68 protein-coding genes (1 of these 68 cut by a window edge) are annotated in these 82,237 nt (G+C 47.0%); 9 read left to right on the top strand and 59 right to left on the bottom strand.

Going from position 1 to position 82,237, the window contains the following annotated elements; genetic code table 11:
- Positions 1–142: 142 nt before the first annotated feature.
- A complete protein-coding gene (locus tag HMPREF1548_RS18790) occupies positions 143–1,570 on the bottom strand; it encodes an MFS transporter (RefSeq protein WP_021638034.1) in 1,428 nt (475 codons plus the stop codon).
- Positions 1,571–1,589: 19 nt separating this feature from the next.
- On the bottom strand, positions 1,590–4,034 hold the full coding sequence (locus tag HMPREF1548_RS18785) for a glycoside hydrolase 5 family protein (protein ID WP_021638033.1): 2,445 nt from the start codon (positions 4,032–4,034) through the stop codon (positions 1,590–1,592).
- Between the two features lie 240 nt (positions 4,035–4,274).
- On the opposite strand from HMPREF1548_RS18785, the gene HMPREF1548_RS18780 reads away from it, so the two are divergent.
- Positions 4,275–5,459 (top strand): helix-turn-helix domain-containing protein, encoded by a 1,185-nt coding sequence (locus tag HMPREF1548_RS18780; protein WP_021638031.1) that lies wholly within the window; start codon positions 4,275–4,277, stop codon positions 5,457–5,459.
- 7 nt (positions 5,460–5,466) lie between these two features.
- On the opposite strand, the gene HMPREF1548_RS18775 is transcribed toward HMPREF1548_RS18780, so the two are convergent.
- From HMPREF1548_RS18775 to HMPREF1548_RS18755, 5 genes are all read right to left on the bottom strand, one after another.
- A complete protein-coding gene (locus HMPREF1548_RS18775) occupies positions 5,467–7,800 on the bottom strand; it encodes a sensor domain-containing diguanylate cyclase (RefSeq protein ID WP_035322834.1) in 2,334 nt (777 codons plus the stop codon).
- A gap of 358 nt (positions 7,801–8,158) precedes the next feature.
- On the bottom strand, positions 8,159–9,802 hold the full coding sequence (locus tag HMPREF1548_RS18770; RefSeq protein WP_021638028.1) for a glycoside hydrolase family 2 protein: 1,644 nt from the start codon (positions 9,800–9,802) through the stop codon (positions 8,159–8,161).
- A 26-nt stretch (positions 9,803–9,828) separates the two neighbouring features.
- Entirely contained in the window at positions 9,829–10,698 is an 870-nt protein-coding gene (locus tag HMPREF1548_RS18765) for a carbohydrate ABC transporter permease (protein WP_035322900.1), read from the bottom strand.
- Positions 10,699–10,741: 43 nt separating this feature from the next.
- On the bottom strand, positions 10,742–11,662 hold the full coding sequence (locus tag HMPREF1548_RS18760; RefSeq protein WP_021638026.1) for an ABC transporter permease: 921 nt from the start codon (positions 11,660–11,662) through the stop codon (positions 10,742–10,744).
- Positions 11,663–11,747: 85 nt separating this feature from the next.
- Entirely contained in the window at positions 11,748–13,352 is a 1,605-nt protein-coding gene (locus HMPREF1548_RS18755; RefSeq protein ID WP_021638025.1) for an extracellular solute-binding protein, read from the bottom strand.
- 276 nt (positions 13,353–13,628) lie between these two features.
- On the opposite strand from HMPREF1548_RS18755, the gene HMPREF1548_RS18750 reads away from it, so the two are divergent.
- Positions 13,629–15,962 (top strand): helix-turn-helix domain-containing protein, encoded by a 2,334-nt coding sequence (locus tag HMPREF1548_RS18750; protein WP_021638024.1) that lies wholly within the window; start codon positions 13,629–13,631, stop codon positions 15,960–15,962.
- A gap of 50 nt (positions 15,963–16,012) precedes the next feature.
- On the opposite strand, the gene HMPREF1548_RS18745 is transcribed toward HMPREF1548_RS18750, so the two are convergent.
- On the bottom strand, positions 16,013–16,984 hold the full coding sequence (locus HMPREF1548_RS18745; protein ID WP_025489214.1) for a glycosyl hydrolase: 972 nt from the start codon (positions 16,982–16,984) through the stop codon (positions 16,013–16,015).
- 171 nt (positions 16,985–17,155) lie between these two features.
- Between HMPREF1548_RS18745 and HMPREF1548_RS18740 the strand changes: the two genes are divergently transcribed.
- Entirely contained in the window at positions 17,156–17,470 is a 315-nt protein-coding gene (locus HMPREF1548_RS18740) for a GNAT family N-acetyltransferase (RefSeq protein ID WP_286138154.1), read from the top strand.
- A gap of 215 nt (positions 17,471–17,685) precedes the next feature.
- Here HMPREF1548_RS18740 and HMPREF1548_RS18735 read toward each other — a convergent pair whose 3' ends face one another.
- The 14 genes from HMPREF1548_RS18735 to HMPREF1548_RS18670 form a co-directional block, all read right to left on the bottom strand.
- A complete protein-coding gene (locus HMPREF1548_RS18735; protein WP_021638021.1) occupies positions 17,686–18,228 on the bottom strand; it encodes a M50 family metallopeptidase in 543 nt (180 codons plus the stop codon).
- A 90-nt stretch (positions 18,229–18,318) separates the two neighbouring features.
- Positions 18,319–18,804, bottom strand: a complete 486-nt coding sequence (locus HMPREF1548_RS18730) for a YbhB/YbcL family Raf kinase inhibitor-like protein (protein ID WP_198168656.1) — start codon at positions 18,802–18,804, stop codon at positions 18,319–18,321.
- Positions 18,805–18,997: 193 nt separating this feature from the next.
- Complete coding sequence (locus HMPREF1548_RS18720; RefSeq protein WP_021638018.1) at positions 18,998–19,789, bottom strand: NERD domain-containing protein; 792 nt, start codon at positions 19,787–19,789, stop codon at positions 18,998–19,000.
- Between the two features lie 335 nt (positions 19,790–20,124).
- The gene (locus HMPREF1548_RS18715; protein WP_021638017.1) at positions 20,125–21,801 is read right to left on the bottom strand and encodes an AAA family ATPase; all 1,677 of its coding nucleotides are present in this window, start codon (positions 21,799–21,801) and stop codon (positions 20,125–20,127) included.
- A gap of 235 nt (positions 21,802–22,036) precedes the next feature.
- Positions 22,037–22,432 carry a DUF2726 domain-containing protein gene (locus HMPREF1548_RS18710; protein ID WP_286138153.1) on the bottom strand — a complete coding sequence of 132 codons (396 nt, stop codon included), beginning with the start codon at positions 22,430–22,432 and terminating at the stop codon, positions 22,037–22,039.
- 431 nt (positions 22,433–22,863) lie between these two features.
- Positions 22,864–25,041 carry a thioredoxin domain-containing protein gene (locus tag HMPREF1548_RS18705; protein WP_021638015.1) on the bottom strand — a complete coding sequence of 726 codons (2,178 nt, stop codon included), beginning with the start codon at positions 25,039–25,041 and terminating at the stop codon, positions 22,864–22,866.
- A 261-nt stretch (positions 25,042–25,302) separates the two neighbouring features.
- Positions 25,303–25,641, bottom strand: a complete 339-nt coding sequence (locus tag HMPREF1548_RS18700) for a hypothetical protein (RefSeq protein ID WP_021638014.1) — start codon at positions 25,639–25,641, stop codon at positions 25,303–25,305.
- Positions 25,642–25,781: 140 nt separating this feature from the next.
- The gene (locus tag HMPREF1548_RS18695) at positions 25,782–26,060 is read right to left on the bottom strand and encodes a hypothetical protein (protein ID WP_035322832.1); all 279 of its coding nucleotides are present in this window, start codon (positions 26,058–26,060) and stop codon (positions 25,782–25,784) included.
- 64 nt (positions 26,061–26,124) lie between these two features.
- Positions 26,125–26,691 (bottom strand): hypothetical protein, encoded by a 567-nt coding sequence (locus tag HMPREF1548_RS18690; RefSeq protein WP_021638012.1) that lies wholly within the window; start codon positions 26,689–26,691, stop codon positions 26,125–26,127.
- Positions 26,692–26,795: 104 nt separating this feature from the next.
- The gene (locus HMPREF1548_RS18685; protein ID WP_035322831.1) at positions 26,796–27,269 is read right to left on the bottom strand and encodes a hypothetical protein; all 474 of its coding nucleotides are present in this window, start codon (positions 27,267–27,269) and stop codon (positions 26,796–26,798) included.
- A 320-nt stretch (positions 27,270–27,589) separates the two neighbouring features.
- Positions 27,590–27,748, bottom strand: a complete 159-nt coding sequence (locus HMPREF1548_RS29610; RefSeq protein ID WP_157065711.1) for a hypothetical protein — start codon at positions 27,746–27,748, stop codon at positions 27,590–27,592.
- A gap of 103 nt (positions 27,749–27,851) precedes the next feature.
- On the bottom strand, positions 27,852–28,547 hold the full coding sequence (locus HMPREF1548_RS18680) for a hypothetical protein (protein ID WP_021638009.1): 696 nt from the start codon (positions 28,545–28,547) through the stop codon (positions 27,852–27,854).
- Between the two features lie 55 nt (positions 28,548–28,602).
- Positions 28,603–29,247, bottom strand: coding sequence for a TetR/AcrR family transcriptional regulator (locus HMPREF1548_RS18675; RefSeq protein WP_025489201.1), 645 nt, complete (start codon positions 29,245–29,247; stop codon positions 28,603–28,605).
- Positions 29,248–29,451: 204 nt separating this feature from the next.
- Positions 29,452–31,443 carry a helicase-related protein gene (locus HMPREF1548_RS18670; RefSeq protein WP_021638007.1) on the bottom strand — a complete coding sequence of 664 codons (1,992 nt, stop codon included), beginning with the start codon at positions 31,441–31,443 and terminating at the stop codon, positions 29,452–29,454.
- Between the two features lie 464 nt (positions 31,444–31,907).
- On the opposite strand from HMPREF1548_RS18670, the gene HMPREF1548_RS18665 reads away from it, so the two are divergent.
- From HMPREF1548_RS18665 to HMPREF1548_RS18650, 4 genes are all read left to right on the top strand, one after another.
- Positions 31,908–32,591: a phosphoribosylaminoimidazolesuccinocarboxamide synthase gene (locus HMPREF1548_RS18665; protein ID WP_021638005.1), complete on the top strand. Its 684-nt coding sequence runs from the start codon at positions 31,908–31,910 to the stop codon at positions 32,589–32,591.
- A gap of 134 nt (positions 32,592–32,725) precedes the next feature.
- Positions 32,726–33,649 carry a LysR family transcriptional regulator gene (locus HMPREF1548_RS18660; protein ID WP_021638004.1) on the top strand — a complete coding sequence of 308 codons (924 nt, stop codon included), beginning with the start codon at positions 32,726–32,728 and terminating at the stop codon, positions 33,647–33,649.
- Positions 33,646–34,254, top strand: coding sequence for an HAD family hydrolase (locus HMPREF1548_RS18655; RefSeq protein WP_021638003.1), 609 nt, complete (start codon positions 33,646–33,648; stop codon positions 34,252–34,254). The genes HMPREF1548_RS18660 and HMPREF1548_RS18655 overlap by 4 nt, the downstream gene beginning before the upstream one ends.
- A gap of 65 nt (positions 34,255–34,319) precedes the next feature.
- Positions 34,320–35,600 carry a Gfo/Idh/MocA family protein gene (locus HMPREF1548_RS18650; protein ID WP_021638002.1) on the top strand — a complete coding sequence of 427 codons (1,281 nt, stop codon included), beginning with the start codon at positions 34,320–34,322 and terminating at the stop codon, positions 35,598–35,600.
- Positions 35,601–35,731: 131 nt separating this feature from the next.
- Here the strand turns inward: HMPREF1548_RS18650 and dgoD are convergent, their stop codons facing one another.
- From dgoD to HMPREF1548_RS18565, 17 genes are all read right to left on the bottom strand, one after another.
- Complete coding sequence (gene dgoD / locus HMPREF1548_RS18645) at positions 35,732–36,880, bottom strand: galactonate dehydratase (RefSeq protein ID WP_021638000.1); 1,149 nt, start codon at positions 36,878–36,880, stop codon at positions 35,732–35,734.
- 1 nt (position 36,881) lies between these two features.
- A complete protein-coding gene (locus HMPREF1548_RS18640) occupies positions 36,882–37,523 on the bottom strand; it encodes a bifunctional 4-hydroxy-2-oxoglutarate aldolase/2-dehydro-3-deoxy-phosphogluconate aldolase (RefSeq protein WP_021637999.1) in 642 nt (213 codons plus the stop codon).
- Positions 37,524–37,985: 462 nt separating this feature from the next.
- Positions 37,986–38,558, bottom strand: coding sequence for an RpiB/LacA/LacB family sugar-phosphate isomerase (locus tag HMPREF1548_RS18635; protein ID WP_021637997.1), 573 nt, complete (start codon positions 38,556–38,558; stop codon positions 37,986–37,988).
- A 32-nt stretch (positions 38,559–38,590) separates the two neighbouring features.
- Positions 38,591–39,442: a carbohydrate ABC transporter permease gene (locus HMPREF1548_RS18630; protein WP_021637996.1), complete on the bottom strand. Its 852-nt coding sequence runs from the start codon at positions 39,440–39,442 to the stop codon at positions 38,591–38,593.
- The gene (locus HMPREF1548_RS18625) at positions 39,439–40,344 is read right to left on the bottom strand and encodes a carbohydrate ABC transporter permease (RefSeq protein ID WP_198168655.1); all 906 of its coding nucleotides are present in this window, start codon (positions 40,342–40,344) and stop codon (positions 39,439–39,441) included. The genes HMPREF1548_RS18630 and HMPREF1548_RS18625 overlap by 4 nt, the downstream gene beginning before the upstream one ends.
- A 94-nt stretch (positions 40,345–40,438) precedes the next feature.
- Positions 40,439–41,809 carry an ABC transporter substrate-binding protein gene (locus HMPREF1548_RS18620; protein WP_021637994.1) on the bottom strand — a complete coding sequence of 457 codons (1,371 nt, stop codon included), beginning with the start codon at positions 41,807–41,809 and terminating at the stop codon, positions 40,439–40,441.
- A 77-nt stretch (positions 41,810–41,886) separates the two neighbouring features.
- The gene (locus HMPREF1548_RS18615; RefSeq protein ID WP_021637993.1) at positions 41,887–44,097 is read right to left on the bottom strand and encodes an alpha-L-rhamnosidase-related protein; all 2,211 of its coding nucleotides are present in this window, start codon (positions 44,095–44,097) and stop codon (positions 41,887–41,889) included.
- Positions 44,084–45,061 (bottom strand): alpha/beta hydrolase fold domain-containing protein, encoded by a 978-nt coding sequence (locus HMPREF1548_RS18610; protein ID WP_021637992.1) that lies wholly within the window; start codon positions 45,059–45,061, stop codon positions 44,084–44,086. Before HMPREF1548_RS18610 ends, HMPREF1548_RS18615 begins: the two co-directional genes overlap by 14 nt.
- Positions 45,062–45,268: 207 nt before the next feature.
- Positions 45,269–46,078 carry a helix-turn-helix transcriptional regulator gene (locus tag HMPREF1548_RS18605; protein ID WP_021637991.1) on the bottom strand — a complete coding sequence of 270 codons (810 nt, stop codon included), beginning with the start codon at positions 46,076–46,078 and terminating at the stop codon, positions 45,269–45,271.
- A gap of 204 nt (positions 46,079–46,282) precedes the next feature.
- The gene (locus HMPREF1548_RS18600; protein ID WP_021637990.1) at positions 46,283–46,726 is read right to left on the bottom strand and encodes a GNAT family N-acetyltransferase; all 444 of its coding nucleotides are present in this window, start codon (positions 46,724–46,726) and stop codon (positions 46,283–46,285) included.
- A gap of 123 nt (positions 46,727–46,849) precedes the next feature.
- On the bottom strand, positions 46,850–47,539 hold the full coding sequence (locus HMPREF1548_RS18595; protein WP_021637989.1) for a hypothetical protein: 690 nt from the start codon (positions 47,537–47,539) through the stop codon (positions 46,850–46,852).
- Positions 47,540–47,638: 99 nt separating this feature from the next.
- Positions 47,639–48,256, bottom strand: a complete 618-nt coding sequence (locus HMPREF1548_RS18590; protein WP_021637988.1) for a type 1 glutamine amidotransferase family protein — start codon at positions 48,254–48,256, stop codon at positions 47,639–47,641.
- A gap of 344 nt (positions 48,257–48,600) precedes the next feature.
- Positions 48,601–50,868, bottom strand: a complete 2,268-nt coding sequence (locus HMPREF1548_RS18585) for an ATP-binding cassette domain-containing protein (RefSeq protein WP_035322877.1) — start codon at positions 50,866–50,868, stop codon at positions 48,601–48,603.
- A gap of 200 nt (positions 50,869–51,068) precedes the next feature.
- On the bottom strand, positions 51,069–51,614 hold the full coding sequence (locus HMPREF1548_RS18580) for a DUF6144 family protein (RefSeq protein WP_035322876.1): 546 nt from the start codon (positions 51,612–51,614) through the stop codon (positions 51,069–51,071).
- 176 nt (positions 51,615–51,790) lie between these two features.
- On the bottom strand, positions 51,791–52,621 hold the full coding sequence (locus HMPREF1548_RS18575; protein ID WP_021637985.1) for an AraC family transcriptional regulator: 831 nt from the start codon (positions 52,619–52,621) through the stop codon (positions 51,791–51,793).
- A gap of 100 nt (positions 52,622–52,721) precedes the next feature.
- Complete coding sequence (locus HMPREF1548_RS18570; RefSeq protein WP_021637984.1) at positions 52,722–53,444, bottom strand: DUF5131 family protein; 723 nt, start codon at positions 53,442–53,444, stop codon at positions 52,722–52,724.
- Positions 53,445–53,579: 135 nt separating this feature from the next.
- Positions 53,580–54,203 (bottom strand): SDR family oxidoreductase, encoded by a 624-nt coding sequence (locus HMPREF1548_RS18565; protein WP_021637983.1) that lies wholly within the window; start codon positions 54,201–54,203, stop codon positions 53,580–53,582.
- A gap of 283 nt (positions 54,204–54,486) precedes the next feature.
- Here HMPREF1548_RS18565 and HMPREF1548_RS18560 point away from each other — a divergent pair, with 283 nt between their 5' ends.
- The gene (locus HMPREF1548_RS18560; protein ID WP_021637981.1) at positions 54,487–55,101 is read left to right on the top strand and encodes a hypothetical protein; all 615 of its coding nucleotides are present in this window, start codon (positions 54,487–54,489) and stop codon (positions 55,099–55,101) included.
- A gap of 69 nt (positions 55,102–55,170) precedes the next feature.
- Here HMPREF1548_RS18560 and HMPREF1548_RS18555 read toward each other — a convergent pair whose 3' ends face one another.
- The 5 genes from HMPREF1548_RS18555 to HMPREF1548_RS30940 all read right to left on the bottom strand — a co-directional run bounded on the left by HMPREF1548_RS18555 (position 55,171) and on the right by HMPREF1548_RS30940 (position 59,573).
- Entirely contained in the window at positions 55,171–56,274 is a 1,104-nt protein-coding gene (locus HMPREF1548_RS18555; protein WP_021637980.1) for a DNA alkylation repair protein, read from the bottom strand.
- A gap of 151 nt (positions 56,275–56,425) precedes the next feature.
- Positions 56,426–56,632 carry a hypothetical protein gene (locus HMPREF1548_RS18550; protein WP_021637979.1) on the bottom strand — a complete coding sequence of 69 codons (207 nt, stop codon included), beginning with the start codon at positions 56,630–56,632 and terminating at the stop codon, positions 56,426–56,428.
- 111 nt (positions 56,633–56,743) lie between these two features.
- Positions 56,744–58,657 carry a sensor domain-containing diguanylate cyclase gene (locus tag HMPREF1548_RS18545; protein ID WP_035322874.1) on the bottom strand — a complete coding sequence of 638 codons (1,914 nt, stop codon included), beginning with the start codon at positions 58,655–58,657 and terminating at the stop codon, positions 56,744–56,746.
- Between the two features lie 27 nt (positions 58,658–58,684).
- Positions 58,685–59,131, bottom strand: coding sequence for a MarR family winged helix-turn-helix transcriptional regulator (locus tag HMPREF1548_RS18540; protein WP_021637977.1), 447 nt, complete (start codon positions 59,129–59,131; stop codon positions 58,685–58,687).
- Positions 59,132–59,399: 268 nt separating this feature from the next.
- Positions 59,400–59,573, bottom strand: a complete 174-nt coding sequence (locus HMPREF1548_RS30940; RefSeq protein WP_320919930.1) for a hypothetical protein — start codon at positions 59,571–59,573, stop codon at positions 59,400–59,402.
- A 160-nt stretch (positions 59,574–59,733) separates the two neighbouring features.
- On the opposite strand from HMPREF1548_RS30940, the gene HMPREF1548_RS18535 reads away from it, so the two are divergent.
- The gene (locus HMPREF1548_RS18535) at positions 59,734–61,065 is read left to right on the top strand and encodes an FUSC family protein (RefSeq protein WP_353612054.1); all 1,332 of its coding nucleotides are present in this window, start codon (positions 59,734–59,736) and stop codon (positions 61,063–61,065) included.
- Positions 61,066–61,250: 185 nt separating this feature from the next.
- Here the strand turns inward: HMPREF1548_RS18535 and HMPREF1548_RS18530 are convergent, their stop codons facing one another.
- The 15 genes from HMPREF1548_RS18530 to HMPREF1548_RS18455 form a co-directional block, all read right to left on the bottom strand.
- The gene (locus HMPREF1548_RS18530) at positions 61,251–62,003 is read right to left on the bottom strand and encodes an alpha/beta hydrolase family protein (protein WP_021637974.1); all 753 of its coding nucleotides are present in this window, start codon (positions 62,001–62,003) and stop codon (positions 61,251–61,253) included.
- Positions 62,004–62,157: 154 nt separating this feature from the next.
- Positions 62,158–62,838 (bottom strand): hypothetical protein, encoded by a 681-nt coding sequence (locus tag HMPREF1548_RS18525; RefSeq protein WP_021637973.1) that lies wholly within the window; start codon positions 62,836–62,838, stop codon positions 62,158–62,160.
- Between the two features lie 33 nt (positions 62,839–62,871).
- Positions 62,872–64,428: a carboxylesterase/lipase family protein gene (locus tag HMPREF1548_RS18520; RefSeq protein ID WP_021637972.1), complete on the bottom strand. Its 1,557-nt coding sequence runs from the start codon at positions 64,426–64,428 to the stop codon at positions 62,872–62,874.
- 13 nt (positions 64,429–64,441) lie between these two features.
- Positions 64,442–65,332: a carbohydrate ABC transporter permease gene (locus HMPREF1548_RS18515; RefSeq protein ID WP_021637971.1), complete on the bottom strand. Its 891-nt coding sequence runs from the start codon at positions 65,330–65,332 to the stop codon at positions 64,442–64,444.
- Between the two features lie 9 nt (positions 65,333–65,341).
- Complete coding sequence (locus HMPREF1548_RS18510) at positions 65,342–66,256, bottom strand: ABC transporter permease (protein WP_083493019.1); 915 nt, start codon at positions 66,254–66,256, stop codon at positions 65,342–65,344.
- A gap of 16 nt (positions 66,257–66,272) precedes the next feature.
- A complete protein-coding gene (locus HMPREF1548_RS18505; protein WP_021637969.1) occupies positions 66,273–68,000 on the bottom strand; it encodes an extracellular solute-binding protein in 1,728 nt (575 codons plus the stop codon).
- 237 nt (positions 68,001–68,237) lie between these two features.
- Positions 68,238–70,499 (bottom strand): AraC family transcriptional regulator, encoded by a 2,262-nt coding sequence (locus HMPREF1548_RS18500; protein WP_021637967.1) that lies wholly within the window; start codon positions 70,497–70,499, stop codon positions 68,238–68,240.
- A 110-nt stretch (positions 70,500–70,609) separates the two neighbouring features.
- On the bottom strand, positions 70,610–71,362 hold the full coding sequence (locus tag HMPREF1548_RS18495) for an alpha/beta hydrolase family protein (protein ID WP_021637966.1): 753 nt from the start codon (positions 71,360–71,362) through the stop codon (positions 70,610–70,612).
- A gap of 1 nt (position 71,363) precedes the next feature.
- Positions 71,364–72,746, bottom strand: coding sequence for an MATE family efflux transporter (locus HMPREF1548_RS18490; RefSeq protein ID WP_021637965.1), 1,383 nt, complete (start codon positions 72,744–72,746; stop codon positions 71,364–71,366).
- 34 nt (positions 72,747–72,780) lie between these two features.
- The gene (locus HMPREF1548_RS18485; RefSeq protein ID WP_021637964.1) at positions 72,781–73,812 is read right to left on the bottom strand and encodes an alpha/beta hydrolase; all 1,032 of its coding nucleotides are present in this window, start codon (positions 73,810–73,812) and stop codon (positions 72,781–72,783) included.
- Between the two features lie 319 nt (positions 73,813–74,131).
- Positions 74,132–75,184 carry a LacI family DNA-binding transcriptional regulator gene (locus tag HMPREF1548_RS18480; protein ID WP_198168654.1) on the bottom strand — a complete coding sequence of 351 codons (1,053 nt, stop codon included), beginning with the start codon at positions 75,182–75,184 and terminating at the stop codon, positions 74,132–74,134.
- Positions 75,185–75,292: 108 nt separating this feature from the next.
- The gene (locus HMPREF1548_RS18475; RefSeq protein ID WP_021637961.1) at positions 75,293–76,378 is read right to left on the bottom strand and encodes an NADH:flavin oxidoreductase; all 1,086 of its coding nucleotides are present in this window, start codon (positions 76,376–76,378) and stop codon (positions 75,293–75,295) included.
- Between the two features lie 294 nt (positions 76,379–76,672).
- Complete coding sequence (locus HMPREF1548_RS18465; RefSeq protein ID WP_021637959.1) at positions 76,673–78,262, bottom strand: carboxylesterase/lipase family protein; 1,590 nt, start codon at positions 78,260–78,262, stop codon at positions 76,673–76,675.
- A gap of 14 nt (positions 78,263–78,276) precedes the next feature.
- Positions 78,277–79,857 (bottom strand): carboxylesterase/lipase family protein, encoded by a 1,581-nt coding sequence (locus HMPREF1548_RS18460; protein WP_021637958.1) that lies wholly within the window; start codon positions 79,855–79,857, stop codon positions 78,277–78,279.
- Between the two features lie 19 nt (positions 79,858–79,876).
- A protein-coding gene (locus tag HMPREF1548_RS18455) for a glycoside hydrolase family 2 TIM barrel-domain containing protein (protein ID WP_021637957.1) crosses the window boundary here: on the bottom strand, positions 79,877–82,237 show its 3' portion. 18 nt of this gene lie beyond the right edge of the window; 2,361 of the gene's 2,379 nt are visible here — the last part of the coding sequence; the start codon falls outside the window, past its right edge; its stop codon occupies positions 79,877–79,879.

The following is an 82,237-nucleotide window of genomic DNA, read 5'->3' as shown; positions in this document are numbered from 1 at the left end:
AATTTAAGCTTAATCAGCAGGCACTAATTAGTGTACTTCAAATGGGTTTACAGCATATAGGAAGCAAGCTCAGCGAACTTTCTATTATCATGAATGAAAAAGCGACAATTGCTGCCGCTTTTTCATCCCGGAAATCTTATGTTCAATTCTTTACATCCTCGCCGCCAGTTTTTCTGACCCGCCGTTCAGCAAGCTCCGCCTGTATCTGCGGCAGCTTCTTCTCCAGGTCAAACCCACGGAAAACAAAATACATCAGAAGATTCGTCACGAGCGGCAGATAATTGGAAAAGCCGTATATTGCATATCTCATGGAAGTGGTTGCAACCTGCAGCGTGGCATCATAGGCGCCGATTGCCAAAAAGGCGGACAGGATAACGGAGGCAATTCCGCCGCCAATCTTATTTCCAATGCCGATGGCTCCTGAGGAAACCGCCACAAGCTTTTTATCATACTTATATTCATTATAGTCTACTGCCATTGCCAGAAGCACACCGTAAAGACACATCAGCGGAATCTGTACAAAGCTGCCGATTAACCCCACAATAAAATATACTCCCATATTTGCTGGGACTGCACAGCGGATCGCAGCGGTAAATGCCGCTCCCAGAAGGCCGATATTGACGGTCTTTTTTACACCCATTTTAGAAATAATCGGTTTGGACAAAAGAAATCCCGCCACAGTTGCCAGCATACCGAACGCTCCCATCAGGGCAACCAGGTTATCATTTCCGAAAATCCACTTGCAGTAATATGCACCGGATGTGCCGGAAATTGTATTCGTTATCTGTGTAATGATATTGAAGCAGAGTACAATCACCCAGTACTTGTTTTTAAAGAGGAACCGGACTGCTTCTTTCAGCGGAACTGCTTCCTCCTCTTCTTGTGCAGCTTTTGCGGAATCTTCAACAAATTCCGCCTTGCGTCCATTGTTATAGCAAACCAGAAGAAGCAGTAAAACTACCAGGGCAATTACAACGCCATACTTGATCCATGCATTCTGCGTCCCTCCCAATATATTGGTTACGGGAATTGTCGCAATGGCAATCATCATGCCTGCGCCATAGCTTCCAACTGCACGGAACACCCCCATATTTTCCCGCTCACTCTGGCTGTTGGTCCGTACCACCATCACAGCGGAAAAAGGCGTTCCGATAAGGGTCCCGCAGACAGCCGTCAGGAGGATATTGGTAACCATCACATAGATAAGGGCCGGTATCTGTCCCGCCTGGATCGGTACCGTAAACATCAATATGATAGCTACGGAAAGCGGCACTGCCATACGGATCATCCATTTATAGTATTTTCTGTTCCCGCCTTTGGAATGGTCAATGATGTTTCCGACCCAGATGTCCGTCAGTGCGTCCACAACCTTGGAAATCAGCATCATCAGCCCTACGCCGCCCACGGCCAGCCCGACCTTATCCGTGTAAAAATAGGTCAGCTGTCCTACCAGGTTTCCCATCAGCCCCAGGGCAAACTGTCCGCCCATATCAGCCATATAATCCCGTTTTCTCATTACCCGCTTCACCCCGGCCTTATCAAAACCGAGGTCTTTTTTTGTTCTGCTCATCTCTTCCCTCTCCTTTGTTTCAATCCACTGTTTTCTTATCTATATGTAAAATATAATTTGCTCCTGCAAACTCTCCCGTCAGCTTGAAGCGAACGCCCTCCCGCGTCTTTTCACCTTCATAGGAACCAATCGGTTCCCCTACCGGATTTAAAACCTCAAACCTCGCCGCTTCCGCTTTCACCAAAAGGGTTCCTTCCAGCGTTTCCACGAACAATTTCCCCTGAAAAGTCACAGCTGTAAAGGAAATGCCCATCATTGACGGTCCGGGGTTATAGACAGTTTCATCCATGCCCGTCGTCCCCAGGGCGGTCAGTATAAACTCCTTCGCTTCCGACAACAGCTCCTTATCTTCTGGTAGCAGCGCCAGGGAAATCCGTTCATTTTTTACCTGCACGTAGATTTCATCGGAAAGAGCAATTGTTTCGGACGGCGCGCCGCTGAAATAGCTGCAGTAAGGCGTACGGATACTAAACTGCGCATGATCCGGATCAAAAACCAGCTCTTTTGTATCCGAAACCAGGGTCCCGCCTGCCAATCCGGCGTCTTCAGGAACCACTCCCCATTTTTTCAAAGCCCTGTCCAACAGCTCTGCGAATTTCCGGTAATCGCCGTTTCCTGCAATTTTGGAAATTTCATCAAATACCAGCGCCTTTTCTCCCAAATGTATGCCAGGTTGTATTTCTTCCGTATTTTCCGAGGCCTGTACCAGACGGTTTTCTTCCCTGCAGCGGCGGAAGGCATCCCGATATGGCGACCATGCATAACAGACCGCATGCTTCGCCTCTGACAAATCCGCGCCATTCAGGAATCCTGCGTTTACAGCCACATCCGCATTTCCCCGATAGCTGTTTCCCCCGTCCAGAAAAACATTCCGCATCCCGGTAACATAGGGCAGAAAGGTATTGGGCATGGCATGCCAGTTCGGCAGTGTCAGCAAATCCTCCTGCGTATGTACTACCTCCACCCTGTTTTTCGACGGGGCTATCAGGCCTTTTAAAAAGACGGACGCCATGAAGCCCCACTGACAGATAACAGCCGGATCATTATAGCAGTCAAATACATTCCAAATCTCATCAGCCGGCTGATCATCCCAGCATTCCGAGGTATGATGGTTGTACAGGATCAGGCCGTCCCAGTCGTTCAGGCAGGCATAAGCCGCCGTATGTATGAATGCCGTGGAATGAAAGGGATGCTCCCCATATTCATTCCATTCACTGATCATGAATGGCTTCCCTTCCACAACTGCAGTGGCTGCCAGGCTCGGAATTGTTGTTACAAGAGAGCCTATGCCGGTCTGCATGGTCAGCGGATTGACGGAAACATACTCCGTCGGGCCTGCCACTATGAATGTGGTATCCTGAAAAGGCAGAAGGGGATGGTTGAAATAGCTGTTATTTTCCATAAAATCACCATCCGTATGCCCATATACATCCGCCGCACCGCCAAGCAGATTGCTGGCAACTATCGGTACCTTAACCCCCAGGGAGCGCAGATAATTTTTCATATCCCGATAAAACCGCCGGTTAGCCTGGATGCCGAATTCCATATAATCCGCATAGCGGGCCGGACCGCAGGGGGCATCCCACTGTCCCATAGGGTCGTTTACGGGCTGTACAAAGCTCCCCTCTGCAATACGCACCGTTCCAAGCCCCGGATCCTCATCCTCAGCCAGCGCGCAGCAGCCATTCAGTGTCCATGCCTTTTTGAGTTTTTCCCGGGTATCATATTTCATAAGAAGAAAATGATTGAATTTCCTCTGAACCTCATCCCGGTAGGGCTTCAGAGTTTCTATCTCTTTGCATTCCGCAGTTCCCTTAATGGCAGATTCTTCATTTGTCATCTGTACGGTGATCACCGCAGGATCGTCCTTCATGGAAAGGCCCGTATAAGGATTCACATGGGTAAGCAGCTTTTGTGCATATTCTTTCTGCAGTTCAATCAGGCGGTCATTGAAAACCGGAAAGCATTTTGTACACAGCGGCATGCCCCCGGGATAGTCTAAACCATCGCCCTCCTGGAAATCTCTTGCAACCAGCAAATCAATATGAAGATAAATCCCTTTTTCTTTTAATTTTGCAAAAAAATAATCAAAGCGATCCAGGCCTTCTTCGCAAAAATTCCTGGTGTTTCCTTTGGCATAATCTATCAAAGGCGCTTCCTTACAGCTTGTCCAGGTGCGCGCCTCCTCTCCCACAGGCGCATCCGCCGCATGCAGACGGATTACGTTAACCCCCATGCTTGCAAAGCGCTCAGCCAGTTTATCCGCAGTTTCATGATCCGGCGTATTTGACCGCGCCGCCACATTAAATCCCAAAAATCTTGCCCTCGTCCCATCCTCAAAATAGAAATGGCTGTCTTTTACCCGGACGAAACCATGTTTCCCTGCCGGGGCATCCAGCAGATGGGAAAAATTGAGCGCCCCTGTGTTCGGCTCTGCCTTATGAATCCTGATTCTTTGCTTCATACCTTCCGCTCCCTTTCCTGTAAAGCTTCCTGAAACCGGCAGCAATGACACCGCCGGACAGACTTTGCTGTTCTTAGGGGATCATATCACAGGGATTGGAAGAGTTATTACAAAATAAAGTTTGTAATTATAATATTTGGTATTGAACTTCCAATTTACACCGCTTATACTGAAAATATCAGGGCATGAAATTCCTGTCCATGCATCCGGATAATTAAAATAGCAGAGGAGGAACAGCATATGGACTATATCGCTTTTTGCAGAAATTATTTTGATGTGACAAAAATACCGGTCAGCCTTTTAAAAAGCGGCTATGTCGCCTACTCCTCCATTGCCGAGCACCTGTCCATCGAGCCGCAGACCTTCTGGCAGATGTGGCCTTCTGAGCAGAACCCGGAATTCTGTTACCTTTCTCCCGATATCGAATACGGGCGGGTTACCGTGGAAAATACGGACTATGAGGTAATTCTCGGCCCCGCCTTTAACCTCCCGCTGACAGAAGAGGTGTTGCGGGAATATATGCGTGAACAGGCGCTTTCCCTGGAGTGCCGGGAGATAATGGCGGAGTATCTCTATACAATCCCCCTCATCAGCCACAGGCAGTTAGCAAGGCACCTGAACCTGATCCACCTGTGCTTAAACCATAAGGTTACCAACGCAGATGATCTTTATAAACAGGATACGACCCTTCTGGCAGGCAGGGAAGAGCAGCTTTTACAGCAGCTTCTGGACAACCAGGAAAATGAAAATCTGCATAACAGCTACTATTTTGAAATGGAATTATATCAGTATATACGGGATGGCAGCGAAGAAAGGCTGAAGGAGTTCCTTTCCGCAGACAGGACAACGCCGAAAGAAGGGAAAATGGCAAGCACCCCGCTGCGCCATGCAAAAAACCTTTTTATCAGCGCAGCCGTCAAAGCGGGCATGCTGGGTGCAATCCCCGGCGGAATGGATATTGAAAAAGCCTATCAGCTTATCGATCTTTACATACAGGAATGCGAACAGCTTTCCCGAATTGAGGCAATACATACCCTGCAGTATTCCATGCTGATGGATTTCTGCCGCCGGGCCGGAGAATCCCGTATCCCGGAGGGTATCTCCTCAGAAGTCTATGTCTGCATGAATTACATCCGCAGCCACACCAATGAGCCCATCAGCCTGGAGGATGTAGCCGCACAGATCAGCCGCAGTATTTCCTATATCACCAAACGGTTTAAAACGGAGCTTGGCATTAATGTGGGCGCTTTCATCACACGCTGCAGGCTTGAGGAGGCAAAAAGCCTGCTGACCCACAGCAATAAAAGCCTGGCTGAAATCAGCAGTTATCTCTGTTTCTCCAGCCAGGCCTATTTTCAAAATGTATTTAAGAAAAAATATGGAATCACGCCAATGCAATACCGTAAGCAGGGGAGGCGTCTATAAATCACTTTTAAACCTTTTCAAAAGTCCATATGCTTTCCCAGCAGTCCTCCCCATATTCCGGCGACAGATATATTTTCAGCATAATTTCCACTCCGTCCGGCCGTCTGTAAAGCAGCTCCGGTTCTTCGCCGCCATTCAGCCGTTTTTCAACGTTTTCATAATCCAGCAGCTTCAGAAATGGCTGACGGTATTCCTCCAGCACGAAAGTCTCCACATAGATTTTTACAGCTTCGCTGAACTTTCCTCCGGCTTGTTCCGCCGCAGCGTCAAAGTATGAAGGGATATAAATATAACGGAAGGTATCGATTTTTAAATCCACAATATAAACACCCAGATATTTGGAGGAAAGAACCGACCGGAAAACGTCCAGATCCCTTTTTTCCATGAGCGTCTTTTCCAGTTTTCTGTTCATACCGCGTATATTCTGTATATCTCCCGTATCCTCGTGATAGCTGCGTTTTGCTTCAAACATATTCCTTTCGGCCTGTTTTACCATTTCATAAATGAACGGCTTGTTTTTCATGCTTTCCATGCCGACGGAAATATGATACTCTTTTTCTTCTATACGCTTCTTTGCATTCCGTATTTTCTGCTTTACCTGCCCGGAAGCAGGGGCGTAACAGAACGCTACGAACTCATCTCCGCCGATGCGGTAGGTATCCTCATTCCCGAATTCTTCCTTTATTACCTTTGCCACTGTTTTCAGCAGATTATCTCCCGCTTCATGGCCGTACTGGTTATTTATGTCGTGCAGGCCATCGGCATCCACATAAATGCAGAAGAAATTGCTGTCGGTGTTATTTTCATAGCTTTCCAGCGCACTCTGGTAGCTGTTCCGGTTTTTCAGCCCCGTCAGCTTATCCCGGATTCCCATTTCCTCCGCTTCCCGGAATGAGATAATATTTTTTACAGCCATGGAGAAGCTGAGCATAACGCAATCCAGTAATTCAGTGGAAGAAAAACGCTGCTCCATATTGGCAACGCCAAGCGTCCCGATATGGGCATGATCCGGATCGTCCACCGGAATGCTCATCAGGCTCGAAATCCCAAGCTGCCTGAGCTTCTGATATTCTGCCACGCCTTCTGCGTCCATTTCCTTCTTATCATAATAGATAATTCTGCCCTGGCAAAGAAGCCTGGAACAAAGCACCGGAAAATCCTCTTTGCTGTACGGATCCTTCACATCCTGCGCCGTTCCTCCCCAGGTGTACATTTTTTCAGTCCCATTTTCATTATAAATAATGAAAAATGCATATTGGGCTGAATGCTTTTTTGCAATTATGCTTAAAGCTTCCCCAATCCGTTCCGTGCTCCTGGCAGCATTAAAAAGTATCTCTTCTATTTTTAATATGTATTGAACCCGGCCCAGTTCCTTTTCCCTTTCACGAAAAGTCTTCCTTATTTCCCAAAACACAAACAGAAGATAAAGTAAAAATACAGTTGTTTCAAATATAATAAAATGTCTTAATATAAAACGGATATTTTCCGCATCGCCCAAAACAATATTCTCCGGCTGTCCCAGCATAATCATCCACTCATTGATTCCGACAGGTTCATACACACAATAAATATATTCCTGCTTTGACCTGGAAAAGAACGCAGTTTTACCCGGATTTCCCCCCTCTATATCCTCCATAACCTGTTCCATGCCATAACCTTTTTTGGCAGTACGGTTTCTGAAGTTCACCTTATTTCCCAGCTCAGAATGTATGGAATCGATTAAAAAAGCGCCGCTTCCGCCCTCCAGCAGCTGGAACGAGGTTTCCTCAGCCAGCTGTCCCGTATACCTTTGTTTCAGCGTATCCAAATCAATAATACCGCACAGAAGCCCCTTTGTTTCTCCATCTTTTACAACCGGTACAAAATAATACAGATAAAACTTCCCCGGCTTCTCCCGGTCTTCAATTCTGCCGGAAACATGTGCCCCGGCCGCCGCCTCTTCCGTATAGGAAACGGCTTTCAGTTGTTCCAGGCAGGCTTCATCGTCCGCATACATCCGGCCGTCTGGAAGTATCAGTACTATTTCATCAAGCAAAATCCCTGCTTTTGACAAAGTAAATAATTCCTTTTTCTCCCCGGGAAGCAACGTATTTTGTTTCGTCATATTATCCGCTATGACTTCCAACAGCTTCAGGTCATATTCTATATCCGTGCGGATATCTGCGGCATATTGAACCGTAGAATCCTGTAATTCCCTGAAACAGCTGCTGACAGCCAGATCAGATATCGCTTTTGTCGCAATCGCCGAAACCGCACTCAGACATATTGCAAGGGACAGCGCCATTATAAAATACCTTCGGTACTTTCGCTTATTTATTTCACTGCTTTTCTTATTTCCCAAAGCTTAACCTCCAATACAGTGCGAACGCCCGGCCGTGCCCGTCACCATGGCTTCCCGCCATGCTCTGCCACAATATCCTATCATTTATGCAAAAAGAAGGAGACTGCTGAACTTCTTTAATCCGACAGTCTCCTTTTTAAGCTCTTTTCTTATGTCACGGACTCCGGTCTATTTTATCACAATCCCCGGATGTGTTCAATATTGATAAATGAGTTTTTCCTCAAAAATTATTTTAAAAAAAGAGACTGCTGAACTTTACAATTCATCAGTCTCCCTTTATGCCCTTTTTATGTCCTGAACTTTGTATTGATTTTATCGTAATTTAAAGGTATTTTTCGTATTGGCAAATGAGCGGGCCTTACTTTCCAAAAGCCTCCTTTACCGCCTCGAACCCCAGTTTTTTCCTCCTGTATTCATCAACAACACCTTTGTTATTCATGCATCGGGGCCTGGCGTAAAAGCATTCATCAGGAACCCTCCCGTCACTGAACTGCCATAGGAAAACACCGCTGTATTCGGGATGGGACAGTACGCCGGCCAGCTGCTCCCTTAAAATATCCGCCTGCCTTTCCTCCGACCATTTCTGCCTGCAGGAAGAATGAACCCCGGCTATCGCGCCTGCGCCGATTTCACTGACCAATACGGGTTTTCCTTTCCCTCCAGCGGACTGAATCCATTCATATTCTTTTTCCAGGCATTCATCGACCGGTTCATCGTTATACCACAAGGGATAGATATTGACCGACACGATATCAGGAAGATCCAGGCAGATATCGCAGAAATGCTTGCAGGTGGCAGAAGTCAGCGGCCGGCTTTGATCCAGCTCTCTCAGCCGGTTATACTGTTCCTGATATACTTCCCGCCCATATTCCGTATCGCTTGCACATTCATTCAGGATACCCCATGTGAAAATACAGGGATGGTTAAAATGCTCCCGCACCATCTCATCAATACAGGACAGACTCTGGCTCCGGAAATTTTTATGCCTCATCTGTTTTTCACTCAGTCCGCGGGCATGGCTCTCTTCCCATACCATAATCCCCATTTCATCACACAGATCCAGGAACCTTTCATCATTCGGATAATGGCAGGTTCTCACTGCATTCGCCCCGCTCTCTTTTATCAGGCGCAGATCATAATCCATGGCCTCCACAGGTATGGCACAGCCAAATAAACCGTGATCTTCATGCCGGTTAAAGCCTTTAACGCAAATAGCGCGGCCATTCCACAAAATCCTTCCGTCCTTCACCGTAATCTCCCGGAACCCGATGCGTTCGATCAAATCATCTTCTTCCCGCCCATCGACTTCAAGCACTGCCTTCAGATAATACAGCACGGGGTTTTCCGGCTGATATGCTGTTACCTCGGGGAAGCTGAACTGCGTCTTCACAACATTACTTCCTTCTTTTACCTCTTCCGGCGCTTCTCCCAGCAGGGTATCATTCAGATAATATTTTATTTTTACCCTTCTGCCCTTTGACAGATTATGAATGCACAGGGCCGCTTCCCCTTTCCAGGTATTTTCCTCAAAACAGGGTGTAAAATGCAGCCATTCAATAAATATGTCCCCGATATTCTCTGCAATTACAGGCCTGCTGATCCCCCCATAATTATAATAGTCGTTAATAACATGAAGCGCCGATTCCTCATGACACGAATTATCAGCGGTTACCTTCAGTGTATGTATCCCTTTTTCCACCCCTTTCAGTACTACGGAAAAAGGGGTATAGGCATTGTAATGTTCTATAACAGGATTGCCGTCCAGATATACCTTAGCCGTATGGCTGACACCCTTGAAGCAAAGGCGGATGTTTCCCTGCAGAAAGGTCTTATATTCGTAGCAGCCCACACCAGTATAGTTTTCCAGTCCCGGGTAGGTCTCAAAACAGCTGGGAACAATTACCTTCCTTGTATCCTCCTGCGCGCCTTCCTTATAAAAATCCCATAAACCGCTCAGCTCCCGCTGCTTTCTTATTTCATGTGTCTTAAAAAGTCTCTCCATTCCGTATATTCCTCCCTTAAGCGCACTTATTCCTTAACCGCCCCGACCATGACCCCTTTTACAAAATGTTTCTGTATAAAAGGATAAACACATAAAATAGGGACTGTAGAAACAATAATCGTGGCATATTTGATCGTTTGTCCCACATCCTCTACTTCCATCTGCCCGGCCATCGCTCCCAGCTGGCTTCTCGTCAGAATATCCCTCAGAAACATCTGCAGCGGCATTTTATCCGCATCCCTGATATATATCATGGCATTAAACCAGGAATTCCAGTGTCCCACCGCGTAATACAACATAATTACCATAATGGTCGGCTTTGCAAGGGGCATGATGATTTTAAAAAGGATAACCCAGTCATTCGCGCCGTCAATTCTTGCCGATTCCTCCAACGCCTGCGGTATGCCCTCAAAACCGGTAATCATGATCATCAGGTTAAACGTGCTGACCGCGCCGGGGATAATCAGCGCCAGTCTGCTGTTAATCATTCCCAGGTCCTTAATCAGAAGATAGTTCGGTATCAGTCCTCCGTTAAAATACATGGTAAATATAAATAACAGCGTAAAAAAACGCCGCAGCTTAAGCTGCTTTCTGGATAATACATATGCCGCCATGCAGGTGGCCACTATATTGATCGAGGTGCCTGCCACCACATAAAATATCGTATTCATATAGCCTGTGTAAATTGCCGCGTTGGAAAATACCTTTTTATAGGCATTCAGGGTAAAGCCTGCCGGCCACAGAAGCATATTGGTATTTCCCAGCAATTTAACGGGATCGCTTACGGATGCGAATACCACATAAAGAAATGGATACAGCGTAACCAGCGCCAGCAGGACTAATATGGCGCCATTGCACAATCCATAAGCTTTTTCTCCCATACTTCTCTTTATCATTTTCTGCTCCCATCCGCCCGCCAAACCGGGCCTGTAAATCACTTTACCATAAGCTGTGTTCCGTCACCCGTTTACAGATCCTGTTTGCCGCAACCAGCAGCAACAGATTGATCATGGAGTTAAAAAGCCCGACTGCCGTTGAAAAACTGTAGCTCTGATCCAGCAGTCCCTTTCGGTACACATATGTGGAAATGACGTCCGCGGTTTCATAGATTGATGAATTATATAAAAGAATAATTTTTTCAAACCCCAGGCTCATCATATTGCCAATCCGGAGTATCAGCATTGTAATAATGGTGGGAAGGATTCCCGGTATCGTAACATGCAGCGCCTGCTTCCACCGCCCGGCCCCGTCAATCCTTGCAGCTTCATATAATTCCGCGCTGATTCCCGAGATCGCTGCAATATAAATAATCGATCCCCAGCCAATTCCCTGCCAGATATCGGATATTACATACACCGGCTGAAAAAAATCCGGATTCATCATCATATTCTGTTTTGGAAATCCAAACAAAGTCATAAGCTGTGTTATGAAGCCGTCCGTCGATGTGAACTGCAGTATCATGCCGGCTATTACAACCGTAGAAATAAAATGCGGCAGATAGCTCACCGTCTGGACCGTTTTCTTGAATTTATCCGATCTGACCTCATTCAGCATAAGCGCCAGCAGAATCGGCGCAGGGAAACCAAAAACTAAATTTTTCAGATTAATTCCCAGCGTATTCCGGATTAACCTTCCAAAATAAACGCTGTTGAAAAATTCCTTAAAATGCTTCAGCCCTACCCATGGACTTCCCACGGTCCCCAGCTTTGGAGAAAAATCCCGGAAAGCGATCTGGGCTCCATACATCGGATAATAGCAAAAGACAAGGTAAAAAATTACAATGGGAAGCAGCATCAGATACAATCCTTTATGTTTTCTCAAATCTTCCCATAAGCTTGGTAAAAATCCCGTTTTCTTCACAGTATACCTCCTGTAGACTGCGGGCCGGGCAAAAGCCTTCCGGCTTCTCCCGGCCCATTTTCTGGAAAATCAAGTTGCTTATCTCTTATCTTGCCAGGTATCTTTCATATGCAGCCTGTTGGATTTCAATTGCTCTGTCTATGTTCATTTTCTGAATGTTTTCCACAAAATGAGGATAATTTTCAAGGGATTCCGTCCCCATAATAAACTTCAGCTTAAACTCATCCAGATATGTCTGGATATCCGTCATTAATGAATTATATTCCTGGGCTTCCTCAGCAGTCATGGTCAAAGGAGGCATTTTCTTCACCGGCGCATCAGGGGTAGCCCATACCTCCAGCGACTTTTTCTGTACCTCAAGAGCATAGTTCCCAAGCATCATGTCCTTTTCCACAAGAAACGGCTTATTGTTATTTCCGGCATAAAGAGAAAGCGCTTTCTGAATGCTGAGGCCTTCCGGATTATTAAGTACCAGGTCAGTAAATACAGGTTTTCCGTCTTTCATTTCATAGGTAACGCCTTCTTCTCCGAAATTGGCTCTCATATTTCCTTCTTCACCATAAACATAGTCAATTACCCTGGCCGCCGCATCCATATCCGCACAGGTGGAAGATATCATATAACCAATGCTGTTTACACGGTAATTACTTTGATCAACCGGGAAAACATCCCCCTTATTCAATACAGGATTCGGCGCCGGCTGGAAATCCATTTCCGGATTCTCAGATTTCATTGTTTCAATTTTTCCAAGCTCTCCCCCGGTATTTCCCCAGACAAGTCCTGTTCTTCCGCTGGCTATTTTTGCATAAAAGGCGTCTATCTCCTGCGTAAATCCATCAGGATCCAGAATTCCCATCTCCATCCAGCGGTTAAAAAGGGTCAAAAAGTCAAGATATTCGCTTTCAATGGCTCCAAAATGGACTTTATTATCTTTTCCTATATACATTCCTTCGCAAATCCCATAGGCGTTGACGATACGATCATAGTTCTTATAGGCAAAGGAAAAGCCTGCGTCGCATCCTTTCTTTTCTTTAAATATAAGAAGCGTATCTTCCATCTCCTGGATGGTTTCCGGCATCTGAAGCCCAAGCTCATCCAGCCAGTCCTGGCGGATCATATTCCCGTTAAATACCAGCGGGGAATCGGGTTTACGGATCATCGGCGCCCAGGCATATAAGCCGTCATCGTTCTTACACAGCTTATCAGCCTCCGGATCGGAATCCAGGTAGGCTTTAAAATTAGGCAGTTTTCCTGCATCCATCAGGTCATTCAAAGGGACGATAGAACCGTCTGCAAGCATTTTCTGGACGCCTCCGGGCAGTGTTCCATCATATTCTATTATGATATCCGGCAAATCATCGGTACCAACCAGAATAGACAGTGCGTCCTTTCCGCCTGAGCTGTCAATAAACTGCAGATCCACTCCGGTTGCTTCCTCTATTGCTTTCCAGTAATAGGCGTCTCCCTGATCCTTAAAATAATCACTGATTCCCCAGTCCGACCAAACCGTCAGGACAGGAGCCGTGGCCTCTGTTCCTGCTTCAGCAGCTTCACTGCTGCTGTTTTCCTTATTAGAAGCTTCCGTTGAACTGCTCTGGCCGCAGCCTGTAGTCAAGGACGCTGCTCCTAAAACTGCTGCCAGTGATAAAGCCAATATCTTTTTCCCATATTTTATATAGTTTCTTTTCATTTATCTTACCTTTCTTCTAAGAATTCTGTTAACTCTTTCCTTTTGTTCCTGTTATAATAATTTCTTACCAACCATCAGCGCGCCTGTTGTCGGTTCACACCCTTACTATAGCAGCCTCCTGTTTTTTTTGTAAATCAATTAAAACGAAAATCATCTTATAGAGCGGGATTTTTTTAACAAGCCGAAATATCGGATCATTTTATAAATATTTGATTGGTTTTTATTAAGATATATGGCATGTTATAAATAAGGAAAATATATTCTGACGGGGGAATAATGACGATGCATTATAAACACAGCCTTCAAAACAAAAGTAAATCTAAGCCTTCCGGACTGATGTGGCAGTGGATCCTGTCTTATACAAGCGTGCTTCTCATGCCCATACTTATCTGTTCATTTTACTATTTTCACAGCTATAACCTGGTGGAACAGCGTACGCTTTCCAACCAGCACCTTATCCTTGAAAATTCAAAAGAACAGATTGACTCCGCATTTTACGATGCCATAAATCTGTCCAATCACCTTCAGCTGAATTCTTACATCAATATGCTTGCCCACGGCAAATGTGCCGTGGATTCCACGCCGGCGCTGGACAGGCACTATTTGTCCGGGGATCTGAAAATGCTGCAGGTATCCAACGCACTGATTCAGCAGCTTAACGTGTATTTCCCGGCATCCGATTACATTGTAACCGCCGCCTCCGCCCATGAAATGTCAATGCTTCCATATATGGATAATGTGGGCATCAGTTTTCAGGACTGGCAGCAGATTCTGGAGGAACTGGACGGCACACACATTGTCTGCATGACGCCGGAAAATTCTTCCTGCCTGGTACTTGCCAAAACCCTTCAGTCCGATATCCATGGCGCCCCGCTTGCCGTTATGGCTGTCCAATTAGACCGGGAGCGTCTCATCCATAAGCTTCAGAATGATCTGTTTCCTGAATTCGGCGGAGTTTTCGCCCTGATAAAAACAGATGGGGTTCTTCTGTCCTCAGATTCCGGCAGCGCTGTATTTGAAGAACTGTCTTTTCCTTCCATCTTTACTTTTTTTGACAGCAGAGACGATGGTTCGCTTTATGATACCTCAACGGCTTCTGTTGGAAAATCTTATCTGATTGATTTTTATCCGACCTTAATCCCTGAAGTCGGCCTGATATCCGTCACTGATAAATCTGTATATAAGGCTGACTTATACAAGCTTCTTGAGGTTCTTCTTTTTACGCTGACCGTATGTGTGATAACAGGGCTGTTCGTCATCTTTTATTTTTCCAGAAGGAATTATAAACCGGTGGAACAGATCGTCCATTATATCAAAGGGTACGGCGGTGATGATGATAATGACACCAACGAATATCATCTGATAATGAAAATCCTGACCCACAATCAAAGCGAGCTGGAAAAACAGCGGGCGCTTCTGCGGAATAACTATGTCCAGAAAATTCTGACAGGTGAAATTGCCTTCCATCAAATCTCAGGTCCCGTTGCCGAAGCCTTTTCACTGCATTTTCCAGCAGACAGAGTCTGTGTCCTCCTGTTGTCGCCTGAAACCTCACAGGAGTCCGGTTTTTCTTCTGAACCCTCACCTGCGGATAATACGGAACAGCTTGTTTATTTTATAATAGAAAATGTTTTGAAAGAATTGCTTTCCGGTCAATTTCCTGACAATTATTTCTGCATCCAACACAGGCAGATTGCCGTGATTACATGCATTCCCGGGGAAGCAGCCCAGCCGGAACAGTCCCTGGAGCATATCGTGCAGGAGCTTTTTTCCTTCCTGACCCGGAATTATCAAATAGAACTGAAGGCAGGCATCAGCAGCATTCACCATAAAGACGGTTTATCCACCGCCTATCTGCAGGCAGACGCGGCCTTAGAGTATATCAAGCTTTTTGGGAATCATCCGTTATGCCATTATGCTTCCATTCCTCAGGAACAGGAAATCGGAGCCATACACCTGAATACCAGCGATTATGTCGTAAACCTGATCCTTTCTGGCAGCCAGCCCCAGCTGTCCGACTATTTCTCTACTTTACGCAGGGATTTGGAAAGCAGCCGGCTTTCTTCTGCCGATGCGCGCAGCTGCTATTATTTCTTCTATCAGGTTACTGCCAGACTGCGGCTGTACTGTCAGACGCATTACAGCTTCATTCCGTCCTGCCTGGATTTCATCGGAGATACTTTTTTCCAGATACCGCTTCCTGAACTGCTGACCCAAGTGCAGGAAGCTTTTCAAAAAGCCTCGGAACAATTGCAGGAGAGAAAAGAAATGCTGGATAATAACAGATGGGGAACTGATATCCGGCGTTTTATACAGAATAATTATTTTGACGCGGATCTTAACCTGAATACGCTTGCCGAACATTTTCATATATCGCCTTCTTATCTGTCAAAAAAGTATAAAGAACAGTACCAAAGCAGTGTAATTGATTATCTTTATGAAGTGCGTATCCGCAATTCCATCCAGCTGATCCAGGATACAAATATGAAGGTGACGGAGGTTGCCCAGATGGTCGGATTCCCGGACAGCAACGCCTTTATCCGAATATTTAAGAAAATTACCGGGATTACGCCCGGAAAATATAAGGCGGAGCTCATCTCCAAAACATAATAGGAAAAGGACGGAAGCAGGCATTTATGCATGTTTTCCGTCCTTTTCCTTTATTTTTCATTCAAATGACGAACCTGTTTGCAGGTATTTAAGTCTATACTGTAGGCATTCCCGAATAGGTTCTGAAGCTCCTCCGAAGAGTTCATTTCTTCTGTAAGGACGAACTTTCCGCTCCATGTCATATAGTAAATCCAGGGTATTTTTGATTCTGACAGAAGCTTTATATCTGGAAGAATACCAATTTCTGCCAGCGCCGCAGGCTTTTGGGCTGTCGTATTCCGGATCAGCTCCCTGTATTCTGCGGCATAATCCGTTTTGCTGCCGGGTTCACTATATATATCCCTGGACACAATATCCACATAAGCATCTCCAGGATACCCTTCCGGGGATACTGCATTCCAGACCCAGATCAGATTATGAAGCTTTTTTTCCTCAGTAAAATACCTGAACATTTTCAGATATAAGTCTTTCGCGGTTTCCACCCCTTTTGCTCCCCACCAGAACCATGTGCCGTCCGCTTCATGAAACGGCCTCCATAATATGGGAATCTTCTTACACAGGAAAGGGCGCAGCAATTCTGCCATTATATCCATATCATGATAAAAAGCCTTTTCTTCCACACTGCCTGAAACCAGGATTCTGTCTGCGTCAAAATCCGTATTTTCCGTATAAAAGCTTTTGTCCCTGCCTCCAAGAGGGGAAAACCAGTGCCAGGTAAAGGTTATTATCCCTTTCTCCTCCTCAGCCCATCTCATGGCTTCCTTTAAAGTATCTTGATTTTCTTCGACTTCCTTCCTGCAGGCCTCACCCATATCTTCATAGTTGATATTCGGTGAATATCCAAGCAATTCAAAGCCGCACAAAGCCGGCTTTTTTCCTGTCAGCCTTTGAATATGTCCGATTTCTTCCATCCCCCGTGTCTGTGTATGCTGACCCGTAAGTATTCCTTTTCCGCTGAGTGCACATAAATATTCATACAGTTTAATAGCTTCAGGTATTGCATTCTTATTTGCCAGTTTCATCTGTTTCCTCCCTTTTTCGGTGATAGGTTTGTTCTTATCCAGCTTAACAGGAAGAAGGTAGTGGGGCAATCGTATAGATCTGAAAACATACGAATTAACACAACAGTTTCTTCTTTTTATGTTTTTTCTTAATTCAGTTTTTTCCTGCCGGGATGAAAAGTACATGAATTTATTGCTGTCCGAAAAAGTGATGGTAAAATAATCGGAATGATTAATGTGAGATATAATCTCAAAGAAGAAATGTATAAATATCTTGGACATATAGGATACTGTATCCGCATATCTGAAAGAAAAAAAGGATATGCTTCTGAGATGTTGCGTTTGGCACTAATAGAGGCCAAAAAATTAGGACTGAATGAAGTCCTTCTGACTTGTGACAGCGATAATATAGGGTCTTCGGCAACAATGAAAAAGGATGGCGCTGTTTTGGAAAATGAAGTACCCTATCAAGGAAAAATCACGCAAAGATATTGGATATATTTATAAATGCTGCTAAAGGTTGTGTCTTTCTCCTGCATAAACCCAAACTATTCATCAGCCATCTGTACTTCAATCATATTTTCCCTTTGGACTGGTAGTATCCATTATCTGCCGCTTTTTTAAGTACAACACAGTGTCAAAGTCAACCGGAATTATGCAAATATTCCGACAAATTTTACAGATTTTGATTTTATATCTGCGCCTGAATATGTCATACTCTTCTACACCTGCTCCACTTTTCGAAGCTCCTTCCAATAATTTCGGATAATCCCCTTACGCCAGGCAAGAAATATACTTACTGCAAGAAGGCCTCCTGCAAACAAAATCAGGATTACCGGATTCATTCCCGTCACATCCAGGAACTTCGTCACGTCATCCCCCACCGGGGCTTTGCCCAGCATGTAAAGCACAGGCACCAAAATCCACGCAGCGGCCGGCATGGAAAAAGCAGCTACGAGCAGAAAGGAAAACAGCCGGTAAAAAAGACTGTCTTTCTCCCGTTTATACAATAAAAGATAAATAATGGAAATAACGGCGGGAAACAGCATGCCCGCAATATTAAGCATAGCCGAAGTCACCCTGTTGTAGCTTCCACCCGAAGAATTCATATATGCGCCTGTAATACTGATATGAATCGTGTCCGCCCCGCAAAAATATGCAACAGCGGCATGCCCCGTCTCATGGCACAAAATATACAGCAACACAACAATACAGGCGCTTACCAATACATATACCAAAATCCTGGCTTTTCTGTTTTTAATCATTTTTCTCCCTGCTTCGCCTGGAATGGCGGATTTATATACTTTCTTTAATACATGTTGGTACGTTTTAATCTCTATAAAAAGCTTTATATTTCAGTCAATATTATCCTGGCTTTTTCTGTGGCTCTGAAACTTTCCCGTCAACGCCGCTTTTCCCAATATCAGCCCTTCCGCCTGTTTTAATACATCTTTCTTTACAGATGCCGCAGGCAAATCCATAAAATCACTCAATGCAAAAACTGTAAAGGTGTAATTATGTATTGCTTTAAACGGCGGTTTCGGGCCTTTATAACAATGTCTTCCATATGCCATTCCCTGAACAGCGCCGGACAGTGCCGCCACCGCTTCTCCTTTTGGAATGGATTCCGGGATATCGCTGCATACAGGAATATTCCAGATAATCCAATGGTTATAATTCGGAAATAAAGGATGGGAAGCATCATCCAAAGTAATCATCAACGCTTTTGTACCGGCAGGTATGCCTTCCAAATGCAAAGCAGGAGAAATATCTTCTCCCCGCGCAGTATATTTTTCAGGTATCCATGCCCCTTCTTTAAACGCAGTGCTGGTTATTAACATAAAAACTCCTTTCCACATTTCGCTTGTTTCATTTTTCATTATGCATGCTCTGACAGGTTGTCGTGCAAGACCATTTCATACACGGTATCCCCATCAATAAATTCTTTTAATATACGTTCTTTTTTCGACATCAATAGGAATAACCGTCTTTTCCCTTTCCAGACAATCGGGCAGACTTGTACATAATCATATCCTAAATATTCTGCACATATCTGCATTTTGGATAATTCGAACAGCCATAAAAGCTATTCCCTGCATTGGCGCCTTTCTTTGCTGTGCGCAATACAAGCGTCCCGCCACAGCGAGGACATTTTAAAGAAGTATTCTGTTCAGTAATACCTTCCGGCTTGTTAACAGTCTCCGTTTTTTTATATTTTTCATTAATTCGATCAATATGAGCTGCCCTGACTGCCTGATCCACATCAGTCAGCATTTTCAGCTTTACATATATGTCTTCGGTCATACTTTCACTTAATATATCCGCTGTCCTGTCCCATATACTTCTTATTGCTGCATACAATCTGTCCCTTTTAATAACTAGAACATCGGTGCTTTCCACAGCTACTTTTTTTAGTTCGCACCGCTCCGAAAATGCAATGACAGAAAATAAGGGGACTGAATTTTGCAGGTATTGCCCCAACCACTTTATATGGGTACTGTTCTGTTTTATGGGGTTATAAAAACGGTTTTTACTCTTATCCGGAAGCATGGCCGTCCAGTAAGCAGACTTTTCATCACCAAAAATCCAGCCCGAGTAATTCTTGCTCTCTATTACAAATATGCCTTTCTGTGTAATAAAAACAACGTCAATTTCAGATGTTTCACCATTATTCTTAGGCACATAAATATTACGCAGTACATATCCCTTTCGGCCGAACAGCCTGACCAGATTAAGTTCCCATTCGGTCATTTTCTCCCCATACCGGCCTTTCCATTCCGCATCAAATATATCATCCAGTAACAGATCAATAAAACTCTTTGCCATAGGCCCTCTCCAAGATAAATCTGTATAATCCCAACAATTATTATTGTTTTTTAGTTTACACCTTTAAGCTACTGTCGTCAATCGCGGATATGCCGACGCCCAGGGTTATTTTATGAATATATGCTGAAATTTTGGGAGTGCGAAAATAATAAGGTATGTAAAATCACATAAAAACGGATTAAAAAGTATAATTTATAAAAGGAACGGTCAAGTAACACCGTTCCTTTTTACTATCCGTTATTTTCACTTTTTAAATGCCTTATATTCCATGTTGAGTACTAATTCCTAATGCAGCAAACCTGTTATTCATTTATTGTCTGGAAAACCTTCTTGTGTTATGCTTCAGTCAAAACTCTGCAGGTTTTTTTATAGAATGCAATCCCATAATAAGTAAAGGTCCGATACCCCTCAAGCATAAGCTCTGCGCCATACTGCTTTTCCCTAATCTGTTCCAGAGCAACAGCCGCTGTCTCATCCAGCATGGCAAAAGTATCTGCTACTTTAAGTTCTATAATAATTGCTTTCCCAATATAGGGAGCTGACAAAAGCAGGAGATCGCTTCTTCCAAGACCGCTCTCTCTGTTTGACTTTATAGTATAACCATCCATCATTTTCAGAAGCCCGCCTAAGAATCCATGATAATAATCTTCCCTGTAGTCATAGAAACTGATTGTTTCCATCAGATTCTTTGACAGTTCTATCTCCAGCAGCTGTGTGTCTTTTTTCAGAAGTGCATTATAAATACCGGTCAGATCCTTCTGTCTGATTTTTTCATCAAACCAGTCAAGAATGGTATTGCGGTAAATCAACTTTACTTCCGTGTTGGGAATTGCCAGCGTCAGATACAATGTTTCTCCGTCAAAGCGCTCTCCCTGTTTTTTCAAATACCCTGTAAAAAAAAGAAAGTTCCATAGATTATCCTCAGATTTATATACCTCATCATAGGTAATTTCTTCGTGTACAGGCTTTTCAATAGTTCCTCCTTCTATCAAAGACTCCATTTCCTGCCTGATGCTTCCATCTGCCAGTTCTACTAATTTTTTGACAATATCATTGGAAGAAGTGTTAGCCCAATATGTCTGAGGAAAAGCCTGCGGTGACGACACCGCCGCCTTTACATAATTCAGTACGCTCCATGGATTATAAACTTCTGTATCCCCAAAAAGATATCCGTCATACCACTGCTGCACTTCCTGCTGCTTTTCCTGCAGTCCATAGGCCGCCAGAAGATGCTCAACCTCTGACTGTGTAAACCCAAAATGTTCTGCATAATTATGGTTCATAAGCGATATAATTTCCAGATTATTTAAACCGGTAAAAATACTTTCTTTTGTTATCCTAAGACATCCCGTTATGACTGCGAATTCCAAGTTAGGATTTGATTTAAGAGCTGATTCAAAAAGTGAGCGGATAAAATCGGTCATTTTTTCGTAAAATCCACGTAAATATGCATTTTCCAGCGGAACATCATACTCGTCCAAAAGAATAATTACATTTTGTTGATAGACTTTCTTCAGACATCTTGATAAAAAGTCCAGTGCCTTAGCCCACACGGAATCCGGCCCTTGTTTATTCATCATTTCCCTATACTGTTTTTTTTCAGCTTCATTCAGTTTATCACTGGCAAGGACCAAACTATGGCGGTCAAACTCTTGGGCAATTTCATCCTGCAGACATTCATACGCCATTTTAAAACTGGGCTGTTTTGACGTTTTCATGGACAAGCTGATAACCGGATACTTGCCCATGTGCTTCAGATATTTCTCTCCGGCTTCCATGATTTCCAGTCCTTCAAAAAGATATCTGTTTTCCCTGGCACCGCATTCATCTTCAAAAAAATATTTAAGCATACTGATGCCAAGAGTCTTACCAAATCTCCTTGGACGCGTAAAAAGACTTACCTCTCCTCTGTTATCCAGAAGTTCTTTAATAAACATGGTTTTATCGGCATAGTAGTAATCATTTTCCCTGAGCTTCCTGAAATCATCAATTCCAATCGGAAATGGCCTCATATAATACCTCACTTTCTTTAAACCGATTATACCTTACTCATGCCCTTTTTTCAATTTTATAAATCACGTTCTTTTCGTTCCCAGGCACATCGCAGTATCCCCGCTGAAAGGAAGCTGACGATAGGTATTCAACTGCTGCTATTATACTCTAAATGCATGGGGAAACAAAAGCGTTGAAAAAAAGGGTAAAACGTATTTAAAAGAAGCGAAATCATTCTGATAATTGTACTTTCCTTCAGCAGACTGCATAATCTTTTAATTTATCAATAAGGATTTCTCTTTCACGGCTCCCATTTGTCCGGAATCTGACCATAGGTATTCCATACATTTCCAATATCCGATCCTTTAAGCCATCTCTGGACGCCTGTACGGTTCCCTCATTATGGAAATCATAACCATCCACTTCAACGACCAGAACAGGCTGTTTGCTGATTCTGTTAAAAATAAGGAAATCCAGATGAGTGGCCGGATTCATAGCATATTCACATTCTCTGTCATTCAGCAGACTGAGATTTTTAAGCAGCATTCGCAAAGGGGTATGGCATACAACATCCAGGCCTGAACATGCTTTTTCCTTAAAAATGTCGGTAATAAGCGCATACATAAGATTTTCGGAATCATATACTGAAATTTTTTTATGCTTTAGGAGATATACGCGTCTGGCTTCCGTATATTGTTTCTATGAAACAATATCCCACTTTGAATTGTCGGGATTATATTTACAAGATTGTATATCTTTCGTTTTTATTTCGTTTTTAACAATAATCATTTGCTTTGCAGTATTCATGGCAGATCTTTCTTGTGTACCGTATAATCTGAATTTTGTATGATCGTTTTCTTTCTATCTGAATCTAAAGCATATATGTACTTTTCGTAATATTTCCGGCATATAATCCTGACAGTTATTATTGTTTTTTAGTTTACACCTTGAAGCTGCTGCCGTCAATCCCGGACATGGATATATACCTGCGGGTTTCAAAATAGGAAAAGGGCGGCAGGCCTGAGAATCATTCTCCGGTTCATTTCCGGCTCTTCCTAAGCTTTACCGCCCTTTCTTTTTTATCATTTATCTGCCGCAGTCTCCCCCAACCACCGAAGCACCTCCCCAAACTCCGCTGTCGGCTGCCTGCATTCGCCGCCAACACATAAATAAAACTGTGCCCCCGTCTCCGGCACCGGGTAATCCCTGGTGTAAGGCGCCAATTCACAAAGTTCCTGCCCGTTCTCTTCCGTTTTCACAAGGACAGCAAGCCCCGGGACTGTCTCCTCCAGATATCCAAGCTGTGCCAACAGTCCCCGGCGTTCTTCCCCGATAACAGCGGAGGAAAGCGTACATATCAGTTCTTTTGTTGGATACAGTACATCCATGATTGTCAGTAGTGCGTAGCTGTGCCCTGACGGATATCCGGCCATGGATCCGGCCAGAAAATACAGCTGTTTTTCCAGCGCCTGCTGCATTTCATCATCACCTGTAAGCTGTGCCAGCTGCTGCAGGACCCGGGCCGCAACGGAATTGCCTGACGGCATCGCACCGTCATAGGTTTCCTTTGTCCTCACAATCAGCTGTTCTCCGTCTTTCGCATACAGATAGCAGCCACCGTTTTCCCTGTCAAAAAACTGTTCCAGCAGCAGCTTAGTCCAGGCAACTGCCCGCTTCAGATAATCCGTCTGAAAGGTTACCCGGTAAAGCGCCAGCAAGGCCAGACTGTAGCAGGCATAATCCTCCAGCTTCCCTTCTCCCGCAGCATCCCCGTCCCGGTAACGTACCAACAGGCGGCCATCCTTCACAAGCCGCTCCCGGAGAAAAGCCTCAGCCCGCACGGCCATATCCACATACCTTGCCTCGCCAAGCACCGCCCCGGCCTTCGCAAAGGCGCAAATCATGAAACCGTTCCAGGAAACAAGGATTTTGTCATCCTTATGGAGCCGTGTCCGCCGCAGCCGGTATTCATACAGCGTTCTTAAGTCCTGTGCACCATTTCCGCAGCCGCCGTCACTATTCGCTATACCCCATCGCTCCTCATGGATATTCTTACATTTTTTCCCGCAGGCCTCCGCCCGGCCTTTCTCATGCATTATGTCATCAAATACCCCGCAGATTTCTTCATACCCCTCATTCTCCAGCAGATTGGGGATACTTTTTCCTTCAAAATTGCCACCGGGAAAAATTCCATACCGGGCGCAGAATTTCTCTCCCGCCTCATCTCCCAAAACCGCCTTAATTTCCTCCGGCGTAAACACATAATACTTTCCCTCCACGCCATCGCTGTCCGCATCCTGCCCGCAGAAGAAACCGCCGTTTTCATCCGTCAGCTCCCTTTCCACATATTGTAAAATACTGCGCGCCGCACATTCATACAGCTTCCGTCCGGTCTGCCAATACGCTTCCAGGTAAGCCATCGCAAGCAGCGCATTGTCATACAGCATTTTCTCAAAATGCGGGACCAGCCACCATTCATCCGTGGAATATCTGGAAAAACCGCCGCCGATGTGGTCAAAAATCCCGCCCCGGTACATCTGCGCAAGTGTTGTCTCCGCCATAGCCAATGCTTCCCTGTTTTCCGTCCTTTTTCCATACTCCATCAGGAATATGAGGTTGTGGGGCGTGGGAAATTTCGGTGCGCCGCCGAACCCTCCGTTTTCCGGGTCAAAGCTGTCCGCAAACTGGCGGAAGGCCTGCTGAACCGTATCCATCCCCGGCGCAGCCCGATTTCCTGTCTGTGCCTGTTCTTTTAAATACGCCGCTATCTGCTCCGCGCTTTCCAGAAGCCTTTCTTTCTGCGCCCTCCACTGCCCGGCTGCCGCGGTCAGCAGTTCTTCCAGTCCAGGACTTCCGTAACGCGCGTGGGGCGGAAAATATGTGCCTGAAAAAAAGGGCTTGCCGTCCGGTGCCATAAGTATGGTCAGAGGCCAGCCTCCCTGGCCGTTCATGGCCTGACAGACCGACATATAGACTGCATCCACGTCCGGGCGTTCCTCCCTGTCCACCTTCACACAGATATACTCTCTGTTTAAAAGCTCCGCAATTTCCTCATTTTCAAACGATTCCTGCTCCATCACATGGCACCAATGACAGGTACTGTATCCAATAGACAGGAAAACAGGCTTGTTTTCCTGCCTGGCTTTTTCAAATGCTTCCTCTCCCCACGGGAACCACTGCACCGGATTATATGCATGCTGCAGCAGATAAGGAGATTTTTCATGGATTAACCTGTTGGGAATATTTTTCGTATTATCCATATGGCCACCCCTTTCTTAAAAAAAGGATATATTTGCAGCCGCCAATATATCCTTCAAGATAATTTGAAATTTATTTTTTCTTTAATATCGTAACCCTGTCTTTACCAAATTATACTGTCAATACCGTGTCCGGTCCTGTAAGCTGCAACCCTCTTTATGTATTATTCCAGGACAACGCTTGTATTTAAGTTCTGAACAGGAGTTTTCCGATGGTGTATTGACCATAATATTTTTATTCCGCCGCAAAGGGGTAACAGCAGTTCAGCCCGGCAGACCGGGAGCCAGCCTGCCAAGTATTTCCATATAAAAATTTATCCAGTCAGATAATCCGTTGCTTTTAAATATTGAAATAATACCAAAAATTTGCTTCAGTAATTCTTCTTCTGAAATATTTTTGCAATATTTTTCGTCCTCATACAAATCATTTTCAAGCCATTCATAACGCTCATAGGGATTATGATTATTGTCCAAGCCCCATTCGTAGACTTCCAAAGGACCGAAAGATTTTTTTGAAATTAAAACAATAATACCATCTTCATCCGGGACGGTATTGGGCATTGTATAACACCATCTATCAATAAAAACATATTTTTCATTCATTCTCTTTCTCCGCAGAATTCAAACTTTTTAATCAATCCGGTCGCTGCAGACTGTCCCTCCCTCATATCACCACCCTCCATTTTCGTGATTTTTCCATGATTATTTTATTCATACGCATTATTAAGGAAGGAAGAATTATCTCATTTCTCTATTGAGATAATTCTTCCTTCCCCTACTTGATGAAGGCCTTCCATGATCTTAAAGACCTGCCCTGGAACCACTTCCTGGTAATGGGCATCCTGAAAGGAAAATTTAATAGCGGCAGGGGTCGGAGCATCAAACTCTTCAATGGGCAGTTCGGTAAAAGTAATGCCCCGGTATTCGTTCAATCCGTTAAATACGGCATCCGGACGATACCCATCAGCGGGCAGCTGTTTGCGTTGTCCGGCGTAAAAGATGACTTCTGCAATCAGATACATGTTTTCGCGCTCCTTTGCGGCCTCTGACACTCCTGGTAAGTACTAAAGAAAGCAGCTCCCGTGCTTAATAGGCGGAACTTTGGATTTTAAAACTTTCATTGATATTTACCTTTTTAGCTTCCTGTCCATCTGTTCTGCATACTAAAAACTCAAGGGTAGGCTCATATTCACCATCCTGCAAGGTTTCCCCGCCTAACACCTCGATACTGTACCATCCATTTTCAAGTTCAATGATGGGTTTCCTGCAAAGTAAGTAATCCCTGATTAAATCATCCACCTTGTTGGCAGTAAATTGTTCCAGGATCCGCCATGTAAACAACATAAGTTTTTTGTTGGCAATCTTAAGGGAATAGCCGCCATGCCGGAATTGCAGGCGGCTTTCTCTTCCAAGCAATTCCGGTGTTTCATTTTCAAGATCAAAATAAATTGTATAGGGATAGTTTTCTATTCCAGCCATGGGAAGTATGATGCCATTACAAACAGCCGCTTCCGCACTTTCAGTTGTTGTAAATTCCATTGCCAGGTTATCCGAAAGGTTGTTTCCCTTTTTCCATTCTTCCAATAACTGAATATCACCGAGAAGAAAGTAATTTACAAGGTCGTTTAATACTTCGGTAAATTTATATTTCATATTTCTTCCGTACCACTATCTGTTATGTTTAAATGTCTTCGCCGCCGAATACGCCATTATCAATAAAACTGCAGCACCTAAAACGTCCATTGAAACTGCCGGTTTCATAAATCTTCGTTCCTGTAGCGTGGGCCGATGATCATGGATATGTGTATCCCCGCTTTGTTCCATTCTCCCGGCAAATATATGCTGCAGGAAAATTCGTCTTCTGTTTCGCTGTTCGATGCTCTGAAATCATACCGGCCCAATTCCTTTTCATTGTTCCGCAGCCTTTCCAGACTATTTAAGCCATGTTCTTTTGAAAATCTCTTAAATAACTTCCATACTGCACCTGCCGCGGCACGGTTTAATGAGGTGAATGAGCTGAAATATGGCCCGCATGCGCCGCGTTTTTTCTTTCCATTTGGATCTGGTTCACATACAAAAACACGTTTTTTCCTCACACTCCACTCCGCATTTCTTAAGGTGGGGATACTTCCGTCAGAAAGCTGGAAGATAAATTCATTGACATGCTGTTCCCAAATGCTGCATACGGCTTCAAATGCTTCAGGGGAGAGCGGTTTCGTTACCTTTTTCATAGTTTATAGTTTCCTCATCTGCAGATTCTTTTTAAACGCGTTTTGTTGTCCGCCAAAAAGAGAGTCAAAAACCTACTGAGTTTCGTCGCTCATTTTACGAACGAATCCAGCGATAGATACTGTTGTAAATTCCCCTTTTGAGTCTATCTTCAATGGTTTTTGCTTAGACTTGACAGGCCCAAACCGGAGTGTTGGTATCATCTCCCTTGGAACAGGACGGGGTTCAATACTGGAGCCATGCTTTCCACTCGCCGCCGTCTTTGCACAGCAATTAAAAGGTTCCTGATGGCAAAGATGAGGAATTGGCTCCCGTAATGCTTCTATATGAATTCCGTCAGGAAGCTCCTCTTTCCTTGTGACCAGCCCACCGGCAGCCTCGCCATCACAAACAGCATCCCATCCTCTAACGTCACCGGATAAATCACATCTCCAACTTTTACGCTGGCAATGGAAGGCCTTTTCATTATGTCCAGACACAAAACCGGGCTTACCTCATTATTGATATTGAGTAACAGCGGCCTGCCCGTTCCAATAAAGCTTCTTACATTGTTACATGCTTCGCTTTCTCTATCTCATATAATTTCACAAACTCCGCCCGGCCCGGTCCTTGGCAAAGATCTTTTCCAGCTCATAGGACAATAAAAATGGATCGTAGTCGCAGAAAACGTTTGGTATGTATTGATACAGCTTTTCCGCAATCTTCTCCACATGTTCAATATCCACTCCGGTCAGGGCGTACATTTTATTTTCCGTAAATATCAGCAGCCGTACATAAAAAGGGCCGCCCTTTTGCCCAACCTGTGCGCAAATCCAGTAAATTTTATTACGCGGGATTACCGTTATCTTATTTCGGTCACTGCCGAGCAACAGATAAGACGGCGTCAGCGTGACTTTTTCTCCATGGGGCGCCTTTCCTTCGGCAAATTCATCAATATACTCCTCCATCAGAAGCCTTCCTTCCGCCGCTTCCTGGTTGATCTTCTTTGCCACGGCCTCTTTTGTATCTTCCCCAAAGGGCAGGAATAAATTTTCGCCGTTCATGGCAGTGCGTCTCGTTCTGAATAACCCGACTGCTATGGCAAGCAGCATGATTCCAATAAGTATCTTCAGTATTAATAATATTTCCCGGCCAGATGGAGCGTTTAAATCAAATGAATTCCTCCCGAGAAAATAAATGAACGCTAAAAGAATGAAAAATACGGCGGTCAGCCTGAAAAGTGTTTTCCTGTAGGTCCGATTCACCTTACTGGATTCCTGTGCCAAATATTCCTGTGCCATGTTATAACTCTCCTTTTTTCTGTGATTATAGTTTCTATAAATTAAACCTGTATCTCTATTTTTCCGGAAGCGCGGCAATTATCTTTTCAAATGCGCCCTCCACTTCCTGGTTCATAATCGGCAGGCCCACGCTTTCAAGAATATCCGATGCATATCTTAACTTAACTGTAAATTTTTCTTTTGCATCCATAAATATGATGGGGGAAATCCATATATTGAAGACGACGGAAAGCAACTCCGCTATGATTTCCGGCTCCTTTACCCATATGCTCCCATCCTTCATTCCTTCCTTAATTAATTCACAAAAAATCGCTGTCAGGTTATTTTTTGTAAAATCCATGTAAGCGGCCGCAAGTTTGGGGTTATTGATCAATGACCTTGATAATGGGAAATACATGTCAACCTGTTCGTCAGCTGATACCGCATAGATTAAAATCTGCCTGATTTTCTCCAAAGCGGAAATTTTCTTATTGTTTTTTATCTCTTCGTAAGGGACAGTTTTATGGAACATGCACGCCATAACTGATTCGACCATTTCCGCCTTGTCCTTAAAATGGTGATAAATTGCTCCCCGCGTCATCCCTATGGCGTCTGCTATATCCTGTAAGGTAGTACGTTCATATCCCTTTTCAATAAACAGCTTCATGGCCATTTCCAATATGCGGTTTTCTGTTATTTCCGGGTACTTATTCCTTCCCATAATTTTTTTCTCCTTTAGATACATGCTGTATGTATTTAATGTAGCATAAGTTGAATTTACCGTCAATTTTTACTTTGCAGCCTTACGGGTACATTTTTCTGCCCGCAATAGCATCTTCCTAAAGACGAAAAGAGGATATATTTTAAAAAATATACCCTCCTGAAACTTTTTCTGTTTTATTTTTCCTGATTGCTTCTTTCTTTATCAGCCTCCTGCCGTTGCCCCGGTCCACAGGTGCCTCCTGCCGCCTTTGCTTTTGCGTGTTTCCGCAAAGCACTTATCACAGATACGGAAGGATGCGCCGAGAGGAAGCAGGCTGCCGCAGTACTGGCATTTCTGGATATACTCCTTTTTGTTTTTCGCCAGATAGCGCATGATCGTTTCTTCGGTTTTTTCCCGTTCCCTGTCCAGCCTTTCCAGATCAATGTTCTTGCCCAGGCGGACGGAGAACTGATAGTACAGATCCAGCATCTTATAGAAGGTTTCATACCGGGCAAGGCCTGAATCGCTGCACATGATCAGGGCCGGGAAATGCAGGCACGCATCCGCCGTATAGGTTTTGCAGTAATACAGCCACAGCGTTACAATATCCCGGTTTTTGATATCAATGGAGCAGGTAAGCATGCGGTAAAGCATATGCTTATCCTCAAAGCCGTCGATTTCCTTCCGGTCCCTGTATGCCTTTTCATATAAAAACAGCATATCCTCGATACTGATTTTTTCAAAGGGCGGCTCCGTCGCCACGGATTTCCAGATTTTCAAAATGGCATCCAGCGGCTCGTCCATATCAAGCAGGACCTGGGGAAAGCCCAGGCTTACACAGGACACATCCGGTTCCTTTTCATCGAAATGCTCCTTAATATAATCAAGGCCTTCCTGGCCCACCGCGTTCACATAGCCGGTATCATAAATGCCGTATCTTCCCGCCCTGCCGCCGATCTGCTTGATCTCCGCAGCCAGCAGGGGACGCGTATTCTTCCCGTCGAATTTGCTGGTATGGACGAAAACAATCCTTTTTACCGGAAGGTTCAGCCCCATGCCGATAGCGTCCGTGGCGACCACCACCTTGGTTTCGTGGCCGGAAAACATACGTATCTGCCGCCGCCTGATTTCCGGGGGGAGACTGCCGTAGATGACGCTTGCCCGGACGCCCATTCTTTCCAGGCGGCCGGCGATGTCCAACACCGCCCTTTTTGTAAAAACAATCAGCGCGTCGCCCTCCTGCACATCTTCCGGAAACCGGAAGGCCTCGTCCTCACATACCAGCTTTGTCTTGCGCTCATACCTGCGGGTTTCACAGGTGTCGCCGCACAGGCTGATCAGATGGATAACCGCCTTTTCCGCCGCCGGGCTCATGCAGACATGCACCTCCGGCGCCTGGACGCCCAGGATTGCCCTCGTCCAGGAATGCCCCCTGTCCGGATCGGCAATCATCTGCGCCTCATCAATGACGGCCACATCGTATTTCTGATCTATATCAAGCATTTCTACCGTGGAGGAAATAATCCTGCTGTTTTCCTCATAGATACGTTCCTCCCCGGTCAGCATGGTGCATGGGATCCGGTACTCCTTCATCTTTTCATAGACCTCCAGCGCAAGAAGGCGCAGCGGCCCCAGGTAGACACCATTCTGCGCTTCCCTGAGGCGCTCCAGCGCCTGATAGGTTTTACCGCAGTTGGTCGGGCCGATATGGAGGATGAATTTCCGTTTCATTTCCAGGGCCTGGGGAAATTCCATCTCCGGCCTGGTGGGAACCATATCTATGATCTGGTTTTTAATTCCTGATTCTGCGTAGCTTTTCGACAGGCTTTTTATGCTTCTCTTGCAGATCTCAAAGGGCTTCTCTTCCCGCAGGAACTCCAGGAACTTCACTGTAATCAGCTCCTGCTCCTCCGGCCGCATGTCCGAGAGATCAAGGCGCACCAGCTCCTTCATCAGAAGATCCCGGATTTCCATAATCGCAAACTGGTTGTTCTGCCGGAACGCATAATAGGATAGATTCCGTATCTGCCTGTGGTATTCCTCCAAATGCGGCTGGCTGAGCTTAGTGGTCTTCACATTCCGCATCTCATGCAGCAGCCGCGTGATTCTCTCCTCGTAATTCTTTTTCCCATCGTTATTTTTCTTCTTCAGCCTGGCAGCGCATTCCTTGTACTGCAAATAGTAAAACTGCACCAGCTTTTCATTCTGTACCATAAAAACCTTCCTCTTATCCAAAAACTCCGTTCAGCTGACATTTCGCCATTGGCATTATTCTATCATAACATGCCCGTTCTTACTATCCTAAATTATTACTGCGCAAAGGAAGGTCAGCTACAGCCATCACCTCCATACTGTTGCTGCCGGTATCCTATCTTCTCAGCCGCCTTCTAGTAAAAGGGACAACAAAATACAATCAGGCCATATTCCCGCAAACTTATTGACACAACCGCCCAAAAAAGATATTTTATAATTATAGCCGCCGGGAATATCTGCCGCTGCCCAGCTGTCTGCGGGAAAAGGCATGCAACAGAGTGATATAATTAAAACCAATATCAGATATAATAATTATTGATTTTACTTATATTAAATTTTGTAATATGATGAATGTAAACGGACCCGGAAAGCGGCCTGAACCACCGTTTTTACAAAAAATAAAACATACAAAGGAGTCTTAAATCATGGAAAAACTTTACACAGGTAAGACAAAAGATGTTTATCAGCTGGAAAACGGCAACGTTCTGCTGAAATTCAAGGACGACTGCACCGGAAAAGACGGAAAATTCGATCCCGGTGAAAACTCTGTAGGCCTGACAATCGAAGGCATCGGCAGAGAGAACCTGAAAACCTCCGTTCACTATTTCGAACTGCTTAAGGCAGCCGGCGTAAAAACCCATTATGTAAGCGCAGATGTGGAAAACGCCACCATGGAAGTTCTTCCTGCAACCGTATTCGGCCATGGCCTGGAAGTAATCTGCCGTCTGGTAGCAACCGGAAGCTTTATCCGCCGTTACGGCGAATATATGGAAGACGGCACCCGCATTGAAGGCGGCTATGTTGAGACTACCTTCAAGGATGACGCAAAGGGCGATCCGCTGGTAACAAAGGATGCACTGGCAGTGCTGGGCGTTATGACTCCCGAAATGTACGACAGCATGAAAGAGCAGACCCTGGCTATCACAAAGGTTGTTGCCGATGATCTTGCGAAGAAGGGCATGGATCTGTATGACATCAAGTTTGAGTTCGGCTATGACAAGAACGGCGAGGTTATCCTGATCGACGAAATCGCCAGCGGCAATATGAGAGTTTACAAGGACGGAAAGATCGTAGATCCCATGGATCTTACCAAGATGATCCTTGCATAATAAGCATCCCTTATCCGTTCTGCATTACAGTTATCCACACTGTTGCATTTGACAGAAACAGACATAATCCCTTATACTGAAGTTCGTTACAGGCTGCCGTCTGAAAGGATGGCAGCCAAGGAAAACGGCCTGGTATGAGGGATTTTTTTATGATGGCAAATCTGGAATATTATAAAGTATTTTATCATGTGGTCAAATGCGGCTCGGTCACCCAGGCCGCCGGAGCGCTGTCGCTCTCCCAGCCTGCGGTGAGCCAGAGCCTGAAGCAGCTGGAGACTGCGCTGGGCGTGGTACTCGTTAAACGCACCTCCCACGGCATCACCCCCACAGCGGAAGGGCGGGAGCTTTTTTCCTATGTGGAAAAAGGCTATGAACAGTTCGAGGCGGGGGAAAAACGGATTCTGCAGATGTGCAACCTGGAACGTGGGGAAATCACCATCGGCGCTTCCGATATGACGCTGCGTTTTTTCCTGCTCCCCTATCTGGAACGCTTCCATGAAAAAAATCCGGGAATCAAGGTTTCTGTGACAAATGGGCCGACGCCCGCCACCATGGATCTTCTGCGGGAAGGGAAAATTGACTTTGGCGTAGTGTCCGGGCCGATTCTTCCGGAAGACGGCATCGGCATGCTTCCTGTGAAGGAAATAGAAGATATTTTCGTAATAGGGAAAAATTTTTCCCAGTATGCAGGAAAGACGCATCCCTTAAAGCTTCTGGAGCAGCTCCCGTTAATCACCATGGAGAAGCCCACCAGCACAAGGAAATATGTGCAGAGCTTCCTGGAAGAAAGAGGCGTCCGCATCAATCCGGAATTTGAACTGGCAACCAGCGATATGATCGTTCAGTTTGCGCTGCGCAATCTGGGTGTGGGAAGCGTTGTGCGGGACTTTGCGGCGCAGGAGCTTGCCAGCGGGGAGCTGATGGAACTGAAATTCGAAGAGCCGGTGCCGGTGCGGGATTTTCTTGTAGTGACGGATGAAAGAAGCCGGAAAAGCCTGGCCGCGGCAGCGCTTCTGGAAATGATGAAGGATACATTGAAACGAGGAGAAATAAAATGATCAAGACAATTATATTTGATATCGGAGGCGTGCTGGCCGGCTTTGACTGGCGCACTTTTTATGAGGGGCAGGGCTTCGGCGGGGAAATGATTGAGCGTCTCGCCGATGCCACGGTCAGAAGCGAGGTCTGGAAGGAATATGACAGGGGCTGCCTGACCGATGAGGAAATCCTGCGGCGTTTCGTTGCAAACGACCCTGAAATTGAAACGGAAATCCGAAAGGCACTGGATGATTTCCATGGCCTGGTGACAAAATATGACTATGCGATCCCATGGGTGAAAGAGCTGAAGGCAGAGGGCTTCCAGATTCTGGTCCTCTCCAATTTCTCACAGAAAGCCTTGCGGGAATGCTGGCATGGGCTGGATTTTCTGCCCTATGTGGACGGCGGCATCCTTTCCTTTCAGGATAAGCTCATCAAGCCCATGCCGGAAATCTATCATCTGATTCTGGACCGGTATCACTTAACCCCCGGGGAATGCGTTTTCATGGATGATACACAGCCTAACGTTGATGCGGCAAGGGCCATCGGGATCCATGCCTTCCGGTTCGAAAACCAGGCGCAGGCTCGGGAGGAACTTAAGAAACTGGGCGTGGGGGCCGGCTGAAGCACTTATCTTTTTAACCCTAAATACCCTTCTGTCTGTCAAAAACACAAAGGAGATTTTCCTATATGATAAATCCGGTAAAAGTGATCGTCGTCGGCATGGGCGCACGGGCAATGATTTATGCAGGGGAGGCCTTATCGCATCCTGAGCTTTTTACCATCGCCGGCATTGTTGACATCAATCAGGAAAGGGTACATGCGGCGCAGCAGCTTTTTCATGTTCCCGACAGCCATTGCTTCAGGACGGTGGAAGAGCTTACCGCTGTCCCCAAATTTGCGGATGCCGTGATTAACTGTACCATGGACCGTCTGCATGTGGCAACAACGATCCCACTGCTCAAAAAAGGCTACGATGTGCTTCTGGAAAAGCCCTTTGCTGTAAATCAGCAGGAAGCCGATGCCCTTTTGCGGTGCGCCGATGAGACCAAACGGACCGTCATGATCTGCCATGTGCTCCGCTATGCGCCTTTTTACAGGGAAATCAGGAAGATATTGGGAAGCGGTGAAATTGGGCGGATCATTAATATCCAGATGAATGAACAGGTCAGCTATTTCCATGAGTCCGTTTCCTACGTGCGGGGAAAATATGCCTCGCCGGAATTGTGCGGCTCAGGAATGCTTTTATCTAAATGCAGCCACGATCTGGATATCATGGCCTGGCTGATGAAGGGAAATCTCCCGAAGACCGTGGCCAGCGTCGGTTCCGTCTTTCAGTTTATCCCGGAAATGGCCCCTGAAAATGCCGGTACCCATTGTCTAAACAACTGTCCTGCCGAACGAAGCTGTGCATATTCCGCCAAAAGGCTTTATATCGAAAATCCCCAGCGGTGGGCAAATAACATCTGGCATGACAGCGGGGTTTCTCAGCCCACGGCGGAGGAAAAAATAAGGCTGCTGTCCGAAGCCGATAACCCCTACAGCCGCTGTGTCTACCGCTGCGGGCTGAAAATCGTTGATCATCAGTCCATCCTGATCGCATTTTCCGACGGGGCAACCGGCACCTTCTCCATGAACGGCGGGGCGGCGGCTTCCGGCAGGAATATCCATATTACCGGCACAAAGGGCGAGATTATCGGCAATTTTGAAAGCCAGCAGTTTTCGGTGCGCCTCATAAAGCCGGAGCATCCGGGAGGGCAGATCAGCCGCATCGTCGATGTCTCCGCCGACCAGCTCGGCAATCCTCACGGGAATGGGGATCAGGCCGTCGTACAGGACTTTTTCTCTTTGCTGCGCGGCGAGGCCGCCTCTTTCTGCTGCACCACCCTGGCAGACTCCATGGTGGGACACAGGCTGGTCTTTCTTGCGGAAGAATCACGGGAAAAAGGAGGGGAATCAGTGAGGTACTGACTGCGTTCCTCCTGATTCCCCATTTAATTTTTGCTTCTTTACCAATTCCCTGATGTACTTTCTGCTGCCCTGCCAATTCCACGATGGATTGTCCTCCGCCCCATCAATTCCACGATGAATCCTTAGCCGCCCTACCACTCGGCAATGGAACCGTCCGCATGTCTCCATACAGGATTTTTCCAGTTATGGGGCGTGCGGTTTTCTTCCTCCACCAGCTCCTTATTTACCTCCACACCAAGGCCCGGCTTCCGGGGCAGGCTGACAAAGCCGTCCGTAAATGCAAAATCCTCCCGGTTATTCACGTAATCCAGGACACTTTTCCCCACATTGTAATGAATGCCGATGCTCTGCTCCTGAATCACCGCATTATAGCAGGTGGCATCCACATTCAGGCAGGCGGCCAGGGCTATCGGCCCCAGAGGGCAATGGGGCGCGAGGGCCACATCGTACGCCTCTGCCATAGACGCGATTTTCTTCACCTCCGTAATGCCGCCGGCATGGGACAGGTCAGGCTGGATAATATCCACGCCGCCCGCATGCAGAAGGCGTTTGAAATCCCACCGGGAATACAGGCGTTCCCCTGTGGCAATGGGGATGTTGCACGCTGCCGCTATCTCTGAAAAGGCTTCCATATTTTCACACAAAACCGGCTCCTCCAGAAACATCGGGTCAAATTCCTCCAGCTTTTTCGCCAGAACCTTAGCCATTGGCTTATGCACGCGTCCGTGGAAATCAATAGCAATCCCGAACGCCCTTCCGCAGGACTCCCTGATCGCCGCCACCCGCTCCAATACGACGTCAATTTTGTCATACGAATCAATCATCTGCAGCTCTTCCGTTGCATTCATCTTAACCACGGTAAAGCCTTCCTCCAGCTTTTTCCTGGCCGCTTTGCCCACATCCGAAGGACGATCCCCGCCAACCCAGGAATACACCCGCATTTTATCCCTGCAGGCGCCACCCATCAGCTCATATACCGGCGCCTGAAACAGCTTTCCCTTGATATCCCACAGCGCCTGGTCAATTCCGGAAATGGCGCTCATCATAATGCCGCCGCCCCGGTAAAAGCCCGCCCTGTACAGCGTTGTCCAGATATCTTCAATTCGCGAAGGGTCTGCCTGCAGGAGATAATCCTCCATTTCCTCCACACAGCGCAGCACTGTCCCCGCATGTCCCTCCAGGACAGCTTCTCCCCATCCGGTGATTCCCTCATCCGTTTCGATCTCCACAAAGCCCCATCTGGGCCGTACCAAATAGGTATTCACCTTTGTTATTTTCATGTTATCCGCGTCCCCTTACCTTCTCTATTTTATCAACCATAGCTCTGACGTACGCCGCACAGGCTTCCCAATCCCCTTTTACCGCCGCTTCCTTTGGCACCAGGCTGCTGCCCAGCCCCGCCCCAATACAGCCCTGCCTGAAAAAATCCGTCAGGTTTTCAGGCGTCACACCGCCGATTGCCACATACTCCGTATTGTCAAAAGGCCCTTTCAGAAGCTTCACATAGCCGGCAGACATCCCCCCTGCCGGAAACAGCTTGAGCGTGGAAAAACCATACCGCAGGCACAGCGCCACATCAGAAGGCGTGAGGACTCCTGGCATCATCATAATATCATTCTCCTGACAGTAAGCCAGCACCTGTTCATCTGACGACGGCGACAGAAGGAACTGCGCCCCGCTTTCCACCGCCTTTTCCGCGGCTTCCGCCGTCAGCACGGTTCCCGCCCCTACCAGGATTTCCTTTCCAAAACTGTTTCTGATCAGGCGGATTTGCTCCAGCGCGTGCGGCGTATTCATCGCCACTTCAAAAAAATGGACGCCTCCCCTTATAACCGCCCCCACATAATCCTCCGTCTGCTCCAGCGACACATTGCGCATAATAGCCAGCAATGGGTTTTCCTGTACGGTTTCCCGCATATCCATAGCTTATTGTTCCCCCTTTCCCAATGACGGTGGATGCCGTTATGCCCTCCGGGACAGGCACTTGCTGTCCTCCCGGCAACCGATATGGCATCCGCATAAAACCAACATTATATTATCATATTACTACTTTTATGCCCGGCATAGAAGGTATTATATTGTTGGATTTTCCCGGGCAAATTTTTGTGCAGGGAAACTTTTGTGTGGGGAAACGGAAAACAGTATGGTACAGCTCCATCAGGGCCTTATTCACATTTCAAACAACCAAAAGAAAGCATTCTGGGAACATAACGAAGGCTTTTACTTATCATCCACATAAAGAAATACACCTACCGAAAAAGCCTGATCCGTCGTGGTGATTTTCATGTATCCATTATATTTTTCTATATATTTCCTAATATTTTTCAAACTTTTAAGGGGCTGCCGCATTAGCGAACAGCCCCTCCTCATCCTTTATATTCCCCATCAATAAGCATGCCCCAAAGGCTCCGGTCCAAGCGGCGCCTTTCCGGGATTAATTATCTGAAAACCATTTGCCTTATATTCTTCATAATCGAAATTCTCCAGCTCATCATATCCAAGCTTATGATATTCGTAGAAGCCTTCCCAGTCCTCATAGCCGTCGCCCAGCTTATGCTCCAGGAATGCATCCGCCATGGCCATTCCCGTACGCGGGGCCACATAATAACCGCCCATGGCCATCACATTGCAGTTATTGGCCGTCACGCACCGCAGGGCGGCAGGGACGGTTTCAACGACCGCGCTGTGCACATGAGGACATTTGCTGGCCGCGATATGGATCCCCATCCCGGTTCCACAGAACAGCAGGGCACGTTCAAATTCCCCCTCCGCAACCATGGCCCCGGCTCTGAGGCCGATGCGCTGGTACATCTCCGGCTCTCCCGTATCCCCGGCCTTCATGCCCACATCCGTAACCGTCCAGCCGCGTTCCTTTAAATGCTTTACCACTGCTTCCTTTAATTCAAAGCCGCCGAAATCAGCCGCCACCAGAATCTGCTTATCCTTTACCATTTTCATTCCCTGTTTCCTCCGTTTCCCAATAATCTCCCCTACCCTTTGACACCGCCGCCCGTAATGCCGGATACGATTTTATCCGACAGCAGCAGGTATAAAATAAAGGTGGGAAGGAACACCATCATAACAGCCGCAAAAAGCCCGGCCCAGTTTCCCGTATAGGTCATTGCCGTAATTATATTTTGAAGGCCCATTGACAGGGTGCGGATTTCATCGTTCCCGTTGGCAAAAATCAGGGCCATAAAATACTCATTCCAGGTATTCATAAAATTAAAAATCGTTACGGTAATAATTCCAGGCGAAGCCATGGGAACCATGATCCGCCAAAGCGCGCCCGTCTGGGAACAGCCGTCTATCCTGGCAGCCTCCGCCAGCGCGGAAGGGACGCTTGAAAAGAAGGCGGTCAGGAAGTATACCGTATACGGCACATTCAGGGTGGTGTATAAAATAATCAATGTAATCAGATGCCCCACAAGCCCCGCGCGCACAAACCAGCAGTAGAGCGGAATGATGAGCATAACCTGCGGAATGCTCATGCCTACCACAAAAATATTGAAGGTCAGCTTCTTGCCGATAAACGTTTTCTTCGAAAGGACATAAGCCGCCGGGGCAGAAATAAGGATAATAAATGCGCAGGACAGCGCGCTGCAGAGGATACTGTTGATAAAGTAACGCCCCACGTTATTGTCCTTCCACACATTCGTATAGTTTTCAAGATGGACACCGCTGTCCAGAAGCGTCCCTGAAAAGATTTCCCGGGTCGTGCTGAAGGAAGCCAGAAGTATCCAGCCGAAGGCAAAGACAAAAAATACCACCCAGATGACAAGAGGGATATATTTTAACACCTCCAGGGCACGGTGCACGGTAAAGGTACGTTTTTTCTTCAATACTCCAGCTCCTCCTCTCTCAGTACTTTGTTCATGATAATATAGATTATCAAAACCAGAACCGCAACCAGCACGCCTACCGCCGCACCGGCTCCCACATCCAGGACTGTGCCTGCATTGGCTGAACCGAATACCTTGTTATAGAGGAAATAAACAGGGGTTATCGTCTCCACATTCGCCCTGGAGGAGAACATTTTCGCCCAAACGAAAAAGTTTACGCTGGTGATTGTCCACAGGGTCACGCAGGTACGGAATACATTCCGGATCAGGGGAAATGTGATCCGCCAGAACTGCGTCCAGCTGTCCGCTCCGTCCAGACGCGCGCTTTCATATAAATCTCTGGGAATCCGCTCAATCCCGGAAAGAAAAATCAGCATAAAATAGCCCACGCTTCCATAAACGAAGGAAAGCAGCATGGCCCAGAACAAATACTGCGGCGAGGTCCAGTTTATTTCCTCCAGTTTTTCCATTCCCAGAGTGCCGAACAGCTGCTTGAGCATGCCGAACTTATTCTGGAACACATACTGCAGCCACATGGTGGATAATGCTACGGCAGATATGCTGTTAGGCAGATATATCGCAGACCGCCAGAAGCGTTTTCCCTTTACGCCTGACGCCAGGATGACCGCAAAAAACAGCGCAACGGATAAGGTTAGGATACCGCCGATTAACCATATTTTACCGATATTCCTGAGAGATGCCAGAAAAACGCTGTTTCTGAACAGCTCCGTATAATTCCGGAGCCTGACAAATTTCCAGTCCGCCATATCACTGCTGATGCTGGGCAGTTGATTCAGGCTCATCATAACCGTACGGATTATGGGGTACGCAAACATCACAAGAAAACACAGCACCGCCGGTCCCAGCGATATCAGCATAAAAAGCTTTTCTCTTTTTTTCAACCTTCCGTCTCCTTTCAGCAGGGAAAGACCGCCGCATTCGGACCGGTACCCTTCATGCGGCAGCCCCTGATATCATTACTGCATTGTAACTGTATTACTTCAGCTGGGATTTGATTTCCTCTACAAACTTCGGCGCATCAATATCACCTGCAAGCAGCTTTGTGAACGATGCATTGATAATAGCGCGGACATCCGCATCCTCCAGGTTGCTTCCGCCCCATACGAAGGCATCCGTACTTTCTTCCATAAGCTCTCCCACACAAACCAGGTTGTCGGGAAGAGTAATTCCGTTAATGACCGGAATACACTGTGCTTCATCCGCAAGCGCCTGCTGGGTCTTAACTGATGTAAATTCCGCAAGCAGAGCCACTGCTTCCTCCGGATGTTCACAATCCTTGTTTACACCGTAGAACTGGCAGCCGGTGGTATAAGTGGTGTATGGATACTTTGAGCCTTCCGGCGCGGGGAAGAACATGGCGCCCCACTGGAAATCATCACCTGTAATCTCCGCCACTTCATTGGGAAGCCAGGAACCATTATAGTACATGGCAGCGGTGCCCATGGCAAATTCACCGTTCTGGGCCGCCGGGAAAACGTTGGAGCCTACGGACTTTGCAAAATATCCTTTTTCACGCAGCTCCTGGAAATCCTCCGCCATCTGCAGTATGGCCGGGTCATCCCACAGCTTGCCGGTTTTATCCGTCAGAAGCTCTCCCACCCAGTCAACATCCTTGATCATGGCAAGATAATGGCCGTACATGCTCTGCTGATATGCATCATCCACCGTAATCGGATCATAACCTGCATCCTTAATCTTTTGGCAACAGTCAAGGAACTCATCCCATGTGGCAGGCATTTTGTCAATCCCGGCTTCGGCAAAAATTGCCTTATTGTAGAACAGGGTCCCCACGAACGGCTGGGAAGGGATATAATACCAGGATTTTCCGTCAGAGGTATAGCTCTTCGCAAAGGAAGCCATTCCTTCGGTGATGGAGCTTTCAAACTCCGTCCCTTCCATATACGGCGTCAGATCCATAAGATAATCCTCGCCGAGGTTTCCTGTGATTTTGCTGAAATCACCTTCCACAATATCAATCTTGTTGCCGGAATCAATACTGGATCTCAAAATATCACGGACATCGCGTCCCGCCCAGTTCACTTCCACCTTACAGCCCGGGTTATTTTCCTCAAAGCGGGCAATCGCGGCCTTCAGGACCTGTGCCTGTGTCTCATTTTCGCTCCACTGCGCCCAATAGCTGAGAACGATATCTTCCTTCTGTCCGCTTTCGCCCTGCGCTTCCTGCGCAGGCTCCGTTTCCTGTCCGGTGCTGCTTCCTTCGGTCTGTACCGCTTCCGCCTGCCCCTGATCCTTTTGATTCTGGCTGCTTTCCTGAGGCTTGCCGCCGCAGGCCGTCATTGACAGTACCATTGCTGCCGTCAGCAGCAGTGCACATAATTTTTTCATCACTCTTCCTCCTTTATTGATGAAATAAAATATATTTTTTCTCCAGCTGTCTGGAGGTAAAACCTTTTTTATTTCCGTTATTTCCGTTTTGTTCCGAATTCCATATACCCTTGCGGGGATTTCAGTATGCCGCTCACCCTGCGGACTCCGCAGTCCACCCGCTTCTCCTGCCGCCAGCGCCCCGGTTTTTCCGGCTTCACTCCCAAAAGGTACGCGTCGTACAGGTATACAGGGATGCCGCTCCAGCCATGGCACAGGCTGCCGGCCCCGTCAAAGGCTTCCGGCCCCTGATCCGTTTCCCAGAAGGCTGTCGCTCCTGAAAACAGCATGCTTCCCCACCTTTCCGTAATCTGGCCAAATACCGCCTCTCCATAAATATCAGGTTCCTCCAGCAGCGCCTCGTATTTGAAAATACTGTGGCTCAATGTTGCAGCCAGCCAGCGGCCTTCGCAAAGCCCCTGCCGCAGCTCGGCCCTTCTCTGCGCCGGACAAGCCTTGGTGTACAGCGCCAGCGCCTGAATCAGCTCCGCATACTGAAGCCTTTGATTGTCACGCAGGAAGGAGGCGTACGCTCCGTTTTCCTCATCCCAGAAGGCCTCCAGGCCTTCCGCAAGCGCCCGGCATTCCTGAATAAGCGCCCCGGCGTTCCGGCCCAGATATCCATACAGGGCTGCCATCCGCTGCAGTGCAAGAAGGCCAAACAGCTGCAGCCCCGCATCTGCGGATGGCAACAGCAGCGATTCATGCTCCATGGGCTGCCCGTCCAGCAGTTCATTCCATTCGTAAAAATTCCAATAGCCCGGCTCCTGATAGCAAAAGGCCGTCCCGTTATGTATATGGCCGCGCAGGCTGTCCAGGATTTTATCCGCGGTTTCAAGCATCTCTTCACCGAAGGCAAGGTCACCACTGTATCTGCAATATTCCTCCAACGCAACGATAAAAGCCAGGCTGAAGCTCGGGATGTTGACCGGCACCCTCGCTGGGGCGCACAGCTCTAAAAGTCCGTCTTCCCGCTGGGAAAGAGCAAGCAGCCGCAGATTTTCCCGCGCGTAGTCAAATTCCCCGAAAGCATAATAGCCGCAAAGCATCTGATTTCGGCTGTCAAAGCCGTAAAGCGCCTGCTCCCGCCAGGGACAGTCCTCATAATGCTCATGCATGCACAGGTGGAGCGTCCGCTTTGCCGTCTCATAAATTTTAGTGTGCAGCAGGCTGCCGCACGCAAAAACCGGAGCTTCATCCACCGGATATTGTACCTCAAGCAGTCCGGCTTCATAGATGACTGCCTCCCTGCAATGGATAAACAGCTGCAGATACCGGCAGCCCAGGCGGCGGAAATAGTGCACGAAACGGCTGCGTTCCGGCCCGGAAGCATATGCCGCGGCAAAGGATCTTGCGCCCACGCTTGTTCTTACCCGCAAATCCTGAAGATGCTCCCCGAAGCCAATCTCTATTTCGGCAGGGACCGGGGTTGTAATATCCAATGCCAGGTAACCGCTTGTCATTCTTTCCAAATCAAGGGCGAGAAACAATCCGTCCTTCTCCTCTGTCTTCAGATGCAGCCCGGAAGGCCTGGGCAGCTCCCTTCCATATTCACCAGGATTATAAGCAAGACCCGATAATTCCCTGTAATAAAGCCCTGCTCTCTGAAGCCGTTCTCCGATGCTGCCCTCCGCTTCCATACGGAAGACCCCCTGCGTCATGATCCGGGCCTTCCGGCAATCCTTTACAAGCAATTCCTTTACGGGCCGCTTAACCAATCGGGCCTCCTTCTGGACAACAGCCGCCTTTTCCCACAGCACAGGCTCCGGCGTGTGGCAGCGGAAGGTCATTCCCAGCTGCGGAGTGATGTTTTCCACCTCTCCCTGTATATAGCCCGGAAGGAGCCTTGCCCGGCAGCTTCCGCCGCTGCCGCATAAAAGCACATTCCCCTGCCGGATTTCAAACCGAAGCCCCGGGGGCTCACGGCGGCAGACCGAGCTGTCCCTGCCGGGATACCAGACCCTGATTTCCAGCAGATTCTCACCTCTGTGGAGAAACGGTGTGATATCCGGTGTCTGCACAGCCTTGTAATCCGGGAAATCAGCATATTGGGCCGACGGAATATACTGCCCGTTCACAAAAGCCGCATACTGGCCTTCCACGCTGATATGGAGCTTAACCCGCTCCTGCGCCTGCGCCGGCCGGAAGCTTCTCTGAAACTGCCCGTAGCAATTGCACTCCGGGGCCCCACACAGCCAAATCCATTCGGAGCAGGGAGAAAATAAGCCTTCCCTCTCATTTATTGCCATCGCAAGCCCCCCTGTCCTTTCCTTTTGTATCACAGGCCGACATCAGCCTTTGTTCCTCCTCTGGCAGATACAACCTGAGGAAATCCCCCATTTTCAATACCGCCGCCTCCGCTTCCGGAAAATCCCCAATAAAAATCGGCCAGGAATGCGGCATATGGTCCCCCACTATCAGTTCCACCTGGTTTCCCGCCCTGCGGCTCTTCCTGTAAAAACGTATGGCATCGTCAAAAAGGAGTTCATCCGTTCCCACATATAGCTGCATAGGCGGCAGCCCCAACAGATCCCCGTAAAGAGGCGACAGCCATGGGTGCGTTTTATCCCGGCCCGGTGCATACAGCTCCGCCACATCGCTTATAATAAAGCTGTCCTCCGCAAGGATATAATCAAAATCCGCCATCTCCGTATGGCTTCCCTCCATGGTATCCATGAAGGTAATCGGACTCATCAGAACCGCTGCCGCCGGCATGGGAAGCCCTTCCTCCTTCAGCCTCAGAAGCAGCGCCAATGCCAGATTTGCACCCGCCGACTCTCCCGCCAGCGCGAGATTCTGCGCCCTCCAGCCCTTCTCAAGCAGCCCTAAATAGAATGAATAACAGTCATCCATACCTGCCGGGAAGGGATCCTCCGGCATCAGCCTGTAATTGAAATGTACCGCGGCAAAACCGATTTTTTTTGCCATAGGCGCCAGAAAAATACGGGTCTGACGGATACTTCCCAACGACCATCCGCCTCCATGGATATACACCATCGCTTTATTCCCCGGACACCCTTCCGGAACCAGCCACTCCGCCTGTAGATTTCCAATGCGGGTTTTGTGCTGTAAAACCCCGGGACAGCCGGCATCCTCCGAAGTAATGCGCTCTTCCTGAAGCTGCCGCAGCCTGGCATACCCTATCCTGCGGGGATTGTCAAAGGGGGAGGTACGAAATTTTTCTGCAAAATATAAATACTCTGAACTTGGCATAATAGCAGCTCCAATTACAGTGACCTGTTTGAAATCACGGCTCTGATTTCTATGTGATTATGATAACATCCTGTTGATACGGAGTCCATGCATTTGGGGGCTAAAAACATACACTTTTTTACAAAATCACTTTTTTTGTCTCCCGTCCGGGCAACATAAATACAGGGAAGGATTCCTCCTTCCCTGCATGAATTGCCATTTCATTATTCATATTGCCGTTTTCCTGAATTCCCGGGGGGAAATGCCGACCTGGTTCTTAAAAAAGCGGGAGCAGTAAAACTCATTATTAAAATGCAGTTCGGCGGAAATGTCCCTGACAGACATATCGGTCGTCTGAAGAAGGAACTTAATCCGGTTTAACAATATGGTATTCAGATATGATTTTACACTCTGCCCGGTGGCCTTTTTGTAGTGATACGCCAGCTTGCGGGGCGTGGTACCGATATTCTGGCACACATCGCCTATCGACAGATCCGCATAAATATGAGTGGTCGTATAAGTGAAAAATTTTTCGAATTTAAGATAGATTGACAGATCGTCCGAGTACTTTTCCACAAACGGCTGAACCGCGCCCAGGATAATCTGATCCAGCTTCAGCCGGAAGGGCAGAACCGCTGAAATATCGCCGCTGTGGAGCACCTCCTTAAGCCTTTCAATTTCCTCCCTGGAGCTGTCAATCTCCAGAATGTGATCCAGCTCCGACAGCAGATCCTGGTTCGGGAGGATGAAAACCCTGAAATGAACATACAGTTTTTCCAGATAGGTATCACATTGGCTGGAAAAGGGAAGCTTCGCCGGTATCAGGTAAATATGGTAGGGCTGCAGCGTAAGGGTTCCCGATTCCGTAATAAGCGCGCCCTCGCCGTCCAGGGTGATATAAAGCCGGTTCACATTGTCATGGGGCGTGCAGCACCATTCCTTTCCCACTATGACATGCCTTAACTGCGTCAGTTCAATATTCAGATACTTGTATATATTCATCGCCGAGGAAAACAGGTAATCATATCTGTGCTGCATAAGCCGCTCCTTTTATCACTGTGGTTTTAACCTGCACGGATTGCCGCAGGGTATATGCTGTTTTTATTAAAGTATAACACAGCGGAAACCATTTCACATCTATTTAAAAGATTATAGAAAACAGACTTTTGCTGCCATTAGGACGGCTCTTATACGCTCATTGAGGAGAAGCTTATTCAAAGTTACCGCTGTGCACCGATCCCTCTACAACTCTTTTTTTAAATAAACCATATCCACAAGCTGTACCCCTTCCTCAAAAATGAGGTGATCGTAATTGTCCGTGAAGAAATCAGGAATCCTGTGGGAAAGTGTAAATCCATTATTTTCATAAAACCGCAGGGTGGAAGGGACATCACCCGTTCCCACAAGCATGGTTCTATATTTATCTTTGTAATATGAGGAAATATACTGTATAAGCCTTCCGGCATAGCCCATATTCTGCCACTTTTCATAGGTTGCGATACTTTTAAGCTCGCAGGTATCGGGGCTTTCCTCTGTAACTACGCATATGCTTTTTAAATCATTATCATATAAAGCAAACAAATCTCCGCGTTCAAGATACCTGTCTATCATAGACTCCTGTTCATCAGCAAGCAGCAGTAAATCGATGAATTGTTTCTTATCTTTATTTATAATTTTAATTTCCATGGCATCCTCCCTGACTGCGCCGTATTATTGAAAAATAGTGTCTGTTCAGTTACTTTACAGCTTCTGTAAAAATCCATCCTGAATCATTTTCTTATTCTTTGATCTGACAGCAGTTACAAAGGATCATTTTGTACTGTCATCTACATCCAATCCTGTCAGATTTCCCTGCTTATCCCGCACGGCATAAATTTTAACCATACTGTCCTCAAACGGTCCGAAATAATGCTTCAGCGATGTATCCTCAAAATATCCCACCAGTTCGCCATGATAATACAGCCGATCCGAATCTGCATCATATGTTAAACCATACTGACCGTAAACCTCATAGGCATCCTCAATCCGTTCTTTTACCATCTCTTCCACATCGTCTGTATAGCCATCGATGCTGATGCTGATTTCTAACTCACCTGCCGCGTCTTTCAAAGACGGCGTTCTGTCTGCATATTCCTGTTGGCTGAAGGAACTTACCCCGATAAGCGCCCCTATTGTATCCCGTTCTGCATAAACATCCACAGCACCGGCTTTATTAGGCCATTTTATATAACGGTCCGTATCGGTAATATCTTCAAAATATCGAACCTGTTCTCCGTTAAAATACAGTCTGTCTTCTTTTTTGTCGTATACCAGCCCATAAGGCTGATAAGGTTCAAAGACCCCCGCTTTTTCTTCCCTCTTTCTCTGCTCTTTCTGCGCTGACCTCAGAAGTCCTGTGCCGATGATTGCTGCCAAAATCAATAGGACTGCACAGATAACTGCTGCCGTCAGTACTTTTTTTCTTACCGCTTCCGAATGCTTCCTTGTGTTTTTAGCCATAATCCCTCCGTTTGGGGCCGGTGTGTTTATTATACGCTTGATTTATCAGACACTTGCTTTTTATAACTCTGCGTATTCCCTTCCGCAGCAGCGACCGGATCAGTCGTTCCAGCTGGTGGCATCCTGGGGCATTTCTGCATTATAACAGCCCAGCTTATGGAAATCATACCATTCTGTGATTATTTTTTCCGGAGCCGCCTCCAGGGCGAACAGCACTTCCTTCGCAAATTCCAATGGAGCCGTGCCGTTTGCCGTGATTATTTTTCCATCCCTGACGGCTTGCTTCATAACATACCTTTGTTCTCCTGTATATGCCTCTCCCGCCCATTGTTTTAAATCGTTCAGGTCATTGCCTGTATGATACGCATCATTCAGGGCGCCCACGGCTCCCAAAAACGCGGCGGCATCGCAGATTCCGCCCAAAACCTTTCCGTTTTCCCTGCATTGATCAACGAGGGGCCTGATCCTGCGGGCCTCCTCATTTCTCCACGCCAGTCCCCCAATTAAAACAAGCGCTTCATATGTGGAAGGGACCGAATTAATATCATAATCAGGCAGTACACGGAAACCGCCGATGGAGGCCACAGGTTCCCTGGTCAGGGATACCGTCTTAACTTCAAACCTTCCACGTCCCAGCATATAGAGGGCCGAGGACAGATACGCAGCCTCCCAGTCGGCATATGGCTCCAATATTACGAATAAAACATATTTCTTCATATATTTTCTCCTTTTCTTTTAATGAAATATCATAAACAAGTTATTTAATTATACACTATATTCTATAATTTGTATTGTAAAATATAGTACTATTGTTCATTTTCGTAACAGCTCAGCATTCGGCCTGGCTGTTACTACATCCGCCCATCAAAACTTGCCTTCGGTGAGGAGCGAAAGCCTGCTGCCATCACGTTTTCCCACAGTTTGCGCAGTAAATGCACGGACCTGCCTGAACTGTTACTCCGTTTCTTCCCCCCTTACAAAACAGCGTCCTATTTCCCGCAATATTTTAAGAGCTGCTCGCGCAGCTCTTATTCATGTATCTTATAATGCCCTCCGTCAGGCTATACACCACACGCTGCCCGCAGGCTGTCCGCCGTCAGTGTTTTAGCATTGCGGATCATCTCCTCAGGCGTTCCTGTAAATACCACCTCTCCTCCGTTTTTCCCTCCATCGGGGCCGATGTCGATGATCCAGTCAGCCTGCTTTATCACATCAAGATTGTGTTCAATTACCACCAGGGTATTTCCGCGGGATACGATCATATCAAACAGCTTCAGCAGGTTTTCGATATCAGACATATGCAGGCCTGTGGTCGGCTCGTCCATCACAATAATGCGTCCTTTTTTCCCCAGGTTCTTTGCCAGCTTGATTCTCTGGCGCTCTCCGCCGGACAGCGTACTGAGCGGCTGGCCTAACGTCAGGTAGGATAATCCCACCTGCTGCATCACCTTCAGGTGTTTCCTGATTTTGGCATCCTCAAATATCTCCATTGCCTGGGAAGCGGTCAGCCCCAGCAGTTCCACGATATTTTTTCCCTGATACCTGCAGGTAAGCGCTTCCTCATTATACCGCACGCCGCCGCAGGCCTCGCACTCCGTTACCACCGGATCCATGAACGCAAGCTCGGTCACAATGACGCCTTTTCCGCCGCACACCGGGCAGGCCCCGGTGGAATTGAAGCTGAACAGGCTCTCCGGCCAGCCGTTTTCCCGGGCCAGCAGCTTCCGTATTTCATCAAAGAAACCGAGAAAAGAGGCTGGCGTAGAACGGTTGGTGGCCGTGATGGGCCCTTGGTCTATCATCACGATATCATCTTCATATTGTTTTGCAAAAACCTGGGAAATCAGGGTACTCTTACCCGAACCGGCCACGCCTGTTACAACGGTCATGATTCCCAGCGGAATGTCTGCATCCACATGCTTCAGATTGTGAAGGCAGGCATCACGTACAGGCAGGCTGCCCGCAGGACGCCGGGGCGCAAGCTTCAACGGCAGGGACTGGCGCATGGCCTTTCCCGTTAAGGTATCGGCGCAAAGCAGCTCCCGGAAGCTTCCTTCAAAGACGATCTCGCCGCCGTTTTGTCCTGCCAGCGGCCCCACGTCTATCACATGATCCGCAATGGAAATCACATCCTTATCATGCTCAACCACCAGGACCGTATTGCCCTTGTCCCGCAGCTGCATCAGAAGGCGGTTCATACGGCCCACATCGCGGGGATGCATCCCGGCGCTTGGCTCGTCAAATATATAGGTCATGCCGGTAAGGCTGCTGCCCATATACCGCACCAGCTTCAGCCGCTGCGCTTCTCCGCCGGAAAGGGAGGGCGTCTCCCGGTTCAGATGCAGGTAGGGCAGGCCGATTTCGATCATCCTGTCCAGTCCCTCGATCAGGGTAGTCACCAGCACCGATACCGTTTGATCCGATATTTGTGACAGAACCTCCCTCAGCTGCGTCAGCTCCATCCCGCACATATCCGCAATGGAATAACCGTTGATTCTGCAGCGCAGGGCGGCCTCATTCAGCCGTTTTCCATGGCAGGCGGTACACTCTGTTTCCGTCACCAGGCTCTGCGACTTTTCCCGGGTATGTCTGCTTTTATTGCTGATATCCCGGTTCAGGAGCTTTTTTGTAAAAAAATTGTACAGCCCGGGTACCTTCGGATCCTCCGGCTCTCCGCCGCCGTCGCGGGAGCCGTAAAGAAGCAGGTTATATTCCTCTTTTGTATATTCCCGGACAGGCTTGTCCAGGTCGAACAGGCCGGACTGTGCATACTGTTTCCAATACCAGGTACCGGGACGGTACAGGGAATCCTTTACACAGCCTTCGTTCCAGGATTTATCCGGATCAAGGATAACCCATATATCCACTTTTGTGACCTTCCCAAGACCGGAGCAGGTCTTGCACATCCCGTTGGGATCATTAAAGGAAAAGTAGGACGCCGTTCCCGCAGCGGGCTTCCCTATCCTGGAAAAAAGCAGCCGCAGGCTGGCATATAAGCCGCTGATGGTGCCCACAGTGGAACGGGCATTCCCGCCCAAAGGGGACTGATCCACGATGATGGAGGCCGTCAGATTGTCGATGCGTTCCACCGCCGGTTTCGGGTATTTGGGAAGCCTTGACCTCACAAATGCCGGATAGGCGGCACTCATCTGCCGCTGTGACTCTGCGGCAATGGTATCAAAAACAATACTGGATTTACCGGAGCCGGACACTCCGGTAAACACTGTGATTTTCTCTTTTGGTATTCTGAAGGTTACATGCTTCAGATTATTCTGGGTCAGCCCGTGCACAACAATATCCGCCGTCCGGCCCACGCATTTTTTGTCCATCTCTTCCATTTGTTCTCTCCTTTGGCTTTCAGTCCCTAAAAACATCCGGAGTACAGCATAGCAGAAAACAAAATACCATTCATGACAATTTTTGCTGCGTTTTGTCCCCATGGCCCGGTTACTGTTCAGGCAGGTCTGTACACTTACTGTGACGTCCACACAAATATGCCTTAACAGCAGGCATCTATCCTGCGCGCTCCTTACCTCCAGACAGGGTTATGAAGCGTGATTTTCATCAGACATACATCGTGGCCCATCTTTATGCTTTTCAGCAGCTCCACGTCTGCCCTGCAGGAAAATGCTGTTTCAAAAAGGATCTTGCTGTACCCGGTGGTACACTGGCACCAGGTGTCCGTCTCCAGCCTATCCACCTCGGCAAGCATAGGGCAGGGACAAAAAACAAACTGTAAAAACAACTCGCCATCCTTACAGAAAAGCCCGGCCGTCCTTGCTTTCCTGGAAGCCGCAAATTCTTCTATGTTTGACGCTTCCGCCTTCAGCTCCTTTACAAGCGCAAGCTTTTCCTCCATCCCGTAACCGCACTGGCAGTTCCTCCGTATCTGCTTCACGGTTCCGCTATCGAAGCTGTTCTCCAGGCGGTGCATTGCCGCCTTTACCCATCCTGGATTATTTTCTGCCTTTGTCTGCTGCCCGCCATATACCACTTTTCTTGCGGTTTCCTCATCGCTTTCGGCTTTGACAGCCTTATAGATTACATCTTCCTGTATTTTTCTTATATCGAACATAATTTTCTCCCTTTTATCCTGTGTAACATTCCGGTTATCTGCATTTATTTCCTTTGATACAGCAAATGTATAAAAATTGCGTAAAAAAACCTCCTCTCCGCAATAAAAAAGATTTTTCAAACCTTCTTTATTATAGAGAGGAAGCTGTCCTGCCGACTTCTGAATTCTTGCTTTTTTCAGACCGGAATACATAAATCCATTTTCACCCTGTGGTTTTCCCTGTCGATGCTGTGATAAATATTTAATCCGTACCGCTGCGCCATTTTGCAGCCGCTTTGAGGCAGCCAAACGCTGAAAATCCCCTGCAGTGTTTCAAAAATATCCCTGATTTCACCATCAAAATGATAAACCAGCCACTTTCCCCCTTTGATCCACGTTACATTATCCAGGCCGCAGTCCGGTTCCGCCGACATGCATATATCGCAGATACACTGCGTCGGGTCCGTAATTGCCGGATCATTAAAAAAACGCTCCGCCAGGATAGTGTCCTCCCGTAAAAGTGCCTTGTATTTATCCAAAAACTGATACCAGTTCTTTTCAAGCTCCGCATAATTCCCAATAAACCGCTCATACACCACAAAAAAATCCCCCAGCTCCAAAAGCTCCATCCGGGAGGCATATTCCTCCGCGGTTTGGAAGCGGGCAATCCGATCCGGGGCAAACGGCACGGGCATGCTGCGCGTCGCAAGGGACTGCCGGAACATCGCAGGCGAGGTATTATGACGCTTTCTGAATACAGAACTGTAGTTGGAAGAGCTGTACCCGTAATCCAAACCGATGTCCGTAATCGCTTTTGTTGGATTCAGCTTCATATCCACGGCGCTCTGATCCACCCTGCAGCGTTTAATAAAGGAATAGAGAGTTTCCCCGGTTTCTTCCCTGAAGATCCGGCTGAAATAGAATTTTGATATAAAAAAATGCGCAGCTACGGTATCCAGGGATAATTCTTCCTCCAAATGCTGTATGATATAATCAATGCTTTCGCTGACAAGTTTTTTTCTGTCCATCTATCTGCATATATCTCCGTTTCCGTGCCGAATCGTATTTGAAAATTGCTTTCCCGCCGCCAGGTTTGCCTCGGGGAATGAAATGCTGGGCTTCCTCCCGCTAAAATAACCTTTTCCCGTCTAAAATATCTATATCTAATTCCTTCGCCATACCGGTCTGTTTATACGGGTTTATTTTTTCGGTTACGCCATTGCGCCTGAAAAATGAGCCTGTATTTTTAAACCAGAAGGTAACATCCGCCTTCACGCACTGCTCACGGATATCAAGCACCCAGTCATAGTCACACAGGCGTGCTTCCCGTCCCGTTTCCCCGCCAACGGTAACATGCTCCACGCCATGCAGATAGGGCGTCAAATCTATCGCCTCCAAAAGCGGCGCGCAGGCGATAAACCTCCGTTTTATCGGATAGGATAAAAACAGGGGAAGCCTGGCGTCGGCCAGTTCCTGATTTTCAACAGTACAGCCGATATTTACATTGTCATATCCTTCTCCCCAGTCCGCAGGCAGCGATACCGGAAAACGGTCAATCCGCTTTGTCAGGATTAAAAAATCTATATCTGCTCTTTCCCTGATCATGGACCAGGCTTCTTTGCGCCATTCATCCGCTTCGGGCAGGAAAAAATCAGTGGCAAAGCAGGTCGCAAGAATTTTGTTCCCTTTGATATTGTATTCGCCTTTCGCATTTTTCCGTATGGGCCAGTCGAATTTGTCCGTTTTTTGTATCGTGTTCTGCCCATAGCGTTTCGCATACGGTCCGTAAAAATAGCAGTTCGTACAGCCGTCGCTTGCTTTATAACAGCCGGTCCATGGCTCCCAGTTCATAATTTTCCTCCCTGTCAGATGCTTTTTTACATATTGATGTCTAATCACTTTTTACACATTGATGTCCAATCACTCCGCCATGAAAAGTGTATCATATATCTTCATTCCATCATAGTGACTTTTACGTACTTCTTATTATTTCCAGTGAATATTCAGCCCGCCGTCGATATCAACTGAGCTGCCTGTTATATAGGAGGAAAGCGGCGACAGCAGCAATAAAACCACAGGCGTAACTTCTTCCGCCCGACCAAGCCTGCCGAAGGGAATCCCTCTCCTTTTCGCCTCCTCCTCTTTCCAGGCTTTAAAGCTCAATAATGATTGGGATTTTTTATATCTATCCAGCTGACGCTCCGTATCGATTGCACCTAAATTTATTGTATTTACACATATTTCCGGCGCAAGGGCCTGTGCCAGCATATAAGCGACCTGCTTAACCGCCGCCCGGGAAGCGCTTACCGCCGCCATATGGGAATCCGGGATATTGGCCGTTATTCCGTTGATAATTACAATTCTGGGTGCCTCTGCTTTTAAAAGCTCCTTTACTGCAGGCTTCACCGTATTCAGGACGCCGCCGACCTTAATCTCATACTGGCTGCGCCAATCCTCCGCCGACGTTTCCAGTACTGTTCCCGTAGAGCCTCCGCCTGCGCCTGCAACAACGTTTGCGCCCTCTTTCAGCAATTCCAGTACGACAGCCCTTCCGATTCCTTTGCTTCCTCCGGTCACTAAGAATACCTTATTTTTCAATTGTAAATCCATATTTTTTCATTCTTCCCCAAGCCCGGCCAAACACTTACGCAGGTCACCACCATCAGTTATTATATCCATCATATTCCGGCTATGAGGAAAAAACAATCCGGCAATTATTCCCCATACGGTGATAAACATAATCAGAAACAGAATGAAAAAGAAACCCTGCCTGCCCTGGCCTGCCGCACCACTTAGATATGACTTAGAGAAATCATATCTATAATGGATAATAAATCAGGGCCGGACTGCATGTGGTGCTGTCCTGTAAAAAAACAAAGAGAGGAAATTAAAGATGAACAGAAAGTATATGTTTGCAGCAGCAGTTCTGTCACTCACAATTACCGCAGCAGGATGCGGAAATAAACCGGCGGCTGAAAGCAGCGACACAGCCTCCCCGCAGGCTGTCCCTACCACCGAAGCCACGGCAGAGGATACATCGCAGCAAGTGCACGATGATGGCGGCGGTGAAAAAAATGGAGCAATTAGTGAAGGAGCAGAAAACAATGGGCAGGAAAGCACGGTGCCCGAAAACAGGGAAGCAGGGAATGAAGCAGCGGGAAATAACGAAGTGGAAAACCCGGAATTGATTTTTATCGGCGGGAAAGTAAGAAGTGTTTCCCAGGATTCTTTTGTACTCAGCCGCACGTTATATGAGGACTCCACGGATGGGCAGGGAGCGGTTATTGTAATGCCGGAGGCCGGAAGCCCGGAGGAAGAATTAGTGACCGTCCGGTGCCTGGATTCAACAGTCTTCATGCGATGGACAATTAAGGGCGGCGGTGAGGACATTAAAGAAGAGGAAGCAGCTTTTTCTGAGCTTCAGGACGGGACCGGCCTGGAAGCGCAGGGGTACTTTGACGGAGATGAGTTTATCGCAGAGAAAGTGATCATCGAAGTTTATGAATAAAGCAGGAAAATGCAGTAAAAACCGTTGCGGCATACCTTTTGGTGTATGCCGCAACGGATGATTATCCCTCTATGCTATCGGCAATACTTCAAAATCCAGCGTCCCCACCGCGGTGCCGTTCACAATAAGCGTAACTGAATGAGTGCCGGGGTAATGCTTTCTGGTGCTCACCTCTTCAAAGGAATGTTTTTTCGTATAGAGCCTCATCTCGTTTTCCTGTAAGGTTATCTCGGATATCTGGAATATTTTGCGGCTCCGCGTACCGTTTGCCTTTACATAATCAATCCCGTATTCCAGACGTATTCTGGCTGCCTTTTTTGCCACGACTGTAAAGGAAAAAGCCAGATTTCCCCCGAGAGCCACACACTCATCCTCCAGTGCAAAGCCGGTAACCTTCACACAGCCGGCATCCGCAAAACCAAAGATATCCAGCACATCCCTGTTTCCCTTTTTCAGAAGCGTCCTGCAGCCGTGCTTCACAATCCAGTCCGTATACTCATTTCCCCCGTACCAGTCCTTTGCCGTTTTTATGACCAGTCCAGGATGTGTTTTGGAGATATCATTCAGGTTATTGGCCACGCTTTTGCGGACATACGGCGACGGATCGGCTTTCAGCCGTTCCAGAATGCCAAGAACCGGCGACGGGTCTTTTTTAAAACTGGTCAGGGCCTGTCCCCAGGGCAGCCGCGGCCGGCAGCCCTCGCTGGAAAGACGCCGGACATGCTCATTGCCATGCCCGGCCCAGACGGCCATCTGCCGCATCATACGCTCTTCATGCTTTATGATAAATGGCCTCACTGCAAATTCAGAAGATGATAATGTGGTAAATCTTTCCAGCGCAGCCATGGACAAATCCCAATAGCGCTCTTCCTGTCCGTAGACCTCAACAAAATCCGGGAAATACATGAAAGCAAAGTCGTTATACCCTTCAGTATAACCTTCCACTACCTTATTGAGGATGCCAATCGCCTGTTCATAATCGTCCGGCAGATATCTGCCCAAATTCACAGAGATTTGCCGCATACGGGCTTTCAGCTCTAACGCTTCCCATGTCTCGTTGATAACAGCCTTTACAAAATCCTCCTCCCGAAATGAAGGATATACAGCCTTTACACGCAAAGCCAGTTCATGGAGAGATTCGTAATTATACCTGTTTTTCAGTAGTTCCGGCATATTGCCCCCTTTACAAATATCTATGCAGCCCTACCCTTTTTCAGCCTATGCTGTTCGGATTAAAGTCAACGCCATTATATCTGTTCTCCATGGAATACAGCGATTTATCCGTCACTTCAATCTCAACCTTCGCCGGCTTCCCGTTTTCATCCTAACCATGATACAGATATAAACATGAGGCTGGCATTTCCTCTCCATACGGAATCAAAACCACATCCAGATCCGGGTCGCACTCCGGCTCCATCGTCACTACAACGCCTTCTGGCAGCTCATAGTCATAGCCGGGCATCAGAGCCGCTGCCGTTCCGATGAATTCCGCTTGTAGTCCGTCAAACAGACTGTCACAGGCATGCCCCACCAGGCTTAATTACCTGCAGCTCAATGTATACAGCCGCTTATCATCTTCCACCGCAAATATTCCGGCTAATATTTCCACCGCCCTTTTAATTTGATTATATTCCTCAGTCACTTATTTATCACCAAAAAGCGCAAACCCATCTTTCCCTTTTTCCTTCGCATGGTACAGCGCCTTATCAGAGTTCTGGTAAAGGACATCGAATATCTTCCCATCTTCCGGCGCAAATGCGACTCCTATGCTGGCTGAAGTCTTCCATCTGGCTGACTGATCGGAAAATTCATGATGCAGCTCCTGAATAAGGCTCCGTGCCTTGTCTGTCGCCCATTCCCTTGACGGAACAGTTATAAATGCCACGAATTCATCTCCGCCAATACGCCCCACAATGTCCCCGCTGCGGAACTGCCTTCTTAAAATGTTGGCAAATCCCGAAATTACCAGGTCGCCGAATGCATGACCGCAGTTATCATTTACCTGTTTAAAATTATCAATATCTATGATAAAAAAGGCATATATCCTGTCAGGCGCTTCCTCTAATGCGTGCTGTATATGATATTGCGTGGCCGCCTTATTATACAGTCCCGTAAGAGAATCCAGTTCCATTTTTTCCATCAGCTGTTTTGCATACTTTTTCTCCTCATCCACATTCTGCCTGTAGACAAACATCCGGACAGATTTATCCTCATCCCAGTAAAAAATCCGTGCCGTAATGCGCATCCAGTAATAAGACTGGCCTCCATCATTGGATATCATAAAATCATAGCACAGGCTTTCCTTTCCTTCCTCGTATGCTTTTAATATATTTTTCGGGCTGAAGGTATTGATATAGCCTTTTCTGTATTCCTCCTTAATCTGCTTTTCAGCAATAATATACAGCGCCTTATCAAAAGGCGTATCCTCCGGAACGCCAAGGCTTTTGAAATATTGTTCCGTAGCTTCGCTTGCCACACGGTTATGAGTGAGATCCACTTCATAAATATTTTCATATATTTTCTCTGTCTCCAGCTGGAATACGCCGCTGTGCTTCTTCTCCTTCTCTATCGCCAGCCTGACAACTTCATTATTGTACCTGTGTATTATTTTGTTAATAGTATATAAAACAAGAATGATTACCAGGATAACAATGAAGGCGCCTACACAGATTTCCTGCTGAATCTCTTTTTGTTCCACAGTAGTGTCCCGCTCCACAATCAGGTGCCAGCTCAGCGCCGGAATATACTGTGTCACAAGATAGCCCTTCTTTCCTCCGCCGGAATACCAGAAGGTATGGATTTCCTCCTTTCCCTCAAGCACCTGCTCTTTCAGCTGTGCATAGCCGATGTCCGAAAACAGTTCTGTCTTTTCATATCCTGTTTGGGATGTGGAAATCTCAATCGTCCCGTCATCATCCACAAGAAATGCCTTTATGTGATACCGTTCTTCGTAGTCCCTGAAAATGGACTGGATGTAATTGACGCGGAAGCCCACGCCTACCACACCCATAACTTTCCCCTGTTCATCCCTGATTTTACAGTTGATAAAGACTGTGATGTCATTATCCGCCGTAGCGACCTCATCATTGTCTATATTAAGGTAATACTCCTGATTTGAATCCAGCCGGCTGAAATACCATTCATTTTCCGGATTGTCCGGGAAAAGGACCCTGTCAACACCATTAAAATTATAATACCGGTTTGTTTCGGCTGATACCAGAAAGGCAGAGTCATAGCCGTATTTATCTTTATATGTACGAAGATAGTTCTGCAGGATTGCAATATACTCCTTCTCGTCCTTCCGCTCGGCTTCTTCCGACAAAAACTGTTTCAGAAGGCTGTCATTTGCCATGGTAAGCGAAATACTGACAGGCTTTGTAAAAATGGATTCAATCTTATGATAAATTCCCTCGGCAGTCAGATTGGATACATTTTCCGTTTCCTGCTTAAATAACCCCTGATTGGAGTGATAGCTAATCAGCGAGGTGACCGCAAAACCCAGAATAATTACGGTACATACAAACAAATTGGTTTTTACCAGCGCAATTTTTTTCACTGTTTCTTTCACCTTCCCGTACCCTTTCTACTTCAGCTCGGGCAATATTTGTTTCAGCGTCAATATAGCATCGTTAAGGCTTAGAAGCTCTTCTTCCGTAAGCTTTTCTTCCAGCATCCGGATAAATGCCGTATTCTTAAGGTAATACTCATCAAGATAGTCAACCGCTTTCGCAGTCAGGCGAATCGATATCCTTCTCCGGTCATCTTCCACATGTGCCCGTTCTACAAACTGGTATTTATACAGATTATCAACCAGTTTCGTCACCTGCTGCTTGGGAACCTTCAAATGCTGCGCCAGTTCTGTCATCGTAACCACTCCCAGAGACTTTAAGGTTTCCAGGCAATAATAGGTTTCCAGGCTCATTTCTCCATTCAGGCTGTCTTTAAACGGCCGGACCAGTTTGGAATTCCATACCGGCATGACCAAAAGCAGATTCTGTACAAATTTTTCCGCAGTTTTTTCTGTTTCCATTCCCTCTACTCCGTTTCCATTCTCCTCGCTCCATGTTGACAAAAGAATTCCGCAGTGATATTCTAAGAAATTAGTAAACAAAATATGACTTTTTTAGAAATGTTACAATTTTTCTCTATTCTACTTTTAAAAAGACGAAAAGTCAATCACACTTCCATAAATAAACCCATTATAAAGGAGATGCTGTAATTATGAAACTGTCAGGAATCTCAGAAAGAATTCGAAGCAATTTCCGCCACAGTACTTTGAGTTTCATTTTTATTATTGCCTATGTAAATATTTTCCCCCTGATATTCGGGCCTGAAAACTCCATAGTAGCTGTCATTTTCACTATTATGATGTCTGCATCAATGGTACGTGACCTTACGGCCACTCCGGTAAAGCATCTGTTCCTCCAGTCAGCAGTATTGGTATGGATGGGTATCGCTGCCTTTCTGGTCACCACCCTCCCCGCCTTATTTTCCTTTCTTATTAATTTTTTTACGCTGCTGTTGATTCTATATGCTTTTACTTATGAATATTCCAATCACATATATTTTCCTTATATTCTGTCATACCTGTTCCTCATCTTTATTTCGCCTGTACACGCCGGGCAGCTTCCCATGAGAATACTCGGAATGCTCGCTGGCGCCGTATCAATTATGCTCTATCAATGGGTTATGGGAAGAAAACGTGTGCAGGAAACTGCCAGGGATGTCTTAACAGAAATGATTGATGATATTTGTCAGTATATATCACAGCGGACAGCCGGAAATCCGCAGAAGGCGGATCTTTCCGCCATGCGGCACAAATTATGCCGTTTAAGCCGGACAGTCTATGAGCGGAGGAAAAAAACCTTATGTGTTTCCGATGCCGGTTTTTCCATGATAGATGCAGGACGCGGATTAGAGCATCTGATGATCCTGATACAGGAGTTTCCTGAAACATTATCCGGACAGGATAAAATATTTCTTTCAGAAATTGTCAGGCTGCTGAACCAGATGCGTATTTTTCTTCAGCAGGAAGGCCATGTTCTCCCTTCTCTGGAGACTTCTTTGTTTTATGAATTAAAAGATGATAAGACTGCCCGGCTTCTTTATAACAGCTTTGTTTATATCCGGGACCGCCTTCTTCATATGACTGATCCCCAGAGCCGGACACACTACAGAAAAACAGCTCTTTCACTTAAAGTACGGCTCCAGGCAGCGCTGGATTTAAGCCCGGTGAGGGCAGTCTATGCGCTGCGGATCGCACTGCTTTTATCCTGCGCCACATTATTGGTGCAGCTTCTTGCACTTCCGCATGGAAAATGGCTTTTGTTTACTCTGGCATCCGTATCACTTCCCTACGCGGATGATGTTCCCGTGAAAATGAAAAAAAGATTCCTTGCTACAGTGATTGGAGGACTGCTATCAGTCGTTATTTACACATTTATCCCTTCCTCCGCAGGACGCACTGCAGTTATGATGTTATCCGGCTATCTTTCTTTTTATTTTACGGATTATACGGAAACCTTTGCATGCTCTACTATCGGCGCGCTGGGCGGCGCGGTGTTTATGAGCGCTTTTGATTTTCAGGCGGTTGGAAATATTTTTCTTATCCGTATCGGATATATAGTGGCGGGGATTGCTGTCGCATATGTAATCAACTGTCTGCTCTTTCCTTATACGCATGCCATGGCAACCAGGCAGCTGATGAAAAAGTATAAGGGCATAACAGAATTGCTGACAAAAGTATGCCATTCTGAGCATGTGGATACCCAGTTATACTATAATCTTGTAATCCAGGCCCATCTGCAGGAAGAAAAGCTTACCTCCAATGCCCATCTGGAGGAATGGGGTGAGCTCCCGGCCTTGCTCGCCGAATACAGGGCGAAGGTACGTCAGGCACACCGCGGCCGGATTCCTGAGAGGGCAGATGCGCCTGTCTTTGAATCCGGGCATCTTGCTACCTGATGTCATATTGTAATTATTTGGTTTTTGTGGTGTGATGCAGGGTGCCAAGAACCCACAATCCTGCTGGAAGGCCGGTCGCCAATCCGGCAAGGCAGCGGCTGACAGCAGCCGTAGCTGCAACAGGATATGGCGTATTCTTTCAGCCTTCCTTTAAGCGCATCAGTTAATATAAACTATCCTGATAATTATTCTGTACACAGAAAATTAACTACAGCTTTAACCATCTGCGCATACTCATCCCCCTGAAGCCCATGATCAATCCCTTCCATCAGCTCCAGCCTGCAGTTTTTCAGACACTCCTGATACCGGACGGCAGCAGATGCATCAACCACCGCATCATGGATGCCATGAATTACCAACGCAGGTCCCTGGTAATTACCGGTCACTTCATAAATCGGGAGCAGCTTTGCTATCCGGAAATAATGGCCTCCCACTACATGTTCGCCGCCCACACATACCGTATCCGGAATATGCTGCGTATCATAAACCGCATCCATGCAGACACCCTTCTGCGCGTCATCCTTCAGCGTGGCCGCCGGAGCCAGCAGGACCAGTTTATGAATCACATCCGGATAATAACCTGCCAGCATGCCTGCAACCACACCTCCCTGAGAGTGTCCGATCACATAGATTTCCGTCACGAAATCCAGCTTCCTCACATATTCAAGAATTGCTATGGCATCCTCAATTTCATTCAGGACATTCATATCCGTAAAACCGCCATCGCTCTTACCATGCCCATTAAAATCAAATCGTACCACAGCAATTCCTTTTTCTGTCAGCAGGTCTGCTAATACCTGGAAAAGTCCGTCCCTTTCATAACCCAAATCTCCGGTAAAGCCATGAAAAATGATGGCTGCCGGACATTTGCTTTCCGTGTCCGGCCGCTCCAGTCTTCCCCGCAGGGTCAGGCCGTCTCGTTTGATATTGATATCCATATATTTGTATCTTCCTTTCTTTTTCAGTGGTATTCCGTCACCTTAATATTTACGGATTTTATTAATTATAATACCATATTCGTCCCTACACTGCACCGTTTATTATTCATGCTATGTTTTCTTTTTTTATCTCATGAAAAAGGACAGGTGTAATTCAACCTGTCCTTTTTTCCGTTTTTACCAGTTCCGCTTCAAGATAAATGTATGGATTATCCTCATGAAGGCGTTCCTTATATACCTGTACTTTATATTTTCCATCCTTAGTTTCGCTGAAAATTAATTTCGTCCAGAAACAGGTTTGCAGGAATTTTGTTTCCACTACCAGTTCCTCTGCATCAGCAAAGGCCGTAGATACCGTCCATGTATAGATTGGAATTGCTCCTTTGCTGTACACGGGCCTCAATTCTCCGTCCAGATAAGCATGGATACATGTCCTGTATGTCCCATCATCAAAAACCAGTTCAAGCATATTATTTTTATAATATATGGAAACTTCCTTTACATTTACATCTTCGTGATCATAAAAATCCGTATATACATTATTGTCATCCACCGGCCGCAGCTCCGTATTTATATGAAAGGCCCCGGAGGTAACGCGATATATACCGTTCCAGCGGTTTAAATCCTCCGGAATGCGATTGCTTTTGCGTTTTTTAACTTTTAGGGTACTGATGTAATTACACAATAACCGGTAGCCTTCTTCATCTTCCGCCAGCGCCCCTGAGGGAAGCGTCGGACGCAGCAGATATTTACTTATGATCTCATTTTCCGCACGGGAGCCTCCGTCATCAGCAGACTGGTTAACTGAAATTGTCAGATCATTCGTTCTGCTCATAATCACATCCTTGCATATTCAATCTGGCTATTTCTAATGCTGGGCCTTCTCCGTAATCTTAGCCCTGTTTTTCTCAAATACCGGCTGCATATACTTCTTATATAACGGCATGAGATCATGATCATAGTTACAGCGAAGCTCCGGCTTTACATCAAAAACCATGGTCTGTTCTTTCTCAGGCGTGCTTGCCGGCCATTCAGGCAGCCCGTTATGATTCGGATTACCGCTGTGTGCAAATGCCATTACCGTATCGAAAATCAGTTTTTCCAGTTTCTCCGCGCATTCCTCCTGGGCGGACGGCACAAACTCCGTATTGTGGAACACATATGAAATATCAGCGCAGTGCCAGGGCGTGGAACCGCCTTCGATGGGCATATCGTGGTTGAACATGTAGGAATAGGTACACTGGTTGAGTCCGCTTCTCATACGGATATATTTATGTATGCCATTCCTGAAAATATAATCCATACGGGTAAGATCGCTGATATGTCTTTCCGGATATGCCTGTTTAAACAGGGGAATCAGCAAAGCTGCCGCTTCGGCTCCCAGCACCTCCTCCACGCCCCTTATTCCCGCTTCCTCCGGCATTTTCTTCTTATCAGCATTTCCCGGAACAAAAGAAGCCATCTCTCCGAATACGGAACCTACCAGCATGGGAATATGGGCAGTTTCCTTCCTGAAACCGTAAAGCAGCGGATCGCCTGCATAGAATTCATTACGGAAGGGTAAATCCCCCACATATCTGTTTTCTCCTGCAAAAGCAGGCCGCACCTTTATATAGGCATCCGCCAGACTCTGATAAGGCACCTCTTCCAATTCCTTCACGCTGCGTATGCACAATTCTGCCATAATGCTCTCCGCCAGGGCCTTTCCGCTTTCTTCCTCAACCGGCTTTTCCACATCAAGCACACCGCTCATGGAATATCCTTTGGCATATAATCCGTCAGCCCCGGGAGACTGCAGCAGCGTAGTTACCTTTCCACCGCCTCCTGACTGGCCGAATATAATTACATTATCCGGATCCCCGCCGAATTTTTCCACATTTTCCTGAATCCATTGCAACGCTGCAATGATATCATCTCCTCCTGCATTTCCTGAATTGATATATTCGTCCCCAAAATCAGAAAGATCAAAATAACCGATTATATTCAGCCTGTGGTTAATGGAAACCGTAACTACATCCCCATATCTGCTCATATTTTCGCCTTCATAAGCGATATGCTCAATCGCAGATCCCGATTCGTATCCGCCGCCGTGAAGCCATACCATAACCGGCCGCTTCTGATCGTCACAGGCCGGTGTCCACAGATTCAGGTTCAGGCAGTCTTCATTCATCGGCCAATAACGGTGCGGTACGAATATTTCCCCATTTGGCCTGGGCAGATACAGCTGCGGGCATACATAGCCAAAGCTTGTGGCATCGAACACATCATCCCAGGCCGGGACCGGTTCCGGGGCATGGAAGCGCTTCGCTTTTGCATACGGAATTCCTTTAAAGACATAAATATCCTTCAGGATATAGCCCCTGACTTTTCCTTTCGTAGTTTCCACCACTGCCGTTCTGTCGTCAAATTGAAATCTTGTCCCCATTTTTTCTCCTCCATTACCCTTTTATTGAACCAATCATAACGCCCTTTACAAAGTACTTTTGTACAAAGGGATAAATACAAAAGATTGGAAGCGTCCCTACTACTATTACAGCATATTTTACCACTCTTGTCAGCAGGAGTGTCGCGGCCGAGCTGGCGCTGTCCCCCACAGCCAGCATGGCCGCCCCCTGCTGGGAAGTAATTAAATCCTTTAATACAAGCTGCAACGGCCATAAGCTTCTGTCCTGAAGATAGATCATTGCTATAAAGTAGCTGTTCCACTGTGCAACAATAAGAAACAGAGCTATTACCGCAATGCTTGCCTTGGACAATGGATAATAAATGCGGAATAAGATTGTCCATGCGCCGGCGCCGTCCAGCTTCGCACTTTCTTCCAGACTGTCGGGAATAGAGAGAAAAAAAGTACGCATTATAATCAGGTTCATGGGAGTAATACAGCCCGGAATAATAACCGACCATATGGTATCCAGCATATGCAGATTATTCATCAGCACATAGTTTGGAATAAGCCCTCCATTGAACATCATGGTAAATGTAATCAGAAGCATAATCGGATTTTTGAGCTTCAGGTTCTTCCTTGACAGGACATATGCGCCTATCGATGTAAAAAATACCCCCAGCAGTGTCTGGACGGAAACATATAGCAGTGTATGCCAATAGCCATTCCATACAGTATATGATTTCAGGACCTCCCGGTATCCGATCAATGAAAATTTTTTCGGCCATAATACAAGTCCCTTGCTGAGCGCAAGAGCTTCCGGATCCGAAAAAGAGGACATTATCACATGGATAATCGGAAGGATGCATACAACGGATATTGCAGTCAGTAATATTGCATTACCTGCCGAAAATACAGTTTTTCCCACACTTTTTGATTCAACCATAGCAGCCTCCTAGAACAAATTTGTATCGCTGAACTTTTTTGCCAGCTTATTTGCCACAACAATCAGTACAAAATTGATAACGGAATTAAACATCCCGACTGCCGTTGAATAACCATAGTTGAACTCCTGCAGACCTTTTCTGTACACAAATGTGGAAATAACATCTGCCGTTTCATAAATATTTGCATTATACAATAAGATAATCTTTTCTGCACCAACAGCCAGCATTGTACCGCATTTCAATATCAGCATGATAATAATCGTTGATGAGATTTCCGGTATTGTAATATGTATTGTCTGCTGCCATCTGTTTGCACCATCAATCGCTGCAGCTTCGTACAGCTCCTGATCAACAGCGGAAAGCGTGGCCACATAAATGATGCTGGAATACCCCAGGCTCTGCCATAGCTCGCTGACAGTCATGATTGCCCTGAAATATTTGGGATCTGCAAGCAGATTTTTACTTTCTCCTGTCAGAGCCGTCATAAGTGTACCGCCCAGAAGCCCGTCGGAAGATGTAAAGTCTATAATAATTCCCGCCAGTACTACCAGTGATATAAAATATGGCATATAGGTTATTGTCTGCACAGCCTTTTTAAACCGCAGACGTTTGACTTCATTCAGCAATAATGCAAATATGATTGGCAGCGGAAAGCAGATTAAAAGACTTAACAGGCTGATGATAATTGTATTCCTTAATACACGCCCGAAATACACACTGTTAAAAAAGTCTATGAAGTTTTTAAAGCCCACAAAGCTGCTTCCGAAAATTCCGTTTGCCGGCCGGAAATTCTGAAATGCTATTACCAGTCCTCCCATAGGGACATAAGAAAATACGATAAAATAAATGAGCACCGGAAGCAGCATTAAATAGTAAGCCTTATTAATTTTAAGATCATGGATCAAACCTTTTTTCTTTTTCACATCCATCTCTCCGTAATTATCTGTTATTATATCTTTCATAGCCGGTCTGATAGATATTCAGAGCCTCTTCAATTCCCATGGAATAAATCTGCTTAACCGTATTGTCCCAGTTTGCAAGCGCAGTATCATCTGTTATCGCCTTAATCGTCTCTTCCTGTACATAGGTAGAAATATCATTCATTATTGTTGATACCTGCTGTTCTTCCTCCGCTGTCAGAGACCAGATTGTATTGTACTGTTCCGTAGACTCTGTCCAAATTCTGTCCCATTCCTGATTTTCTTTTGACTTAAACTGTGCATTACGGTATTTTGCTTCATCAGAGATTGCAAAGACACATGCCACATTCAGACGAAGGCCATCGGAGGAGCCGGATGGATGCTGCATAATTGTATCCGTAAAAACAGGTGTACCGTCATTCATCGTATAGGTTTCGCCTTCAATCCCAAAATTTGTCAGCCTGATCCCATCTTCGGAACATAAATAATCAATAAAATTCATTGCCAGCTTGGGATCGGCGCACTTTGAGGTTATCGCAAACCAACTGCCGTTTCCACAATAGAGCTGCTTGATAGAAACTTTAGGTTTTGCTCCGTCAGCTACTCTGACAGGGTACCCTACCGCGGCCGCATCCGCATCCGGAACCGTGTTCTGCAGTGCAAGAATCATAGAGGGCAGCGGACCGTCCAAAGTATAACATGCGCCAACCTTTCCTTCCCCAAACATAGCGAGGAATGTGTCCATTGTAGACATCAGTGATCTTGTCATAAATTCCTTGTCCAGCAGTCCTTCCTTATACCATCTGTTCATTGTAGTCAGATAGTCCTTATATCCTGCTTCCACAGCACCGTAGGTCAACTTACCGTCAGAACCGGGATAAATGCCTATATCATTACGGAAGTCAACCGGCGCCTTCTCTATTCCATATGCAGCCAGCAGCGCCTGATCCATTCCTGTAGTATTCAGCATACTATAGGGTACTTCAATCCCCATATCCTTAAAAGCTTTCAGTGCGATTTCCCATTCGTCCACTGTTTCAGGGATATCCAGGCCGGCTTTATCCAGCAGATCCTTTCTGATGACCTGCCCCCACCACTGAAGCTCTTTGCCTTCAAATTCAGGCATATATTTTGCGTAAGCCACAGCCATCCTGTTTTCAAGGGTCGTGGCTTCCTTATAGGACTGATCATTTTCCTTAATCAGCGCCAGATAATTAGGCATATATTCTTCCGCATAAGGTGCGAGATCAATAAAACAACCATCCTCTACCGCCTGATCCATTCCTCCCGGATAAGAAATACCGGTATTCCCAACTATAATATCCGGATAATTACCGGATGCAATCAGAAGATTAAACTGTGCTTCTTCTTCGCCTGTTGCAGGAATAATATAATTGATTTTAATGTTGGTATTCTCCGAAAGCTTCTGATAAGAAGGATTATTGTCAATTACCTCCTGTGTGAAGGTCTGGGCTCCTGAAAAATTCGCACCGCCTATGGCAAAGAAAATGCTGAGTTCCTTCTGCTCTTCACAAAGTGGCCCCACATAATTGCCATTTTCATCTCTCTTATTTAATGCCGCTGTATCACTGTCCTTTGCTTCTGCCGCTGTTTCCGCTACGGAAGCAGATGCACCTGCCGCCTGCTGGTTATCAGTCGTTTTTCCTGACCCACACCCTGCCAGGGCCGCTGCCGTTAATGCCGTAATTCCTAATAATGCAATCCCTTTTCTTAATTTACCTTTCATTACTGCCTCCCATTCATATTTCAGGTATTTTCCACATTCTATCAGTTTTCCTTCAACACCGTACGCGTCCGGAGCTGAAATACATCTGTGTAACTGCACCTTAACATAGCTTTCGACGTGAAGATAGTTCCATTTTCCAACCAGGGCAAAAGAAAAAATGCCATTTTCCGGCCTTTCCAGGCGAAAATGACATTTTCTGCACAAAACAGGAATAGAAATGACATTTGAAAATCCCCGTCATTCCTTTTTTTCATCTTTCTTCTTTCTGTATTCCGTAGGTGTAACTCCTTCCGACTGCTTAAAGGAACGAATCATGGTTCTGTACGAATAAAATCCTGCCTGCTCTGCAATATCATTAATATTCAGGGAATCATCCTTCATCAGATATTTCACCCGTTCTATCCTCTTTTCATTCACATACTGGCTGACCTTCATATCATACTCTTTTTTCATCAGCCGTGTAACATATCCTTCTGATATTTGAAACTTCTCTGCTATTGAAGAAAGGGAAAGATCGGGGCTGGTATAATTAGTGTCAATATATTCCTTGATTCTTTCCGCCCTCGGCCTGACGTGCTCCCCGGCAGACGCATTGTTTTTAAGCATGGCGAAAAGACGTATCATCGAATCTGCAATCCGGTCATTATCATAACAGTTCATAATTCCCATAATTTTATTTTCATCACAGCCCGCCGCAAGCTCTGCTCTGCCGGAAGAAGCATCCCGTATCAGGAAAAGTATGTGGAACAGATACAATCTGGCCGATATGGCATCGCCGTCTGTTTCTCTGACCTCCTGAATAATATCCCTTAAAACCATCTCCGCACTGTTGAGATTACCGTTTTTCAGGAAATTAACCAACCTCCACTCTTTCCGGTTCCGTATGTTGGAATCTATCTCTCTGTCAATATTGCCCCCGTCTCCCATGCTCATCAGACATTCGCTATAGCAACTTCGCAGCTCAGTCAGGCGGATACATTCAAAGCTGCAGAACCAGGAAACCGCGAGTCCCATCCTGTCCTTTAAAAATTCCCTGGTTTTATTGCTTTTCTCCGCTATCAGCTCTTCCACTGCCTGTTCTTCCCGGCTGCTGTAATTAACCAGCAGCACAACAAAGTTGTCACATTCAACTGGTTCCACCACTTCAAAAGTCTCCCGCATACATTCCGTTGCAATATTTTTAATCAGAAAATGAACCAAATCGTAGGTTTCCACCTTATTTTTAGCATCATTATCAAAAAACAGATTGGAATAATCGTCCACAGAAAAAAGGACCATCCGGAAAATATGGTGAGGGAAATGAATGCAATACTGTTCCAGCGCATTTTCAATTTCTGCCGTAGAGACGTAATATCCCTTGATGATTCGGCTGAGAATATTATTTACGATAATATCCTTCTCCTTATCAATCTGATTTTCCAGGGCATATCTGTCCCTGGCAATTGTCTGGAATGTCTTCTGCAGATATTCAAATTCATTTCCGGCCGGTTCTGCCGGATGCTGCTGTCCTATTGCCTCAATCAGTTTCAAAACCGGATTGTACTGTTTTTTAGCCAGATAATGGGCAAGAAGAACGCTGATAACCGAGCTTGCCAAAATAAAGCAGATATAAGCATTCCTGGTGTGGTTAATATTACGGAACAAAGATAATGTATCAATCCCGCAATAATATTCCCAGTTTTCCGCTTCGGACTTTACTTTAGCTATAAAAATGTCCTCCCCTTCCTTCTGTATTCTTGTATAGGGAGCCATCTGCTTCAGTTCTTCCGCAATTTCGCCATCATAACACTTCTTCCTGCCTATATCATAAAAAATGCCATTGCCTGTCATTATTCCTTCCAGTACTCTTCCGTTTTGAAAATTTCCGGCTTCCAAATCCAGCTGAATCAGAATCCACCCGTCAGGGTTTCTGATATTCTCCGACATAATCACACTATAATAATACAAATGCGACTGTCCAAGGCTATCCTCCAAAATTAAAACAGGCTGATTAAGATGATCAAGCATTTCCCATAATTCTTTTTCACTTCTGTTGAAATGTCTTTCATAATCAAAGCCGTGGGATCCCATTTCATTTGATGCCTGTCTGGGTGATATCAGATATCTGCTTTTTCTGGAAAAGATAAAAATATCACTGATACAGTTTTCATTTGCCATCTGCGCCTGCAGGTATTTAAAAACCGACTGTATTGCCAGCTTGCTTTCACCGCTTTGTGTTGCTTCATATTCCATGAAACCTGTAATATCAGGATTTTCCGCTATCTGTCTGCCGATCACATGAATCTTCTCCATCTTCCCATCACATACAGATTTCAGTTGGTTTACACTGTCCTCCTGCATCTGTCGAATCTGTCCGGAAAGGATCTTTCCAACATAGGAAAACATAAAGAAGCTGAGGAGGATAGGAACACAAATTACTGCTATGTAAGAAACAAACCAGGATATAAGGGTCCTGCTGCCCCTCTTATATTTTTTCAATAGATTCTGCCGACATCCCATTGATAACCCCCCTTCTCAGACAATCAAACCGTATATATTCATACTGAAACTACTCTCATCACATACATCTATAAATTACATAACCCATTAATTTTACCACCATATATCATTCACTCTCTTCCGATAAGATCATGAATAAAATACATCGTCATGGCCTCCATCCGCCGGTTCCCATTATCGGTAAATCCATGTATCTCCCCGGCAAACACCTCCAATTTTGCCTCCTCATATTCCTCCGCCGCCGATTCACTATAGGAAAGTGGTACAACCTCGTCCCGATCCCCATGCATTATCAAAACCGGCCGTTCAAACCGGCTGATGTATGTATGAAGGTCAAATCCCCTCAAAGTGCGGAAAAACTTATTCCCCAGTTCCATTCCCCAAAACTCCAATTTGGAAGGAATATCATCTTCACTTTTAAAACGACTATTCCAGTTATCCGCAATACAAAATGCAGGATATAATAAAATCAGGCCTTTGACATCATCTTTTCTGTCCGCGGCCGCCATAGCGCTTATCAATCCTCCCTGGCTACCTCCAAACAAAAATATCTCTTCTTTTTTAACCTGATCCCATGTAAGAACCTCGTCCAAAACCGCGCACAGATCCTCTTCCTCTGTAAATAATGTCATTTCCGTTGTATGGAAGCCGCTTTCATCCCTCACGCTCCCGCCGCAAAAGGTATAGCAGACCGCGCCGATACCATTATTGGCAAAATACTCCGCCGAAATATCAAAGTCGGATTTATGCCCATTATATCCATGGCTCATAATAATAAGAGGATATTCCTTCGTATCGGGCTCATAAAAATATCCATGTACGTCTCTTCCATGATGTGCAATTGTCAGCTCTCTCTTTTTCATTTCATTTTTCCTCCGATTTCTTTATCGCTTTGATCCACTTCCCGCTGCGCAGTCTATAAACGCACCAGACACATTTTATAATCTGATCAATTTTCATGAAAAAATAAATCCAGAACGCAGGCAGCTTCCATACCAGGCCCGCCAGAATTCCCAGGGGCACGCTTGCCAGCCAGAGGAACAGGATATCGGCAAACATCAGGAATCTGGTATCCCCGCCACCGCGGAGCACTCCTTTTGTGAGTATGGAGTTGGCGGAGGTGAAAATCAGGATAATAGCCACTGAATCCATAAGCTGCTGCGCAATCTGACGGGTTTCCTCCTGGATATGATACATGCCGATGACAGGCCCGCTGATTGCCAGAATCACCAGGCAGGCCGCCGCTCCCAGCAATGCGCCGAAAATCAGGAAGGTGTAGCCTTCCCGCTGCGCCTGCTCTCTTTTCCCTTCTCCCAGGGTATGCCCCGTGATGATACAGCCCGCCTGGCTGATCCCCTGCGTCAGCACCGTAGTCATCTGCTGGGTGACGGCAGTGATGGAATTGGCCGACACAAAGGCCGCGCCGATTCTTCCCATTATCATGGCAATCGCGCTGTTTCCCAGCGCCAGAAGGGAATCGCTTATCAATACCGGTATGCAGATTTTCAGATATTCCGGCACCAGCCCATGGCAATCCATCAACAGATCCTTTACCCGATAGCCAATATTTTTATCCCGCAGGAAAAAATACACGGCGATTGCGGTAAACTCGATTATCCTTGCCAGGAGGGTTCCCAGCGCCGCCCCGGCTACCTCCATGCGCGGCGCTCCCAGATTGCCGAAAATGAAAACCCAGTTAAAAAACAGATTCGCCATAAAACTGACGCTGGAGCAGATGAGCGGTATTTTTGCCTGCCCCACGCTTCTTAGCACAATCGTACAGGTAAGCGACAGCCCCAGCAAAAGATAGGTGGGCACGGACCAGTTAAAATAGCGGATTCCTTCCCTGATAATGTCCGGATCCGGTGTGTAAATCCGCATCAATGCCCCTGGCGCCAGAATCGTAGCCGCCATAAACAGCAGGCCGAATACAATGCACAATCGAAGCATGATGGTAATGGACTGTTTCAGCGATTGGGAATCCCGCATCCCCCAGAACCTGGCCACCATAACCGAAGCCCCCATGCCGATTCCCATACAGCATACGTGGTAGATGTTAATGAACTGGTTGGCCAGGGACGAGGCCGACAACGCCACCTCCCCCAACGCCCCCAGCATTACGGTATCCATCATATTGACCCCTATGGAAATCAGGCTCTGCAGGGCAATGGGAACAGCTATGATTCCCACCCTTTTATAAAATTCCGATGTTCCCAAATATAATTTCAGCTTGCTGTTTAATTGCATTCCTTCTATCCTTTCTCTGTCCTTTTACTTCGTTTTACTTTTGCCTCTGCCTTTGAAATACATCCTGCAGAAACACATCCGCCAGCTGCAGCCACAGTTGGAAATTAGGATACGTTTTCTCTCCCACTATAGTGATTCCGCCCTGCCCGTGCGGTACGCCGGCAAAAGTATGTACCTCCGTTTCCACGCCGTGGGCCAGCAGATCCGGAAGAACCGCGTTCAGGTTATCCAGCGCCGAATCTTCCCTTCCCACTGCAAAAAAGACGGGGGGATACACCACATTTGTATAATCAAATGCAGCCCCCTTATAACGCGGACCATAAATACACAGAAAAGCGTCCGGCGCCCCATAGTATCTGTCCAGTTCATCTTCCATGTAATCCGGAAAATGATCCGCCGTTCTCTGTGTTCCGGAATAATACCGGATACAGGCTTCCCCGGTCAGGCCGCCGTTGGAAAAGCCCGCAAAGGCCACCTGGTTTTCCCTGATTCCATAGCGCCCGGCAGATGCCCTGATCATGCGGATTGCCCTTGCAACATCCGCACCGCACTCCTGCCCTGTCCAGGGACGCCTGTTAGTACGGTTCAGCAGAAGAAAACTGTGATACCCCATCTCATTGAAATCCAGGCAGGTCTGGTATCCTTCACTCAGGACACAGTCTCCATGATCCCCGCCGGCACAAACTACAACAGCGCCCTTTGGCTCCTTGCCCTCCGGCAGCAGCATTTCATAGAGATACGGCCTGAAGTCCGGATTATGGTTATATCTGCAGTCTGAATTATCCTCGTATTCCGTCTTAACCGGTATCCTGCCGTCCGGCCACAGATAAATCCTTTGCGGTGCATTTTCTTTTTTCTGAAGAGAATCCCTGAGCATGCAAAATTCCCGAAGCTGTGCCATACAGGTTTTATTGTCTGTTTCCGCTTCAAGCTGCCGTCCCAAACGCCACATCCGGACCAGCTCTTCCACCGGATAGCAGGGTGCATCTTCAAAAAAGGAAACCGCTTTCAGCCTCTCTTCCGCTATTACTTTTTTTAACATATTATTACTGTTTTTTTCTTCCATATCCTATTTCTCCTTGTTTTGCGAAGCAAAATGCCATTTCTTTAGAAATTTGTCCTATAACGAGCAGAGAAATTTTTCTCCTTGTTTTACGGAGAAAAATACAATTTCTTTAGAAATTTACCCTCTGGCAGGCAGTGGTATTTCCCTCCTGACTTTGACGGCCAATATAATTGATGTTTCTACAAATAATTTTGCTAAAGTTTAGCATCGGTTTATATAAAAAGCGACGCTATCTTCAGATAGTCCGCCGCTTGATACGGGAACATTTTCAGGGGCGCTCCGCCCCTTCGGCTTCATTCACATCTTACGATACAGCAGTTTACGGATCCTGCCGTTCTGTTTTTTTCTGAAAACTTTCTCCATAAATCAATTTCGTCACATGCAGCTTGGAAAGGGTGATATGAAGATCATTCTGCAGAATTGTCAGCAGCAGATGCATGGCATTCGCCGCCATCTCCGAAACCGACACATGAAGCACTGTTACGGTGGGGTAAAGATACTGGCTGAAATCTCCGTCCCCATAGGCGATTATTTCCATCTGCCCCGGAACCGCAATATTTCCATCACGGAGCGCCGCAAGAATGCCGCTGTTCATCCTGCTTGTCTGTACAAAAAGGGCAGTTGGCAATTCTGCGCACTGCAGCATTTGTTTTACCGCTTCATAGCCGCCAATCCCGTTTCCAGGTCCCGATACTTTCCATTCATCCTTTAGCTGTATGCCGCATTTCCTGCACTCCTCCGCAAAACCATTATACCGCAGAACACTGGCGGCGCTGCGGTTTTCAGAGAACACAATTCCCGCGCGCTCATGCCCGTTTTTGTAAAAAAGTTCCGCACACTGTCTTCCGGTCTGATAGTCATCAACATAAACGCTGCTGTAATTTTCCAATGTCTGGTTAATCAATACAATCGGCATCTCAAACAGGTTCTCTCTCAGATAATCGCTGTCCTTTTCCGACAGGCCGCCTATGATAATTCCATCGTACTGCCTACCGGAAAATGCATCCACAAAAGCATTCAGATGATCATATTCAAAGGGCTGAAGAACGATTTCCACTTTTATCTGATATTGCTTTACCGTCTCCTGAAATCCGGAATAGAACTGGCCCAAAAGGCCCCCCATGTAATGCAGGTTCCAGAACACACCAATACGGAAGCCATCGCTTTTGCGAACTGTCTTCTGATTCTTTTTCTGGGTTTTGCCTGGCTGATAATTCATCTCCCTGGCAGTATCCATAACAATTTTCTGGGTTTCCCTGGATATTCTCAGTTCATCTCCCCGTCCGTTCAGGACAATGGACACCGTCCCTGAGGACAGCCCCAGGTGCTCCGCTATTTGTTTTACCTGCACACCTCTTGTATTTTTCGGCATTTGCTTCAGCTCCATTTACATTTCTTTATTGTAACTGTTCAGTACCCCTCACAGTTACTCATTATTTTTACAACATGTCCATAATATGTCAACCGCCGGATGTCCAGGCTACTGCTTTTGATTCCGTAAAAACAAATTTCTTCCCGGGCACACCACCGTCCCGTCATTCAGAAACGGGCTCCACTTACAGGCCGGCCGGCAATGCAGACATTTTCCGCAGCTTCTTCCTTCCAGGACATCATTTCCGAAATTGGGATTTACTAAAAAGCCCCTTCCCACATCGATCATATCCACTCCCGCCTGCAGAATGGCTTTTTCAGCCATTTCCCCATCCGTAATGCCATCTACGCCGAAAACCGGCATATCCGGCAGACGTTTCTTGATTTCCTGGGCTCCATAGATGGCTTCTGAAAAAGGATACCCTTCCGGTCGCAGGGAAATGCTTTCCCCGCCGAAACCATATGATATATCCAGGAAATCAGCTTTTCCCGCCAGGGATAGCGCATGCTCTATCCCATCCTCCAAAGCTGGTTCAAAGGCCCCAAGCCGTATTCCTGCCACGAAGCCTTCCCCGCAGCTTTCCCTGATTCCTTCCAGTATATCCAGCGCGAATTTTTCCCGGCGTTGTCCATAGATATCTTCCCTGTGATTGATATTACGGTTAAAAAACTGGCAGATAAGATAGCTGTGGCAGCCGTGCAGCTCAATCCCATCCAGTCCCGCCTGTTTGGCCCGCCGCGCTGCCTGCACAAAATCATCAATCACTTCCCGCACACGCTCCGGAGACATCTCGCAGCCTCTTGCCCGCAGCTCCCCATTGCTGTCCCTGAAACTGTAATCGCTGGGGCAGTCGGCATTTTTCTCGATTCCCGACACGCCTGCGTGATGTAACTGCACAAAAAAGGGCACATCATACTGATGCACGGCATCCGCCAGCCGCTTCCATCCTTCTGTCTGTTTATCTTCCCACAGACCAAGCTGTGTTTCATGAAGCCTGCCCCGCTTTGTTACCGCCGTGGCCTCGGCGATAATCAGACCGGCTCCCCCTGCTGCCATATCCCGGTAATGCTGCAGGTTTTTATCCGTTACACAGCCGCTGTCATCCGACCAGTGAAAACAGACCATTGGAGGAACGGCAATTCTGTTCTTCGTCCATATGTTTTTGATTTTTACACGTTCTTTTAATTTGTCCATGCAATCTCCCCCGGCTTTATGCAGGTTTCCCTGCGGTATTGTTCTTCTGCATTTTATGCTGCCGCGTTTTTACCGGCAAATTCTGTCTTTTTAATTGCTCTCTTTTATCATATACTTTTTTAAATCCGATGGCAATCGGTCAGATGCATTTTTTTGCTAAATTTATATTTTTTAGCATGGCAAAAATCCGGCAGCATGCAGACAAGCAAGCCTGCGCAGCCAACACGCAGACCTGCCTGAAAGGTTAGTTTAAATATTTTCTGTCGTTTTCCCAGCCCGGCGCATTTCTTTCAGCTATACCCGCGGTCCTCCGCCAAATAGCTTCGCCTCCACGCTGCGATCCTGCTGTGTCATCATAAACGGATGCTTCGCCAAAAATTCCGCCAGTTCCTCTTCCGCATCCGCAGATTTTACCTCACATTCCTTATCAAAATACATCATTGCATGCTGCTTCTGCGTATAGGGCAGCCATTCAGGCGCCCCAGCCGCTTCCGGTCTGCCGGTCCTGGCAAAACTGCACCAGCAGCCGCACACGATTGTCTGCACCAGCTCCGTAATTCCCGGAATGTAGGAAGGCTCTATATAATCCGCGTTATAGAATACATAGGGGATTTCCGCGTTATGCCAGGGAAGGGTTCCCCCGTATACCGGCTGTTCCAGCTGAAACATATAACCATAGGTATTTTCCAGACCGGCCCCGGCGCGTATTTTCAGATAGTCAAAGGAACCCGGCCGGAATATCCGGTCCGTAAAAAGCAGATCCTGTATCCGGTTCCCGGGATATGCCTTTCTGAATAACTTCATGGCTTCCTCTGCAGCTTCCCCCAGTTTTTCCCGGATCAGCGCTTCCGCTTTTTCTTCCGTCCAGCTGTTTTTGCGGCCGTCATCACAGGTTGCGGCAAAATTCTGGCAGAACTCGCCCAGTACATTCCCCACAATCACCGGCACCTTTTTCGCATGCTCACATATCCCGGCCTCAAAGATACTCCCCATATAAAGGTCATTATCCCTTTTGGGTCCAAAATCCATAAAGGCCTGAGGCCCCAGGCCGGAAATGATCTGCTGGAAACGGTAATAGGGCACCTCTTCTATTTCCCGGATCCGTTCCGGTGTAATTCCCAGTTTATCCAACAGCAGCCGCGCCATATCCGGGTCTTCCGCCTTGCCGGAATGCGCCCGGATTATCCCGCTTTGTATTACAGCCCGGTGGAACAGTCCGGCTGCCGACGGCATCTGCAGAAGAGCCGCGACCTTCCCGCCGCCTCCTGACTGCCCGAAAATAGTAACGTTCCCCGGATCTCCGCCAAAGGCTTCGATATTTTTCTGCACCCAGCGCAGCGCTTCTACGATGTCCGCCATGCCTGCGTTTGCGGAATACCTGTATTCCTCTCCATATGCAGAAAGGTCCAGAAATCCCAATACGTTCAGCCGGTGGTTCAATGTGACCACCACCACATCCCCGAAACGGCTCATATTTTCTCCGTCATATGCGAAATGTTCAATCCCTGACCCCGTTGCGAAGCCGCCGCCGTGGAGCCATACAAGAACCGGCCTCTTCCTCCCCGCATCCGGCGACTGCGTCCAGATGTTCAGATACTGGCAGTCCTCATCCTGGGGATTAAAAACATGCGGCACCGTATAATTATCACTTGGCTGCACCGTCTGGATCTCAGGGCATACCGGCCCATAAATAATGGCCTCTTTCACACCTTCCCAGGACTTTGCCGGCTCCGGCAGGTGAAACCTTCTGGCCTCGCAATATTTTATCCCCCTGAAAATATAGGTGCCGTCCACAATTAATCCGCGCAGCTTCCCGTTCGGCGTACAAACCACCGGTTCCTCCGGATTACATATGACCTGTTTTGTCAATTTCTTTATAAACATAATAGCCTCATTTCTTATTTCTTGGATCCCATCAGCTTTGAAAAATCAACCTTCCGTGCAGGACACAGTTCCAGCAGCTCCTTATCGTGATCTGTCTCCAGCCTGCATTCCCGGTCAAAAACCATGGTCCGGTTTTCTTCTCCTCCAAAGGCATCCCACTGCGGGACACCGCTGCCGTTCGGACTGCCTGTCTTTGCGAAATTCACCCAGGCCCCGCTGACAATATCCTGCACCGCAGGCGTAATCCCCGGAATGAAAGAGGGCTCCAGGTATTCTGCATTATGGAATACATAGGGGATTTCCGCATTATGCCAGGGAACCGTGCCTCCGTTAAAGGGGGATTCCAGGGTAAACAGGAAGTTATAAACACCTGCCTTCGAAAATTCCGCCCGCTGCCTGGCAAAAGCCAGGGCATTCCGCCTCATATCCGTATCCATGAACAGAATGTCAGCGGTATTTTTATCCGGATACGCCTTCCGGAAGGCTTCTATTATTTTCTCCGTTTCCTCCCCATATTCTGTGCAAAGCAATCCGTACTTATATTCCTCCGTCCAGGAATTTTTGCTTCCTGTACCTACAGGAGAGGCATAATTATTTAAAAATTCCCCGAACACAGAACCGCACAGTACGGGAACATCCCTGGTATCCTCAATAAATCCGTGTTCCAGGGGATGTCCGGAATAAAAATCCTGATCCGCAAAAGGACCGTACATCACAGGCCTCCCCTCTTCCCGGGAGAGCCGCCCGGCGGCATAATCCGCCGCACAGGCCAGCTCGTCATAATGAATGCTCTCCAGCTCTTTCACATGCTCCGGGGAAATTTTCAGATATTCCAGGATGTAAGAGGCAAGCCGGCGGGAAAGAGATCTCGTCATTTCAGTTCCCGGGCGCATGCCCCCGCTCTGCAGGCAGGCCCGGTGGAAAAGCCCTGCCGCCCTGGGCGACTGCAGCATGCTGACTACTTTGCTTCCTCCGCCGGATTGCCCGAACAGCATCACATTATCCGGATCCCCGCCAAAGGCTACAATATTCTCATGAATCCACTGAAGAGCCGCCACCAGATCCGCCAGGCCGGCATTGCCCGAATATCTGTACTCCTCCCCATAGGCGGAAAGATCCAGAAAGCCCAGCACATTCAAACGGTGATTCAGCGTGACCACCACTACGTCCCCGAACCGGGAAAGCTCCTCCCCGTCATAGGCATAATGCTCCACACCGGATCCGGTCATCATCCCGCCTCCGTGGAACCACACCATAACAGGCTTTTTTACCCCTTTTTCAATACTCTGCGTCCAGATATTCAAAAACTGGCAGTCCTCGCTCTGTACGGTAAAATAATGCGGCACCGTATACTGATCATGAGGCACGCAGGTGAAAATTTCCGGGCAGGCATTCCCATAGGTAATTGCCTCTTTTACGCCTTCCCAGGGCGTTACCGGCTCCGGCAGATGGAACCTCTGCGCCTGTGCATAACGCACGCCGCGGAATATGCAGGTCCCGTCAGAAATAACACCGCGCAGCGTCCCCGCCTGTGTATGTACCTCGGCCCGGCCGTAATCCAGAATGACCTGGCTGGTTAATTTTCTTATATACATAATAATTCACTCCCACCATCTATTCTGCCCGGAAGGTCACTGTTTCCGCAGCTCCGTCTTCTGAGGTGAAGGTAACACGCACCTCTCCTTTACCCTCAACCATTACCGCTGCCAGCAAAAGGCCATTGAACATCCTTCTGCCCGGACTGGAATACAGGGATAAATCAAGCAGGTCTCCCGCATCCATCCCCACCAGATACGCAGGTCCTTCCACCTGGCAGGAAATCATCGGGCAGGCATCCGGTACAAACCGGCCTTCCCCATCCCTGGCGGACAGTTCTATCTGCACCAGGCTTCCCTCCGATATTTCCGTGTTTACCACGTCTGCTGACAGTCCAGCCATTTTTTCTGTGGTACACACCTCATCCACCGCTACAAGCTCCCCGTTCCGGAACCCTTCCGCACGCAGCACTCCCGGTTCATAGGCCACATCCCAGGAAAGATGAAGATCATTTGTTGTGGAACATTTATGGAAGCCTTCATTCCAGGCACGCACTGCCCCGTATCTGGGACACTGATATCCTCTGCTGCCCACATAGCGTCCATTTATGTATAGCTTAACTTCTTCACAGTTAGTATAGCAGATCACCTGTTTATAAACGCCCTCCTGACCCTCAAAATTCCACTGGGGCGCAAGATGAAGCGTAATTTCCTTCGTATTCCATATAGAGCGGAAATAGTAGAAGGTATCCTTCCTGAATCCTGCCGTGTCAAGCGGTCCGCACGGCGCGCCGCGTCTCGGCCATCTGGTTTCTCCCAGATAATCAATGCCGGTCCACAGATAATCGCCGGAAACAAAATCATGGCTGGCCGTGTAACGCCATAATGCTTCATGATGCAGTGTGGCGGTTGCGTAATTCCCGAACCATCCCTCCTGGGAATAGTCTCCGCGTATGCCTCCCGCGGAAGGATTTTCCGTGCCGATCATGCGGCGATCCGGATACTCTTTCCGATCCTCCTCATAGAAGGTTTCCGCCCGTTCTCTCCACCGTCCCACATAATTATAGCCCACCACATCCAGGGCATTTTCAAACTCACGCAGAGTACGGATCGGCTCCACTGCAGCAATATTATCACAGGCGGATGTAACCATACGGCTGGAATCCTCCTGATGGCAGATGTCCTGTAAAAATTTCAGTATTTTCACACCATCCACAGATGACTGCTCGGGAATTTCATTGCCGATACTCCAGATAACCACCGAAGGATGGTTATAGTCGCGTCTGAGCATAGCGGTTAAATCCTCTTTCGCATGATTTGTAAAGAACATGCTTGAACCGTATGCCAGGCTTTCCGAATAATAATTATCCGTTTTGTTCTTCGCCAGGAGCCATTCATCAAAAGCCTCGTCCATAACAAGAAAGCCCAGCTCATCACAGAGATCCAGCAGCACGGGAGCCGGCGGATTATGGGAACAACGGATTCCGTTACAGCCCATATCTTTAAGCTCCTTCAGCCTTCTCTCCCAGCTTTCCCGATAACCTACAGCGCCTGTCAGGCCGCAGTCGTGATGGACGCACATACCCTTTATTTTCACAGTCCCGCCGTTTAATAAAAAGCCCCTATCCGCGTCAAATACAGCTGTCCGGATACCTGCTTTGCAGGTAAAGGAATCCAGCTCCCGGCCGTCCGCAACAACGGTGCTCACCAGGGTATACAGATAAGGATCCTCATCCGTCCATAAATGAGGTGCTTCCACAGTCGGACGTACCATGCAGTCGCTGCTTTCACCCGGCTCAAGATACAGTGCAATCCCTGATGTGGAAACAAGCTTCCCGTCACGATCATATATTTTATGGAGAACCCCCACATTTTCCGCCGTGCTGCCGTCATTGACAACCTGAGCGCGGATCTGTAGCAGCGCCGTGTCCTGTTTCGGATAAATGCCGTTTGTGGCGCAGCGGACACCGAAATGGTCAAAGTGGATTTCATTTGTACGCACCAGGTAAACATCTCTGTATATGCCGGAGCCGCTGTACCAGCGGGAGTTGGGAACCAGATCGTTTTTCACGCGCACGGCCACCAGGTTTTCACCTTCCCGCACCAGCTTCGTTACATCCACATAAAAGGAGGTGTAGCCGTAGCCGTGGCCGCCTGCTTCCTTTCCGTTTACATAGACTGTGGAATCCATATAGATGCCCTCAAAATACAGGTATATCTTTTCCTTTTCCGCCGGACGTTCCATCGTAAAATGCTTTCTGTACCAGCCAATGCCTGATTTACCGTAGCCGCCTCCGCCGCCTGTTTTTTCATTTTCCTGCGGGGCATAATCCACGCTCCAGTCATGGGGGAGGTTTAATTTTCTGAAGGAATTTTCATCAGCCTCCTGTCCTGAAAACGTGGGATTGTCTTCCAGGATAAAATACCAGTCCTTGTTAAA

Source organism: Clostridium sp. KLE 1755 (assembly GCF_000466465.2).
GTDB classification, from domain to species: Bacteria; Bacillota; Clostridia; order Lachnospirales; family Lachnospiraceae; genus Eisenbergiella; species Eisenbergiella porci.
This window is presented reverse-complemented; position numbering and strand designations above follow the sequence as displayed.

Excerpts from the sequence above, each read along its gene's own strand:
- HMPREF1548_RS18790 (WP_021638034.1), bottom strand. The coding sequence starts at position 1,570 with ATGAGCAGAACAAAAAAAGACCTCGGTTTTGATAAGGCCGGGGTGAAG.
- HMPREF1548_RS18785 (WP_021638033.1), bottom strand. The coding sequence starts at position 4,034 with ATGAAGCAAAGAATCAGGATTCATAAGGCAGAGCCGAACACAGGGGCG.
- HMPREF1548_RS18780 (WP_021638031.1), top strand. The coding sequence starts at position 4,275 with ATGGACTATATCGCTTTTTGCAGAAATTATTTTGATGTGACAAAAATA.
- HMPREF1548_RS18770 (WP_021638028.1), bottom strand. The coding sequence starts at position 9,802 with ATGGAGAGACTTTTTAAGACACATGAAATAAGAAAGCAGCGGGAGCTG.
- HMPREF1548_RS18765 (WP_035322900.1), bottom strand. The coding sequence starts at position 10,698 with ATGATAAAGAGAAGTATGGGAGAAAAAGCTTATGGATTGTGCAATGGC.
- HMPREF1548_RS18755 (WP_021638025.1), bottom strand. The coding sequence starts at position 13,352 with ATGAAAAGAAACTATATAAAATATGGGAAAAAGATATTGGCTTTATCA.
- HMPREF1548_RS18750 (WP_021638024.1), top strand. The coding sequence starts at position 13,629 with ATGACGATGCATTATAAACACAGCCTTCAAAACAAAAGTAAATCTAAG.
- HMPREF1548_RS18745 (WP_025489214.1), bottom strand. The coding sequence starts at position 16,984 with ATGAAACTGGCAAATAAGAATGCAATACCTGAAGCTATTAAACTGTAT.
- HMPREF1548_RS18735 (WP_021638021.1), bottom strand. The coding sequence starts at position 18,228 with ATGATTAAAAACAGAAAAGCCAGGATTTTGGTATATGTATTGGTAAGC.
- HMPREF1548_RS18730 (WP_198168656.1), bottom strand. The coding sequence starts at position 18,804 with ATGTTAATAACCAGCACTGCGTTTAAAGAAGGGGCATGGATACCTGAA.
- HMPREF1548_RS18720 (WP_021638018.1), bottom strand. The coding sequence starts at position 19,789 with ATGGCAAAGAGTTTTATTGATCTGTTACTGGATGATATATTTGATGCG.
- HMPREF1548_RS18715 (WP_021638017.1), bottom strand. The coding sequence starts at position 21,801 with ATGAGGCCATTTCCGATTGGAATTGATGATTTCAGGAAGCTCAGGGAA.
- HMPREF1548_RS18705 (WP_021638015.1), bottom strand. The coding sequence starts at position 25,041 with ATGGATAATACGAAAAATATTCCCAACAGGTTAATCCATGAAAAATCT.
- HMPREF1548_RS18700 (WP_021638014.1), bottom strand. The coding sequence starts at position 25,641 with ATGAATGAAAAATATGTTTTTATTGATAGATGGTGTTATACAATGCCC.
- HMPREF1548_RS18695 (WP_035322832.1), bottom strand. The coding sequence starts at position 26,060 with ATGTATCTGATTGCAGAAGTCATCTTTTACGCCGGACAACGCAAACAG.
- HMPREF1548_RS18690 (WP_021638012.1), bottom strand. The coding sequence starts at position 26,691 with ATGAAATATAAATTTACCGAAGTATTAAACGACCTTGTAAATTACTTT.
- HMPREF1548_RS18685 (WP_035322831.1), bottom strand. The coding sequence starts at position 27,269 with ATGAAAAAGGTAACGAAACCGCTCTCCCCTGAAGCATTTGAAGCCGTA.
- HMPREF1548_RS18680 (WP_021638009.1), bottom strand. The coding sequence starts at position 28,547 with ATGGCACAGGAATATTTGGCACAGGAATCCAGTAAGGTGAATCGGACC.
- HMPREF1548_RS18675 (WP_025489201.1), bottom strand. The coding sequence starts at position 29,247 with ATGGGAAGGAATAAGTACCCGGAAATAACAGAAAACCGCATATTGGAA.
- HMPREF1548_RS18670 (WP_021638007.1), bottom strand. The coding sequence starts at position 31,443 with ATGGTACAGAATGAAAAGCTGGTGCAGTTTTACTATTTGCAGTACAAG.
- HMPREF1548_RS18665 (WP_021638005.1), top strand. The coding sequence starts at position 31,908 with ATGGAAAAACTTTACACAGGTAAGACAAAAGATGTTTATCAGCTGGAA.
- HMPREF1548_RS18660 (WP_021638004.1), top strand. The coding sequence starts at position 32,726 with ATGAGGGATTTTTTTATGATGGCAAATCTGGAATATTATAAAGTATTT.
- HMPREF1548_RS18655 (WP_021638003.1), top strand. The coding sequence starts at position 33,646 with ATGATCAAGACAATTATATTTGATATCGGAGGCGTGCTGGCCGGCTTT.
- HMPREF1548_RS18650 (WP_021638002.1), top strand. The coding sequence starts at position 34,320 with ATGATAAATCCGGTAAAAGTGATCGTCGTCGGCATGGGCGCACGGGCA.
- dgoD (WP_021638000.1), bottom strand. The coding sequence starts at position 36,880 with ATGAAAATAACAAAGGTGAATACCTATTTGGTACGGCCCAGATGGGGC.
- HMPREF1548_RS18640 (WP_021637999.1), bottom strand. The coding sequence starts at position 37,523 with ATGGATATGCGGGAAACCGTACAGGAAAACCCATTGCTGGCTATTATG.
- HMPREF1548_RS18635 (WP_021637997.1), bottom strand. The coding sequence starts at position 38,558 with ATGAAAATGGTAAAGGATAAGCAGATTCTGGTGGCGGCTGATTTCGGC.
- HMPREF1548_RS18620 (WP_021637994.1), bottom strand. The coding sequence starts at position 41,809 with ATGAAAAAATTATGTGCACTGCTGCTGACGGCAGCAATGGTACTGTCA.
- HMPREF1548_RS18615 (WP_021637993.1), bottom strand. The coding sequence starts at position 44,097 with ATGGCAATAAATGAGAGGGAAGGCTTATTTTCTCCCTGCTCCGAATGG.
- HMPREF1548_RS18610 (WP_021637992.1), bottom strand. The coding sequence starts at position 45,061 with ATGCCAAGTTCAGAGTATTTATATTTTGCAGAAAAATTTCGTACCTCC.
- HMPREF1548_RS18605 (WP_021637991.1), bottom strand. The coding sequence starts at position 46,078 with ATGCAGCACAGATATGATTACCTGTTTTCCTCGGCGATGAATATATAC.
- HMPREF1548_RS18600 (WP_021637990.1), bottom strand. The coding sequence starts at position 46,726 with ATGGAAATTAAAATTATAAATAAAGATAAGAAACAATTCATCGATTTA.
- HMPREF1548_RS18595 (WP_021637989.1), bottom strand. The coding sequence starts at position 47,539 with ATGGCTAAAAACACAAGGAAGCATTCGGAAGCGGTAAGAAAAAAAGTA.
- HMPREF1548_RS18590 (WP_021637988.1), bottom strand. The coding sequence starts at position 48,256 with ATGAAGAAATATGTTTTATTCGTAATATTGGAGCCATATGCCGACTGG.
- HMPREF1548_RS18585 (WP_035322877.1), bottom strand. The coding sequence starts at position 50,868 with ATGGACAAAAAATGCGTGGGCCGGACGGCGGATATTGTTGTGCACGGG.
- HMPREF1548_RS18580 (WP_035322876.1), bottom strand. The coding sequence starts at position 51,614 with ATGTTCGATATAAGAAAAATACAGGAAGATGTAATCTATAAGGCTGTC.
- HMPREF1548_RS18575 (WP_021637985.1), bottom strand. The coding sequence starts at position 52,621 with ATGGACAGAAAAAAACTTGTCAGCGAAAGCATTGATTATATCATACAG.
- HMPREF1548_RS18570 (WP_021637984.1), bottom strand. The coding sequence starts at position 53,444 with ATGAACTGGGAGCCATGGACCGGCTGTTATAAAGCAAGCGACGGCTGT.
- HMPREF1548_RS18565 (WP_021637983.1), bottom strand. The coding sequence starts at position 54,203 with ATGGATTTACAATTGAAAAATAAGGTATTCTTAGTGACCGGAGGAAGC.
- HMPREF1548_RS18560 (WP_021637981.1), top strand. The coding sequence starts at position 54,487 with ATGAACAGAAAGTATATGTTTGCAGCAGCAGTTCTGTCACTCACAATT.
- HMPREF1548_RS18555 (WP_021637980.1), bottom strand. The coding sequence starts at position 56,274 with ATGCCGGAACTACTGAAAAACAGGTATAATTACGAATCTCTCCATGAA.
- HMPREF1548_RS18540 (WP_021637977.1), bottom strand. The coding sequence starts at position 59,131 with ATGGAAACAGAAAAAACTGCGGAAAAATTTGTACAGAATCTGCTTTTG.
- HMPREF1548_RS18535 (WP_353612054.1), top strand. The coding sequence starts at position 59,734 with ATGAGAATACTCGGAATGCTCGCTGGCGCCGTATCAATTATGCTCTAT.
- HMPREF1548_RS18530 (WP_021637974.1), bottom strand. The coding sequence starts at position 62,003 with ATGGATATCAATATCAAACGAGACGGCCTGACCCTGCGGGGAAGACTG.
- HMPREF1548_RS18525 (WP_021637973.1), bottom strand. The coding sequence starts at position 62,838 with ATGAGCAGAACGAATGATCTGACAATTTCAGTTAACCAGTCTGCTGAT.
- HMPREF1548_RS18520 (WP_021637972.1), bottom strand. The coding sequence starts at position 64,428 with ATGGGGACAAGATTTCAATTTGACGACAGAACGGCAGTGGTGGAAACT.
- HMPREF1548_RS18515 (WP_021637971.1), bottom strand. The coding sequence starts at position 65,332 with ATGGTTGAATCAAAAAGTGTGGGAAAAACTGTATTTTCGGCAGGTAAT.
- HMPREF1548_RS18505 (WP_021637969.1), bottom strand. The coding sequence starts at position 68,000 with ATGAAAGGTAAATTAAGAAAAGGGATTGCATTATTAGGAATTACGGCA.
- HMPREF1548_RS18500 (WP_021637967.1), bottom strand. The coding sequence starts at position 70,499 with ATGGGATGTCGGCAGAATCTATTGAAAAAATATAAGAGGGGCAGCAGG.
- HMPREF1548_RS18495 (WP_021637966.1), bottom strand. The coding sequence starts at position 71,362 with ATGAAAAAGAGAGAGCTGACAATTGCACATCATGGAAGAGACGTACAT.
- HMPREF1548_RS18490 (WP_021637965.1), bottom strand. The coding sequence starts at position 72,746 with ATGCAATTAAACAGCAAGCTGAAATTATATTTGGGAACATCGGAATTT.
- HMPREF1548_RS18485 (WP_021637964.1), bottom strand. The coding sequence starts at position 73,812 with ATGGAAGAAAAAAACAGTAATAATATGTTAAAAAAAGTAATAGCGGAA.
- HMPREF1548_RS18480 (WP_198168654.1), bottom strand. The coding sequence starts at position 75,184 with ATGCCGAAAAATACAAGAGGTGTGCAGGTAAAACAAATAGCGGAGCAC.
- HMPREF1548_RS18475 (WP_021637961.1), bottom strand. The coding sequence starts at position 76,378 with ATGGACAAATTAAAAGAACGTGTAAAAATCAAAAACATATGGACGAAG.
- HMPREF1548_RS18465 (WP_021637959.1), bottom strand. The coding sequence starts at position 78,262 with ATGTTTATAAAGAAATTGACAAAACAGGTCATATGTAATCCGGAGGAA.
- HMPREF1548_RS18460 (WP_021637958.1), bottom strand. The coding sequence starts at position 79,857 with ATGTATATAAGAAAATTAACCAGCCAGGTCATTCTGGATTACGGCCGG.